Source organism: Pseudomonas sp. FBF18, from assembly GCF_024261405.1.
GTDB lineage: Bacteria > Pseudomonadota > Gammaproteobacteria > Pseudomonadales > Pseudomonadaceae > Aquipseudomonas > Aquipseudomonas palmensis.
The window spans coordinates 203,742-308,732 of the sequence record NZ_QKRS01000001.1 but is presented as its reverse complement, the minus strand read 5'-3'; the positions used below and the strand labels follow the sequence as shown (position 1 = coordinate 308,732).

General features: G+C 65.4%; 92 protein-coding genes, 1 tRNA gene and 1 pseudogene (1 of these 94 cut by a window edge). 50 read left to right on the top strand and 44 right to left on the bottom strand.

Features of this window, described 5'->3' with window-relative positions; all coding sequences use genetic code 11:
• Positions 1 to 79: 79 nt before the first annotated feature.
• From DN387_RS01495 to DN387_RS01485, 3 genes are all read left to right on the top strand, one after another.
• Positions 80 to 153: transfer RNA gene (locus DN387_RS01495), tRNA-Gly, on the top strand.
• Between the two features lie 220 nt (positions 154 to 373).
• Positions 374 to 1,027 carry a hypothetical protein gene (locus DN387_RS01490; protein ID WP_043860082.1) on the top strand — a complete coding sequence of 218 codons (654 nt, stop codon included), beginning with the start codon at positions 374 to 376 and terminating at the stop codon, positions 1,025 to 1,027.
• 136 nt (positions 1,028 to 1,163) lie between these two features.
• Positions 1,164 to 2,867 carry a SulP family inorganic anion transporter gene (locus DN387_RS01485; RefSeq protein WP_043860081.1) on the top strand — a complete coding sequence of 568 codons (1,704 nt, stop codon included), beginning with the start codon at positions 1,164 to 1,166 and terminating at the stop codon, positions 2,865 to 2,867.
• A 72-nt stretch (positions 2,868 to 2,939) separates the two neighbouring features.
• On the opposite strand, the gene DN387_RS01480 is transcribed toward DN387_RS01485, so the two are convergent.
• From DN387_RS01480 to DN387_RS01465, 4 genes are all read right to left on the bottom strand, one after another.
• Positions 2,940 to 4,526 (bottom strand): alpha/beta hydrolase-fold protein, encoded by a 1,587-nt coding sequence (locus DN387_RS01480; RefSeq protein ID WP_254506001.1) that lies wholly within the window; start codon positions 4,524 to 4,526, stop codon positions 2,940 to 2,942.
• A gap of 7 nt (positions 4,527 to 4,533) precedes the next feature.
• Positions 4,534 to 6,948 (bottom strand): TonB-dependent receptor, encoded by a 2,415-nt coding sequence (locus tag DN387_RS01475; RefSeq protein WP_054914783.1) that lies wholly within the window; start codon positions 6,946 to 6,948, stop codon positions 4,534 to 4,536.
• Positions 6,949 to 7,016: 68 nt separating this feature from the next.
• The gene (locus DN387_RS01470; protein ID WP_054914784.1) at positions 7,017 to 7,985 is read right to left on the bottom strand and encodes a FecR family protein; all 969 of its coding nucleotides are present in this window, start codon (positions 7,983 to 7,985) and stop codon (positions 7,017 to 7,019) included.
• Positions 7,978 to 8,517: an RNA polymerase sigma factor gene (locus DN387_RS01465; RefSeq protein ID WP_043859744.1), complete on the bottom strand. Its 540-nt coding sequence runs from the start codon at positions 8,515 to 8,517 to the stop codon at positions 7,978 to 7,980. The genes DN387_RS01470 and DN387_RS01465 overlap by 8 nt, the downstream gene beginning before the upstream one ends.
• Positions 8,518 to 8,708: 191 nt before the next feature.
• On the opposite strand from DN387_RS01465, the gene DN387_RS01460 reads away from it, so the two are divergent.
• Both DN387_RS01460 and DN387_RS01455 read left to right on the top strand, forming a co-directional pair.
• Positions 8,709 to 9,737: a DUF4917 family protein gene (locus tag DN387_RS01460; protein ID WP_054914785.1), complete on the top strand. Its 1,029-nt coding sequence runs from the start codon at positions 8,709 to 8,711 to the stop codon at positions 9,735 to 9,737.
• A 163-nt stretch (positions 9,738 to 9,900) separates the two neighbouring features.
• Complete coding sequence (locus tag DN387_RS01455) at positions 9,901 to 10,788, top strand: DMT family transporter (RefSeq protein ID WP_043859746.1); 888 nt, start codon at positions 9,901 to 9,903, stop codon at positions 10,786 to 10,788.
• Between the two features lie 88 nt (positions 10,789 to 10,876).
• Here DN387_RS01455 and DN387_RS01450 read toward each other — a convergent pair whose 3' ends face one another.
• The 4 genes from DN387_RS01450 to DN387_RS01435 all read right to left on the bottom strand — a co-directional run bounded on the left by DN387_RS01450 (position 10,877) and on the right by DN387_RS01435 (position 14,180).
• Positions 10,877 to 12,094, bottom strand: a complete 1,218-nt coding sequence (locus tag DN387_RS01450; RefSeq protein ID WP_054914786.1) for an SAM-dependent methyltransferase — start codon at positions 12,092 to 12,094, stop codon at positions 10,877 to 10,879.
• 108 nt (positions 12,095 to 12,202) lie between these two features.
• Positions 12,203 to 12,820, bottom strand: a complete 618-nt coding sequence (locus DN387_RS01445) for a TPM domain-containing protein (RefSeq protein WP_043859748.1) — start codon at positions 12,818 to 12,820, stop codon at positions 12,203 to 12,205.
• Positions 12,821 to 12,846: 26 nt separating this feature from the next.
• Positions 12,847 to 13,584, bottom strand: a complete 738-nt coding sequence (locus DN387_RS01440; protein WP_054914787.1) for a YgcG family protein — start codon at positions 13,582 to 13,584, stop codon at positions 12,847 to 12,849.
• Positions 13,584 to 14,180, bottom strand: a complete 597-nt coding sequence (locus DN387_RS01435; RefSeq protein ID WP_043860787.1) for a LemA family protein — start codon at positions 14,178 to 14,180, stop codon at positions 13,584 to 13,586. The genes DN387_RS01440 and DN387_RS01435 overlap by 1 nt, the downstream gene beginning before the upstream one ends.
• A 184-nt stretch (positions 14,181 to 14,364) precedes the next feature.
• On the opposite strand from DN387_RS01435, the gene bglX reads away from it, so the two are divergent.
• The 6 genes and pseudogenes from bglX (at position 14,365) to DN387_RS01405 (ending at position 22,534) form a co-directional block, all read left to right on the top strand.
• Entirely contained in the window at positions 14,365 to 16,659 is a 2,295-nt protein-coding gene (gene bglX, locus DN387_RS01430; RefSeq protein WP_054914788.1) for a beta-glucosidase BglX, read from the top strand.
• Between the two features lie 63 nt (positions 16,660 to 16,722).
• Positions 16,723 to 18,480, top strand: coding sequence for an ATP-binding protein (locus DN387_RS01425; RefSeq protein WP_054914789.1), 1,758 nt, complete (start codon positions 16,723 to 16,725; stop codon positions 18,478 to 18,480).
• Positions 18,474 to 19,817: a sigma-54 dependent transcriptional regulator gene (locus tag DN387_RS01420; protein WP_054914790.1), complete on the top strand. Its 1,344-nt coding sequence runs from the start codon at positions 18,474 to 18,476 to the stop codon at positions 19,815 to 19,817. Before DN387_RS01425 ends, DN387_RS01420 begins: the two co-directional genes overlap by 7 nt.
• 163 nt (positions 19,818 to 19,980) lie before the next feature.
• Positions 19,981 to 21,297 carry an MFS transporter gene (locus DN387_RS01415; protein WP_043860783.1) on the top strand — a complete coding sequence of 439 codons (1,317 nt, stop codon included), beginning with the start codon at positions 19,981 to 19,983 and terminating at the stop codon, positions 21,295 to 21,297.
• A 318-nt stretch (positions 21,298 to 21,615) separates the two neighbouring features.
• Positions 21,616 to 21,804: pseudogene (locus tag DN387_RS01410) on the top strand (heme utilization protein); the annotation flags it as partial.
• 124 nt (positions 21,805 to 21,928) lie between these two features.
• Positions 21,929 to 22,534 carry a flavin reductase family protein gene (locus DN387_RS01405; protein ID WP_043860781.1) on the top strand — a complete coding sequence of 202 codons (606 nt, stop codon included), beginning with the start codon at positions 21,929 to 21,931 and terminating at the stop codon, positions 22,532 to 22,534.
• Here DN387_RS01405 and DN387_RS01400 read toward each other — a convergent pair whose 3' ends face one another.
• Both DN387_RS01400 and DN387_RS01395 read right to left on the bottom strand, forming a co-directional pair.
• Positions 22,535 to 22,765, bottom strand: a complete 231-nt coding sequence (locus DN387_RS01400; protein WP_054914791.1) for a hypothetical protein — start codon at positions 22,763 to 22,765, stop codon at positions 22,535 to 22,537.
• A gap of 40 nt (positions 22,766 to 22,805) precedes the next feature.
• Positions 22,806 to 23,114, bottom strand: a complete 309-nt coding sequence (locus DN387_RS01395) for a putative quinol monooxygenase (RefSeq protein WP_043860779.1) — start codon at positions 23,112 to 23,114, stop codon at positions 22,806 to 22,808.
• 204 nt (positions 23,115 to 23,318) lie between these two features.
• Here DN387_RS01395 and DN387_RS01390 point away from each other — a divergent pair, with 204 nt between their 5' ends.
• The gene (locus DN387_RS01390) at positions 23,319 to 24,245 is read left to right on the top strand and encodes an AraC family transcriptional regulator (protein WP_054914792.1); all 927 of its coding nucleotides are present in this window, start codon (positions 23,319 to 23,321) and stop codon (positions 24,243 to 24,245) included.
• Between the two features lie 78 nt (positions 24,246 to 24,323).
• Here the strand turns inward: DN387_RS01390 and DN387_RS01385 are convergent, their stop codons facing one another.
• Together DN387_RS01385 and DN387_RS01380 are read right to left on the bottom strand one after the other, a co-directional pair.
• Positions 24,324 to 25,760: an aldehyde dehydrogenase family protein gene (locus DN387_RS01385; protein ID WP_054914793.1), complete on the bottom strand. Its 1,437-nt coding sequence runs from the start codon at positions 25,758 to 25,760 to the stop codon at positions 24,324 to 24,326.
• Entirely contained in the window at positions 25,754 to 27,394 is a 1,641-nt protein-coding gene (locus DN387_RS01380; protein ID WP_054914794.1) for a 5-guanidino-2-oxopentanoate decarboxylase, read from the bottom strand. The genes DN387_RS01385 and DN387_RS01380 overlap by 7 nt, the downstream gene beginning before the upstream one ends.
• A gap of 113 nt (positions 27,395 to 27,507) precedes the next feature.
• Here DN387_RS01380 and DN387_RS01375 point away from each other — a divergent pair, with 113 nt between their 5' ends.
• Positions 27,508 to 28,374: a LysR substrate-binding domain-containing protein gene (locus DN387_RS01375; RefSeq protein WP_054914795.1), complete on the top strand. Its 867-nt coding sequence runs from the start codon at positions 27,508 to 27,510 to the stop codon at positions 28,372 to 28,374.
• A 205-nt stretch (positions 28,375 to 28,579) separates the two neighbouring features.
• Here DN387_RS01375 and DN387_RS01370 read toward each other — a convergent pair whose 3' ends face one another.
• Positions 28,580 to 29,194: an NAD(P)-dependent oxidoreductase gene (locus tag DN387_RS01370; RefSeq protein WP_043860774.1), complete on the bottom strand. Its 615-nt coding sequence runs from the start codon at positions 29,192 to 29,194 to the stop codon at positions 28,580 to 28,582.
• Positions 29,195 to 29,223: 29 nt separating this feature from the next.
• Positions 29,224 to 30,108, bottom strand: coding sequence for an MBL fold metallo-hydrolase (locus DN387_RS01365; RefSeq protein ID WP_054914796.1), 885 nt, complete (start codon positions 30,106 to 30,108; stop codon positions 29,224 to 29,226).
• A gap of 105 nt (positions 30,109 to 30,213) precedes the next feature.
• Here DN387_RS01365 and DN387_RS01360 point away from each other — a divergent pair, with 105 nt between their 5' ends.
• The gene (locus DN387_RS01360; RefSeq protein ID WP_054914797.1) at positions 30,214 to 31,122 is read left to right on the top strand and encodes a LysR family transcriptional regulator; all 909 of its coding nucleotides are present in this window, start codon (positions 30,214 to 30,216) and stop codon (positions 31,120 to 31,122) included.
• A gap of 74 nt (positions 31,123 to 31,196) precedes the next feature.
• The gene (locus DN387_RS01355) at positions 31,197 to 31,370 is read left to right on the top strand and encodes a hypothetical protein (RefSeq protein WP_167400210.1); all 174 of its coding nucleotides are present in this window, start codon (positions 31,197 to 31,199) and stop codon (positions 31,368 to 31,370) included.
• Here DN387_RS01355 and DN387_RS01350 read toward each other — a convergent pair.
• Positions 31,363 to 32,241 carry a helix-turn-helix domain-containing protein gene (locus DN387_RS01350; RefSeq protein WP_054914798.1) on the bottom strand — a complete coding sequence of 293 codons (879 nt, stop codon included), beginning with the start codon at positions 32,239 to 32,241 and terminating at the stop codon, positions 31,363 to 31,365. The genes DN387_RS01355 and DN387_RS01350 overlap by 8 nt on opposite strands.
• 139 nt (positions 32,242 to 32,380) lie before the next feature.
• Here DN387_RS01350 and pobA point away from each other — a divergent pair, with 139 nt between their 5' ends.
• Positions 32,381 to 33,571: a 4-hydroxybenzoate 3-monooxygenase gene (gene pobA, locus DN387_RS01345; protein ID WP_043860770.1), complete on the top strand. Its 1,191-nt coding sequence runs from the start codon at positions 32,381 to 32,383 to the stop codon at positions 33,569 to 33,571.
• A gap of 108 nt (positions 33,572 to 33,679) precedes the next feature.
• The gene (locus tag DN387_RS01340) at positions 33,680 to 35,083 is read left to right on the top strand and encodes an MDR family MFS transporter (protein ID WP_054914927.1); all 1,404 of its coding nucleotides are present in this window, start codon (positions 33,680 to 33,682) and stop codon (positions 35,081 to 35,083) included.
• Here the strand turns inward: DN387_RS01340 and DN387_RS01335 are convergent, their stop codons facing one another.
• Both DN387_RS01335 and DN387_RS01330 read right to left on the bottom strand, forming a co-directional pair.
• Complete coding sequence (locus DN387_RS01335) at positions 35,084 to 35,968, bottom strand: DMT family transporter (RefSeq protein ID WP_043860769.1); 885 nt, start codon at positions 35,966 to 35,968, stop codon at positions 35,084 to 35,086.
• A 151-nt stretch (positions 35,969 to 36,119) separates the two neighbouring features.
• Positions 36,120 to 36,752, bottom strand: a complete 633-nt coding sequence (locus tag DN387_RS01330; protein ID WP_043860768.1) for a TetR family transcriptional regulator — start codon at positions 36,750 to 36,752, stop codon at positions 36,120 to 36,122.
• A 261-nt stretch (positions 36,753 to 37,013) separates the two neighbouring features.
• Here DN387_RS01330 and DN387_RS01325 point away from each other — a divergent pair, with 261 nt between their 5' ends.
• From DN387_RS01325 to DN387_RS01310, 4 genes are all read left to right on the top strand, one after another.
• Positions 37,014 to 38,165 carry an efflux RND transporter periplasmic adaptor subunit gene (locus DN387_RS01325; protein ID WP_054914799.1) on the top strand — a complete coding sequence of 384 codons (1,152 nt, stop codon included), beginning with the start codon at positions 37,014 to 37,016 and terminating at the stop codon, positions 38,163 to 38,165.
• A 3-nt stretch (positions 38,166 to 38,168) separates the two neighbouring features.
• A complete protein-coding gene (gene ttgB / locus DN387_RS01320; protein ID WP_043860766.1) occupies positions 38,169 to 41,324 on the top strand; it encodes a multidrug efflux RND transporter permease subunit TtgB in 3,156 nt (1,051 codons plus the stop codon).
• A complete protein-coding gene (locus tag DN387_RS01315; RefSeq protein WP_043860765.1) occupies positions 41,321 to 42,775 on the top strand; it encodes an AdeC/AdeK/OprM family multidrug efflux complex outer membrane factor in 1,455 nt (484 codons plus the stop codon). The genes ttgB and DN387_RS01315 overlap by 4 nt, the downstream gene beginning before the upstream one ends.
• Positions 42,776 to 42,975: 200 nt before the next feature.
• Positions 42,976 to 44,229: an OprD family porin gene (locus DN387_RS01310; protein ID WP_054914800.1), complete on the top strand. Its 1,254-nt coding sequence runs from the start codon at positions 42,976 to 42,978 to the stop codon at positions 44,227 to 44,229.
• 102 nt (positions 44,230 to 44,331) lie between these two features.
• Here DN387_RS01310 and DN387_RS01305 read toward each other — a convergent pair whose 3' ends face one another.
• Entirely contained in the window at positions 44,332 to 45,246 is a 915-nt protein-coding gene (locus DN387_RS01305; RefSeq protein WP_043860763.1) for a TauD/TfdA family dioxygenase, read from the bottom strand.
• Positions 45,247 to 45,427: 181 nt separating this feature from the next.
• Between DN387_RS01305 and DN387_RS01300 the strand changes: the two genes are divergently transcribed.
• Positions 45,428 to 46,354 (top strand): LysR family transcriptional regulator, encoded by a 927-nt coding sequence (locus tag DN387_RS01300; protein ID WP_043860762.1) that lies wholly within the window; start codon positions 45,428 to 45,430, stop codon positions 46,352 to 46,354.
• Here DN387_RS01300 and DN387_RS01295 read toward each other — a convergent pair.
• Positions 46,311 to 47,357: an ABC transporter substrate-binding protein gene (locus DN387_RS01295; protein ID WP_043860761.1), complete on the bottom strand. Its 1,047-nt coding sequence runs from the start codon at positions 47,355 to 47,357 to the stop codon at positions 46,311 to 46,313. The genes DN387_RS01300 and DN387_RS01295 overlap by 44 nt on opposite strands.
• A 268-nt stretch (positions 47,358 to 47,625) precedes the next feature.
• On the opposite strand from DN387_RS01295, the gene DN387_RS01290 reads away from it, so the two are divergent.
• Genes DN387_RS01290 through DN387_RS01280 form a run of 3 tightly spaced genes read left to right on the top strand, consistent with a single transcriptional unit; the run spans position 47,626 to position 51,644 of the window.
• Positions 47,626 to 49,212, top strand: coding sequence for an ABC transporter permease (locus DN387_RS01290; protein ID WP_054914801.1), 1,587 nt, complete (start codon positions 47,626 to 47,628; stop codon positions 49,210 to 49,212).
• A complete protein-coding gene (locus tag DN387_RS01285; protein WP_043860759.1) occupies positions 49,209 to 50,033 on the top strand; it encodes an ABC transporter ATP-binding protein in 825 nt (274 codons plus the stop codon). Before DN387_RS01290 ends, DN387_RS01285 begins: the two co-directional genes overlap by 4 nt.
• 9 nt (positions 50,034 to 50,042) lie before the next feature.
• Entirely contained in the window at positions 50,043 to 51,644 is a 1,602-nt protein-coding gene (locus DN387_RS01280) for an arylsulfatase (protein WP_254505999.1), read from the top strand.
• Here DN387_RS01280 and DN387_RS01275 read toward each other — a convergent pair.
• The gene (locus DN387_RS01275) at positions 51,616 to 52,308 is read right to left on the bottom strand and encodes a Crp/Fnr family transcriptional regulator (RefSeq protein ID WP_054914803.1); all 693 of its coding nucleotides are present in this window, start codon (positions 52,306 to 52,308) and stop codon (positions 51,616 to 51,618) included. The two genes, DN387_RS01280 and DN387_RS01275, sit on opposite strands and share 29 nt — an antisense overlap.
• Before the next feature lie 89 nt (positions 52,309 to 52,397).
• Between DN387_RS01275 and DN387_RS01270 the strand changes: the two genes are divergently transcribed.
• A complete protein-coding gene (locus DN387_RS01270) occupies positions 52,398 to 52,922 on the top strand; it encodes a DUF962 domain-containing protein (RefSeq protein ID WP_054914804.1) in 525 nt (174 codons plus the stop codon).
• 85 nt (positions 52,923 to 53,007) lie between these two features.
• Here the strand turns inward: DN387_RS01270 and pcaC are convergent, their stop codons facing one another.
• The 9 genes from pcaC to pcaR all read right to left on the bottom strand — a co-directional run bounded on the left by pcaC (position 53,008) and on the right by pcaR (position 62,583).
• A complete protein-coding gene (gene pcaC / locus DN387_RS01265; protein WP_043860755.1) occupies positions 53,008 to 53,400 on the bottom strand; it encodes a 4-carboxymuconolactone decarboxylase in 393 nt (130 codons plus the stop codon).
• 10 nt (positions 53,401 to 53,410) lie between these two features.
• Positions 53,411 to 54,202 carry a 3-oxoadipate enol-lactonase gene (pcaD, locus tag DN387_RS01260; protein WP_054914805.1) on the bottom strand — a complete coding sequence of 264 codons (792 nt, stop codon included), beginning with the start codon at positions 54,200 to 54,202 and terminating at the stop codon, positions 53,411 to 53,413.
• A gap of 11 nt (positions 54,203 to 54,213) precedes the next feature.
• Complete coding sequence (locus tag DN387_RS01255; RefSeq protein WP_043860753.1) at positions 54,214 to 55,578, bottom strand: 3-carboxy-cis,cis-muconate cycloisomerase; 1,365 nt, start codon at positions 55,576 to 55,578, stop codon at positions 54,214 to 54,216.
• 12 nt (positions 55,579 to 55,590) lie between these two features.
• Positions 55,591 to 56,880, bottom strand: coding sequence for an MFS family transporter (locus DN387_RS01250; RefSeq protein WP_054914806.1), 1,290 nt, complete (start codon positions 56,878 to 56,880; stop codon positions 55,591 to 55,593).
• 119 nt (positions 56,881 to 56,999) lie between these two features.
• Complete coding sequence (pcaF, locus tag DN387_RS01245; RefSeq protein WP_173925075.1) at positions 57,000 to 58,205, bottom strand: 3-oxoadipyl-CoA thiolase; 1,206 nt, start codon at positions 58,203 to 58,205, stop codon at positions 57,000 to 57,002.
• Positions 58,202 to 58,981, bottom strand: coding sequence for a CoA-transferase subunit beta (locus DN387_RS01240; protein ID WP_043860750.1), 780 nt, complete (start codon positions 58,979 to 58,981; stop codon positions 58,202 to 58,204). Before DN387_RS01240 ends, pcaF begins: the two co-directional genes overlap by 4 nt.
• Positions 58,978 to 59,838, bottom strand: coding sequence for a CoA transferase subunit A (locus DN387_RS01235; protein ID WP_043860749.1), 861 nt, complete (start codon positions 59,836 to 59,838; stop codon positions 58,978 to 58,980). Before DN387_RS01235 ends, DN387_RS01240 begins: the two co-directional genes overlap by 4 nt.
• Before the next feature lie 238 nt (positions 59,839 to 60,076).
• Positions 60,077 to 61,423 carry an MFS transporter gene (locus tag DN387_RS01230; RefSeq protein ID WP_043860748.1) on the bottom strand — a complete coding sequence of 449 codons (1,347 nt, stop codon included), beginning with the start codon at positions 61,421 to 61,423 and terminating at the stop codon, positions 60,077 to 60,079.
• Between the two features lie 284 nt (positions 61,424 to 61,707).
• Positions 61,708 to 62,583: a pca regulon transcriptional regulator PcaR gene (gene pcaR, locus DN387_RS01225; RefSeq protein ID WP_173925037.1), complete on the bottom strand. Its 876-nt coding sequence runs from the start codon at positions 62,581 to 62,583 to the stop codon at positions 61,708 to 61,710.
• A gap of 343 nt (positions 62,584 to 62,926) precedes the next feature.
• Between pcaR and DN387_RS01220 the strand changes: the two genes are divergently transcribed.
• The 3 genes from DN387_RS01220 to DN387_RS01210 all read left to right on the top strand — a co-directional run bounded on the left by DN387_RS01220 (position 62,927) and on the right by DN387_RS01210 (position 66,260).
• Positions 62,927 to 63,127, top strand: coding sequence for a hypothetical protein (locus tag DN387_RS01220; protein WP_043860747.1), 201 nt, complete (start codon positions 62,927 to 62,929; stop codon positions 63,125 to 63,127).
• A 327-nt stretch (positions 63,128 to 63,454) separates the two neighbouring features.
• Entirely contained in the window at positions 63,455 to 64,927 is a 1,473-nt protein-coding gene (locus DN387_RS01215; protein ID WP_043862134.1) for an inorganic phosphate transporter, read from the top strand.
• Positions 64,928 to 65,021: 94 nt separating this feature from the next.
• Positions 65,022 to 66,260 (top strand): kelch repeat-containing protein, encoded by a 1,239-nt coding sequence (locus tag DN387_RS01210; RefSeq protein WP_082405712.1) that lies wholly within the window; start codon positions 65,022 to 65,024, stop codon positions 66,258 to 66,260.
• On the opposite strand, the gene DN387_RS01205 is transcribed toward DN387_RS01210, so the two are convergent.
• On the bottom strand, positions 66,231 to 67,703 hold the full coding sequence (locus DN387_RS01205; protein ID WP_054914808.1) for a helicase HerA-like domain-containing protein: 1,473 nt from the start codon (positions 67,701 to 67,703) through the stop codon (positions 66,231 to 66,233). The genes DN387_RS01210 and DN387_RS01205 overlap by 30 nt on opposite strands.
• Before the next feature lie 169 nt (positions 67,704 to 67,872).
• Between DN387_RS01205 and DN387_RS01200 the strand changes: the two genes are divergently transcribed.
• The 4 genes from DN387_RS01200 to DN387_RS01185 all read left to right on the top strand — a co-directional run bounded on the left by DN387_RS01200 (position 67,873) and on the right by DN387_RS01185 (position 72,762).
• Positions 67,873 to 69,747 (top strand): methyl-accepting chemotaxis protein, encoded by a 1,875-nt coding sequence (locus DN387_RS01200; protein WP_043862131.1) that lies wholly within the window; start codon positions 67,873 to 67,875, stop codon positions 69,745 to 69,747.
• A 135-nt stretch (positions 69,748 to 69,882) separates the two neighbouring features.
• A complete protein-coding gene (locus DN387_RS01195) occupies positions 69,883 to 71,007 on the top strand; it encodes a glycosyltransferase family 1 protein (protein WP_054914809.1) in 1,125 nt (374 codons plus the stop codon).
• The gene (locus DN387_RS01190; protein ID WP_054914810.1) at positions 71,000 to 71,773 is read left to right on the top strand and encodes a DUF2334 domain-containing protein; all 774 of its coding nucleotides are present in this window, start codon (positions 71,000 to 71,002) and stop codon (positions 71,771 to 71,773) included. Before DN387_RS01195 ends, DN387_RS01190 begins: the two co-directional genes overlap by 8 nt.
• Positions 71,770 to 72,762 carry a lysylphosphatidylglycerol synthase transmembrane domain-containing protein gene (locus tag DN387_RS01185; RefSeq protein ID WP_254505997.1) on the top strand — a complete coding sequence of 331 codons (993 nt, stop codon included), beginning with the start codon at positions 71,770 to 71,772 and terminating at the stop codon, positions 72,760 to 72,762. Before DN387_RS01190 ends, DN387_RS01185 begins: the two co-directional genes overlap by 4 nt.
• A 50-nt stretch (positions 72,763 to 72,812) precedes the next feature.
• On the opposite strand, the gene purU is transcribed toward DN387_RS01185, so the two are convergent.
• Positions 72,813 to 73,661 (bottom strand): formyltetrahydrofolate deformylase, encoded by an 849-nt coding sequence (purU, locus tag DN387_RS01180; RefSeq protein ID WP_043862127.1) that lies wholly within the window; start codon positions 73,659 to 73,661, stop codon positions 72,813 to 72,815.
• Between the two features lie 300 nt (positions 73,662 to 73,961).
• Between purU and mvaT the strand changes: the two genes are divergently transcribed.
• Positions 73,962 to 74,339, top strand: coding sequence for a histone-like nucleoid-structuring protein MvaT (gene mvaT, locus DN387_RS01175; RefSeq protein WP_043862126.1), 378 nt, complete (start codon positions 73,962 to 73,964; stop codon positions 74,337 to 74,339).
• 72 nt (positions 74,340 to 74,411) lie between these two features.
• Here mvaT and sbcB read toward each other — a convergent pair whose 3' ends face one another.
• From sbcB to DN387_RS01160, 3 genes are all read right to left on the bottom strand, one after another.
• A complete protein-coding gene (sbcB, locus tag DN387_RS01170) occupies positions 74,412 to 75,845 on the bottom strand; it encodes an exodeoxyribonuclease I (RefSeq protein WP_043862125.1) in 1,434 nt (477 codons plus the stop codon).
• 38 nt (positions 75,846 to 75,883) lie between these two features.
• Complete coding sequence (locus DN387_RS01165) at positions 75,884 to 76,243, bottom strand: PilZ domain-containing protein (protein ID WP_043862124.1); 360 nt, start codon at positions 76,241 to 76,243, stop codon at positions 75,884 to 75,886.
• 157 nt (positions 76,244 to 76,400) lie between these two features.
• Entirely contained in the window at positions 76,401 to 76,790 is a 390-nt protein-coding gene (locus DN387_RS01160) for a tol-pal system YbgF family protein (RefSeq protein WP_043862123.1), read from the bottom strand.
• A gap of 203 nt (positions 76,791 to 76,993) precedes the next feature.
• Between DN387_RS01160 and pyk the strand changes: the two genes are divergently transcribed.
• Complete coding sequence (gene pyk, locus DN387_RS01155; protein ID WP_043862122.1) at positions 76,994 to 78,445, top strand: pyruvate kinase; 1,452 nt, start codon at positions 76,994 to 76,996, stop codon at positions 78,443 to 78,445.
• A 548-nt stretch (positions 78,446 to 78,993) separates the two neighbouring features.
• On the opposite strand, the gene DN387_RS01150 is transcribed toward pyk, so the two are convergent.
• Both DN387_RS01150 and DN387_RS01145 read right to left on the bottom strand, forming a co-directional pair.
• Entirely contained in the window at positions 78,994 to 79,920 is a 927-nt protein-coding gene (locus tag DN387_RS01150) for an iron-sulfur-binding ferredoxin reductase (protein WP_054914812.1), read from the bottom strand.
• A complete protein-coding gene (locus DN387_RS01145; RefSeq protein ID WP_054914813.1) occupies positions 79,913 to 81,025 on the bottom strand; it encodes a GGDEF domain-containing protein in 1,113 nt (370 codons plus the stop codon). Before DN387_RS01145 ends, DN387_RS01150 begins: the two co-directional genes overlap by 8 nt.
• A 283-nt stretch (positions 81,026 to 81,308) precedes the next feature.
• On the opposite strand from DN387_RS01145, the gene DN387_RS01140 reads away from it, so the two are divergent.
• Entirely contained in the window at positions 81,309 to 82,832 is a 1,524-nt protein-coding gene (locus DN387_RS01140; RefSeq protein WP_043862119.1) for a fumarate hydratase, read from the top strand.
• Between the two features lie 97 nt (positions 82,833 to 82,929).
• Here the strand turns inward: DN387_RS01140 and DN387_RS01135 are convergent, their stop codons facing one another.
• From DN387_RS01135 to DN387_RS01120, 4 genes are all read right to left on the bottom strand, one after another.
• On the bottom strand, positions 82,930 to 83,511 hold the full coding sequence (locus tag DN387_RS01135; RefSeq protein WP_043862118.1) for a DJ-1/PfpI family protein: 582 nt from the start codon (positions 83,509 to 83,511) through the stop codon (positions 82,930 to 82,932).
• Positions 83,512 to 83,552: 41 nt separating this feature from the next.
• A complete protein-coding gene (locus DN387_RS01130) occupies positions 83,553 to 84,710 on the bottom strand; it encodes a phosphatidylserine/phosphatidylglycerophosphate/cardiolipin synthase family protein (RefSeq protein WP_054914815.1) in 1,158 nt (385 codons plus the stop codon).
• Position 84,711: 1 nt separating this feature from the next.
• A complete protein-coding gene (locus DN387_RS01125) occupies positions 84,712 to 85,293 on the bottom strand; it encodes a YceI family protein (RefSeq protein WP_054914816.1) in 582 nt (193 codons plus the stop codon).
• 93 nt (positions 85,294 to 85,386) lie between these two features.
• Positions 85,387 to 86,280, bottom strand: a complete 894-nt coding sequence (locus tag DN387_RS01120) for an acyl-CoA dehydrogenase family protein (protein WP_054914817.1) — start codon at positions 86,278 to 86,280, stop codon at positions 85,387 to 85,389.
• A gap of 133 nt (positions 86,281 to 86,413) precedes the next feature.
• Between DN387_RS01120 and olsB the strand changes: the two genes are divergently transcribed.
• Both olsB and DN387_RS01110 read left to right on the top strand, forming a co-directional pair.
• On the top strand, positions 86,414 to 87,169 hold the full coding sequence (gene olsB / locus DN387_RS01115) for an L-ornithine N(alpha)-acyltransferase (RefSeq protein WP_043862114.1): 756 nt from the start codon (positions 86,414 to 86,416) through the stop codon (positions 87,167 to 87,169).
• A complete protein-coding gene (locus DN387_RS01110; protein ID WP_054914818.1) occupies positions 87,169 to 87,954 on the top strand; it encodes a lysophospholipid acyltransferase family protein in 786 nt (261 codons plus the stop codon). Before olsB ends, DN387_RS01110 begins: the two co-directional genes overlap by 1 nt.
• Here the strand turns inward: DN387_RS01110 and DN387_RS01105 are convergent.
• Positions 87,930 to 88,520 carry an ACP phosphodiesterase gene (locus DN387_RS01105; protein WP_054914819.1) on the bottom strand — a complete coding sequence of 197 codons (591 nt, stop codon included), beginning with the start codon at positions 88,518 to 88,520 and terminating at the stop codon, positions 87,930 to 87,932. The genes DN387_RS01110 and DN387_RS01105 overlap by 25 nt on opposite strands.
• 159 nt (positions 88,521 to 88,679) lie before the next feature.
• Here DN387_RS01105 and DN387_RS01100 point away from each other — a divergent pair, with 159 nt between their 5' ends.
• Genes DN387_RS01100 through DN387_RS01090 form a run of 3 tightly spaced genes read left to right on the top strand, consistent with a single transcriptional unit; the run spans position 88,680 to position 91,235 of the window.
• A complete protein-coding gene (locus DN387_RS01100; RefSeq protein ID WP_043862111.1) occupies positions 88,680 to 88,982 on the top strand; it encodes a helix-turn-helix transcriptional regulator in 303 nt (100 codons plus the stop codon).
• Positions 88,983 to 88,995: 13 nt separating this feature from the next.
• Complete coding sequence (locus DN387_RS01095; RefSeq protein WP_043862110.1) at positions 88,996 to 90,165, top strand: MFS transporter; 1,170 nt, start codon at positions 88,996 to 88,998, stop codon at positions 90,163 to 90,165.
• Between the two features lie 20 nt (positions 90,166 to 90,185).
• A complete protein-coding gene (locus DN387_RS01090) occupies positions 90,186 to 91,235 on the top strand; it encodes an alkene reductase (protein WP_043862109.1) in 1,050 nt (349 codons plus the stop codon).
• 109 nt (positions 91,236 to 91,344) lie between these two features.
• On the opposite strand, the gene DN387_RS01085 is transcribed toward DN387_RS01090, so the two are convergent.
• Genes DN387_RS01085 through DN387_RS01075 form a run of 3 tightly spaced genes read right to left on the bottom strand, consistent with a single transcriptional unit; the run spans position 91,345 to position 94,143 of the window.
• Entirely contained in the window at positions 91,345 to 92,169 is an 825-nt protein-coding gene (locus DN387_RS01085) for a hypothetical protein (protein WP_054914820.1), read from the bottom strand.
• 39 nt (positions 92,170 to 92,208) lie between these two features.
• A complete protein-coding gene (locus DN387_RS01080) occupies positions 92,209 to 93,204 on the bottom strand; it encodes an NAD(P)-dependent oxidoreductase (protein ID WP_254505995.1) in 996 nt (331 codons plus the stop codon).
• A gap of 12 nt (positions 93,205 to 93,216) precedes the next feature.
• Positions 93,217 to 94,143: a LysR family transcriptional regulator ArgP gene (locus DN387_RS01075; protein WP_043862106.1), complete on the bottom strand. Its 927-nt coding sequence runs from the start codon at positions 94,141 to 94,143 to the stop codon at positions 93,217 to 93,219.
• A 122-nt stretch (positions 94,144 to 94,265) separates the two neighbouring features.
• Here DN387_RS01075 and DN387_RS01070 point away from each other — a divergent pair, with 122 nt between their 5' ends.
• The 9 genes from DN387_RS01070 to DN387_RS01030 form a co-directional block, all read left to right on the top strand.
• Complete coding sequence (locus tag DN387_RS01070) at positions 94,266 to 94,865, top strand: LysE/ArgO family amino acid transporter (RefSeq protein WP_043862105.1); 600 nt, start codon at positions 94,266 to 94,268, stop codon at positions 94,863 to 94,865.
• A 186-nt stretch (positions 94,866 to 95,051) separates the two neighbouring features.
• Positions 95,052 to 95,648, top strand: a complete 597-nt coding sequence (locus DN387_RS01065) for a superoxide dismutase (RefSeq protein ID WP_054914821.1) — start codon at positions 95,052 to 95,054, stop codon at positions 95,646 to 95,648.
• Positions 95,649 to 95,942: 294 nt separating this feature from the next.
• Positions 95,943 to 97,994, top strand: coding sequence for a bifunctional diguanylate cyclase/phosphodiesterase (locus tag DN387_RS01060; protein WP_054914822.1), 2,052 nt, complete (start codon positions 95,943 to 95,945; stop codon positions 97,992 to 97,994).
• 144 nt (positions 97,995 to 98,138) lie between these two features.
• Positions 98,139 to 99,470 carry an imelysin family protein gene (locus DN387_RS01055; protein WP_043862102.1) on the top strand — a complete coding sequence of 444 codons (1,332 nt, stop codon included), beginning with the start codon at positions 98,139 to 98,141 and terminating at the stop codon, positions 99,468 to 99,470.
• A gap of 168 nt (positions 99,471 to 99,638) precedes the next feature.
• Positions 99,639 to 101,066 carry a di-heme oxidoredictase family protein gene (locus tag DN387_RS01050; RefSeq protein ID WP_054914823.1) on the top strand — a complete coding sequence of 476 codons (1,428 nt, stop codon included), beginning with the start codon at positions 99,639 to 99,641 and terminating at the stop codon, positions 101,064 to 101,066.
• 14 nt (positions 101,067 to 101,080) lie between these two features.
• Positions 101,081 to 102,145, top strand: coding sequence for an imelysin family protein (locus tag DN387_RS01045; protein WP_043862100.1), 1,065 nt, complete (start codon positions 101,081 to 101,083; stop codon positions 102,143 to 102,145).
• Positions 102,146 to 102,147: 2 nt separating this feature from the next.
• Positions 102,148 to 103,245, top strand: a complete 1,098-nt coding sequence (locus tag DN387_RS01040) for a DUF1513 domain-containing protein (protein WP_254505993.1) — start codon at positions 102,148 to 102,150, stop codon at positions 103,243 to 103,245.
• A 174-nt stretch (positions 103,246 to 103,419) separates the two neighbouring features.
• Positions 103,420 to 104,571, top strand: a complete 1,152-nt coding sequence (locus tag DN387_RS01035) for an efflux RND transporter periplasmic adaptor subunit (RefSeq protein ID WP_043862098.1) — start codon at positions 103,420 to 103,422, stop codon at positions 104,569 to 104,571.
• Positions 104,572 to 104,584: 13 nt separating this feature from the next.
• Positions 104,585 to 104,991: the 5' portion of a multidrug efflux RND transporter permease subunit gene (locus tag DN387_RS01030; RefSeq protein WP_054914825.1), read on the top strand. It continues 2,641 nt past the right edge of the window; only the first 407 of its 3,048 coding nucleotides appear in the window; its start codon is at positions 104,585 to 104,587; its stop codon lies off the right edge, out of view.

The following is a 104,991-nucleotide window of genomic DNA, read 5'->3' as shown; positions in this document are numbered from 1 at the left end:
GGCGCTACGGCTCGCGAGCCGCCGATTGCAATAAGGGCTTCAAATCGTCTCGCGGTTCTGGTACAAAGTGCGCCTGAAAGCGGGTGTCGTATAATGGCATTACTCCAGCTTCCCAAGCTGATAACGAGGGTTCGATTCCCTTCACCCGCTCCAGTCACTTCAGCTCCTCCAGCGCCACACCAGGCGGCTCGACAGAACGGATGACCGTTTGGTTGACCGGTACCTGATCCGAATTCAGCCTCTTCAAATCCCCTCTCCCTCCCTACCTTCTCGTTTCTAAACCACAACGTTCCACTTCTTTTGTTGCCTACTTCTTTTGTTGCCGCTAGCGTGAATACGCTACGGATAGCGCTGAAGATGAAAGGGCTCACTTTTGGAAAAGATCAAATTTGATGTCGACACTGTTTACTGCATATCCATAAAGGAAAGGCAGGACCGGCGTGATCTTTTCGAGAAGGCCGTCGGTTGCCTGCTTGAGAATCCAGTTACCTTTTATATTGTCGAGCGAAATGACGACCCTGTGCGAGGGTGCTTCGAGTCTCACCAGGCGCTGGCAAAGATGGCGTTGGCCAATGGTTTGCAGCGAATCCTGATATTCGAAGATGACGTAAAACCCTATCAACTGAAACCTGCGCAGATCGGCTGGACAAACCGCTTCATCCGTACCCGCCCTTTCAAAGCCCTGCATCTCGGCTACAGCATGGGCCGGACGTGGTTGACCTGGTTTCCTTTCATTGCCCGAGGGCGCGTGGTAGCGCTGCACGCCTACATTCTCTCCCGTGAAGGCTGTCGTGCCGTGGCCGAGGCTCGATACGACGGCACACCGATCGACAGGCTGTTCAGGAATCACATCAAGCAGTACTGCGCTTTCCCCATGCTGTTTCGACAACACGCAGCGTATGAGACTGGTAGTGATATCGAGGGAGCGTCAAAAGATGAGGATGAGTGGTGGGAGCGAAACTGGGACCGCCACAAGCGCTCACCGATCAAGAACTTCTGGAGAACGCTGTTCCGACTGAATTTTTGAAGCCGTGCCGTGGGGACGCCTGGCGATGATCGCACCATTGCAGTAGAAACCTGCCTGCGCCTGATTCAGATCAACACCGCCCCCAAAGACCTTGGTAAAACCCACCGCTGCTCCGAAACATCACAAGGATCGGTCCATGTTTCTCTCCCGCTGGCTCCCCGGCCTCGCCAACCTGCTGCGTTACCGTGCCGAATGGTTTCGCCCTGACCTCCAGGCAGGCCTGTCGGTTGCCGCCATCCAGATCCCCATCGCCATCGCTTACGCGCAGATCGTCGGCCTGCCGCCGCAGGTCGGGCTGTACGCGTGCATCCTGCCCATGATGGTGTACGCCCTGGTGGGCAGCTCGCGCCAGTTGATGGTCGGGCCCGACGCTGCCACCTGCGCCATGGTCGCCGGTGCCGTGGCGCCGCTGGCCATGGGCGACCCGGCGCGCGTGGCACAGTTGTCGGTGATCGTCACGGTGCTGGTGGGGCTGATGCTGATCGCCGCAGGCCTGGCACGGGCCGGCTTCATTGCCAGTTTCTTCTCCCGACCGATTCTGATCGGCTACCTCAACGGTATCGGCCTGAGCCTGCTGGCCGGCCAGCTGGGCAAGGTGCTGGGGTTCAAGATCGAGGGCAACGGCTTCGTGCTCAGCCTGATCAACCTGCTCGAACGCCTGAACGAAATCCATTGGCTGACGCTGTTCATCGGCCTGGCCGGCCTGGCTCTGCTGATCTGGCTGCCTCGGCGCTACCCCAAGCTGCCGGCAGCGCTGGTGACCGTGGCCATCGCCACCCTGGTGGCCGGCCTGTTCGGCCTGGACCGCTTCGGCGTGGCAGTCCTCGGTCACGTGCCCTCGGGCATGCCCACCCTCGCCTGGCCGCAGACCAACCTCGAAGAGATGAAAAGCCTGCTGCGTGACGCCCTGGGTATCGCTACGGTCAGTTTCTGCAGCGCCATGCTGACCGCACGCAGCTTCGCCGCACGCCATGGCTATGCGATCAACGCCAACCATGAATTCCTCGCCCTGGGCGTATCGAACCTGGCCGCCGGCGCCTCGCAGGGGTTTGCCATCAGCGGCGCCGACTCGCGTACCGCAGTCAACGACATGGTGGGTGGCAAGAGCCAGCTGGTGGGCATCATCGCGGCGCTGGTGATCGCGCTGTGCCTGCTGCTGTTCACCGTGCCCATGGCGTGGATCCCGCAGGCAGCCCTGGGCGCCGTGCTGCTGATGGCCGGCTGGGGCCTGATCGACGTCAAGTCGCTGAGCAAGATCTACACCCTCAGCCGCTTCGAGTTCTGGCTGTGCATCCTGACCACGGTCGGCGTGCTGGGCGTGGGCGTGCTGCCGGGCATCATCATCGCGGTGACCCTGGCGATCCTGCGCCTGCTCTACACCATCTACCAGCCCACCGATGCAGTGCTGGGCTGGGCGCCCGGCATCGAGGGCCAGGTGGACATCCGCCGCCACAAGGACGCGCGCACGGTGCCAGGGTTGGTGGTGTACCGCTTCGACGACGCGATCCTGTTCTTCAACGCCGACTACTTCAAGATGCGCCTGCTCGACGCGGTGCAAAAGGAGGTGGAAGCCCGCGCCGTGCTGTTCGACGCCGAGGCGGTCAGCTCGATCGACGTGAGCGGCATCGCGGCGCTGCGCGAAGTGCGTGAAACCCTGATGGCCCAAGGCATCGTGATGGGCATCGCCCGGGCCCGCGGCAGCTTCCTGCGGATGCTGGTGCGCTCGGGGCTGGCGCGGGAGATGGGCAGCGAGCTGCTGTACGGCTCGGTGCGGGCAGGCATTCGCGCCTACCGACTGTGGCGCAACAAGGTCAGGCGCGAGGCGGCTGTCGCGCAGTAAACCTTTCGCCGGCAAGGCCGGCTCCTGGCGATGTTGCAGGAGCCCGCCTTGCCGGCGAAGCGGCCAGCAGGGTCAACGCGGCTCACAGGCCTGCGGCGTCCCCTGCCCGCTACCGATCAGGGCGATCAACCCACACGGCAATGACCCACGCCATTGCAGGTAGTCATGCCCGGCCGGGTATTCCACCTGCACCACCGGATACCCCTTGGCCTGCAGCACGTCGCGCAACTGGCGATTGGTGTCGAGAATCTTCGGCCCCTCGAACAACCCCGACTGCAGGTAGAAGCGCAGCGGCACACGCGGTGCACGCACGTACTCGCGGGTCAGCCAGCCAGGCTCCATCCCTTCCGGCGCCCACCAGTACGACCCCGACAGGCTCAGCACATTGCCGAACAGCTCCGGATGCTGCAGCCCCAGGTAGGCCGAGGCCAGCCCGCCGTAGCTGGAACCTGCCACCACCGTGCGGTCGGCCGGGGCCGACAGCCCGCGCGCCTTCGCCCAGGGCATCAGTTCCTCGGCCATGAACCGCGCAAACTGCGGGTTGGGTGGCAACTCGACCTGGCGCGACAGGTCGGTGGGGTTGGCGATGATCAGCGCAGCAGTGGGGCCGATCAGGCCATCGGCGAGCAGGTTGTCGAGCAGCGTCGGGGTGGGCACCTGCCGGGTGTAGGCATGCGCATCGAACAGCACCAGCAGCCCCTGCCCCGCCGCCCCCGGCGTCCAGCCCGGCGGGCGGTACAGGTACACGTCACGCTGGTTGCCCAGCACCTTGCTGGTCAGCACCTGGCGCTCCAGCGTGCCCCGGGCTACCCCGGGGCGCTGCGCCACCCAGGGCTGCGCAGGCGCGTCGGCAAGCTCCAGGCGCGAGCGCGACAGCCAGCGATCGCCACTGCCATCGGCAAAGCCGTTGGGGTTGAGCGGGTCCTGCCGGGAGCTGGCCAGAATCACCCGGCGGTCAGTGGAGGGCGGTACGTCCGGTGCCATCTGGTAGCTCATCCGGGTGCTGGAAGGCACCACATAGCTGCGAAACCACACATCGCTGTCGCCCAGGCGTTGCAGCTCATCATGGTTGCCCGACGGCGCGCCGAACACCCGAACGTTGTGCCGGGCACCTCGCCACAGGAAGGTCACCAGCGATTGCCCGGGCTGCTCCGCCAGCGCTTCGACCAGGGGCGTACCCTGCTGCTCGCGGGCCTTCCAGAAGGCCTGGGTATCGCCCCCCTTGGCCACATGTGCCGCCAGCTCGCGCATCACCGGGCTTTGCAGGCGCGTCTGCTGGGCCTGCTGCTCGGCCACGCTGGTGACACCGGTCAGCTTGAGCGAATAGGCAGCCTGCGGGCGGGTGGCGATGGCTTCTGCGCGCACGCCATACAGGCCGTCGTGGGGGGCGATGAACATGAAGTCGCGCACCATGTCCAGCCCGTCCACCAGCAACCGCACCGGCTGGCCGTCGGCATCGAGCAGGCGCACGCTGACGTCGCCCTCCACGCGCCCCTGCACGAAGTCACCGGCCTTGAGCGGCACGGTCCATACCGGCTGCCGGCCCTGGCCGATGGCGCCGCTGACGCTGTGCCCGGGCACCAGCGAGGCCGCCATTGCGGCGCCGCCGGTCAGGCTGGCCAGCGCAAGGCCGGCGCAAAATGTCTTGAGTCGTTGCATGTACACCTCAGAAGTCGATGCTGGCCGAAAGTTTCAGCGTGCGCGGCTCGCTGACCGTGGCGTAGCCGTCGTTGAACACACCGGCCCAGTAGGCACGGTTCTCGACGTTCTCCAGGCTGGCGCGCAGCACCACGTCCTTGCTCAGGATGCGCGTGCTGTAGCGACCGCCCAGGTCATAACGGGTCCACTGCGGAATCTTCAGCTCGTTGGCCGAATCCAGGTACTGCGAGCTGCTGTGGATGGCCAGCGCGGTCAGGGTCAGGCCCTCGACCCAGGGCGTGTCCCACTCGCCGCCCAGGTTGGCCGACCACTGCGGCACCCCGCGCGCGGCGTTGCCATCGAGCTTGCCGCCAGCGGTCTTGGTCAGCTCGGCACGGGTATAGGTCACCCCACCCAGCAGGCGTACGCTCGGCGTCAGCGAACCGAACAGGTTCCACTCCACCCCGCGATTGCGCTGCTGACCATCGTCGGTGTAACGGTTGCTGGCGGTGTCGAGCATCATGCTCGGCTTCTCGATCTGGAACACGCTGACGGTGTGGGTGAAGTCGCCCAGGTCCCACTTGACCCCGGCTTCCACCTGCTTGGACTTGTACGGGGCGAACTGCTCGCCATAGTTGGCAGCCGACAGGTCGCTGACCATGCCGCCCTGGGTCAGGCCCTCGATGTAGTTGGCGTACAGCGAGACATCCGCCTCCCACGGCCTGAGCACCACGCCCAGTGCCGGGGTCAGCGCATGCTCGTCATACGAAGGCGAACTCATCTTCTGGCGCACCCGCTGCGAGCGCACGCCCAGGGTCAGCAACAGCTTGTCGTCGACGAAGCCCAGGGTATCGGCCACGGCAAAGCTCGACAGGGTGTTGTCGCCGGTCTTGTCGCTGGAGCCGATGTTGCCGGCAATGATCGGCTTGCCGGGGTGATAGATGTTGGTCGTGTACTTTGCCCCGGTGACGGTGGCGGCGCGACCGATGTCCTGGTGCAGCAGGGTGGTGCTGAGCACCAGCTGGTGGGTCACCGGACCGGTACTGAAGTTGCCGCGCACACCCGCTTCGGTGGACAGGCTATGGGTATAGCCGCCCTGGTTGTAGGTTTCGGCGGTGGCGTCGCCGTTGCCGGAGGTGATGATCGAGCGCGTGCCGTTGAGGAAGCCCTTGTAGCGGGTACGCGCACCGCCGACGCTGGCGTAGGCCGTCCAGTCGTCCGACAGCTCGTATTCGCCGCGCAGGATCACCGCCTTGCTGATCTGCTTGGCCGAAATACCGTCGAGGATGTTGGAATCCGGCTTGGGCGCCTTGGTCACGTAGCCCAGTTTGCTGAAGCCGGCCATCATCGGGCTGCCGTTCTGCATCTTTTCGTGGCTTTCGTAGGCATCGAGTTCCAGCTTCCAGCCATCGCCACGGTAATCCATGCCCAGGGACGCCAGGGTGCGGTCCTTGGACTGGTCGTCGACCCCGGTGTCACCGCTGCCGTACACGCCGTTGAAACGGATGCCCAGGCGGTTCTCCTCACCCAGGCGCCGGCTCAGGTCCAGGTGCTCGGCCCAGTAGCCGTCGGATACGTAGCTGGTGGTCAGGCGCGTCAGTGGCGCATCCCCGGCCCGCTTGGGCACCAGGTTGATCACCCCGCCCACACCGCCGTTGGGGGCCATGCCGGTGAGCAGTGCGCCAGGGCCCTTGAGCACCTCGACGCGCTCCAGGAACTCGGTGGGCACATGCCCATCGGGCGCCAGGCCATACAGACCGTTGACCGCAAGCTCGGTGGAGTCGATGGAGTAGCCGCGGATCATGAAGTTTTCGTAAGTGTGGCCTTCACCGGTGCTGAAGCGCACCGACGGGTCGTTGCGCAGCACCGCGCCCACCGTGCCGCTCTGCTGGTTTTCCATGTGCTGGGCGGTGTAGGCGGTGATGTTGAAAGGGGTTTCCATGATGTCGCGATTGCCCAGCATGCCCACCTTCGCACCGCGTGCCACCTGGCCACCGCTGTAGAGCTCGGGCGGGTTGCTGCTGTTGCCCACCTGCGCATTGACCGTGGTGGCACCCAGGGTCAGCGCGCCGTCGCTCTCGGGGCGACGCAGGATGATCACGCCGTTTTCTTCGCTGGCCACCAGGCCGCTGTTGTCCAGCAGGCGTTGCAGCGCCTGTTGCAGGGTGAAGCGGCCCTGCAGCGCCGGGGCATCGCGCCCGGCCAGCCACTGGCTGTCGGCGGCAATCGCCACCCCCGCCTCGCGGGACAGCGCCTGCACCGCGCTATCCAGCGGCTGGCTGGGCAGGTCGAGCGCCAGCACGCGGGTGCCTGCGCTCAGCTCGGCCGACACGGCCGACAGGCTGGCCGCGCCAAGAGCACAGGCCAGCACCAGGTGGCGAAGGGTGCTGGGGATAACCGAAGAAGGCGACGAACGCGTGGTCCGGGCGAGGAAAAACGACATGATCTGTCCTTTGAGCTAGGGAGTTGCCAGGAAGACGCGCTAGCTGGCCACTACCCCTCAAAAAAATTTCAACGTAGCTGCAGCCAGGTGTACTCACCCTTCTGCATCAGGCTCAGCGGCAGCACCCTGGGCAAGGCGTTCAGCAATATGTCGGGGCGGTCGCTGGGGAAGCTGCCGGTCAGGCGCAGCCCGGCTGCTCCCTCGCCAAGCCGCACCTGACGGTTGCTGTAGGCATTGAATTCGTCGATCACCTCGGCCAGCGGTGCATCGGTGAACGACCACCAGCCCTGGCGCCAGTGCTCGGCGTTCGGGGCCGCCTGCGGGTGATGCTCCACCGGCCCCGGCACACCGGGTTCGCCCAGGCGCACCCGGTCGCCGGCCAGCAGTTCGCGGGTCTCGCCATCCAGGCCGCGCACCTTCACATGACCGCGGGTCACCGCCACCTGGATATCGCCGCCACGGTCGCTGACGCTGAAGGCGGTGCCCAGCACCTGCACCTGCCCCAGCCGGGTGCTGACCAGGAAGCTGCGCAGGCGCTCGTGGGCCACGTCGAAAAACACATTGCCGTGGGCCAGCATGACCTCGCGCTGGCCGTTGCTGTACTTCACCTGCACGTTGCTTTCGGCCGCCAGCACCATCTGGCTGCCGTCGGGCAGCAGTACATTACGTGCGGGCGCTGCATGTTCGGTCAGCAGCATCTGGTCGAACTGTGGCCGGCGCTGCCACAGCCAACCCAGCCATGCACCGCACCCGACCACCGCCAGCAGGCCGGCACCCTGGCGCAGCAGGCGACGCCGGCCGAGGTTGACCGGCTCGGGGGCCAGCGAGCCGCGCAACTGCGGGGTCAGCCGATGGATCATCTGCCAACGCTGCTCGGCCTCCAGCCAGGCACGCTCATGCTCGCTGCTTTTGTTGCGCCAGCGCTGCAACTGCCCGCTCACCTCGCGCACACGGGAGGGGTCGTCACTGTGCAGCCCCGCCAGGTAGCCCAGCGCCTGCTGTATCTTGCGTGGCGAAACCGGCCGCGCCTCAGACATGACGGCAGGCCTGGCTCAGTTCGGACAGGTCGAACACCGCGCGGCCGATGTGCAGCTCCACGGCCTTGGCCGACAGCTGCAGCTCGTCACACACCTGGCGATGGCTCTGGCCATGCAGGCGCACGCGCACGAACACCTCGCGGCGCAGGCGCGGCATGCGCTCGATACGCGCAATCAGTTGCTGCAACTGCTCGCGGGCAATCAGGATCTCTTCCACGCTGGGGGTGAGCCCGTCGGCCCGTGTCAGCCAGTCCTCCAGCGCCGCCAGCTCGCGACTGCGCCGGCGAAACTGGTCGATGCACAGGTTGCGCGCCGCCTGGAACAGCAGCGCACGGGCATTGATCACCGGGGCATTGAGGGCATGCGCGTAGGCCTGGGCAAAACTCGACTGGGCAATATCGGCCGCATCATCGGGGTTGCGCAGTCGGCTGCCGAGGTAGCGACGCAGGTCGGTGTAGTGCGCGAGCAGCTCGTCGGCGACAGCCGCAAACGACGGCGCGCCGGCCGTCCAGGGGGTTGAAAGCGAGGTCATGGGCGTCCGGCGCGTGATAAGGCAGACAAAACATTAATGGGAATTCGTATCATTCTCACACACTCCCTCTGCCTTCGGCCAGCCCTCAGTACCCGGTGGCAGACACCGCAGGTTCCGGAGCGCTGATGACAACGCGCCGGCGTGCTACAGTCGCGCCCTGCCAACGTGCAACAAATCCCTACGAGATCCACATGCCCCTCGCCGACGTCGACGCAACCCTGGCGGCCTGGCCGCACCTCAATACCGCCCACCCGTGCACCAGCCTGCTGCTGGGCAACGGTACCAGCCGCGCCATCTGGCGCCCGTTCGCCTACTTTTCGCTGTTCGAGCTGGCCCAGCGCGTGCGCCACAAGCCCCTCGGCCTCACCGACCAGGCACTGTTCAAATCGATGAACAGCGAGCTGTTCGCGCCGGTCCTCAGTGCCCTGAACACCACCGTGCAGGTCAATGCCGCGCTGGCGATCAGTTCGTCGGCACCGCTCAACCGCTACTACGCGATCAAGGAAGCGCTGATCCACGCCGTGCGCAGCGTGCACATTCCCTGGAAGCTGCTGCCCACTGCCCACCTGGCCGCGATCAACGCCGAGCTGCGCACCTACCAGCGTGTGTTTTCCAGCAACTACGACCTGCTCTGTCACTGGGCCGTGAACCAGGCGCCGCACGGCTTTGCCGAGCTGTTCGACGAGGAAGGCGATTTCGACGTCAGCCGGGCTCAGGGGGCGGGCACGCGAATGCACTACCTGCATGGCGGCCTGCACCTGCTGCGCACCCAGCACGGCACCACGCGCCAGCGGGCGGCCAGCGGCAGCCAGTTGCTCGACGGCTTTGCCATCAACACCCCGGGCGATGTGCCGCTGTTCGTGAATGAAGACAGCAGCGACAACAAGCTGCGGGCGATTCGCGGGTCCGATTACCTGACCTGGTGCTACGCCGCGCTGGCGACGCAGCGCGAGGGGCTGTGCGTGTTCGGGCATCACCTGGACCGTGCCGACCGGCACCTGGTGGAGGCGATCAGGCAGGCGCAGCCGACACACCTGGCCATTTCGATCCTGCCGGTGAACGAGGCGGCCATCGTGAGCCAGAAGCAGCATTACGCGCGGGTGTTCGAAGCGTGCCCGGGCATCGAACTGCATTTTTTCGATGCCACCACGCACCCGCTGGGCGCGCTGGCGAATGTGCCCGCGCCGCCGCCCAAGGCAGTGGGGCGGCGTCGGCGCTAGGCCGGCCCCCACAGGAGGGCGCGAAGCCTGTAGGAGCCGGCCTTGCCGGCGAAAAGGCCGGCGCGACGCCCAACTGTACGGACACCTTTGTTGCCAACTGTAACCAGATTCCCCACCCCACCTGTGGCTCAATGAGCGGCCCCTCCAGCCCTCAGGCGCGCTCATGTCTACCCGCGAAAACACCGGCCTGGCCCTCGGCCTGCTCGGCGTCATCATCTTCAGCCTGACCCTGCCCATGACCCGCATCGTGGTGCAGGAGATGCACCCGCTGCTCAACGGCCTGGGCCGGGCCCTGGTGGCCGCGATCCCGGCAGCGGCGCTGTTGCTGTGGCGCCGTGAAAAGTGGCCCACCTGGCAGCAGGTCAAGGGCCTGAGCCTGGTGGCGCTGGGGGTGATTCTCGGTTTCCCGGTGCTGTCGGCCTGGGCCATGCAGAGCGTGCCGGCCTCCCACGGCGCACTGGTCAACGGCCTGCAACCCTTGTGCGTGGTGGTGTATGCGGCGTGGCTGTCCCACGAGCGACCTTCCACGGCGTTCTGGGCATGGGCGGCGCTGGGCAGCGCACTGGTGGTGGCCTACGCGATGATCATGGGCGCCGGACACATCCAGGCCGGTGACCTGCTGATGCTGGCGGCGATTGCGGTGGGCGGGCTGGGCTATGCCGAAGGCGGCCGCCTGGCGCGGGAGATGGGCGGTTGGCAGGTGATCTGCTGGGCGCTGGTGCTGTCCAGCCCGCTGCTGCTGGGGCCGGTGGTGTACCTGGCGCTGCAGCATGAGGGCGCGATCAGCCCGCGGGCCTGGTGGGCGTTCGGCTATGTGTCGCTGTTTTCGCAGTTCATCGGCTTTTTTGCCTGGTACGCCGGGCTGGCGCTGGGCGGAATCTCACGGGTGAGCCAGGTGCAGCTGCTGCAGATCTTCTTCACCATCGCGCTGTCGGCGCTGTTCTTTGGCGAGCAGGTGGCGCCGATCACCTGGGTGTTTGCCGGCGGGGTGATTCTGACGGTAGTGCTGGGGCGCAAGGCGCGGGTGCATCCGGCACCGGTCAAGGTCTGAGGTGCCGCCATCGCGGGTCAAGCCCGCTCCCACAGGTAAGGGTGATCCTTGTGGGAGCGGGCTTGACCCGCGATGACGGTGGTGAGGTTCAGACAGGAATCAAGCCATCGGCCCGCAGCAGCGTCTCCAGACAATGCTCCTTGACCCCATAGAACGCCTTGAGCGCCTGGATCTTCTCCAGCAACGCCTGCGCCGCCACCGGCTCGCGCCGCCGGGTGGCCAGGATCATCTTGTTCTTGTTGGTGTGCTCCAGCGAGATGAACTCGAACACCTTGGTCTCGTAGCCACAGGCCTCCAGGTACAACGCACGCAGGCTGTCGGTGAGCATCTCGGCCTGCTGCCCCAGGTGCAGGCCGTACTGCAGCATCGGCTTGAGCAACCCCGGGCTGTGCATCTGCGGGCGAATCTGCTTGTGGCAGCACGGCGAGCACATGATGATCGCCGCGCCACAGCGAATACCGGTATGAATCGCGTAGTCGGTGGCAATGTCACAGGCATGCAGGGCGATCATCACCTCGATGGCGCTGGGCACCACGCTGCGCACATCGCCACACTCGAACTTCAGCCCCGGATGCTCAAGGCGCGCGGCGGCGGCATTGCACAGCTCGACCATGTCCGGGCGCAACTCCACGCCCGTCACCTGCGCCTCGCGCTGCAGGGTGTTGCGCAGGTAGTCGTGGATCGCGAAGGTCAGGTAGCCCTTGCCCGAGCCGAAGTCCGCCACCCGCACCGGCTGATCTGCCGCCAGTGGCGCGCTGCTCAGCGCATGGGAGAACACCTCGATGAACTTGTTGATCTGCTTCCATTTGCGCGACATCGCCGGAATCAGCGCCTGCTGCTTGTCGGTCACGCCCAGGTCGTGCAGAAACGGCCGGCTCAGCTCCAGGTAGCGCTTCTTCTCGCGATCATGCTCGCCGGTCACCGCCTCGCGCGCCTGCTGCACGGCGTTGCGATGCAGCATCGGCTTGCCCTTCTTGGTGAACTCCAGCTGCACCTCGTCGTTCAGGCTGAGCAGGTGCGCGTTGCGAAACGAAGCCGGCAACAGTTCACCGATCAACGTCAGCGCCTCGTCCAGCGCCAGGTTGCGGGTGATGTCGCGGGTCTTGTAGCGGTACACGAACGACAGGCTGGCCTGCCCCTTGATCGTCAGCGGCTTGGCCGTTACCCGCTGCAGGTCGACCTCGGCGCCGACATGGCGCGCCAGCACCAGTTTGATGAAGGTGTGCTGGTGCAGGCTGGTGGCGAGCAGCGCCAGAAACTGCGCACGCGCATCCGGCGCGGCCTGGGCGGTGGGGGTTGCGGACATGGGGAGTGGGTGCCTCGGGTTGCGGGGGGCGCCCGCAGGCGCGCAATGGCGCGCATTTTACGTGGATGACCGCCCCAGGCACAGCATTTGTCGATCAGCGCGCATGCCTCAGCCCAGCAGCACCAGCCGGTTGGGCAGCTCGTTGCGCGCCTGGGTCACCGGCACATGGGCCGCCAGCAGCTCGCCACAGGCCTCGATGCAGGTGACAAAGCCCTGCAGGGTCTGGCCCTGCTGCACCTGGGCGGTGAAGGTGCGCACGATGGCGTCCCAGGCCTGGTTGTCGAGGCGACTGGAGATGCCCTCGTCCACCAGGATCTCCACATACCGCTCGGCCTCGCTGACGAAGATCAGCACCCCGGTGCGGCCCACGGTGTGATGCAGGTTCTGCTCCAGAAACTGGCGCCGCGCCAGGTTCGACGCACGCCAGTGGCGCACCCTGCGCGGCACCAGCCAACTGGTCAGGCGCGGCAGGCGGAACACCAGGCACAGCACGATGAAGGTCAGCCACTGCGCCAACAGCAGGCCATGCACGCTCAGCCAGCCGCTCAGGTAATAGAGGACGCCCGGCACCACCAGCGCCAGCAGGCTGGCCCACAGCAACGGGATATAGGCATAGTCGTCGGCACGCGCCGCCAGCACCGTCACCAGCTCGGCATCGGTACGCTGTTCTACCTGGGCGATGGCCTGGGCCACCTGACGCTGTTCGTATTCACTGAGCAATGCCATGTACGTGTGTGTCTCTTGTCGTGTAGTTACCAGCCGCCGGAGGACCCGCCCCCGCCGAAACTGCCGCCGCCGCCACTGAAGCCACCGCCGCCACCGCCCAGGCCGCCCCCGAAACCGCCGCCAAGACCACCGCCAAAGCCCCCGCGCCCACCGCGGCCACCCCCGCCAAGGCCCTGCAGGGCGAACACGATGATGATCATCAGGATGAACAGGCCCACCGCCCAGACCGGCGCACCTTGCTGCTGCGCCTCGTCTGCCAGAGGTCGCGCCGGCTCGTCCAGCGGTGCGCCGCCCAGCACCTGAAGGATGGCCGCCGTGCCAAGCACGATGCCCTGGCTGAAGTCGCCACGGCGAAACGCCGGGGTGATCACGCTGTTGATGATGACCGAGGCCTGGGCATCGGTCAGGCGGCCCTCCAGGCCATAGCCGACTTCGATGCGAAGCTTGCGCTCCTGGGGGGCGACGATCAACAGCGCACCGTTGTCCTTGCCTTGCTGGCCGATGCCCCAGTGGCGCCCCAGCTGGTAGCCATAGTCCTCGATGGCCTGCCCCTGCAGGCTGGCCAGGGTCACCACCACGACCTGCTCGCCGGTGGCCTGCTCGTGGGCCTTGAGCATCTGCTCAAGCTGGCTGCGGGTGGCGCCGTCGAGCAGCTCGGCCTGGTCCACCACCCGTGCACTGAGCGCCGGGAACTGGGGCGCGGCCCACAGCCAGCCGCTCGCCGCCAGCAGCACCAGCAGCAGCGCCGCCTTGAGCACACGCATCAGAATTTCACTTCAGGCGCTTTGTCGGCATCGGCGCTGGTGGCCTCGAAGTTCTCGCGCAGCGGCATGTCGCTGTACATCACGCTGTGCCACAGGCGCCCGGGGAAGGTACGGATCTCGGTGTTGTAGCGCTGCACGGCGGCGATGAAGTCCTTGCGCGCCACCGCGATACGGTTTTCCGTACCCTCGAGCTGGGACTGCAGGGCCAGGAAGTTCTGGTTCGACTTCAGGTCCGGGTAACGCTCCGAGACCACCATCAGGCGCCCCAGCGCACCGCCCAGCTGGGCCTGTGCGGCCTGGAACTGGCGCAGTTTTTCAGGATCGTCCAGGGTGCTGGCATCGACCTTGATCGAGGTGGCCTTGGCCCGCGCTTCGATGACCGCGGTCAAGGTGGCCTGCTCCTGCCTGGCGTAACCTTTGACCGTTTCGACCAGGTTGGGAATCAGGTCGGCACGGCGCTGGTACTGGTTCTGCACCTGGGCCCAGGCCGCCTTGACCTGTTCGTCGTATTGGGGAATGTTGTTGATGCCGCAACCGGCCAGCAGGCTGGCCAGTGCCAGCACCAGCCACAACCGTGCTCTGTTCGATACCTGCATTGTCGCTACGCTCCGTGAGTGCTCGAAATGCGCCGGACTTGAGGCATAATCCGACGCCGCCGCTGGATCGTGATGGCCCAATCGGCTAAAAGATGCCCCAGCAAACTACAACAATAGCCGCTTCCCCAACTTCGGCTTGCCAGTCTGCACCGTGACGACTGCCGCAGCCTTGAGAACAGAATTCATGAACAAGCTGTGTTTGCTGGGCCTGCTCGTCAGCCTGGCCAGCCAGTCGGCCTTCGCTGACTCGCCTGCCGCCGCGCCATTGCAAGACAAACAGGCGTTCATCGCCAACCTGCTCAAGCAGATGAGCGTCGAGGAAAAGATCGGCCAGTTGCGCCTGATCAGCATCGGCCCGGAAATGCCGCGCGAGAAAATCCGCGAGGAAATCGCCGCCGGGCGCATCGGCGGTACCTTCAACTCGATCACCCGTGACGAGAACCGGCCCATGCAGGACGCCGCCATGCGCGGGCGCCTGAAGATCCCGATGTTCTTCGCCTATGACGTGATCCACGGCCACCGCACCATCTTCCCGATCAGCCTGGGCCTGGCCGCCAGCTGGGACATGCAGGCCATCGCCCAGGTCGGCCGTACCTCGGCCCTGGAAGCGGCCGCCGACGGCATCGACATGACCTTCGCGCCCATGGTCGACATTGCCCGCGACCCGCGCTGGGGCCGTACCAGCGAAGGCTTTGGCGAAGACACCTACCTGGTGTCGCGTATCTCCAGGGTGATGGTCGAATCGTTCCAGGGCCGCAGCCCGGCCAACGCCGACAGCATCATGGCCAGCGTCAAGCACTTTGCACTGTACGGCGCGGTGGAAGGCGGGCGCGACTACAACACGGTCGATATGAGCCCCACGCGCATGTACAACGAGTACCTGCCGCCCTACCGCGCCGCCATCGATGCCGGTGCCGGCGGCGTGATGGTGGCGCTGAACTCGATCAACGGTGTGCCCGCCACCTCCAACACCTGGCTGATGAACGACCTGCTGCGCCGCGACTGGGGCTTCAAGGGCGTGACCGTCAGCGACCATGGGGCGATCACCGAGCTGGTGCGCCACGGCGTGGCCGCCGATGGCAAGCAGGCGGCGCAGCTGGCGATCAAGGCCGGCATCGACATGAGCATGAACGACACGCTGTATGGCCAGGAACTGCCGGGGCTGCTCAAGTCCGGCGCGGTCAGCCCGGCCGAGCTGGACAACGCGGTGCGCGAGATTCTCGGCGCCAAGTACGACATGGGCCTGTTCGCCGACCCGTACCGGCGCATCGGCCAGGCCAAGGACGACCCGGCCGACACCTATGCCGACAGCCGCCTGCACCGCGACATCGCACGGGACGTGGCGCGTCGCAGCCTGGTGCTGCTGGAGAACCGCCAGCAGACCCTGCCGCTGAAAAAGTCCGGCACCATCGCCCTGGTCGGCCCGCTGGCCGATGCCCCGATCGACATGATGGGCAGCTGGGCCGCCGCCGGTCGCCCGCACCAGTCGGTGACCGTGCGCGAGGGCCTGCGCCGTGCCCTGGGCGACAAGGCCAGGGTGCTCTACGCCAAAGGCTCGAACGTGACCGGCGACAAGGCCGTGCTCGACTACCTCAACTTCCTCAACTTCGACGCCCCGGAAATCGTCGATGACCCGCGCCCGGCTGCCGTGCTGATCGACGAAGCGGTCAAGGCCGCCAGGCAGTCGGACGTGGTGGTGGCCGTGGTCGGCGAATCGCGGGGCATGTCCCACGAATCGTCCAGCCGCACCACCCTGGAGATCCCGGCGGTGCAGCGCGAGCTGATCAAGGCCCTCAAGGCCACCGGCAAACCGCTGGTGCTGGTGCTGATGAACGGTCGCCCGCTGTCGCTGGCGTGGGAGCGCGAGCAGGCCGACGCCATCCTGGAAACCTGGTTCAGCGGCACCGAGGGCGGCAACGCCATCGCCGACGTGCTGCTGGGCGACTACAACCCCTCGGGCAAGCTGGCCATCACCTTCCCGCGCTCGGTGGGGCAGATCCCGATGTACTACAACCACCTGCGCATCGGCCGCCCGTTCACCCCCGGCAAGCCCGGCAACTACACCTCGCAGTACTTCGAGGAGCCCAACGGCCCGCTGTACCCCTTCGGCTACGGCCTGAGCTACAGCACCTTCAGTGTGTCGGCACCGAGCCTGTCGAGCACGACACTGAAACAGGGCCAGAGCCTGGAGGTCAGTGTGCGCGTGAAGAACACCGGCCAGCGTGACGGCGAAACCGTGGTGCAGCTGTACCTGCAGGATGTGGCCGCCTCGATGAGCCGCCCGGTCAAGGAACTGAAGAACTTCCAGAAGTTCATGCTCAAGGCCGGCGAGGAGCGCACCCTGCACTTCACCGTGCAGCCGGACGACCTGAAGTTCTACAACAGCCAGTTGCAGTGGGTTGCCGAACCTGGCGAGTTCAACGTCCAGGTCGGCCTGGACTCCGAAACCGTGCAACAGCAACGCTTCGAGCTGCTGTAAGTCGCTGTGACGTTCACGGGGAAGCGCCTGGCAGCCTTCCCCCCTGCCAGGGTACTGCTTGCCATGCCGTTCACTTACCGCGCCGTGCGACTGGGCCTGATTCTGCTGCTGATCACCGCCGGCACCCTGCTGGCCGCCGGCTGGGCGATGAATCAGGCCAAGCGTCAAGCCATGCTCGACGATACCCAGCGGGCCAGCCAGCAACTGGCGCTGTACGCCAACTCGCTGCACACCCTGATCGAACGCTACCGCGCCCTGCCCGCTGTGCTGGCGCTGGACTCCGAACTCATCGCAGCCCTCGGCGGCCCGGTGGGCGAAGCGACCCAGGACGCGTTGAACCGCAAGCTCGAACGCATCAACGGCGCCGCCAGGTCGTCCACCCTCGAACTGCTCGACCACACCGGCCTGGCCGTGGCGGCCAGCAACTGGCGCCTGCCTACCACCTACGTGGGGCAGAACTACGGCTTTCGACCGTACTTCAAGCAGACCCGCACCCAGGGCAGCGGGCGCTTCTATGCGGTGGGGGTGACCAGCGGCATTCCCGGCTACTTTCTGTCCAGCGCGGTGCTGGGCGACCAGGGGCGGTTTCTCGGGGCCATGGTGGTCAAGCTGGAGTTTCCCGAGCTTGAGCGCGAATGGCGCCAGGGCAGCGACGTGCTGCTGGTCAGCGACGCCCGCGGGATCATCTTCCTGGCCAACCAGGACGGCTGGCGCTACCGCGAGCTGAACCCGCTATCGGCGGCCGATTTCAATGAGCTGGACGCCACCCGCCAGTACGACAAGAAGTCGCTCTTGCCCCTGCAGCGCCAGGTGCTGACCCGCTTTGACGACAACAGCCACCTGGTGCGCGTGCAGCGCCCCGAAGGCGACACCGACTACCTGTGGGAAAGCCTGCCGCTGGAAGCCGAGGGCTGGACCCTGCACCTGCTGCGCACACCGCGCACCGGGGATGACGAGCGCAACGCCGGGCTGACGGCCGCCGCCGTCTGGCTGACCCTGGTGTTCGCGGTGCTGTTCATCAGCCAGCGCCTGCGCCTGGCCCGCCTGCGCCAGCGCAGCCGCGACGAGCTCAAGCGCCTGGTGGAGGAACGCACCCATGAACTGCGCATGGCTCAGGAGGGCCTGGTGCAGTCGACCAAGCTGGCGGCGCTGGGGCAGATGTCCGCCGCGCTGGCCCACGAGCTCAACCAGCCGCTGACCACCCAGCGCATGCAGCTGGCCACCCTGCGCCTGCTGCTCGACAACGAGCGCCTGGACGAAGCACGCCAGGCCCTGCAGCCGCTGGAACAGATGCTCACGCGCATGGCGGCCCTTACCGGACACCTGAAAACCTTTGCCCGCAACAGCCCCAGCGGCCTGCGCGAACGTCTGGACCTGGCCACCGTGGTCGACCAGGCGCTACAGTTGCTCGACCCGCGCATCCGCGCCGAGGGCGTCAGCACCGCGCTGTACCTGGCGCGTCCGGCCTGGGTACGCGGCGACGCCATCCGCCTGGAACAGGTGTTGATCAACCTGTTGCGCAACGCCCTGGACGCCATGGCCGACAAAACCTGGAAACACCTGGAGATCCGTATCGAAAAGCAGCATGACCACTGGCACCTGAGCGTGCTCGACAGCGGCGGCGGCATCAAGCAGGAGCACCTGGGCTGCGTGTTCGACCCATTCTTCACCACCAAACCGGTGGGCGAAGGGCTGGGCCTTGGGCTGGCGATTTCCTACGGCATCATCCATGAAGCCGGCGGGCGCCTGCAGGTCGACAACCAGCCAGGCGGTGCGCGTTTCAGCCTGACCCTGCCCTGCGACCCGGAGCCTGCATGCTGAATGCGGTGATTGTCGTCGACGACGAGGCCAGCATCCGTACCGCGGTGCAGCAGTGGCTGAGCCTGGCCGGCTTCGAGGTGCAGCTGTTCGAACGTGCCGAGGCGTGTCTGGCACAGCTGCCCGAGCACTTTCCCGGGGTGATCCTGAGCGATGTGCGCATGCCCGGCATGGGCGGCCTGCAACTGCTGGAGCAACTGCAGGGGCGTGATGCCGACCTGCCGGTGATTCTGCTTACCGGGCATGGCGACGTGCCGATGGCGGTCGAAGCCATGCGCAATGGCGCCTACGATTTTCTGGAAAAGCCCTTCAGCCCCGACAGCCTGCTCGGCAGCCTGCGCCGCGCCCTGGAGAAACGCCAGCTGGTGCTGGAGAACCGCCGACTGCATGAACAGGCCGACCTCAAGGTGCGCCTGGAAAACACCCTGCTGGGCATGTCGCCTGGCCTGCAGCAACTGCGTCGCCAGGTGCTGGACCTGGCCGGGCTGCCGGTCAATGTGCTGATACGCGGCGAAACCGGCAGCGGCAAGGAGCGCGTCGCGCGGTGCCTGCATGATTTCGGCCCGCGGGCCGACAAGCCGTTCGTGGCGCTCAACTGTGCGGCGATCCCTGAGCAATTGTTCGAGGCCGAGCTGTTCGGACACGAGAGCGGCGCCTTCACCGGCGCCCAGGGCAAGCGCATCGGCAAGCTCGAATATGCCAACGGTGGCACGCTGTTCCTCGACGAGATCGAGAGCATGCCGCTGGCCCAGCAGGCCAAGCTGCTGCGAGTGATCCAGGAGCACAAGCTCGAGCGCCTGGGCGCCAACCAGAGCATCAGCGTGGACCTGCGCATCATTGCCGCCACCAAGCCCGACCTGCTGCTCGAAGCCCGCGCCGGGCGCTTTCGCGAAGACCTGGCGTACCGTCTGAACGTGGCCGAACTGCGCCTGGCGCCGTTACGCGAGCGGCGCGAAGACATCCCCCTGCTGTTTGCCCATTTTGCCCGCGCCGCCGCCGAGCGCCTGGGCCGCAGCGCCGCCGACCCCAGTGGCGCACAACTGGGCCGGCTGCTCAGCCACGACTGGCCGGGCAACGTGCGCGAACTGGCCAACGCCGCCGAGCGCCACGCCCTGGGCCTGGACGATGCGCAATCGGCGGCAGTGGCGCATACCGGGCAATCGCTGGCTGCTCAGCAGGAAGCCTTCGAGGCCCAGTGCCTGCGCGCCGCCCTGAGCCGTCATCAGGGCGACATCAAGGCGGTGCTCGAGGAGCTGCAACTGCCCCGACGCACCCTGAACGAGAAGATGCAACGCCACGCACTGGTGCGCGAAGACTTCCTCGAACGCCCCGGCCCATAGGCGGATTCTTGCCTATCGCTGCGCCGCCAATGAGCGGATTTCCGCTCATTCAACCTGCAAAACCCTTCTAAACCGGGCCTTCGCTGGCTGGCACGGGTCCTGCTATGGCCCTGTCAGGCCGCGTTTACACGCGCACCACAAAAACAACTAGAAGGTTGCTTCAATGGATAACTCCACCTCTCTGCCTGCTGGGGCAGCGGCCGCACCCGCTGAAAAAACCACCTCCAGCCGCCTCAAGTCGATTTTCTCCGGCTCCATCGGCAACATGGTCGAATGGTACGACTGGTACGTCTACGCGGCGTTCTCGCTGTACTTCGCCAAGGCCTTCTTCCCGGCCGGCAACACCACCACCCAACTGCTCAACACCGCCGCGATCTTCGCCGTGGGCTTCCTGATGCGCCCGATCGGTGGCTGGCTGATGGGTATCTATGCCGACCGCAAGGGCCGCAAGGCCGCGCTGATGGCCTCGGTACTGCTGATGTGCGCCGGCTCCCTGGTCATCGCCCTGACACCCAGCTACGAAACCATCGGCGTCGCCGCGCCGGTGCTGCTGGTGATCGCACGCCTGATGCAGGGCCTGTCGGTGGGGGGTGAATACGGCACCTCGGCCACCTACCTCAGCGAGATGGCAACCAAGGAGCGTCGCGGTTTCTTCTCCAGCTTCCAGTACGTCACGCTGATCTCCGGCCAGCTCATCGCGCTGGCGGTGCTGATCATCCTGCAGCAGACCCTGACCACCGAGCAGCTGTACTCGTGGGGCTGGCGCGTACCCTTCGTGATCGGCGCGCTGTGCGCGGTGGTGGCGTTGTACCTGCGTCGCGGCATGGAAGAGACGGCCTCGTTCACCAAGAAGGAAAAGGCCAAGGAAAGCTCGATGCGCACCCTGCTGCGCCACCCCAAGGAACTGGCGACCGTGGTCGGCCTGACCATGGGCGGCACCCTGGCGTTCTACACCTACACCACCTACATGCAGAAGTACCTGGTGAACACGGTGGGCATGAGCATCAGTGACTCGACCATGATCTCGGCGGCCACCCTGTTCCTGTTCATGTGCCTGCAGCCGGTGATCGGCGGCCTGTCGGACAAGATCGGCCGTCGCCCGATCCTGATCGCCTTCGGTGTGTTGGGCACCCTTTTCACCGTGCCGATCCTGACCACGCTGCACACCATCGAGACCTGGTGGGGTGCGTTCTTCCTGATCATGGCAGCACTGATCATCGTCAGCGGCTACACCTCGATCAACGCGGTGGTCAAGGCAGAGCTGTTCCCCACCGAGATCCGCGCGCTGGGCGTGGGCCTGCCGTATGCGCTGACCGTGTCGATCTTCGGTGGCACGGCCGAGTACGTGGCACTGTGGTTCAAGAGCATCAACATGGAGACCGGCTACTACTGGTACGTCACGGCGTGCATTGCCGTCTCGCTGCTGGTGTACGTGTTCATGAAGGACACCCGCAACAACTCGCGGATCGAGACCGACTGATCGGTTTGCTGCAATAGACAAGGGGCCTCCAGCGATGGAGGCCCCTTTTTTGTGGGCTTAATTCGGCATTAATGCGGGTGCGCGATGCTGGGCCCACTCAGAACCGAGTCGTCCTCCTGGCTGGCAAGCCAGCGCCCCTGGGTGCTTCGGCGCTCGCAAAACACTGAGGGCACTGGCTTGCCAGCAGAGGCCAACCGCTTTCTTATGTATCTATTTAATAGATTTATATAGGCAATATTTTGTGATTTTTAATCAAATTAACGGGCGTAAAATCAAACCCATAGCAACAGACAACCCCTCACCACCGGAGTAACCCCCATGAAAACCAAACTGATGCTGGCCCTCACCTTTTCTGTCCTGGCCGCCAACGCTTTCGCCGAAGACGGCTTCGACCGCACCAACGCGCACAACTTCGCCGTGGAACACGCCCAGCCCGCCACCGTGGCAGAAGACGGTTTCGATCACACCAACGCGCATCGCTTCGTCGAAGATGGCTTCGACCGCACCCAGGCCCACCGCATCAGCTGACAGCCGATGCAGCGCCACAGCCCGGCTTCGGCCGGGCTTAGTCATTTTCAGGGCCGGCAACTGTTGGCACACTAGGCGCACCCTCCGCCCACAAGGCCCGATGATGTACTACTACGAACCCGCAAAAGGCCACGGCCTGCCCCACGACCCGTTCAACGCCATCGTCGGCCCGCGCCCGATCGGCTGGATCTCCTCCCAGGACCGCGACGGCCGCCTGAACCTTGCGCCCTACAGTTTTTTCAACGCCTTCAACTACATTCCGCCGATCATCGGGTTCTGCAGCGTCGGGCGCAAAGACAGCCTGAACAACATCGAACAGACCGGCGAGTTCGCCTGGAACCTGGCCACACGCCCGCTGGCCGAGGCCATGAACCAGAGCTGCGCCGCCGTGGCGCCAGAGGTCGACGAGTTCGCCCTGAGCCAGCTGACCCCGGCAGCCTCCAGGGTGATTGCGGTACCCCGGGTGCAGGAAAGCCCGGTGTCGTTCGAATGCAAGGTGACCCAGATCGTGCAACTGCAACGTGCCGACCAGGCGCTGGTGCCAAGCTGGCTGATTCTGGGCGAAGTGGTAGCGGTGCACATTGCCGAGCACCTGCTCAAGGAAGGGATCTACGACACCGCGGCCGCCGAGCCGATTCTGCGCGGCGGCGGCCCGGCGGATTACTTCGAGCTGGGCAACCTGTTCAAGATGGCCCGCCCGCAGGCCTGATCACCAGATCAGTTCGGCGTCGTCACTGACGCCGTTCAGGCGCTGCAGTTCGACCACTGCAGCGTCATCGGCCTCCAGTGCGGTCTTGAATACCTGCCCTGGCAGCACCTTGTGAAAACGCGGTGCGCCGCCAGCGCCCAGGGCCTTGACCGCGATCGCGGCGCTGTAGCCACCCTCGCCCGGCACCACCGCCGAAACAGCCTCGAATACGTCGAATTCTTTACGTGCCATTGCCTCTCACATCCACATCGGTTGCCGGAAAGGCGCCATTCTAACTCGCCGGCTGCTCGGTGAACGTCTGCAGGTCGAGGCTGTCCACCACCCGCGCCTGCACCAGTTCACCAAACAGCTGCAGGCTGGGCGAGGCAAAGTAGTCGTGCAGCGCCGAAGTATCGGCCCACACCCCGTTGAGCAACCACAGGTCGGCATCGCAGGTGGAACGCTGCACGCTGAAATGCAGACACCCCGGGGTTTGCCGCGACGGTTCGAGCAGTTGCTGCAGGCGCACGCCCAGCTCGGCCGAACGGCCGACGCTGGCGCGCACGAAGGAAAGATGGCTGACCGGTTGTGATGACGTCATGTGCGGTGCTCCTTGAAGCGGCCAGGGAAGAAAACCCAGGCTGCCAAGGCTACGGCCCAGGCCACGCGCGGCGTTAGGCGATTCCTGTCGACGGCTTGCCTGATTCTGCACCCGTCGCAGGATCAGGCAAGAACCGCGCAGCATTCGGCTAGCGCCCCGGCGTGCGCGAACCTATGCTGCGCCCATCGGCAGAGGAACCCGCACATGTCAGCCCCAGACCCCACCCCACCGTTGCTGGACCCGGCCCTGGAGCTTCTGCGCCAGGAACTGGCCGGGCTGGTCGTTCGCCACTGCCCCAGCGGCACGGTGCCTTCGGCCATCGCCGACCTGCACCTGAGCCGCTACGAGCAGAGCACCCGCTCGATGCCGACCCTGGCGCAGCCGGCGCTGTGCATCCTGGCCCAGGGCCGCAAGGAGATCTGCCTGGGCGACGAGACCTATGTGTACGACCCGCTGCACTACATGGTGGTGTCGGTGGCGATGCCGATCAGCGGTGCACTGCTGGAGGCCAGCCCGCAGAACCCCAGCCTGGGCATTCGCCTGGACATCGACCCGGCCGAGATCAACAGCCTGATCGCCGAGGCCGGGCCGATGGGCGTGCCGTCGCAGCCGTCGTCGCGGGGGGTGTTCATCGAACGCCTGGACACCCAGATGCTCGATGCATTGCTGCGCCTGATCCGCCTGCTGGATACGCCCAAGGACATTGCCGTGCTGGCGCCGCTGATCCGTCGCGAGATTCTCTATCGCCTGCTGCGTGGGCAGCAGGGTGCGCGGCTGTACGAGATCGCCATGGCCAACACCCAGACCCACCGCGTGTGCCAGGCCATCCAGTGGCTCAATGATCATTTTCAGCGCCCGCTGCGCATCGACGACCTGGCACGGGAGGTAAACCTGAGTGCCTCGACGCTGCACCACCGGTTCAAGGCGGTGACCTCGATGAGCCCGTTGCAGTATCAGAAGCAACTGCGCTTGCAGGAAGCCCGGCGGCTGATGCTCAACGATGGGTTGGAGGCGTCGGTGGCGGGGTATCGGGTGGGCTATGAGAGCCCGTCGCAGTTCAGCCGCGAGTACAGCCGGCTGTATGGCGCGCCACCGCTGCGGGACATGGCAAGGTTGCGTAGCGCGCTCTAGATCGCTTTCGCCGGCAAGGCCGGCTCCTACAGGCAGTACGCGGTCGCCTGTAGGATCCGGCCTTGCCGGCGAAGAACGCTACACCGCCCTCACCACATGCTTGACCTCCTGAAAAGCCGCCAGCCCCCAGGGCCCCAGCTCGCGCCCCAGGCTGCTCTGCTTGTAGCCACCCCACGCTGCCTGCGGGAAGATCACCTGCGGTGCGTTGATCCACACCAGCCCGGCCTGCAACTGGTCGGCCACCCGTTCGGCGGCCGCCGGGTCTGCACCTACCACGCTGGCCACCAGCCCGAACTCGCTGTCGTTGGCCAACGCCACCGCCTCGGCTTCGCTGGCCACCCGACGCACGCACAGCACCGGGCCGAAGATTTCCTCGCGCCACAGCGCACTGTCCAGCGGTACCTCGGCAAACACCGTGGGCTCGATGAAGTACCCAGCGGCGTGTTCGAGCGGCTTGCCACCGCACAGCAAGCGCGCGCCACTGTGCATGCCACGCTCGATGTGCCCCAGCACGCGCTGGTACTGGGCCTGGTTGACCAGCGGCCCCATGTCGCTGTCGCCGGCAAACGGGTCACCCACCCGGATCGCCGCAGCCCGTGCCTTCACCCCGTCGACAAAGGCGTCGTACAGCGCATCGGCCACCAGCACGCGGCTGGTGGCCGAGCACATCTGCCCGGCATTGAAGAAGCCGCCGGCGCAGGCCAGCTCGAGCGCAAGCTCCAGCTCGGCCGACTCCAGCACCAGCAATGACGACTTGCCGCCCAGCTCCAGACTCACCCCCTTGACCGTCTCGGCCGCGCGCTGCATCACCTGCACGCCGACCGCATTGCTGCCGGTGAACGACACCTTGGCGATACGCGGGTCGCTCGTCAGCGGTGCCCCCACCGCCAGCCCGGTGCCGCACACCAGATTGAACACCCCATCCGGCAGGCCGCAGTCGGCGATGATCCGGGCCAGTTCCAGCTCGGCCAGGGGCGTGACCTCCGACGGCTTGAGCACCACGCAGCACCCTGCCGCCAACGCCGGGGCCAGCTTCCAGGCGGTGGTCACCATCGGGAAGTTCCACGGCACGATCAGGCCGACCACACCGCACGGCTCGCGACGCAGGCGGGCGCTGAAATCCTCGCTGGGCAAGGCCAGCGGCTGGTCCTGCTGCCTGTCCAGGGCCTGCGCCAGGCCCGCGTAGTACTCGAACGTTGCCACCACATCGTCGACGTCCATCGCCGACTCGGCCAGGGGCTTGCCGTTGTTGCGCGATTGCAGTTCGATCAACCGCTCGCGGCGGGCCTCCACACCCCGCGCGATCCTGTGCAGCAACTCGCCACGGTGCGCCCCGGTGGTACGCGACCAGCCGGCAAAAGCGGCCTGCGCCGCCATGGCGGCACAGGCGACTGCATCGCCATCGCCCCCGGCCACCTCGGCCAGGGACTGCCCGGTGCTCGGGTTGATTACCGTGAGCGGCTGCGCGCCGTGATGCCACGCGCCCTCGATGTAGATACCGGGCAGGTTCAGCATGGTTGCACCGCCTGCATCCACGCTGCCTGGTCGACCTCGATCAGGCTCGGGCCACTGCGTTGGCGGGCACGCAACAACGCCTCGCGCAGTTGCGCCACCCCGCTCGCCGCTTCGGCGGCGCAACCGAGGGCCTTGGCCACGCCAATGAAATCGGGGGTGTGGATATCCACGCCCACCGGTTCGATGGCGCGGTTGAGCATGTACTTCTTGATCTCCTCGTAACCCTGGTTGTTCCACAGCAACACGATCAGCGGCACCTGAGCCTCCACCGCACTGGCCAGCTCCGGCAGGGTGAACTGCAAGCCGCCGTCGCCGATCAGGCACACCGCAGGCAAGCGTCGATCCGCCTGCTCCGCACTGCCCAGCCACGCGCCCATGGCCGCCGGCAAGGCGTAGCCGAGGGTGCCGTAGCCGGTCGAGGCGTTGAACCAGCGGCGCGGCTGGTCGAGGTCCAGGGTCAGGTTGCCGGTGTACACCGGCTGGGTCGAATCACCGACCAGCACGGCATCGGGCAACGTCTGCAGCACGCTGTCGAGGAACAGCGTCTGCGCCCGCGTGGCCGCATCCCATTCGCTGGCCAGGGTATCGCGCAGGCGCGCTGCCCGCGCCGCGCCCCACTCGCCTTCGCGCGGTGGCGCCGGCTGCTCGGCCAGGGCCAGCAACAGGGCCTGCGCCGCCTGCTCTGCATCGGCCACCAGTGCCACCCTGGGCGGGTAGTTGCGCACGCACTGGTCCGGGTCGATGTCGATGCGCAGCAGGGTGCCGGGGATCTCGAAGCCGCCCTTGAAGGTGACGTCATAGTCGGTTTCGGCCAGCTCGGTGCCGATCGCCAGCACCACGTCGGCCTCGCGCACCAGTGCACGGGTCGCCACCAGCGACTGGGTCGAGCCGATCAGCAGCGGGTGCCCGGAGGCCAGCACGCCCTTGGCATTGATGGTGAGTGCAACGGGCGCCTGCAGGTGCTCGGCCAACCGGGCGAGTGCGGCGCCTGCGTCGATGGCACCGCCACCGGCCAGGATCAACGGGCGGCGGGCAGCGGCCAGCAGCGCCGCCATGCTCGCCACCGGCCCTGGCGCGGCACCGGCGCGGGCGATGTGTACCGGCTCGCAGCCAAGCAGGTGATCGGCGTCTTCGACCAGCACGTCCAGCGGGATCTCGATATGCACCGGGCGCGGGCGCGCGCCCTCGAATACCGCAAAGGCACGGGCCAGCACGGCCGGCAGGTCATCGGCGCTCATCAGTGTGTGCGAGAACGCCGCCACACCGCTGACCAGCGCGCCCTGGTTGGGCAGCTCGTGCAGCTTGCCGCGACCGCCGCCCAGGGCATTGCGCGACTGCACGCTGGAGATCACCAGCATCGGGATCGAGTCGGCATAGGCCTGGCCCATGGCGGTGGTGATGTTGGTCATGCCCGGGCCGGTGATGATGAAGCACACCCCAGGCTTGCCACGGGTACGGGCAAAGCCGTCAGCCATGAAGCCTGCGCCTTGCTCGTGGCGCGGGGTGATATGACGGATGGTCGAGCCGGGAAGGCCGCGGTACAGCTCGACCGTGTGCACGCCGGGAATGCCGAAAACATGGTCGACGCCATAGTTTTCGAGGAGTTTTACCAATACTTCGCCGCAAGTCGCCATGGTGGTCTGCCTGGAATCATTCTGGAACAAGACCTGATTGGACCCGCCAGGCGCTACCGGCACAATGCAAAAATCCTCATACTAGCCATGTCTACAGCTCATGGCTTACCCCGATGAAACGCCTGCCTCCCTTGCCTGCCCTGCACACCTTCCTGATCACTGCGCAATGCTGCAACTTCACCCGTGCGGCGCAGCAACTGCACCTGACCCAGGGCGCGGTGAGCCGCCAGATCGCCGGCCTGGAAGCACACCTGGGCTACGCGCTGTTCGTGCGCCAGGCACGCGGCCTGAGCCTGACCCGCGAGGGCCAGGACTGGCTGCCGCGGGTGCAGCAGGTATTCGGGCTGATCGAGGAAGGCGTGCAGCAGGTGGGCGCGCAGCGCACCACCCTGCAACTGAAGGCGCCGACCTGCGTGATGCGCTGGTTGCTGCCGCGCCTGATGGAATGGCAGGCGCTGCACCCGGAAGTGCCGGTGGAGCTGACCACCACGGTGCAGCACGGGGTGGATTTTCGCCGGGAAGCGTTCGATGCGGCGGTGGTGTATGGCGCCGAGCCTGATCCGGCCCTGCAGGTGCTGAAGCTGTTCGATGAACAACTGACACCGGTGTGCGCGCCGCAGTTGCCGTTGCGCACGCTGGATGATCTGCAGAAGCACATGCTGCTGCACCCGGCGCGGGACGAGAAGGACTGGGCGACCTGGCTTGGCGCAGCCGGCGTGCAACTGCCCAGGCAAGGCCGGCGCCAGCATTTCGAAACGTTGGACATGGCCATGTCGATGGCGTCCCAGGGCACCGGGGTGGCGATAGGGGATTGGGCGTTGATCGGCGATGACCTGGCCAGCGGACGGCTGGTGATGCCGTTCGACCTGCGGGTCAAGACCGGCAAGGGCTATTACCTGGTGCGGCCCGCGCAGGTGGCGGCGCCGGGGTTGATGGCCTTGCTGGAGTGGTTGGGCGGGCAGGCAGGGGCACCGCGTTGATGCATTCGCCGGCAAGGCCGGCTCCTATACCTGTAGGAGCCGGCCTTGCCGGCGAATGCTTTCTAGGCTCTGTACGAAAAGCCTTGATACTCGGTGATGCTGCGTTGAAAACAGCCTCGGAATGCTCATTTACAACCCGTAAACTCCGCTTCCTCGGCTGTTTTCGCCTTGCCTGACCTTCGTCTCAAGACTTTTCATACAGCCCCTAGTACCCCACAGTAAAGCGCTGACGCGAATGCGCTGGCTTCTCTACCTCATCGAGCAACGCAATCGCATAGTCGGCAAAGGTGATCCAGCTCCTGCCCTTCGCGTCGACCAGCAGGTGATCCTTGCCCACCCTGTAGCTACCGGTGCGCTCGCCTTCGACGAACTCCGCCGACGGCGACAGGAAGGTCCAGTCCAGTTGCTGCTCCTGACGCAAGGCCTGCAGAAAATCGCCACCTGCGCTCGCCTCGGCCTTGTAGGCCTCGGGGAAGTCCGGCGCGTCGATCACGCGCTCCCCTGACGGCAGCAGCAGGCTGCCCGCCCCGCCCACCACCAGCAGGCGCTTGACCCCGGCCTTCTTGACCGGCCCGATGATCGCCTGCGCCGGCACCGTGGCAAAGTGCGCGGCGCTGAGCACCACGTCATGCCCGGCAACGGCCTGCTCCAGCCCCTCGCCCCGGGTCACGTCCAGGGCTACCGTGCTCACCCCTTCGCGCCCCTGCAGGCGCGACGGGTCGCGGGCTATGGCGGTGACGCTGTGGCCACGGCGCAGGGCCTCTTCCAGCAACTGGCTGCCGGCACGTCCGGTAGCACCGATGATTGCGATCTTGCTCATGGAAACCTCCGATCAGGATTGAACGACACTTACCACTTCATTTCGCCCTTGGCGACCTTGGCGCCGAGCTCCAGCGAGCTCTCCTCGCCCAGGCCGGGGTAACGTTTTTTCATTGCAGCGACCAGCTCGGCCGAGTTGGCCGCCCTGGCGGTTTCGGCATCGAAGGCGCGGATGTAATCGGCGGTGAAGCGCACCGCCTCGAGCGACCCCTTGCTCTGCCCCAGGTAATGCCCCGGCACCACCGTCTGCGGCGCCAGCTGCTCGATGCGCGCCAGGGTCGCGAGCCAGTCCTTGTGCGACTGCGCCGACTGGGTGTCGGCCATCCACACGTGCAGGTTCTCGGCCACCACTACCCCGCCGACCACCGCCTTGATCGACGGGACCCATACAAAGCTGCGGTCGGGCTGCGGGCCGTCCAGGCCGATCACTTCAAGACGCTGCCCTTCAATGGTGAGCACGTTGCCGGGCAGCACGTCAGGCACGATGAGCCGGGCGGGCTTGTCGGCCCCCATCTGCGGGCCCCAGTAGGCAAGCTTGGCAGCCATGGTCTGCTTGATGTGCGCGACCGTCGCCTGCGACGCCAGCACCTTGGCCTTGGGGTAGGCACGGGTCAGGGTGTCGAGGCCGAAGTAATAGTCCGGGTCGCCATGGCTGATGTAGATGGTGGTGAGTTGCTTGCCGCTATCGCGAAGCTTCTTCAGCACCTGCTCGGCCTGGCCCTTGCCGAACTGTGCATCCACCAGAATCGCCTCGTGCTGGCCACTGACGATCACCGAGCTGACCGGAAACAGCGCCTCGCTGCCGGGGTTGTACACGTCCAGTTTCAGCGGTGCGTTGCCGGCAACGGCCTGGGTGATCGCACCTAAAGCGGCACACGCCAGCAGCAGGCGACGCAGGGAAAAGAAAGCAGCCATCAAGCAATACCTGTTCAAGTCATCGATGAGGCACAGCTTAGTTGCACGAACCATCACAAAAAATGCGATGCTCCAACATAGTTTGTTTCTGAAATCGGGCAGATCATGGACCGTCTCACCGCAATGAAGGTGTTCGTCAGCGTAGTCGACCTGGGCAGCCAGTCGGCCGCCGCCGACCAACTGGACCTGTCGCGCCCGGTGGTTTCGCGTTACCTGGCCGAACTTGAAGACTGGGTGGGCGCGCGTCTGATGCAGCGCACCACGCGCAAGCTGAGCCTGACTGCCGCCGGTCTGGAAACCCTGCCGCGCTGCCGGCAGATGCTGGAACTGGTGGGCGACCTGCACGCGGCAGTGGGCGCCCCGGATGACGCCCCGCGGGGTGAACTGCGCATCAGCGTCAGTACCTCGTTCGGGCATGCGCAACTGGTGGAAGCGGTGGCGGACTACGTCAAGCGCTACCCGCTGGTGAAGGTCGACCTGCAGATGCTCGACCGCACGGTCAACCTGGTGGACGAACGCATCGACCTGGCCATCCGCGTCAGCAACGACCTGGACCCCAACCTCATCGCCCGCCGCCTGAGTGTGTGCCGCTCGGTGGTGTGCGCCTCGCCAGCCTACCTGCGCGAGCACCCCGTACCGCGCCAGGTGCAGGACCTGAGCCAGCACAACTGCCTGACCCATTCGTACTTCGGCCACAGCCTCTGGCATTTCGAGGTCGACGGCGAACAGGTGTCGGTGCCGGTGCAAGGCAATATCAGCGCCAACGAGGCCCTGACCCTGGAGCGCGCCACCCTGGCCGGCACCGGTATCGCCATGCTGCCCACCTACCTGGTGTGGCAAGCCCTGCGCAGCGGCACGCTGGTACGCCTGCTGCCCGAGGCCAGGCCCCGCGAACTGGGCCTGAACGCGGTGTACACCTCGCGCAAGCACATGCCCGCAACCCTGCGCAGCATGCTCGACTTTCTGGCGGCACGCTTCACCGACCCGCCCCACTGGGACCACGGCCTGGACTGACCGGCAGGCACCTGGCGCAATGCTGGCCTATGCTTGTAGAAGCATCTGTGTGCGGGATACAGGAGGTTGGTGCCATGACCCTGAAATCCAGAAAGTGCGCTGCCCTGTTGGCCATCACTGCCGTGCTCGGGGTGTACGGGGCAGCGGCGTATCGGGTCGAGCTGCTGCGCCAGCAACCCTATGCGGCGTCCAGCTGCAGCTCCGCCCACTGCCTGCCCCATGCCGGCACACTGAGCGTGGTCAGGTAGCCAGCGAAGGTTCTCGACGACGAAAGTCGCGGGGCGAAAGGCCGGTCATGCGCCGGAAGAAGCGCGAGAAGTATGCCGGGTCGGCAAAACCCAGGCTGTCAGCCAACTGGTTGATCGTGAGGCTGGTGTAGATCAGGTCGCGCTTGGCTTCCAGCACGATGCGCTGGTGCACGATCTGCAGCGCCGACTGCCCGGCCAATGCCCGGCACAAGGTATTGAGCGTTGCCACCGACACCCCCACCTGATGCGCCAGCTGCTCCACGCTCGGCTGCTGGCGAAACTGCTGCTCCACCAGCCCGTTGAAACGCTGCAGATACTCGCGCCCACGTTCCGGCACCTGGGCACCGGCACTGCGGCGCAACTGTTGGCGGCTGACCCACACCACCATCAGGTTGATCAGCGAATGCAGCTGCAACTCGCGCCCGGGCAGGTCCTGCTGGTACTCGGCCTGCAGGGTGCTGAACAGGCTGTTGAGGTAATCGGCGTCGGCCCCGGCCAGGTAACTGGCGCCGCGCTGCAGGGCGGCTGGCACGCCCGTCAGTTGCCGCTGCAGCACCTCCACCAGCGGCGCCGCCAGGGTCACCACATAACCATCGACGTCTTCGGAAAAGCGAAAGCCGTGCACGCACAGCGCCGGCACCACCTGGATCGCCGCCTGCTCCAGGCGACACACCTGCCCCTCCAGCTCGATCTCGGCCTGGCCCCTGTACAGAAACAGCAGCTGCCACAGGTCGGCATGCCGGTGCGGCTCGATCTCCCACTGGTGCAGGCGGCTGCGCGCCGGGATCGACTCGCTGTGCAGCAGGTCGGGCGTCGGCCAGCCCAGCGTCTCGCCGTACAGCTTGAATACCGGAATCGACACCCTGTTCATCACACCCTCGCTTCCCGACCACTGTCCGATAAACGCACCCATTAGCGAAAAGTACCGCTTTGTGCTCGGTTTGTCCCTTCAGAAGGCCAGCCGGCAAGCGAAAAATGCAGGTACTCCAATCATAAAAAGTCCAACAACCATGAAAACCCAAGTCGCGATCATCGGTGCGGGCCCGTCCGGCCTGCTGCTCGGCCAGTTGCTGCACAACGCCGGCATCTCCAACGTCATCCTCGAACGCCAGGGCCCCGACTATGTACTGGGGCGTATCCGCGCCGGCGTGCTCGAACAGGGCATGGTCGAGCTGCTGCGCGAAGCCGGGGTCGGTCAGCGCATGGACGCCGAAGGGCTGCCCCATGCCGGCTTCGAGCTGGCCTTCGACGGGCGCCGCGAGCACATCGACCTCAAGGGCCTGACCGGCGGCCAGGGCGTGATGATCTACGGCCAGACCGAAGTCACCCGCGACCTGATGGCCGCCCGCGCCGACAGCGGTGCGACCACGGTCTACCACGCCGAGAACGTGCGCCCGCACGACATGAAGACTGGGCAGCCCTACGTCACCTACGAAAAGGACGGCCAGCAGCATCGCCTGGACTGCGACTACATTGCCGGCTGCGACGGTTATCACGGGGTGGCACGCCAGTCGATTCCAAGCGAGGCGCTGCAGGTGTTCGAGCGGGTCTACCCGTTCGGCTGGCTGGGCATCCTGGCCGATACCCCGCCGGTCAGCGACGAGCTGGTGTACGCGCGCCACGAACGCGGCTTCGCCCTGTGCAGCATGCGCTCGCCCACCCGCACCCGCTACTACGTGCAGGTGCCGGCCGAAGAGAAGGTCGAGGACTGGTCGGATGAGCGCTTCTGGGAGGAACTCAAGTCGCGCCTGCCCGACGATTTGGCCGAGCGCCTGGTCACCGGCCCGTCGATCGAGAAAAGCATCGCCCCGCTGCGCAGCTTCGTGGTGGAGCCGATGCAGTACGGGCGCCTGTTCCTGGTCGGCGACGCCGCGCACATCGTGCCACCCACCGGGGCCAAGGGCCTGAACCTGGCCGCCAGCGACGTCAGCACGCTGTACAACATCCTGCGCAAGGTCTACGCCGAAGGCCGCACCGACCTGCTGGAACGCTACTCGGCGATCTGCCTGCGGCGCATCTGGAAGGCCGAACGCTTCTCGTGGTGGATGACCTCGATGCTGCACCGCTTCCCCGACAGCGACGCCTTCAGCCAGCGTATCCAGCACACCGAGCTGGACTACTTCGTGGGCTCCGAGGCCGGGCGCAGGACCCTGGCAGAAAACTACGTGGGCCTGCCCTACGAGCCCATCGAAGACGCTTAGCAGGCTATCGAGTACACTGGGCAGCACCCGGTCCCACTTGCCCAGAGCTGCCCCGTGACGCAATTGAACACTCCGCAACCCGCCCTGCGCAGCGTGCTCGTCGCGCTGATGCTGGCGATCTTCCTCGGCGCGCTGGACCAGACCATCGTCGCGGTCTCGATGCCGGCGATCTCCGCGCAATTCAACGACGTGACCCTGCTGGCCTGGGTAATTTCCGGCTACATGGTGGCCATGACCGTGGCGGTGCCGATCTACGGCAAGCTCGGCGACCTGTACGGCCGGCGGCGCATGATCCTGACCGGTACCGGGCTTTTCACCCTGGCCTCGCTGTTCTGCGCGCTGGCACAGAACATGGAGCAACTGGTGCTGGCGCGGGTACTGCAGGGCATCGGCGCGGGCGGCATGGTGTCGGTCAGCCAGGCGATCATCGGCGACTTCGTGCCGCCCCGCGAGCGCGGTCGCTACCAGGGTTATTTCAGCAGCATGTATGCCCTGGCCAGCGTCGCCGGCCCGGTGCTGGGCGGGCTGCTGACCGAGTACCTGTCGTGGCGCTGGGTGTTCTGGCTGAACCTGCCGCTGGGGCTGACCGCCTGGTGGGTCACCGAGCGTACCCTGCGCGGGCTGGCCACGCCGCAACGCAAGGCGCAGGTGGACTACCCCGGCGCGGTGCTGTTGATCTTGGGCCTGACGGCCCTGCTGCTGGGCATCACCCTGATCGGCCAGGGCCAGCCCATCGGGTCCGGCCCGGTTGCCGGCCTGCTGCTGGCAGCCCTGTTCGGGCTGGGCGTATTCGTGCTGCACGAACGCCGCGCCGTCGAGCCACTGCTGCCGTTGCAGCTGTTCGGCAACCGGGTGGCAGTGCTGTGCTGGTGCACGATCTTCTTCACCAGTTTCCAGGCCATCTCGCTGACCATGCTGATGCCGCTGCGCTTTCAGAGCATCACCGGGGCGGGCGCCGACAGCGCCGCCCTGCACCTGCTGCCCCTGGCCATGGGCCTGCCGATCGGCGCCTATTGCGGCGGCCGCCTGACCAGCCTGACCGGGCGCTACAAGCCGCAGATTCTGGGCGGTGCACTGTTGATGCCGGTGGCGATCATCGGCATGGCCCTGAGCCCGATCGACGGCGTGCTGCTCAGTGGCGCGTTCATGCTGCTGACCGGCATCGCCTCGGGCCTGCAGTTCCCCACCTCGCTGGTGGCAACCCAGAGCGCAGTGGAGCCGCGGGACATCGGCGTGGCGACCAGCACCACCAACCTGTTCCGCTCGCTGGGCGGGGCGATGGGCGTGGCCTGCATGTCGGCACTGCTGCTCAGCCTGCTGCACGACAGCGGCTTCAGCCTGGCCGGCGAGGCGTTGATCGGCAGCCTCAAGGACGGCCAGGCCAGTGCGGCGGTGCAGGCGCAGTTGCTGCAGACCTTTCGCAACCTGTTGCTGGGTAGCGCCGCCGTCTCCCTGCTGGGGCTGTCGGCGGCGCTGGCATTGCCCAACCGCGAGCTGCGCGGCCGGCAGTAGTCAGTTGCGCCGCTGCGCCCAGGCCACCGCCAGGCCGCTCAGGCAAATGACCGCAATGCCGACCACGCCGTAGGCGTCCGGGGTGTGATTGAAAATGAGGTAGCCGTACAGGCCGGCGAACAGGATCTGCCCGTAGCTGAAGGGCGCCAGCATGGCCGGCGCGGCGTGCCGGAAGGCCTGGGTCAGCAGCATGTGCCCGAGCATCCCGCAGGTGCCCAGGCCGATCATGAACAGGCCATGCCCCAGGGTCGGCATGCTCCAGAAGAATGGCACCAGCGCGGTCATGATCAGGCTGTTGAAGATGCCGGTGAGAAAGTTGCTGGTGGTCGGACTGTCGATGCCGCTGAGCTTGCGCGTGAGCAACTGGTAGCAGCCAAAGCAGAAGGCCGAACACAACGGCAGCAGGATTGCGGGGGTGAACAGCGCCCCGCCCGGGCGCACCACGATCAGCACGCCGACAAACCCGGCCAGCACCGCCAGCCACTGGGCGCGGCTGACCCGCTCACCCAGCAGCGGTACCGACAATGCGGTTACCAGCAGAGGCGCAAGAAAGTTCACGGCGGTGGCTTCGGCCAGGGGGATGTAACGCAGGCCGGTGGTGAAGAACAGGCTGGTACCGATCAGGCACAGCGCCCTGGCCAGTTGCAGACCGGGGCGGCGTGTACGCACCACCGCCGAGAAGCCGCTGCGCGGCACGAACACCACCAGCATCAGCAGGGTGTGCACCACATAGCGCGCCCACACCACCATGACGATGGCATAGAAGCCGGAAAGGTATTTGGACAGGGCATCGTGGCTGGCGAACAACAGCACCGCCATGCACATCAGGGCGATTGCCTTGAGCGGCTGCTCGGCACCTTTGAGGGTCGGGTTGTGCGCACTCATGCCAGGGCTCTATGAAAAGTTGATGGTCCTTGGGGGCAGACTACCCGGTCACCGACTACCGTTCCAAGCAGCGCCGGTGTTTTTTGTTGACCGGGCACGGGGCACGACAGGGAAACGTCCTATGCCAACCTTCACAAATGCTCACAAATGCTCAATTGCGCAGCGACGGGCTCAAGCGCAGCATATCCAGCCCGGTATCCACCCACCGCTCGGCATCCCCGGCAATATCGAAACTGTCCGGCAGCAGCAGCCAGCTGCCAATGATGCCGTCGATGTAAGCGAATATTGCAATAGCGGCACGCTGCGGGTCCATGTCCGCAGGCAATTGCCCACGCCTGACTGCATTGGTCAACGTCAGCGCTATACGCTCGTAGCAGTCGCGGGTCGTGGCCTGGCGCTGCTGACGGATCTCACACATGTCATCGGTGAATTCACACTTATGATGCAGGATCTCATTGATGCGCCGGGTACGCGGCTCGTGCAGCATCTGCTGCATCAGTTGAATCAGCAACTTGCGCATGCAGCCCAGCGGGTCCGGCTCGTCTTCGCTCTCGCCGGCCTGGGCCAGCGCCTCGATCGGCTCACGCAGGCTGTCGAGCAGGGCCTGCACCAGTTCGCCCTTGTCCTGAAAGTGCCAGTAGATGGCACCCCGGGTCACCCCGGCCAGCTTGGCGATATCCGCCAGGGTGGTACGCGCCACCCCACGGGCATGGAAAGCTTTTTCGGCGGCCTCGAGTATCTGTTGGCGGGTTTCCTGAGCTTCCTCTTTGGTGCGACGGACCATGGCAGTACAACCTCATCAAGGAGCCGGACGCGCGCTGCGGGCGTCCGGGTTCTGAGCCGGTATGGCCACTGTCGGGCCCTCTACCGGGTGTCTTAATCAAGCCTGTGGTCACCTCGACAAGGTGCGCCACGGGTATTTACAAACAAGCATGAATGTAAGTATATTCCTTAGCATCCTACTTATCCACCCGGAATTAATTTTCCCTTCATCCCGTTTCCATTACTCTTGAGCGTCTTCAGCTCTTTCGACCCGAGGATCTTCATGCAATTCAAGCCAGCTGTTTCCGCTCTGGTTTCCGCCGTCGCCCTGGCAACACTGCTCAGCGGCTGTAAAAAGGAAGAAGCGGCGCCTGCGGCGCAAGCTCCTCAGGTCGGCGTCGTGACCCTCCAATCCCAGGCCTATACCCTGACTTCCGACCTGCCGGGGCGCACCATCGCCTACCGCGTGGCCGAAGTGCGTCCACAGGTCAACGGCATCATTCTCAAGCGTCTGTTCAAGGAAGGCAGCGAGGTCAAGGAAGGCCAGCAGCTGTACCAGATCGACCCGTCGGTGTACGAGGCGACCCTGGCCAGCGCCCAGGCCAACCTGCAATCGACCCGCTCGCTGTCGGACCGCTACAAGCAACTGGTGGCCGAGCAGGCGGTGAGCCGTCAGGAATACGACGACGCACAAGCCAAACGTTTGCAGGCTGAAGCCTCGCTGCGCAGCGCACAGATCGACCTGCGCTACACCAAGGTGCTGGCGCCACTGAGCGGCCGTATCGGACGCTCGATGTTCACCGAAGGTGCACTGGTCAACAACGGCCAGGCCGATGCCATGGCGGTGATCCAGCAGCTGGACCCGATCTACGTCGACGTCACCCAGTCTTCGGCCGAGCTGCTCAAGCTGCGCCGCGAGCTCGAAAGCGGGCAACTGCAGAAGGCCGGGGCCAACGCCGCCAAGGTCTCGCTGAACCTGGAAGACGGCACCACCTACACCCACGAAGGCCGCCTGGAGTTCTCCGAAGTCTCGGTCGACCAGACCACCGGCTCGGTAACCCTGCGCGCCGTGTTCCCCAACCCCGAGCACAACCTGCTGCCAGGGATGTTCGTGCATGCACGCCTGGCCGCCGGCGTGAACGCCAACGCGATCCTCGCCCCGCAACAAGGCGTGACCCGTGACCTCAAGGGCCAGCCCACCGCGTTGATCGTGGACAAGGACAACAAGGTCGAACTGCGCCAGCTCAAGGCCAGCCGTACCGTTGGCAGCGACTGGCTGATCGAGGAAGGCCTGAAGCCGGGCGACCGTCTGATCACCGAAGGCCTGCAGTTCGTCAAGCCGGGCGTCGAGGTCAAGGTCAGCGAAGCCACCAACGTCAAGCCTGCCCAACCGTCCCAGGCCAATGCAGCGTCAGCAGGGGCCAAAGGGGAATAAACCATGTCGAGATTCTTTATCGATCGCCCCATCTTTGCCTGGGTAATCGCCCTGGTGATCATGCTGGTCGGGGCCTTGTCGATCGTCAAGTTGCCGATCAACCAGTACCCGAGCATCGCGCCGCCGGCCATCGCCATCGCCGTGACCTACCCGGGCGCCTCGGCGCAGACCGTGCAGGACACCGTGGTCCAGGTGATCGAGCAGCAGCTCAACGGTATCGACAACCTGCGTTATGTGCAGTCCGAGAGCAACTCGGACGGCAGCATGACCATTACCGCCACCTTCGAGCAGGGTACCAACCCTGATACCGCGCAGGTCCAGGTGCAGAACAAGCTGAACCTGGCCACCCCGCTGTTGCCGCAAGAAGTGCAGCAGCAGGGTATCCGCGTGACCAAGGCAGTGAAGAACTTCCTGCTGGTGATCGGCCTGGTGTCCGAAGACGGCAGCATGACCAAGGACGACCTGTCGAACTACATCGTCTCCAACATGCAGGACCCGATCTCGCGTACCGCCGGTGTGGGTGACTTCCAGGTGTTCGGTGCCCAGTACGCCATGCGTATCTGGCTCGATCCGGCCAAGCTGAACAAGTTCCAGCTGACCCCGGTGGACGTCAAGACCGCCGTGGCCGCGCAGAACGTGCAGGTGTCCTCCGGTCAGCTGGGCGGCCTGCCTGCCCTGCCCGGCACGCAGCTCAACGCCACCATCATCGGCAAGACCCGCCTGCAGACCGCCGAGCAGTTCGAGAAGATCCTGCTCAAGGTCAACCGCGACGGCTCCCAGGTCCGCCTGGGCGATGTCGCCGACGTCAGCCTGGGGGGCGAGAACTACAGCGTCAGCGCACAGTTCAATGGCAAGCCGGCCTCCGGCCTTGCGATCAAGCTGGCAACCGGGGCCAACGCCCTGGACACCGCCAAGGCACTGCGCAACACCATCGCCGAGCTGGAGCCGTTCTTCCCGCCTGGCATGAAGGCGGTGTTCCCGTATGACACCACGCCTGTGGTCACCGAATCGATCAGTGGGGTGATCCACACCCTGATCGAGGCGATCGTGCTGGTGTTCCTGGTGATGTACCTGTTCCTGCAGAACTTCCGCGCCACCGTGATCACCACCATGACCGTACCGGTGGTATTGCTCGGCACCTTCGGCATCCTTGCCGCGGCAGGCTTCAGCATCAACACCCTGACCATGTTCGCCATGGTCCTGGCCATCGGCCTGCTGGTGGACGACGCCATCGTGGTGGTGGAAAACGTCGAGCGGGTGATGTCCGAAGAGGGGTTGTCACCCAAGGAGGCGACCAAGAAGTCCATGGGCCAGATCCAGGGCGCCCTGGTCGGTATCGCCCTGGTACTGTCGGCGGTACTGCTGCCGATGGCGTTCTTCGGCGGCTCCACGGGCGTGATCTACCGGCAGTTCTCGATCACCATCGTGTCGGCCATGGGCCTGTCGGTGCTGGTCGCGCTGATCTTCACCCCGGCGCTGTGCGCCACCATGCTCAAGCCGGTCAAGAAAGGCGAGCACCATACCGCCAAGCGTGGCTTCTTCGGCTGGTTCAACCGCAACTTCGACCGCAGCGTGCAGAGCTACGAGCGCGGCGTGGGCAACATCCTGCGTCACAAGGCCCCGTACTTCCTGGCCTACATCCTGATCGTGGTGGGCATGGTGTGGCTGTTCATGCGTATCCCTACCGCGTTCCTGCCCGAGGAAGACCAGGGCGTACTGTTCGCCCAGGTGCAGACCCCGGCCGGTTCCAGTGCCGAGCGCACCCAGGCGGTGGTCGACGAAATGCGCGCCTACCTGCTGGACAAGGAGTCCGACACGGTGGCCTCGGTGTTCACCGTGAACGGCTTCAACTTCGCCGGCCGCGGCCAGAGCTCGGGCATGGCCTTCATCATGCTCAAGCCGTGGGGTGAACGTTCTGCCGAAAACAGCGTGTTCAACCTGGCAACCCGTGCCCAACAGCACTTCTTCAGCTTCCGCGACGCGATGGTGTTCGCCTTCGCCCCGCCGGCCGTACTGGAGTTGGGTAACGCCACCGGTTTCGACGTGTTCCTGCAGGACCGCGCCGGCGTCGGCCACGACAAGCTGATGGAAGCGCGCAACCAGTTCCTGGGCATGGCCGCGCAGAGCAAGATCCTCACCCAGGTACGTCCGAACGGCCTGAACGATGAGCCGCAATACCAGCTGACCATCGACGACGAACGCGCCAGTGCCCTGGGCGTGACCATCGCCGATATCAACAACACCCTGTCGATCGCCCTGGGTGCCAGCTATGTGAACGACTTCATCGACCGTGGTCGGGTCAAGAAGGTCTACCTGCAAGGCACTGCCGATTCGCGCATGAGCCCTGAAGACCTGCAGAAGTGGTACGTGCGCAACGCCGCCGGCGAGATGGTGCCGTTCTCTTCCTTCGCCAGCGGCGAGTGGAGCTACGGTGCACCCAAGCTGTCGCGTTACAACGGTGTCGAGGCAATGGAAGTACTCGGTGCGCCAGCCCCTGGCTACAGTACCGGTGAGGCCATGGCCGAGGTCGAGCGCCTGGCGGCGCAACTGCCAGCCGGTGTCGGCTTCGCCTGGACCGGCATGTCGTACGAAGAAAAGCTGTCGGGCTCGCAGATGCCGGCACTGTTCGCGCTGTCGCTGCTGATGGTGTTCCTGTGCCTGGCGGCACTGTACGAGAGCTGGTCGATCCCGATCGCGGTAGTGCTGGTGGTGCCGCTGGGTATCATCGGTGCACTGATGGCGGCCAGCATGCGCGGGCTGTCCAACGACGTGTACTTCCTGGTGGGGCTGCTGACCACCATCGGCCTGGCGGCGAAGAACGCGATCCTGATCGTCGAGTTCGCCAAGGAACTGCACGAACAGGGCCGCAGCCTGGTCGATGCGGCGATCGAGGCGTGCCGCATGCGTCTGCGTCCGATCATCATGACCTCGCTGGCATTCATCCTGGGCGTGGTGCCGCTGACCATCGCCACCGGCGCAGGCTCCGGCAGCCAGCACGCCATCGGTACCGGTGTGATCGGCGGCATGATCACCGCAACGGTACTGGCGATCTTCTGGGTACCACTGTTCTTCGTAAGCGTGTCGTCGCTGTTCGGTAGCAAGAAGCCCGAAGAAGAGGACGCCAAACCTGAAACCCCACGCTATGAGGCCGGGCAATGAGTAAGTCCCTGTTGTCCCTGGCAGTCACCGCCTTCATTCTCGGTGGCTGCTCGCTGATCCCTGATTACCAGACCCCCGAGTCGCCGGTGGCGGCCCAGTGGCCGCAAGGGCCGGCCTACTCGCCGACCCAGTCGGCCGACGTGGCTGCGGCCGAACAGGGCTGGCGCCAGTTCTTCCATGACCCGGCGCTGCAGCAACTGATCCAGACCTCGCTGGTCAACAACCGCGACCTGCGGGTCGCCGCGCTCAACATCGATGCCTACCGGGCGCAGTACCGCATCCAGCGGGCCGATCTGTTCCCGGCGGTCTCGGCCACCGGCAGCGGCAGCCGCCAGCGGGTGCCGGCCAACGTTTCGCAGACCGGCGAGTCGAGCATCAACAGCCAGTACTCGGCCACCCTGGGCGTGAGTGCCTACGAACTCGACCTGTTCGGTCGGGTGCGCAGCCTCAGCGAGCAGGCCCTGGAAACCTACCTGTCGAGTGAACAGGCGCGTCGTTCCACGCAGATCAGCCTGGTGGCCAGCGTGGCCAACGCCTACTTCACCTGGCAGGCCGACAAGGAGCTGCTGACGCTCACCGAAGACACGCTCAAGACCTACGAACAGAGCTATGCCCTGACCCGTCGCAGCAGCGAAGTCGGCGTGGCCTCGGCCCTGGACCTGAGCCAGGCGCGTACCTCGGTCGAGGGCGCACGGGTCAAGCTGGCCCAGTACCAGCGCCTGGTGGCGCAGGACCTGAACAGCCTGGCCGTGCTGGTCGGCACCGGCGTGCCGGCGAACCTGCCCAACGGCATGAAACTCGACAGCGACCTGCTGGCCGACGTGCCGGCCGGCCTGCCGTCGGACGTGCTGCAGCGTCGTCCCGACATCCAGGAGGCCGAGCACCTGCTCAAGGCCGCCAACGCCAACATTGGCGCGGCGCGCGCAGCGTTCTTCCCGAGCATCAGCCTGACCGCCAACGCCGGGACCCTGAGCCCCGACATGGGCGGGCTGTTCAAGGGCGGCTCGGGCACCTGGCTGTTCCAGCCGCAGATCAACCTGCCGATCTTCAACGCCGGCAGCCTGCGTGCAAGCCTGGACTACTCGAAGATCCAGAAGGACATCAACGTCGCCAAGTACGAAAAGACCATCCAGACTGCCTTCCAGGAAGTCTCCGATGGGCTGGCGGCGCGCCAGACCTTCAACGAGCAGTTGCAGGCCCAGCGTGATCTGGTCGAAGCCAACCAGGACTACTACCGCCTCGCCGAGCGTCGCTACCGTATCGGTATCGACAGCAACCTGACGTTCCTGGATGCCCAGCGCAACCTGTTCAGTGCCCAACAGGCCCTGATCAGCGACCGGCTGTCGCAGCTGGTCAGCGAGGTCAACCTGTACAAGGCCCTGGGTGGCGGCTGGTACGAGCGCACCGGTGATGCCCGCCAGCAAGCGTCGATCGAGTCGCCCAAGGGTTGATTCGATAGCGTGGCGACACAACAGCCCACCCTTCGCGGTGGGCTTTTTTGTGCCTGCAAGCCTGCCCCCACCAAAAGTAACCAGACAGTTAGTGTTCGGTTATCGCCCAATTCCGCCTGTAACGAATTGATTCCCTCCTGCCTGCCACAGCACCATCCATCCGCCATCGCCCCAACATAAAAACAAGAGACGCCCTAACGATGAACACTTTCCAGCCCGCACGTCACCTGTTCCCCGGCCTGCTTGCCATGAGCTGCGCCCTGCCCGCCCTGGCCGACGAAGGGGGCTTTGTCGAAGACGCCAAGGTTGGCCTCAACCTGCGCAACTTCTACATCAACCGCAACTTCGTCGACCCGGCCAACCCCCAGGGCAAGGGCGAGGAATGGACCCAGAGTTTCATCCTCGACGCCAAGTCCGGCTTCACCCAGGGCACCGTCGGCTTCGGCGTCGACGTGCTGGGCCTGTACTCGGTCAAGCTCGACGGCGGCAAGGGTACCGCCGGCACGCACCTGTTGCCGGTACACGATGACGGCCGCCCGGCCGATGACTTCGGACGCCTGGGCGTGGCGCTCAAGGCCAAGGTCTCGAAGACCGAGCTGAAGGTCGGCGAATGGATGCCGGTACTGCCGATCCTGCGTTCGGACGACGGCCGCTCGCTGCCGCAGACCTTTCGCGGCGGCCAGCTGACCTCCCAGGAAATCGACGGCCTGACCCTGTATGCCGGGCAATTTCGCGGCAACAGCCCGCGCAACGACGCGAGCATGGACGACATGTCCATGAACGGCCGCGCCGGTATCACCTCCGACCGCTTCAACTTTGCCGGTGGCGAGTACACCTTCAACGACAAGCGCACCCTGGTCGGGGTGTGGAACGCCCAGCTCAAGGACATCTACAACCAGCAATACATCAACCTGGTGCACAGCCAGCCGCTGGGCGACTGGACACTGGGCGCCAACCTGGGCTACTTCATTGGCAAGGAAGACGGCGCCGAGCGTGCCGGCAAGCTCGACAACCGCACCGCCTCGGCGCTGCTTTCGGCACGCTATGGCAGCAACACCTTCTACGTGGGGCTGCAGAAAGTCAGCGGCGACGACCTGTGGATGCGGGTCAACGGCACCAGTGGCGGCACCCTGGCCAACGACAGCTACAACGCCAGCTTCGACAATGCCAAGGAGCGCTCCTGGCAGCTGCGTCACGACTTCAACTTCGCCGGGCTTGGCGTGCCGGGGCTGACCCTGATGAACCGCTACATCAAGGGCGACAACGTGCACACCGCCGTGGTCAGCAACGGCAAGGAATGGGCGCGGGAATCGGAGCTGGCGTACGTGATCCAGTCCGGCAGCCTGAAGAACCTGTCGTTCAAATGGCGCAACTCGACCATGCGCCGCGACTTCAGCACCAATGCATTCGACGAGAACCGCCTGATCGTCAGCTACCCGATCAGCTTTCTCTGACCTTCGGGCCTGCGTTGCAGCCCATCGCGGGTCAAGCCCGCTCCCACAAGGATCACCGAACTCCTGTGGGAACGGGCTTGACCCGCAATGAGGCCAGCCCCATCAGCCCACATCCTGCCCCTTGATGGTGCGGCTACGCTGCCCCTGCACCCCCACCGGCACATCCCCCTGCAGCGTCACCCGGCGTACCACGCGCCCCTGAGTACCGTAGTCATCCACCGCATAATGCTGGGTCGCGCGGTTGTCCCAGATCGCCACGTCCCCGGCCTGCCAGCGCCAGCGCACGGTGTTCTCCAGGCGCGTCACATGGCTCTGCAGCAGGTTGAACAGGTGATCCGAATCGGCCTTCGAATAGCCCTTGATGCGCTTCACGAAATGCCCCAGCAGCAGGTGCTTCTCACCGCTCACCGGGTGCACCCGCACCACCGGATGCTCGGTCTCGTACACCGTCGAAGTGAACACCTTGCGGTAGTTCTCCAACTGCTCGAGGCTCACGTTCGGCTTGGTCGCGGCATAGTCGTACTCGTTGCTGTGCACCGCCCACAGCTGCTCGGCCAGCGCCTGCAAGGCCGGTGACAGGTCGTCGTACGCGCTGGCGGTATTGGCCCACACCGTATCGCCCCCCGACGCCGGCGCCACCACCGAACGCAGGATCGACGCCTTGGGGTACGCCTCGACGAAGGTCACGTCGGTGTGCCAGGAGTTGGCCCGACGCCCTTGCCCGCCATCGAGTTCCAGCAGGTAGCGGGTGCCGTCGCGCACCGGCACGGTCGGGTGCGCGATGGGCTCGCCCAGCAGGTGCGCGAAGGCTTCCTGGGTCTGGTCGTCCAGCTGCGTCTGGCCCCTGAAGAAGATCACCTTGTGCTGCACCAGCGCGGCCTGGATCGCCTCCACCACCGCCGGGGCCAGGTCGGCGCCCAGTGTCACCCCACGAATTTCGGCACCGATGCGCCCGGCCACCGGATGAATCTCCAGCGCATGGCTGACAGGTGCTGCGGCAAATGCGGCGTTGCTCATGGTTCGTCCCTCATCGGTTGCGTCACGGTAAGTGCCGATGAAACTCTGGCACTATCTATATGCAAATAAGCTCTAACAGATATGCAAGTGCTTCATTGACGGAATAAGAGCTTGCATTTAAAACCCAGACTCCCGGGGCGGCAAATACCTTCGCCCTATTTTTGGAATGCCGGAAAAGCATATGGATCTTCGCCAACTGCGCTACTTCATCGCCCTCACCGAACACCGCAGTTTCGTGCGCGCCGCCGACGCCATGGGCATCACCCAGCCCGCCTTCAGCCGCAGCATCCAGGGCCTGGAGCAGGAGTTCGGCTGTGTGCTGGTGGACCGCGCCAACAAGGATCTGCGCCCCACGCCCGAAGGCCAGGTGGTGCTGCAGCACGCCCTGCGCCTGGTGCAGGGCGCGGCGCAGCTGAGCAGCGAGGTGCAGCAGATGACCAAGCTCGATGCCGGCGAGCTGCGCTTTGGCTGCGGCCCTGCACCGGCGGTGAACCTGGTGCCGCAGGCGGTGGCGCAGTTCATCAACGCCCACCCCAAGGTGCGCACGCATTTCGAGGTCTCAAACTGGGAAAAGCTCAGCCGGGCGCTGAGCCGCGAAGAGATCGAGTTCTTCGTCGCCGACATCCGCCACTTCGAAGCCGACCCCAACTTCCAGACCCTGGCCCTGACCCCGCGCCGCGGCCTGTTCTTCTGCCGCCCCGGGCACCCGCTGCTGGCCAAGGACAGCCTGTCGACCAACGACATGTTCGACTACCCGCTGGCCTGTTCGCTGATTCCGCCGGGGGTGCGCAAGCTGCTGGCCAACCTCAGCGGCAAGACCGACTTTTCGCCGCAGATCCAGAGCGAGCATCAACCCACCCTGCTCAAGATCGTGCTCGGCACCAATGCCATCGGCATCGGCAGCGAAGAGGCCTACGGCGCGGCGGTGCAGGCCGGCGAACTGGTGCGCCTGCACTGGCGCAACCTGCCGGCCAACCTCGACAGCTTCAATGCCCGCTGCGGCATCGTCAGCCGCAGCGGCTACCGCCTGTCCCCTGCGGCGCGGGCGATGATCGAGACCCTGATCAACCTTGACCGCCAGCCTGCGCCACAGGCGCTGGTCGGGTAGCCTGCGGCGCCAGCCACTGGTCGACCTTGAACGGTTTGCGAATCAGGCGCTGCTGCGCGGCGAGGTCCACCGAGGCTTGCAGGCGGGCGAGAAAGTCGGGGTCCAGGGTCGAGTCGAACACCGCGCTCAGGCGCTCCTGGCTGAGGTCACGCTGCAGGATCGCCGGCGGGTAGCTGGCACGCTCCGACACCAGCTGGATGTAGGCGTCTTTGTTGGCATCGTCGGTCAGCCATTGCACCGCCGGCTGCTGCGCGGCGACGAACTTCTCGACCACTGCCGGGTACGCATCGACGAAGGCACCGGCGGCCACCAGCACCGCCTGCACATTGCCCGCCCCGCCCAGATCGCGGGTATTGAGCGGCAGTTCGGCCAGGCCGCGATCGGCCAGCGCACTGATGCCGGTGGAGCCCCAGGTGGCGTCGATCTGCCTGGCCGCCAGGGCGGCGATAGCCGCGCTGAAATCCAGGTTGATGACCTTGAGGTCCTTCTCGCTCAGGCCCTGGCTGGCCAGCGCGGCATCGAACGAAAGCTGCGTGGCGGTGCCACGGAACACCGCCACGCGCTTGCCCTTGAGGTCCTGCAGGGTCTTGATGCCGCTGCCCGGCACCACCCCAAGGTAGTGTTTGACCCCGCGCGCGGTGGCGGCCACCAGGCGGGTGTCGACGCCATTGGCCTTGCCGATGATCGCCGCCAGGTCGCCCAGGTAGGCGAAGTCCACCTGGCCATTGGCGAACGCCTCGTTGATGACCGGCCCCGCACCCTTGAAGTAGTTCCACTGGATGCTGATGCCGTCGGCGGCGAAGGCTTTCTCCAGCAGCTGTTGCTGTTGCAGCACGTCGGTGATACCACCGCCCGAATGCTGGGTGCCGGCACTCAGGTCGGGCACCGCGATGCGGATCTGCTTGAGCTCGGCGCCCTGCGCCAGTGTCGGCATCCAGCCGATCACGGCGGCCAGTGCGGGGGTGGCGAACAGGCTGAAAACACGATTGATCGACAGGTTCATGGCACACAGCTCCTTGTAATGGTGCGGCCACGCTACCCATAGCGGATGCCAATCTTTAAATACTATTAAATTACATTTTAATAACCATATTACATATAAGCCCTGTCAGGCCCGGCCCTGCGGGGTATGCATTGCACACAACCAAAATATGCTTCGAATGCATTGGCTGCGCGGCGAGTCAGCGGCTTTAAATGCAGTTCTTATCGCTCAATCGAATGTAATTTCTTCTGCATATACCCATAAGAAATATACAAATAGCGAGGCCTGCATGACCCGTACCGCCCTCTCCTCACTGGCCCCCGCCCCTGGCCTGCCGCGTCTGCGCAGCCTGCCCTGGCAGCGCCTGCAAGCCTGGTATCTGCCCCTGCTGCTGGCGGCGGTGTGGTGGCTGGCCAGCCGCAACCACTGGATGAGCGAGCAGATACTGCCACCGCCTGCGCTGGTATGGGACAGCGCCGTGGAACTGGGTCGCGGCGAGGTGTGGGCGCACCTGGCCATCAGCCTGCAACGCCTGCTGCTGGGGCTGGTGGTCGGGGTCGGGGCCGGTGCGGTGCTCGGCGCCTGGCTGGGCTTCAGCCAGCGCGCCGAACGCCTGGTACTGCCGACTTTCAACGCCCTGGCGCAGATCCCCACGCTGGCCTGGGTGCCGCTGTTCATGGTGCTGTTCGGCATCGGCGAAGTGCTCAAGCTGGTGGTGCTGGTCAAGGCGGTGATCGTGCCGGTGACCCTGCACACCCTGGTGGGCGTGCGCGATGCCCAGCCGCGCCTGCGCGAAGCGGCGGCGGTACTGCGCCTGCCCACGCACCTGCTGGTTCGCCGGCTGATCCTGCCCGCTGCGCTGCCGGCGTTTCTGGCCGGTGTGCGCCTGGCCCTGGCGGCCGGCTGGACCTCGCTGCTGGCGGTCGAGCTGCTGGCCTCCAGCGAAGGCCTGGGCTACCTGATGGTGTGGGCACGGCAACTGTTCATGCTCGACATCGTGTTCGTGTGCATCGCCGTGATCGGCGTGCTCGGGCTGCTGATGGACCGCGGCCTGGGCTGGCTCGACCGGCGCCTGCTGCACTGGCCGCATCCGGCCACCGCACAACTGCGGGTGCGCCCGCTGCGTGGCTGGCAGCGCCTGCATGCCCTAGGCCTGCCGCTGGCGCTGCTGGTGCTGTGGCAACTGGCAAGCCAGTACGGTTGGGTCGATGCGAACATTCTGGTGGCGCCGCTGGAGGTGGTGCACAGCACCTGGGCCGGCGTGCTCGACGGCACCTTGAGCGGCGCGCTGGCCGTCAGCGTCGGGCGAGCGCTGGGCGGCCTGCTGCTGGGCGGCAGCCTGGGCTTTGCCTTCGGCCTGCTGCTGGGCCTGTCGCGCCGCGCCGAGCGCCTGCTGGGCCCGAGCCTGGCCGGGCTGCGCCAGATCGCGATCTTCGCCTGGGTGCCGCTGCTGACCGCCTGGTTCGGCCTGGGCGAACTGGCCAAATGGGTATTCGTCGGCCTGGCGGCATTCTTCCCGCTGTTCATCGCCACCCAGCGCGCGGTTGCCAGCCTGCCTGCGCAGCTCGACGAAGCCGCCCGCGTGCTGCGCCTGAGCGGTGCCCAGCGCCTGCGCAGGCTGGTGCTACCAGGCGCCGCGCCGGGCATCTTCGCCGGGTTGCGGGTCGGCCTGATCTACGCCTGGCTGGGCACCATCGGCGCCGAGTACTTCATGCCGTCCGGCGGCGGCATCGGCAGCCTGATGATCGGCGCCCAGCAACTGCTGCGCATGGACCTGATCATGGCCGGCATGCTGCTGGTCGGCCTCACCGGCGCCCTGCTCGGCGCCGTCGGACAACACATCGAACTGCGCGCCACGCGCTGGAGACGGGCATGAACGCACTCGCTCACCCACGGGTCAGCTTCAACCAGGTCGGCAAGCGCTTCAGCGTGGCCGACGGCGAACTGGAAGCGATCCGCGATTTCAACCTGCAGATCGCCGACGGCGAATTCGTCGCCATCGTCGGCGCCAGCGGCTGCGGCAAGTCCACCCTGCTGCGCCTGCTGGTGGGCCTGGACGCCGAGTACCAGGGGCAGATCCTGATCGACGGCCAGCCGGTGCACGGCATCGGCAGCGAACGCGGCATCGTGTTCCAGGAGCACCGCCTGTTCCCCTGGCTGACGGTGGCCGAGAACATCGACCTGGGCCTGGTCAACGAGGGCCTGGAGCGCACCCGGCGCGCCCGGCGGGTGGCCGACTTCATCAGCCTGGTGGGCCTCGAAGACTTTGCCCAGGCCTACCCGCACCAGCTCTCGGGCGGCATGGCCCAGCGCGTGGCGATTGCCCGCGGGCTGGTGGCCAGCCCGCGCATCCTGCTGCTGGACGAACCCTTCGGCGCCCTCGACGCCCTTACCCGCCAGCAGATGCAGGACGAACTGCTGGCCATTCGCGAACGGGCGCGCATCACCACCCTGCTGGTAACCCACGATGTCGAGGAAGCGATATTCCTGGCCGACCGCGTGGTGGTGCTCGAACCGCGCCCGGGGCGGATCAAGCGCATCGTCGAGGTCGACCTGCCGCACCCGCGCCAGCGCGCCAGCCTGGCGTTCCACCGCCTGCGCGAAACCCTGCTGCACGAGCTGACCCACGATGAGCGCTACCTGCCGCCCGCCGTAGAGCAGATCCGCGACCTGCCCCTGACCTACCTTGCCTGCTGAGTGCCGACCATGAGCCAACGCCCCAACTTCCTGATCATCGTTGCCGACGACCTGGGCTTTTCCGACCTGGGTGCCTTCGGCGGCGAAATTGCCACGCCGCACCTGGATGCCCTGGCCACTGCCGGCCTGCGCCTTACCGACTTCCACACCGCGCCCACCTGCTCTCCGACCCGCTCGATGCTGCTGACCGGTACCGACCACCACATCGCCGGCATCGGCACCATGGCCGAGGCGCTGACCCCGGAGCTGATCGGCAAGCCGGGCTACGAGGGCTACCTCAACGACCGCGTGGTGGCGCTGCCCGAACTGCTGCGCGAGGCCGGCTACCAGACGCTGATGAGCGGCAAGTGGCACCTGGGCCTGAAGGCCGAGCTGGCGCCACATGCGCGTGGCTTCGAACGTTCGTTCGCGCTGCTGCCGGGCGCGGCCAACCACTATGGCTTCGAACCCACCTACGACGAACACACCCCCGGCCTGCTCAAGTCGACCCCGGCGCTGTACATCGAGGACGACACCTTCGTCGAAGCGCTACCCGAGGGCTTCTATTCCTCCGACGCCTTCGGCGACAAGTTGCTGCAGTACCTCAAGGAGCGCGACCAGAGCCGGCCGTTCTTCGCCTACCTGCCGTTCTCCGCGCCGCACTGGCCGTTGCAGGCGCCGGCCGAGGTGGTGGCGCGCTACAAGGGTCGCTACGACGCCGGGCCCGAAGTACTGCGCCAGGAGCGCCTGGAAAAACTGCGCGCCCTGGGCCTGATCGGCGCCGAGGTGCAGGCGCACCCGGTGGATGAACAATGGCAGGCGCTGAGCGACGAACAGCGCCAGCGCTCGGCACGCGCCATGGAGGTGTACGTGGCGATGGTCGAGCGCATGGACTGGAACATCGGCCGGGTGCTCGGCTACCTGCGCAACCAGGGCCTGCTGGACAACACCCTGGTGCTGTTCATGTCCGACAACGGTGCCGAGGGCGCGCTGCTCGAAGCCTTCCCCAAGTTCGGCCCGCACCTGGCCAGCTACCTGGACCAGCACTACGACAACAGCCTGGACAACATCGGCCGCGCCAACTCCTACGTGTGGTACGGCCCGCACTGGGCCCAGGCGGCCACCGCACCGTCGCGGCTGTTCAAGGCCTTCACCACCGAGGGCGGCATTCGCGTGCCGGCCCTGCTGCACTACCCGGCACTGGCGCGCCAGGGGCAGATCAGCCATCAGTTCAGCACCGTGATGGACATCACCCCGACCCTGCTGGACCTGGCCGGCATCCGCCACCCGGGCAAACGCTGGCGCGGGCGCGACGTGGCGCCGCTGCGCGGCAAGTCGTGGCTGGGCTACCTGTCGGGCGAGACCGAGCAGGTACACGACGAGCACACCGTCACCGGCTGGGAGCTGTTCGGGCGCCGGGCGATTCGCCAGGGGCACTGGAAGGCGGTGTACATTCCGGGCCCGGTGGGGCCGGCCACCTGGCAGCTGTACGACCTGAGCATCGACCCCGGCGAGGTCCACGACCTGGCGCAGGCGCAGCCAGCAAAGCTGCAGGCCCTGCTCGGCGAATGGCAGAAGTACGTCGAGGAAACCGGGGTGATCCTCAGCCAGTCGCCGTTCCAGCCGGATTAGCCATCAGTGCCAGGCGCGCGGGGTCGAGAATCTCGATCTCGCCGTAGCTCAGGCGCAGCACGCCATCCTGCTCCAGCGCCTTGAGAATCTGGTTGGTGGTCTGGCGCGACAGCGCGAGCATCAGCGCCAGTTGCTCCTGGGACAATTGCAACACCCTCCTGGCCCCCTCCACTTCGCCGTAACCGGCGGCGATCTGCAGCAGCCGGTAGGCCACCCGCGGCGCGGCACTCATCAGGCTCTGCTGCTCCAGCGCGACAAAGGCCAGGCGCAGCTTGTGGCTCATCAGCAAGGCGAATTCACGCCAGTAATGCGGTTGCGCATCCAGCAATTTCACCAGCGCGCCCTGGGGCACCCGCAGCAGGTGGGTGGCACCTTCTGCATAGGCGTCGTGGGTACGTGGCTGGTCGTCGAACAGGCAGATCTCGCCGAACCAGTGCGGGGCCTCGATCAGGGTCAGCACCGCCTCCTTGCCCTGGGCGCTGACCGCACCGATGCGGATGGCGCCATCGAGCACCGCGTACAGTCCGCAAGGCGGGTCGCCGCGCTGGAACAGGCAGGCGCCGGCCTCCAGGCTCACGGGCCGGGCCAGGTGCAGCAGGCTATCCTGCAGGGTAGCGGGCAACTGTTTGAACCAGTGACCCTGGCGCAAGGTTGAAGCGTTCATCGGGGGCCTCGTGGTGACACTGTCGGCTAGCCGACAGACGACGGTGCCTGCGCAGGGCAAGCTCGGGCAATCCTACAGGAGGAACAACAATGAAAAGCCTCGTCGAGCACCTGAGTCAATACGCGGCCTACCACCGCGACCCACGCAACATCGCCACGCACTTCGTGGGTATCCCGCTGATCGTGGTGGCGGTCACGGTGCTGCTGTCGCGTCCGGGCATGGCATTGGCCGGGGTGTGGCTGTCGCCTGCATTGCTGGTGGCGCTGTGGTCGGCGTGGTTCTACCTGCGCCTGGACACCCGCTTCGGGTTGCTGATGAGCGTGTTGCTGGGCTTGTGCCTGTGGGCCGGGCAGGTACTGGCGGTTCAGAGCACGCTGGTGTGGCTGGGTGCGGGGCTGGGGCTGTTCGTGGTGGGCTGGGTGATCCAGTTCGTCGGCCACTATTACGAGGGGCGCAAGCCGGCGTTTGTGGACGACATCAGCGGGCTGATCGTGGGGCCGTTGTTCGTGGTGGCGGAGATGGCGTTCGTGCTGGGGTTGCGCGGGGAGTTGAAGCGGTCGATCGAGGCGAATGCGGGGCCGGTGGGTAGTCGCTCGAAAAAGGCGGCAATCTGAAGGCCCATTCGCCGGCAAGGCCGGCTCCTACAACGGCACGCACACACTGTAGGAGCCAGCCTTGCTGGCGAAGAGGCCCTGAAGATCAGGCGCGGGATTCGACGCCCAGTTCATCCCACACCGACTCCGCCAGGTGGAACGTGGCATTGGCCGCAGGGATCCCGCAATAGATCGCGCTCTGCATCAGCACTTCCTTGATCTCTTCGCGGGTCACGCCGTTGTTCGCCGCCGCCCGCAAGTGCAGCTTCAGCTCTTCATTGCGGTTCATGCCGATCAGCATCGCGATGGTGATCAGGCTGCGGGTATGGCGTGGCAACCCCGGCCGCGTCCAGATATCGCCCCACGCGTGCCGGGTGATCATTTCCTGGAACTCGCCGTTGAACTCGGTGAGGTTGCTCAGGCTGCGGTCCACATGGGCATCGCCCAGTACCGCACGCCGCACCTGCATGCCGGCCTCGTAACGTTCTTTTTCGTCCACAAGCTACTCCTCAGCGGGCCAGCAGAAAATCGATCACGCGGCGGCTGAACGGCGCGCCGACTTCAACGTTGGACAGGTGCGCCGCCTGGAACTCGGCATACTCGGCACCCACCACATGCTCCTGGATGAAGCGCCCGCCAGCCGGCGGCGTGACCGCATCGGCACTGCCGGAAATCACCAGCAGCGGCACCTTGATCTCACCCAGCTGGTCCCGGAAGTCCGCATCGCGCACCGCGCCGCAGTTGGCCGCATAGCCATCGGGCGAAGTACCCGCCAGCATGTCGGTGATGCGCTTGGCCTGGTCCGGGTTGGCCTGCGCATAGGCCTTGGTGAACCAGCGCTCGATGGAGGCGTCGCGCAGCCCCACCATCGCCGCCTCGCGGTCGCGCAACACCATGTCGATGCGCGGGTTCCATACCTCATCGTTGCCGATCTTGGCTGCGGTGTTGCACACGATCAGGCGGTTCAGGCGCTCGCCGGCATGGATGCCCAGCCACTGCCCGATCAGCCCGCCCATGGACAGGCCGCAGAAATGCGCCCGCTCGATTTTCAGCGCGTCCAGCAGTGCCAGCACGTCACGCCCCAGTTGCTCGATGCTGTACGGCCCCTCGGTCACCAGCGACTGGCCATGCCCGCGGGTGTCGTAGCGCAGTACCCGAAAATGCGCGGCAAATGCCGGCAGTTGCGGGTCCCACATGGTGTGGTCGGTGCCCAGCGAGTTGGACAGCACCAGCACCGGTGCGCCCTCGGGCCCGTCGAGCCGGTAGTTCAGTACGCCATCAGCGAGTTGTACGCTAGCCACAACGGCCTCCTTCAACGCTTGAATTGTTGGTGTTCAGCCACCGCCCGCGCCACCCACACGCGGGCCTGGCCCAGGTAATGAGCAGGGTCGAGCAGGCGGTCGAGTTCGTCCGCCGACAGCTCGGCAGTCACCTGCGGATCGTCGCCCAGCACGTCGCGCAGCTGACGCTGTTCGGCCACCGCACGCTTGCAGCAGGTTTCCAGCAGGTGGTGTGCGGTGTCCCGGCCCAGTCGCTGGGCCAGCACGATGCTGACCGCCTCGGCCAGCACCAGGCCCTGGGTCAGGTCGAGGTTGCGGCGCATGCGCGCAGCATCCACCTCCAGGCCCTCGGCAATCACCTGGGCCTGGCGCAGGGCGCCGGACACCAGGCAGCAGATCTCGGGCAGGGTTTCCCATTCGGCATGCCACAGGCCCAGGCTGCGCTCGTGCTCCTGGGGCATGGCCGCGAACAGCGTGGACACCAGCCCCGGTACACGGGTAGCGGCGCCGATCAGCACCGCCGCGCCCACCGGGTTGCGCTTGTGCGGCATGGTCGACGAGCCGCCCTTGCCCGGCGCAGCAGGCTCGAACACCTCCGCCGCCTCGGTCTGCATCAGCAGGCTCACATCGCGTCCCAGCTTGCCCAGGCTGCCGGCGATCATGCCCAGCACCGAGGCGAACTCCACCAGGCGGTCACGCTGGGTATGCCAGGGCTGCTCGGGCAGGCTCAGCCTGAGCTGCCCGGCCAGCGCCTCGGCCACCGGCAATGCCTTGTTGCCCAGCGCCGCCAGGGTGCCGGAGGCGCCGCCGAACTGCAGGCTCAGCAGGCGCGGCTTGAGCTCCTGCAGGCGCTGACGGTGACGGGTGAGTGCACCGAGCCAGCCGGCGATCTTCATGCCCAGGGTCACGGGCGTTGCATGTTGCAGCCAGGTGCGCCCGGCCAGCGGCGTGTCGGCATGCTGCAGCGCCTGGTGCGCCAGGCTGTCGGCCAGGCGCGCCAGGTCGGCTTCGATCAGGCCCAGGGCATCGCGCAATTGCAGCACCAGCCCGGTGTCCATCGCATCCTGGCTGGTAGCGCCCAGGTGCACGAAGCGCTCGGCTTCGGGCACGCCGCTGGCAATCACCTTGCCCAGCGCCTTGACCAGCGGGATGGCCGAGTTGCCGGCCACCGCGATGGCCTCGGCCAGGGCCGCGAAGTCATAGCGCTCGGCCTGGCAGGCCGCTTCGATCGGTGCCACCGCCACCTGCGGGATCAGCCCCACCGCCGCCTCGGCGCGGGCCAGCGCGGCTTCGAAATCGAGCATGCCCTGCACTCGGCCACGGTCGGAAAACACGGCGCGCATGGCCGGCGCGGTGAAGTAGGCATCGAACAGCTGATTGCCCGGACGTTGGTTCATCGGTGGCCCTTCTCAATGATCGTGGTGCAGGTACGCCGCCTGCTTGGGCAGGCGCAGGCTGAACAGGAAGGCAATCGCCATCATCACCGTAACGTACCAGTAAAAGGCGTTTTCCATGTTCAGCGACTTGAGCCCCAGTGCCACATATTCGGCCGAGCCGCCGAAGATCGCGTTGGCCACCGCGTAGGCCAGGCCCACGCCCAGCGCACGTACCTGCGGCGGGAACATCTCGGCTTTGACCAGCCCGCTGATCGAGGTGTAGAAGCTCACGATGGCCAGCGCCAGGGTGATCAGCACAAAGGCCAGGAACGGGCTGGTGACGGTTTTCAGGGTAAGCAGGATCGGTACCGTGCACAGGGTGCCCAGGGCGCCGAACCAGAGCATCGAGGTGCGCCGGCCGATGCGGTCCGAGAGCATGCCGAACAGCGGCTGCATGCACATGTACAGGAACAGTGCACCGGTCATGATGAAGCTGGCGGTCTTGGCGCTCATGCCCGCAGTGTTCACCAGGTACTTCTGCATGTAGGTGGTGAAGGTGTAGAAGATCAGCGAGCCGCCGGCGGTGTAGCCAAGCACGGTGATGAACGCCGCCTTGTGGTTGCGGAACAGGCCGCCTAGGCTGCCGGCATCCTTGTCGTTGCGGGTTTCGGCGCTGCTGGTCTCTTCCAACGAGCGACGCAGGAACAGCGAGATCACCGCCGCGATGGCACCCACCACGAACGGGATGCGCCAGCCCCAGGCGCGCAGCTCATCTTCGGTGAGCAGTTGCTGCAGGATCACCACCACCAGCACCGCCAGCAGTTGCCCGCCGATCAGGGTCACGTACTGGAACGAAGCAAAGAAACCGCGCTGGCCGCGCAGGGCCACCTCGCTCATGTAGGTGGCGGTGGTGCCGTATTCGCCGCCCACCGACAGGCCCTGGAACAGCCGCGCCAGCAACAGCAGCGCCGGTGCCCAGGCACCGATGCTGGCGTAGGTCGGCAGGCAGGCGATCACCAGCGAGCCGGCGCACATCATCAGCACCGAGATCATCATCGAATTCTTGCGCCCGTGGCGATCGGCCACACGGCCGAACAGCCAGCCGCCGATGGGCCGCATCAGGAACCCGGCGGCGAACACGCCAGCGGTGTTGAGCAGCTGCACCGTCGGGTCGTCGGAGGGGAAGAAAGCCGGGGCAAAGTAGATCGCGCAGAAGGCATAGACGTAGAAGTCGAACCATTCCACGAGGTTGCCCGAGGAGGCACCGACGATGGCGAAAATGCGTTTGCTGCGTTCTTCGCCGGTGTAATGGATTGAAGTCATGGCAATTCACTCTGGGAGGATGTCTGAAGTCTAGACACACTCGGTAACACTCACGTTCCACAGAACAATCACCCCGCTGCCCCGACCTTGCGTGGAGGTCGCAGCAGCGGGGTCATTGATTACACGCGCTCGATGGCCAGGGCCAGGCCCTGCCCGACACCCACGCACATGGTCGCCAGGCCTTTGCGCCCGCCGGATTTCTCCAGCTGGTGCAGCGCTGTCAGCACCAGGCGTGCGCCGCTCATGCCCAACGGGTGACCCAGGGCAATGGCGCCGCCGTTGGGGTTGACCTGCGGCGCGTCGTCGGCAATGCCGAGTTCGCGCAGCACGGCCAGGCCTTGGCTGGCGAAGGCTTCGTTGAGCTCGATCACGTCGAAATCGGTGACCGCCACGCCCAGGCGCTCGATCAGCTTGCGCACCGCCGGCACCGGGCCGATGCCCATTACCCGGGGGGCAACGCCGGCACTGGCCATGCCGAGCACGCGCGCGCGCGGGGTCAGGCCATGCTTTTGCACCGCCTCGGCCGACGCCAGTATCAGCGCCGCGGCGCCGTCGTTGACGCCCGAGGCGTTGCCGGCGGTGACCGTCTTGTCCGCGCCGTTGACCGGCTTGAGCCTGGCCAGGGCTTCGAGGGTGGTGTCGGCGCGCGGGTGTTCGTCGTGCTCGACCACGGTCTCGCCCTTCTTGTGCGCGATGCGCACCGGCACGATCTCTTCGGCGAAGTAGCCGGCGGCCTGGGCCTTGGCGGTGCGCTGCTGGCTGCGCAGGGCGAAGGCATCCTGGTCGGCGCGCGATACCTGATAGTCGTCGGCCACGTTGTCGGCGGTCTGCGGCATCGCGTCCACGCCGTACTGGGCCTTCATCAGCGGGTTGATGAAGCGCCAGCCGATGGTGGTGTCTTCCAGCTTCATGTTGCGCGAGTAGGCGCTTTCGGCCTTGCCCATCACGAACGGTGCACGGGACATCGACTCGACGCCGCCGGCAATCGCCAGCTCCATCTCGCCGCTGGCAATGGCGCGAAACGCCGTGCCGATGGCGTCCATGCCCGAGGCACACAGGCGGTTGAGGGTCACACCCGGCACGCTGTCGGGCAGCCCGGCCAGCAGCAGGGCCATGCGCGCCACGTTGCGGTTGTCTTCACCGGCCTGGTTGGCGCAGCCGAAGAACACTTCGTCGAGCTGGTCCCATTGCACCGTGGGGTTGCGCTCGATCAGCGCCTTGAGCGGCACCGCCGCCAGGTCATCGGCGCGCACGCCGGCCAGGGCGCCGCCGAAGCGGCCGATGGGGGTGCGAATCGCGTCGCAGATGAATACGTCACGCATCAGGCTTCTCCCGGCGCTTGGCCGTGGGCGGCCGCGGTGCGCGCTTCGAGGTCGCGCAGCGCAGTCAGCTCGACTTCGCTCGGCGCCACGGTGGTTTCGACGCTGTCGGCAAAGCGGATCGCCCAGCCGGTGGCGGCGACGATCTGCTCGCGGGTCACACCCGGGTGAATCGAGGTGACCACGAATTCGTTGCTGCCGGCTTCAGGTTCCATGATGCACAGGTCGGTGATGATGCCCACCGGGCCGGCACCGGGCAGGCCCAGGCGTTTGCGCGAGTCGCCGCCTTCGCCGTGGCCGACCGAGGTGATGAAGTCGAGCTTGTCGACGAAGGCGCGCGAGGACTGCTTGAGGATGATCAGCACGGTCTTGGCGGAGCCGGCGATTTCCGGTGCGCCACCGGCACCCGGCAGGCGTACCTTGGGCTGGTGGTAGTCGCCGACCACGGTGGTGTTGATGTTGCCGAAACGGTCGACCTGGGCGGCGCCCAGAAAGCCCACATCGATGCGCCCGCCCTGCAGCCAGTAGCGGAAGATCTCGCCGGTGGGCACCACGGTATCGGCGGTTTCGGCCAGCTCGCCGTCACCGATGGACAGCGGCAGTACCGTCGGCTTGGCGCCGATAGGGCCCGATTCGTAGATCAGCACCACGTCGGGCGAAGAGGTCAGGCGTGCCAGGTTGGCGGCCTTGGACGGCAGGCCGATGCCGACGAAGCACACGGCGCCGTTGCGCAGGCGGCGGGCAGCGGCAACGGTCATCATTTCATTGGTGGAGTAGCTCATTGTGCAGCCTCCGAAGCGCTGGCCAGTTTTGCCTTGAAGGCAGGGAAGTCGGCGGTGCCGCGAATGTATTCGTCGATCCAGGCGGTGAAGGTCTCACGGCTGCGGGCAATCGGGTCCCAGGCCTGGTAGAAGCGGTTGTCACGCTCGGAGTAGCCGTGCGCGTAGGACGGGTGCGCCCCGCCCGGTACCAGGCACACGGCCGACAGTGCCCAGGTGGGCAGCACGCAGGCATTCATTGGCGCGTTGAGGTCGTCGACGATCTCTTCCACGGTGACGATGCAGCGCTTGGCGGCCAGGGCGGCCTCCTTCTGCACACCCAGGATGCCCCACAGCAGCACGTTGCCCTTGCGGTCGGCCTTCTGCGCGTGGATCACGGTGACGTCCGGGCGAACCGACGGCACGGCGGCCAGCACCTCACCGGTGAACGGGCAGGTCACGCTCTTGATCAGCGGGTTGACCTTGGGCAGGTCGGAGCCGGCGTAGGCGCGCAGCACCGCGAACGGCAGGCCCGAGGCACCGGCAACGTAGGCGTTGGCGAGGTCGGCGTGGCTGTGTTCTTCGATTTCCATGGCGTGCGGCCACTGCTTCTCGACCGCGTCACGCAGGCGGTGCAGCGACCCGACACCCGGGTTGCCGCCCCACGAGAAGATCAGCTTGCGGGCGCAGCCGGCGCCGATCAGCTGGTCGTAGATCAGGTCGGGGGTCATGCGCACCAGGGTCAGATCCTTCTTGCCCTGACGAATGATTTCGTGCCCGGCGGCGGTCGGGATCAAATGCGTGAAGCCTTCAAGGGCGACGCTGTCGCCGTCGTTGACGAACTGCTTCACGGCGTCGTGGAGCGAGAGGATTTCAGCCATTGCAGACTCCTGGAGAGCGGTTTCAGAGGTGCCTCTGGGCGGCACCGGCATGAGCTCAGATTAAGGCGGCGCATTGGGCCGTACAATCCGATAATCGCCATAGCGTTCGATTATCGAACGTATTGTTGTTGTGCTAAGGATCCACAAACCATCGCGGGTCAAGCCCGCTCCCACAGGTACGGTGGAGATCCATGTGGGAGCGGGCTTGACCCGCGATAGGGGCGCTACTGCCAGCCGGTCAGGTCGCGTCAGCGTGGCTCACCACACCCTTGATCACCACCGCCACCGTCGCGATCGCGGCCGGGATCACCAGGGCCGTCAGCACCTGTTCGAAGTTCCAGCCCAGGCCCAGCAACGTGGCGCCCATCCAGGCCCCGAGAATCGCGCCAAACCGGCCGATGCCCAGCATCCACGACACGCCGGTGGCACGGCCCTGGGTGGGGTAGAAGCGCGCCGCCAGCGACGGCATCGCCGACTGCGCCCCGTTCACGCACATGCCGGCAATCAGCACCAGGGTCGCCAGCAGCGTGATGTTGCCCAGGCTCTGGCCCACCGCGTAGGCGAACACCCCGGCCAGCAGGTAGAAGGTGCCGATCACCTTGTGCGGGTTGTAGCGGTCCATCGCCCAGCCTACCGCCACCGCGCTGAGCACGCCGCCGAACTGGAACAGCGCACCGATGAACGCCGCCTGCTCCATGCTCGCGCCGCTGTCACGCATCAGCGTGGGCAGCCAGCTGGTCAGCAGGTAGACGATCACCAGGCCCATGAAATAGGTCAGCCACAACAGCAGCGTGCCGACGCTGTAGGTGCCCGAGAAGATCACCGCGAACACGTTGCGCGCCTTGACCGTCTTCTGTTCCGGCACGCTGAAGCTGGCAGCCTGGTTGACGATGCCCGGCTCGATCGGCGCCAATGTGCGGCGTACCCGGTCGGTGCCCTTGTTGCGCACCACCAGGTAACGCGCCGACTCCGGCAACCACACCATCAGCACCACCACCAACAGCAGCGGCAGGATGCCGCCGATCAGCAGCAGGCTATGCCAGCCGAACATCGGGATCAGCTTGGCGGAAATGAACCCGCCACCGGCCATGCCCAGGTTGAAGCCGCAGAACATGCTGGTGACCAGCAACGACTTGTGCCGCTCGGGGGTGTATTCGGACAGCAGCGTGGTGGCGTTCGGCATGCCGGCGCCCAGGCCCAGGCCGGTCAGAAAGCGCAGCACCAGCAACTGGTCGACGTTGGTGGCATAGGCCGAGGCCAGGCTGAACGCGCCGAACAGCAACACCGCGCCCACCAGCACCACCTTGCGCCCGAAACGGTCGGCCAGCGGCCCCGAGCCCAGCGCACCGAACACCATGCCGATCAGCGCAGCGCTCATCACCGGGCCCAGGCTGGCGCGGTCGATGCCCCAGTCCTGGGACAGTGCCGGGGCAATGAAGCCCATCGCGGCGGTGTCCAGGCCGTCGAGGAACACGATCAGAAAGCACAGGATGACCACCCGCCATTGGTAACGCGACAACGGCTGGGCATTGATGAACGACTGCACATCCAGGCAGTTTCCAACAGCAGCTTGGGGACTATTCATTGTTTTTATCCAGAAGATGCGCGCGAGTGTGCGGGTGCGCGCGTGAACGGCACAGACGGTCGTGTACGGGTCTTTTGGAAAGGGTCAGCTACCGTGCAGCCGGCAGGCGGGCAGGTACAGGCTGAAGCAGGACAGGGTGCAGGTCATGGGGTGTTCTCTCGCTCATTATTATTGGAGGCCGTCAGGGGCCACTTGATGCGAGGGACATTAATAAGGCGCGCGACGCGGCGCAATTCGATAAACGCAAGACTGTGCGTTTATCGAACAGGAACCGCTCGACGCATTCAACTGAACAGCTGGGTACTCAGGTCGCGGCTGGCCGCCACCATGATCGGCAGGAACTTCTGTTCCAGCTCGCTGCGACTCACCCGCCCGGCGTGGGTACTGATGTTCAGCGCCGCCAGTACCTGGCCGGAGGCGTCGTACACCGGCACCGCGATCGAACGCAGGCCCTGCTCCAGCTCCTGGTCGACCACGCACCAGCCCTGCTCGCGCACCTGCTGGAGGATTTCCAGCAAGGCTGCCGGGTCGTGCACGGTACGGCTGGTCTTGGCCTGCAGGTCGGCGTGCTCCAGGTATTCGTGCAGGGTGGCGTCGTCCAGCGCCGCCAGCAGGATGCGCCCCATCGAGGTGCAGTAGGCCGGCAGGCGCCCGCCCACCGACAGGTCCACCGAAATAAGGCGCTGCACCGTCGCCGAGCGGGCGATGTAGAGAATGTCGTCACCTTCGAGGGTGGCCATGTTGCAGGCCTCGTGCAACTGGTCGCTCATGCGGTCCAGGTACGGCTGCGCCGATACCGCCAATGGCGTCGAGGACAGGTAGGCATGACCCAGGGTCAGCACCTTGGGCAGCAATGAATAGGTGCGCCCGTCGGTGGTGGCATAGCCGAGCTTGATCAGCGTGTGCAGGCAACGGCGAACCGCCGCGCGCGGGATCTCGGTGCGGTGGCTGATCTGGGCGATGGTCAGGTGCCGCTTGCGCTCCTGGAACGCCTGCACCACCGCCAGGCCCCGCGCCAGCGACGTCATGAAATCCGGGTCGCCGGTGAACGCCTGGATGCGCTTGGCCGGCGAGGCCACGATGGGCGGCGCCAACGAAGCGAAAGAGCTGCGCACGTTGTCGTTCAGGCCTGGGCCCTTGCCCCCTGTTTCTTCACTCATGACTCACCTCGGCAAACTTCACTTGGGCGATTATCGAACCATCGGCCGATAATCGCAATTGACCGATGCCTACAATTGCTTATACCTTTCGCCTGCCACATGTGGCTTCTTGGAGAGACTGGTCAGGTACCCACCGTAGAAGTCCCAGGCACGGCCTTGCCCACCAGCAAGGCCGTTTTTGCTTCTGCCGGGCTGACAGGCCCCGACAGAAGGTGTAAAACAGCCATTCAACTGCAATCACCCTCGTCTTATATAGACGCTCGACACAATGGCCTGTGCCGCTGTCGTCGGGTTAAACGTGCTTGTGTTGAAATCGGCATCAACTCCAACTTCAGGAAACACTGTGACGAAAGATGAACTGCGCGCTGAACTCGAGCGCCAGGAACAACGTTACAAGGACGTTTATGGCGGAGAAGTCACCACATACGCCGCCCAACCAGACCCCGAACGCAAACCCTGGCGCAAACGTGCCAGCCTGCTGGACCAGGCATTTGCCGTGGAACTGCAAAAGATCGAAAAGGAGCTCAGCCCACAGGAGCCCTGACCCTCGGACAAAGCGCCCGCCCCTGGGCACGGCACCGGCACGAAGACGGTGCCTTGGGCGACCCTTGCGGCGTCGAAGATGAAACCGTTACGTAATCTCACAAATTTAATACGGTCGTTTGAATTATTCAGCCGTGGAAAACATCGGTTTTTTCTTGACCGTTCGCGTTATTTTTTCTGATTTTTGCCGATCTTTCTCGATTACCCTCCCCTCCTGCAGTGCCCTGCCCCCCCGCAAAAGCGCCCCGACCGGTCAGCACCTAGTGCATCGATTACCCAGGATTTCTGGCATAATCGCGCCCCCTTATGACCGGGTCAGAATTCCTTCATGATCGATTTATTCAGCGGACTTGATGCCTGGGTACTGGTGAGCCTGTTGCTCGCCTTGACCTTCGTGCTCGCCTTCGAGTTCATCAATGGCTTTCATGACACCGCCAATGCGGTAGCGACTGTCATCTATACCAAAGCCATGCCGCCGCACCTGGCCGTGTTCTTTTCCGGCGTGTTCAATTTCCTTGGCGTCCTGCTGGGCGGAGTCGGGGTGGCGTATGCCATCGTGCACCTGCTGCCGGTTGAGCTGCTGATCAATGTGAACACCGGGCATGGCCTGGCCATGGTCTTCTCGCTGCTGGCCGCGGCCATCGCGTGGAACCTGGGTACCTGGTACTTCGGCATCCCGGCGTCCAGCTCGCACACCCTGATCGGCTCGATCCTGGGCGTGGGCCTGGCCAACGCGCTGCTCAACGACATTCCACTGGGTGACGGGGTCAACTGGCAGAAGGCAATCGACATCGGCATGTCGCTGGTGCTCTCGCCCATGGCCGGCTTTGCCGTGGCCGCGCTGGTGCTGATCGGCCTGAAGTGGTGGCGTCCGCTGTCGAAGATGCACAAGACGCCTGAACAGCGCCGCAAGCTCGACGACAAGAAGCACCCGCCGTTCTGGAACCGCCTGGTACTGGTCATTTCGGCCATGGCCGTCAGCTTCGTGCACGGTTCCAACGATGGTCAGAAAGGTATCGGCCTGATCATGCTGGTGCTGATCGGCATCGTGCCGGCGCAGTTCGTGCTGGACCTGAACAGCACCACCTACCAGATCGAGCGTACCCGTGACGCGACCCTGCACCTGAGCCAGTTCTACCAGCGCAACAGCGAAACCCTGGGCGAATTCCTGGCACTGGGCAAGGCCAAGGCCGGTGACCTGCCGGAGCAGTTCAGCTGCAATCCGCAACAGACCGAGCCGACCATCACCGCGCTGCAGCAGTCGCTCAACGGCGTGGCGGACTACCATTCGCTGACTGCCGAGAAGCGCGTGGAAGTGCGGCGTTACCTGCTGTGCCTGGATGACACGGCGAAAAAGGTCAGCAAGTTGCCAGGCCTGGAAGCACGTGAAAAGGCCGACCTGGACAAACTGCGTCGTGACCTGACCGCGACCACCGAGTACGCGCCGTTCTGGGTGATCCTGGCGGTGGCCCTGGCCCTGGGCCTGGGGACCATGGTGGGCTGGAAGCGTGTGGTACTGACCATTGGCGAGAAGATCGGCAAGCAGGGCATGACCTATGCCCAGGGCATGTCGGCGCAGATCACCGCAGCCTGCGCGATTGGCGCGGCCAACATCTTCAGCCTGCCGGTGTCGACCACCCACGTGCTGTCGTCGGGTGTGGCCGGGACCATGGTGGCGAACAAGAGCGGCCTGCAAGGCGGCACCGTGCGCACCATTCTGCTGGCCTGGGTGCTGACCCTGCCGGCGACCATCGCCTTGTCGGCGGGGTTGTTCTGGTTGGCGTCCAAAGCCATCGGTTGAAATAACGCTGTACCGCAGAAGGGTCAGCCATTCAGTTGGCTGGCCCTTTTTTCATGGCCCTTCGCAAACGCACTGTCATTTATGTCAGTAGACGATGGGCCACCTGCAGCGCACCCTCCTTTTCATGCCGACAAGGAGAATGCACATGTCGAAGGACGGCCATATCCACGCTTGCGCTGGCGCCATGCACATCGCCCGGGCCCTGCACAGCGCCATGCGTTTGCCCAATGGCGATGTGCTGGTTGCCGGCGGCATCACCAATGGCGGGCTTGCCACCGACAGCGTGGAACGCTTCAGCTTTGACCAGCGCGAATGGAAGCAACAACCCCCCAAGCAGAAGGCGGCATTCTCGCAACTCACGGTCATTCTCGACGACGGGTCCTTTCTGCTGGTGGGCGGCTCGCAAACCGGGGAAGCCAGCGGCCACGTCGAGCGCTTCGAGCCCATCCGCTCATGCTGGACAACGCTGCGCAGCCTCCAGGTTGCCCGCTTCAGCCACACCGCTACGTCATTGTGGGGCGGCACGAACAAGGTGCTTGTCATCGGCGGCAACCACCTCAAGGGCGATACCGGTAAAGTGCTCGACATCGTCGAGCTGTACGACGTCGCCAGCGACGAGTGGCATCAGCTCGGTGAGCGCAGTCAGGCACGCATGACCCACAGCGCCACGTTGCTCGATTCCGGCAAGGTGCTGATTATCGGCGGCTATGCCCCCGACCAGGCACTGACCCACTGTGAACTCTTCGACCCGCAGACCGGGCGGTTCGAGCCGACCAGGCCATTGCCTGCCCCCCGCATGCAGCATACGGCCACGCTGCTGAACAATGGCCAGGTGATGGTGGCGGGCGGCACCTGCATGCCGTTTGGTGAAAGTGCACTGGAATCGTTTTTGTACGATCCGCTAACCAATACCTGGCGAAGTGGCCCGCCCATGCAGCGTGGACACCAGGGGCACACCGCCACGTTGCTGCCCGATGGTCGGCTGCTGGTGGCCGGCCATACCAGACTGCCCTACCGCCCCAGCACCGAGCTGTACGACCCACGCCAGGATGCATGGGTGCTGGGCAGCGAGCTGAACGAACCGCGTTTTTCCCACAGCGCCACGTTGCTGCCCGACGGTCAGGGCGTGCTGCTGTGCGCAGGCCAACTGCTCACACCCGACACGGCCTATACACGAAGCTGCGAGCACTGCTGCGGCCCCTTGGCACAACCTGCCGAGCCTGCGCAGGGCACCGGCTCGATGCCTTCGGGCCCGCTTGAGAACCTGCCGGCGAACCGGCAACTTCAGTGCCTCGACGCCTTGTCAGCGGCGCTTGCTGCCCCCCAGCAGTGAGCCCATCAAGCCCCGCACCAGTTGCCGTCCGAACTGATTGGCCGCCTGGCGCACCGCCGACTTGATCGCCTGCCCCGCCGCGCTCTGCAAGAACTCCCCGGCCTTGTCGGCCAGGCTTTCCTCGGCCGGCGCCTGCTGCGCCGATGGTACCTGCCCCTTGCGCTCCATCAATATCTCGTACGCCGACTCCCGATCGATCGGCTTGTCATAGCGCCCCTGCAACGGCGACGCCGCAATCAGCGCCGCCCGCTCGGCCTCGCTCAACGGCCCGATGCGCGATTGCGGCGGCGCGATCAGTACCCGCTCGACCATGCCCGGCGTGCCCTTGTCCTGCAGGGTGCCCACCAACGCCTCGCCAATGCCAAGCTCGGTCAGCACCGCCAGGGTGTCGAACGCCGGGTTCGGCCGAAACCCATCGGCCACCGCCCGCAGCGACTTCTGCTCCTTGGCCGTGAACGCACGCAAGCCATGCTGGATACGCAGGCCGAGCTGGGCGAGCACATCGTCCGGCAGGTCGCCCGGCGACTGAGTCACGAAATACACCCCCACCCCCTTGGAACGAATCAACCGCACCACCTGTTCCAGACGATCCTGCAAGGCCTTGGGCGTGCCGCTGAACAACAGGTGCGCCTCATCGAAAAACAGCGCCAGCAGAGGCTTGTCCGCATCGCCACGCTCGGGCAACTGCTCGAACAGCTCCGCCAGCAACCACAGCAGGAAGGTCGCATACACCTTCGGCGCCTCGTGCACCAGGCGGCTGGCATCGAGCAGGTGGATGCGCCCGCGCCCGTCGGCAGCAGGCTGCAGCAGGTCTGGCAACTGCAACGCCGGCTCACCGAACAGAGCCTCGGCCCCTTGCTGCTCCAGGGTCGCCAGGCGCCGCAACAGGGCCTGGCTGGAACCGCTGGTCATCAGCGCACTGTCTTCGCCGAGCACCTGCGGGTTGTCCTTGAGGTGGCCGAGCAGCGCCTTGAGGTCCTTGATGTCCAGCAGCAACAGGCCCTCGCGATCGGCCACCTTGAACGCCGCATACAGCGCCGCCTGCTGGCTGTCGTTGAGTTCGAGCAGGTTGCCCAGCAGCAACGGGCCCATTTCGCTCAAGGTCGTGCGCAACGGATGCCCGGACTTGCCGTGCACATCCCACAGGGTCACCGGATACGCCTGCGGCCGATGCTCGAGCCAGGGCATGCCGGCAATCCGCTCGGCCACCTTGCCCTGCGGGTTGCCCACCGCACCCAGGCCGCACAGGTCGCCTTTGACGTCGGCAGCGAACACCGCCACGCCGGCATCGCTGAAGGCCTCGGCCAGGTGCTGCAAGGTCACGGTCTTGCCGGTGCCGGTGGCCCCGGCAACCAGTCCGTGACGGTTGGCCAGACGCATGGCCTGGCACACCGGCTGCCCCGCCAGGTCCGCACCGAGAATGAACTGCGAAGAGTCAGGCATGTTTTTTCACCCTCTGTTCAAGCTTTAGTAGTACTCGGCCGATACCAAGTGTTGATGTTTCACCCAGAAAGTCAGGAAAAGCCCGACAAGGACATGGGAACTGCACTGCTTTCAAGATGCCTTTGTGCGAATGACCCGGATATAAAGACCTTAGCGGACCCAATACGCCATGAATAAAAGCTTCCGTTTCAGCCATAAGATCTTGCTGGCTGCTTCCCTGATCGTCCTTGTGGCCTTCACCCTCTTTACTCTCTACAACGATTACCTGCAGCGTAATGCGATTCACGAAGATCTGGAAAACTATGTCGGCGAAATGGGCGATGCCGCCTCGACCAACATCAAGAACCTCTTCGAAGGACGCCTGCTGCTGGTAGAGAACCTGGCACAGAACATCGCGGCAGCTCCCGGCAACCTCGATTCGCTGCTGGACCAGAAGGTGCTGGCGTCGAGCTTCATCACGGTGTACATGGGCAAGACCGACGGCGGCTTCACCGTGCGCCCGGTGATCCAGATGCCTGACGGCTACGATCCGCGCATCCGCGACTGGTACAAGGACAGCATGGCGGCCAACGGCCCGACCCTGACCGAACCCTACCTGGACATCAGTACCGGCAAGATGGTGATCGGCATGAACGCCACAGTGTCGCGCGAACTGGGCGTGGTCGGTGGCGACATGGAGCTGGACGCCCTGGTCAAGATCATCAACTCCCTGAATTTCGGCGGCATGGGCTACGCGTTCCTGGTGAACGACCAAGGCAAGATCCTGGTGCACCCGGACAAGGACCTGGTGATGAAGTCGCTGTCGGACCTGTACCCGAACAACACCCCGCGCCTGACCAAGGAACTGACCGAGGTCGAGAACAACGGCCAGACCCGTATCCTCAGTTTCGCACCGGTCAAAGGCCTGCCATCGGCCAACTGGCACATCGGTCTCTCGATCGATAAAGAAAAAGCCTACGCGATGCTGAGCAAGTTCCGCACCTCGGCGGTGATCGTCACCGTGATTGCGGTGGCCATCATCATCGCCCTGCTCGGCATGCTCATCCGCGTGCTGCTGCAACCGCTGCACATCATGACCCGCGCCATGGAAGACATCGCCCAGGGCGAAGGCGACCTGACCAAGCGGCTGAGCATCCACAGCAACGACGAGTTCGGCACCCTGGGCCGCGCCTTCAACCACTTCGTCGAGCGTATCCACAGCTCGATCCGCGAAGTGTCCTCGGCCACCCAGCAGGTCAACGAAGTGGCACTGCGCGTGGTCAGCGCCTCCAACTCCTCGATGGTCAACTCCGACGAGCAGGCCAACCGCACCAACAGCGTGGCCGCCGCGATCAACGAGCTGGGCGCCGCTGCCCAGGAAATCGCCCATAACGCCGCGCAAGCCTCGCAGCAGGCCAGCTCTGCACGCCACCTGGCCGAAGAGGGCCAGCAGGTGGTAGACCGCAGCATCCAGGCGATGAACCGTCTGTCGGACCTTATCTCCACCTCCAGCTCGCACATCGAGACGCTCAACAGCAAGACCGTGAACATCGGTCAGATCCTCGAAGTGATCACCAGCATCTCGCAACAGACCAACCTGCTGGCCCTCAACGCGGCCATCGAGGCGGCCCGTGCCGGTGAAGCCGGGCGCGGGTTTGCCGTGGTGGCCGATGAAGTGCGCAACCTGGCCCACCGTACCCAGGAGTCGGCACAACAGGTGCAGAGCATGATCGAAGAGCTGCAGGTCGGCGCCCGCGAGTCGGTCGACACCATGAGCCAGAGCCAGCGCCACAGCCAGGACAGCGTCTCGATCGCCAACCAGGCCGGCGAGCGCCTGGGCAGCGTGACCCTGCGTATCGGCGAGATCGACGGCATGAACCAGTCGGTGGCCACCGCCACCGAAGAGCAGACCTCGGTGGTCGAGTCGATCAACATGGACATCAACGAAATCAACATGCTCAACCAGGAAGGCGTGGAGAACCTGCAGGCCACCCTGCGTGCCTGTTCCGACCTGGAACAGCAGGCCGGCCGCCTCAAGCACCTGGTCGGTACCTTCCGCATCTGACCGCGCGCGCCCGGCGGCTTGCTCGCCGGGCGCGCAACATGATCGAACAAACTATCCTTCACTGAGGTCCACCCTAGGGCGCGTCATCCACCGCATATCCATGCGCGATGACAACCTGAAGACGGTCTCGGAGGGATGCTGATCGTGCACATCGCTGACATCACCATGTTCTACGCCCCCGCCAGTGGCGGTGTGCGTACCTATCTTGATGCCAAACACCGCCGCCTGGGCCTGAACCCCGGCGTTCGCCACAGCCTGCTGATCCCCGGCGCCAGCGCCAGCCATGCCAATGGCATCTATCAGGTGCCTGCCCCCGCCCTGCCCTTCGGCAACGGCTACCGCTTCCCGCTGCGTCTGGCGCCCTGGCGCAACGTGCTGCATGACCTGCAACCGGACCTGATCGAAGTGGGCGACCCCTACCTCACCGCCTGGGCCGCGCTCGATGCACGGCGCCAGCTCGATGTGCCGGTGATCGGGTTCTATCATTCCGACCTGCCGCTGCTGGTCGGCAATCGCATGGGCCACTGGTTCACGCCCAATGTCGAAGCCTATGTCAGCAAGCTGTACGGCAACTTCGACCGGGTGCTGGCGCCCAGCCAGGTGATGGCCGACAAGCTGCGCGGGCTGGGCATCGGCAATGTGCATGTACAGCGCCTCGGGGTGGACCTGCAGACCTTCCACCCCGATCATCGCGACCCCGGCCTGCGCGCCGAACTGGGGCTGGCCGACACCACGCGCCTGCTGGTGTTCGCCGGGCGCGGCTCCCGGGAGAAGAACCTGCCCGTGCTGCTGGACTGCATGAAACGCCTGGGCAAGCACTATCACCTGCTGCTGGTGGGTTCGCACATGCCCAGCAACGTGCCGGCCAACGTCACCATCATCAACCACTTCTGCCCGGCCACCCAGGTCGCCCGCCTGTTGGCCAGTGCCGATGCGCTGCTGCACGCCGGCGACCAGGAGACCTTCGGGCTGGTGATACTCGAAGCCATGGCCAGCGGCATTCCGGTGGTGGCGGTAGCGGCCGGAGCCTTTACCGAAATCGTCGAACCGGGCTACGGCCGGCTGTGCACGCCCAACGACGGCCAGGCGATGGCCGCCGCCGTGCGCGAGCTGTTCGAGGCCGGTGCACCGCAACTGGGGCAGCAGGCACGCCGGCATGCCGAACAGCACTACGCCTGGGACACGGTGGTCGGCGGCCTGCTCGAACACTATCGGGCCGTGCTGGGCCATCACGAGCAACCGGTGCGCGCCCATGCCTGAACAGCCTGACCTGCACAACCAGCACCCCAGCGTACTGCTGGTGCTGCACGACGTGGCCCCGGAAACCTGGCCCGACTACCAGCCCTTCGTCGAAGCCGTCGACGCCCTGGGCGACATCCCCATGACCCTGCTGGTGGTACCCGACTTCCACCGGCGCAACCCTGTGCAGCAGGCCCCGGCCTTTCGCCAGGCGCTGGAGCGGCGACTGAGCCGGGGCGACGAACTGGCCCTGCATGGCTACTACCATGCCGACGACGGTCCGCCGCCACGTTCGCCGCGCGAGTACTTCATGCGCCGCATCTATACCTGGGAGGGTGAGTTCTACGCCCTGGGCCAGGCCCAGGCGCTGCATCGCCTGAATGCCGGGATCGAGCTGTTCCAGGCCTGCGATTGGCCGCTGACCGGCTTCGTTGCCCCGGCCTGGCTGATGAGCGAAGGCACTCGCCAGGCCCTGCGCGAAACCCCGCTGCACTACACCAGCGACCCGCAGCACCTGTTCCGCCTGCCCGACTTCAGCCGCATCAACGCCCCGGGGCTGGTGTGGAGCGCCCGCAGTGCCTGGCGCCGCGGGCTGTCGAAAGTGCTCAGCGAGGCGCGCCGGGCACGCCTGCAGCAGGCGGCCACGATCCGCCTCGGGCTGCACCCGGTGGACATGCGCCATGCCTATTCGCGCCGCTACTGGCTCGACACCCTGCAGCAACTGCTGCAGCAGGGCCGTACCCCCATGACCAAGATGGCCTGGCTGGCCAGCAGGCCCGGCGCATGACTCGCCTGGGCTGGCTCACGCTGGCCCTGCTGCTGGCGCTGCTGGTACCGACGCTGCTGGGCGGCAGCGACCTGCTGCCGCGCCTGCAGCGGTTCCCGCTGGCGCTGCTGATGGGGTTGTTCGGCATGATCGTGCTGTGCTGGTGCATCAACGCCCTGCGCCTGCGTCTGCTGCTCGGCACCCAGAGGGCGGCGCTGGGGCGGGTGCGCAGCCTGGGGGTGATCATGGCCACCGAGTTCGCCATCTGCTCCACCCCCGGCGGCAGCGGCGGGCCACTGGCGCTGGTGGCCCTGCTGGCCAGGCACCGGGTGCGCCCGGCCCAGAGCAGCGCGGTGTTCGCCATGGACCAGCTCAATGACCTGGTGTTCTTCCTGTGCGCGATGTTCGGGATTGTCATCTACATGCTGTTCCACCGCTTCAGCGCAAGCATGCAGGGCATGCTGCTGGCCAGTGCGCTGATGATGTTCGCCGCCCTGCTGGCGGGGCTGGCGATACTGCGCTGGCGCCGCGGGTTGATGCGTGCGATGGGCCGGCTGCTGCGGCGGTTGAAGGTACGTGACGCCACGTGCCGACGCTGGGCGCGCAAGGTGCTGCACTTCTTTCGCGCGTTTGCCGCCACCTGGCGCCTGCCCAAGCGGGTACTGGCGCTGGTGTTCGGGCTCACCTGCCTGCACTGGGCGCTGCGCTACAGCGTGCTGTACCTGGTGTTGCGCGGGCTGGGGGCAGACCTGCAGTGGGTGTCGAGCTTTCTGGTGCAGATGCTCGCCCTGAGTGCCGGCCAGTTCAGCCTGTTGCCCGGCGGGGCTGGCGCAGCGGAGTTGACCTCGGCGACGCTGCTGACGCCCATGGTGGGCAAGTCGACCGCGGCAGCGGCGATTCTGATATGGCGGGTGGTGACGTACTACTTCTATCTGGTGGTGGGCGGCCCGGTGTTCGTCTGCCTGCTGGGCAAGCCGCTGCTGGAGCGGTTGCGCCTGGCACGGCGGTAGACACGCGTTGCGCCCTTCGCCAGCAACGCTGGCGAAGGGCCGGTGCGGTCCTAGAACACCACCGTCTTGTTGCCGTGCACCAGCACGCGGTCTTCCAGGTGATAGCGCAGGCCGCGGGCCAGCACCATCTTCTCGACGTCGCGACCGAAACGCACCATGTCCTCGATGCTGTCGCTGTGGCTCACACGCACCACGTCCTGCTCGATGATCGGGCCGGCATCCAGCTCTTCGGTCACGTAGTGGCAGGTGGCGCCGATCAGCTTCACGCCACGCATCGACGCCTGGTGATACGGCTTGGCCCCCACGAACGACGGCAGGAAGCTGTGGTGAATGTTGATCACCTGCTGGGCGTATTCCTGGCACAGCTGTGGCGGCAGGATCTGCATGTAACGCGCCAGCACCACCACGTCGGCGGCATGCTCCTTGACCAGGCGCGACACCTCGGCAAATGCCGGCTGCTTGTTCTGCGGGTCGACCGGTACGTGGTAGAACGGAATGCCGTGCCACTCGACCATGCTACGCAGGTCGTTGTGGTTGGAGATCACGCACGGGATATCGCAGTCCAGCTCGTTGCTGTGCCAGCGGTGCAGCAGGTCGGCCAGGCAATGGGACTCGCGGCTGGCCATCAGCACCACGCGTTTCTTCTGGTCGGTGTCGGTAATGCGCCACACCATCGAAAACTCTTCGGCAATCGGCGCGAACGCTTCGCGCAGCGCCTCGATGCCGAAAGGCAGGGTATCGGCACGGATTTCGTGACGCATGAAGAACCAGCCGCTCAGGTCATCGGAATGATGGCTCGCTTCGGTGATCCAGCCGTTATGGGACGCCAGAAAATTACTGACTTTGGCGACGATGCCGACACGGTCGGGGCAAGCGATCACCAGCCGATAGGTGCGCATGAGAGGGGCTCCAGAGTTCGCAAAGGCGCGTATTCTAACGACTGCCCGGAAAAACTGCAGTAGTGATTGCATACCGTGTATCACAACCTCACACCGCAGCCAGCCTGGGCTTGCACCTCGTCAAGGGCACATTAAAGTTATTTAACAATTGAAGCGGATAATTGGGAGTATCTCGTCACAATACCCTTTCAATTATGAAGGTATTCCGCAATGACGGCGGTTTAATGTTTACTTGTATTAAGTGTCTGACTATTATTGCTGCACCGCTGTCCTGCGTCCCTTCCCTCCAAGGAATACCTCATGTCCCTGATCAACGAATACCGCGCTACCGAAGAAGCCATCAAAGAACTGCAAGCCCGCCTGAAGAACCTGTCCGAAGACAACAAGCTGAAAACCGAGCTGGAGTTTGAAGCCAAACTGCGCGAGCTGATGGGCGAGTACTCCAAGTCGCTGCGCGACATTATTGCTCTGCTGGACCCTGAGGCCAAACTGAACAAGGCCCCTCGCGGCCCGGTTAAAACCACCGGCACCAAGCGTGCACGCAAGGTCAAGCAATACAAGAACCCGCACAATGGCGAAGTCATCGAAACCAAAGGTGGCAACCACAAGACACTCAAAGAGTGGAAAGCCAAGTGGGGTGGTGACGTAGTAGAAGGCTGGGCGACCCTGCTCGGTTAATCGCTGGACACTGTAACCCGGTTACAGGTCAGCCCAAAACGCCAGCATGCTGGCGTTTTTTATTGCCTGCAATTACTGCAGGGCAAACCGTTCGCGCAAGTTCATGGCATGGGCTCGCCATTGCGCCAGCAACTCGCGCTGCGTGGCATCGGCATCCAGCCAGGCGCTCTGCAATGCCTGCTCGAAGCCTTCAAGGGTATTCGGAGCGCCCATTGCCGGGTCGCTCAGGCGCTGCTGGCAGAACCCGAGCCAACGCTGGCGCTCCTGCGCATCCAAGGTCTGCGGAAAATTGCGCGCACGGTAGCGAAACAGCAACTCCGGCAATCGTGCATCGTCGAACATCCACTGACCCGTGGCTAATTGCTCGGGCTCCACGGTTCTTACTTGTTCACACAGGCGTCGGTCGCGATCACCGATAAACCCGTCATACAGCTGTTGCTCGGGGTCTTCGCTCGGGGCGAATTCCTGACTGTCATAAATAGCGCTCAACTTGTTCTGCCACACGGCCTGGGCGGCACTCAACTGCTCGGCACGCTGTTGATACAACGTCATATCCAGGCCAAGGCGTTGCTGATCTTCACCGCGCAATACACTCAAGGGCGCGACCACCGGGCAGCGATTGATCTGAATTAATTTCAACGGTACCGGCAATTGTCCCTCGGACATTTCCTCGCGTCGGGTGTACAGACGCTGACGCAACACTTCGGCATCTTCCGTCAGCAATGGGGCGATATCCTGATGCAAGTCGCACACAATCAGCGCATTGCGATTGCGTGGATGCCAGGCCAGGGGCAGCACCACGCCAAGATAATTACGTGCCGCAGAAAAGCGTCCGGAAATATGCACAAGCGGTTGCAACAAACGCACTTGATCGAGGACTTTCTGCTTGCTGCGCAACTGGAACAACCATGCATACAGCCTGGGTTGCTTCTCGCGGATCAAGCGTGCCATTGCCAACGTGGCACGCACATCCGCAAGCGCCTCGTGCGCCTGCCCGTGATCGATGCCATTGGCCGCCGTCAGCAACTCCAGCTTCAGGCTCACCTGGCCGTCGCGCTGCGGCCACTGGATGCCATCGGGGCGCAGGGCGTAGGCAGTGCGCACCACATCGATAAGGTCCCAGCGGCTGTTGCCGCCCTGCCACTCGCGGGCATAGGGGTCGAAAAAGTTGCGATACAGGCTGTAACGCGTCACTTCGTCGTCGAAACGCAGCGAGTTGTAGCCGGCCCCGCAGGTACCCGGGCGCGCCAGCTCGGCGTGCACCCGGGTCATGAACTCGGCTTCGCATAAACCCTGGGTGGCCAACTGCGCCGGGGTAATGCCGGTTATCAGGCACGCCGCAGGGTGCGGCAGAATATCGTCGGCGGGTTGGCAGAAGAGGTTGACCGGCGGCTCGATCTCGTTGAGGTCCAGATCGGTGCGCACCCCTGCCACCTGCAGGGGCCGGTCGCTGCGCGGGTTGATACCGGTGGTTTCATAGTCGTGCCAGAAAATGCTGGAGCTCACGGCGTCGTCCTGAACAGAAAATCTGCCGGGAGTCTACCTCAGGCCGACGCACTCAACGGGTGGAAGCTGAAATAGTTGCGCAGCGACGACACCAGCTCGTCGTATTCGCGAGGAGCCTGCAGCAGCATGAAGCCGGAATCGTAGTGCCCCGGGTTCTCGTCTTCGTGGCACCACAGGCAGCTGGCGGTGAGGTTGATCACGTGCAGCGCACCGGCGCGCCCGGGCACCTTGAGCTGCAGTTCGAAATCGGGGCCCACCAGCAGTGGCAGGTCGCTGATCAGCATCAGGCCGTCTTCGGACACATTGCCCAGATAACCGATGGGCAACCCGGTAAACCGGTTGAAGACCTTGAGGTAATACGGGAGCAGGTGACGCTCGATTCGACGTTCGGTAAACATGATAGGAGTCGCTGTCGAAGACCCTTGAGCAGGGTCGCGCTGGATCGTTCTGGTGTACCGCATGTACCTCACAAGCCTAGCGCAACCTGACTGCCCCGTCACATTCGGACCCGCGCACTTTAGTATTAACGTCAGTATCGACGTCGTTGCGCGGCCATCAACGCCAGGGGGTGCTGCTGGCCGGACGGGCGATGGCCGGCTCGCCATTGGGGCGATAGTGGCCAAGCTGCTCGAGGGTCTGCAGGCGGGCGCGGGCACGGTAGGCGTACTCGTTGCGCGGGTACTGGGTGATGATGTACTGGTAGGTCTGCGCCGCATCCACATAGAGCTTCTGGCGCTCCAGGCACTGACCGCGCAGCATCGACGCCTCGGGGTGGATGAACGGGCGCGCACGGCTGGTGCGGTCGACCTGCGACAGCTCGAGCATGACCTGCTCGCAGTTGCCGCGATCATAGGCGCGGTAGGCATTGTTCAGGTGATGGTCCATCGACCAGCGGGTGCAACCGACGACACTGGTCGCCAGGGCTAATACGATCAAGGCTCGCATGGGGGGTCTCCTCTACTGAGCAGTGTATCGGCGCTTTCCTTGAAAGCTATAGGAGGAACAGCGGCAAGCGGACTGCATTGCGCTTGCCGCTTGCCACTCGTTCAAGCGCCCCTCCTCCTCCCACCAAGGTAGTGCAAAGGAACAATGACTACAGCGATTTTCCGGAGTAGCCTTTCGCTGCGCTTCACTACAGGAGTCTGTGCATGACCATCCGCCGCACCAAAATTGTCGCCACCCTTGGCCCCGCCAGCAACTCGCCGGAAGTTATCGAGCAACTGATCCTTGCGGGTCTGGACGTCGCTCGCTTGAACTTCTCGCACGGCACCCCGGACGAGCACAAGGCTCGCGCCCGCATGATCCGTGACATCGCTGCCAAGCATGGCCGCCACGTCGCGCTGCTGGGCGACCTGCAAGGGCCGAAGATCCGCATTGCCAAGTTTGCCAACAAGCGAATCGAACTCAAGGTCGGCGACCGCTTCACCTTCTCCACGGCTCACCCGCTCACCGAAGGCACCCAGGATATCGTCGGCATCGACTACCCGGACCTGGTCAAGGACTGCGGCGTGGGTGACGAACTGCTGCTCGACGACGGCCGCGTGGTCATGCGCGTCGAAACCGCCAGCGCCGACGCCCTGCACTGCGTGGTGCTGATCGGCGGCCCGCTGTCGGACCACAAGGGCATCAACCGTCGCGGCGGCGGCCTGACCGCCCCGGCCCTGACCGAGAAAGACAAGGCCGACATCAAGCTGGCGGCCGAGATGGACCTGGACTACCTGGCCGTGTCGTTCCCGCGTGATGCCAGCGACATGGAATACGCCCGCCGCCTGCGTGACGAGTCCGGTGGTACGGCCTGGCTGGTGGCCAAGATCGAACGTGCCGAAGCCGTGGCCGACGACGAGACCCTCGACGGCCTGATTCGCGCCAGTGATGCAGTGATGGTGGCCCGTGGTGACCTGGGTGTGGAAATCGGCGACGCCGAGCTGGTGGGCATCCAGAAGAAGATCATTCTGCATGCACGCCGCCACAACAAGGCGGTGATCACCGCGACCCAGATGATGGAGTCGATGATCCAGAACCCGATGCCGACCCGTGCCGAAGTGTCCGACGTGGCCAACGCCGTGCTCGACTACACCGACGCGGTAATGCTGTCGGCCGAGAGTGCTGCCGGTGCCTACCCGCTCGAGGCGGTACAGGCCATGGCGCGGATCTGCCTGGGCGCCGAGAAGCACCCTACCAGCAAGACCTCCAGCCACCGCATGGGCACGCAGTTCAGCCGTTGCGACGAGAGCATCGCGCTGGCGGCCATGTACACCGCCAACCACTTCCCGGGTGTGAAGGCGATCATTGCCTTGACCGAGAGTGGCTACACCCCGCTGATCATGTCGCGTATTCGTTCGTCGATCCCGATCTTCGCCTTCTCGCCGCACCGCGAAACCCAGGCGCGGGTTGCGATGTTCCGTGGCGTGTACACCGTACCGTTCGACCCTGCGGCGCTGGCGCCGGAGCAAGTCAGCCAGGCGGCGGTGGACGAGCTGCTCAAGCGTGGCGTGGTCGAGCAAGGTGACTGGGTCATCCTGACCAAGGGTGACAGCTACCACACCATCGGTGGCACCAATGGCATGAAGATTCTGCATGTCGGTGATCCGTTGGTCTGAAGCTGACCGGTTGTCACTAGAGCCCCGCCTTGATGGCGGGGCTTTTTTATGGGTGCGATACGCCAGTGCCGGTGATCTTGAGCTGGCTTTGATCTGCCGGCCCTTCAGAAGGCCGAGTGGAGTCGCCATCCAGGCTGGATAATCTCTCAACTCTGGATCAGTGGTTCCAATGACAGCGAGCATATCCAACATGAATACAGACGCCGAGGGCCCCTTCCGCTCTTACAGCGGCTTACTTTTTTCTTGGAAAAAGTAAGCAAAACCGCTCCGTCCATCATCAGGCCCTACGCTTCGCTACGGGTCCCCTCCCTCCGGCGCCGCTCCGGGGGCACGCGACCCGAGTTGCAAGCAACTCTAACAGTCGCTCGCTTCGGCTAACGCCGAAGGGGCTTCGCCCCGCCCCCTGCACGACACCTCCACTCGGCCTTCTGGGGGACGGAAGATCAAAATCAAAAGCAGATCAAGATCAAGAGCCAGAGCCAGAGCCAGAGCCAAGGCCAGCGCAAACGCCGCAGGAGCCTGCAGTACCTCCTTATGGGAACAGGAGCTCAGGCATGCCCCACGAATACATCCGCAAACAGCTGATTACGCGGCAACCCCGCCAGAAACATCCCACGCGCAAACCGCTCCACACTCGACGCAGAGCCACAAGCCAGCGCAATCGTCTGACGCGATGCCAGACGCATCGGCCCCAACTCCTCCGGTATCAGCAACTGCACCTCCACCTGCGGGTACCGCCGCGCCAGTTCATCCAGCTCCCGCTGCAGGTAATGCCCACCCGCCTCGCTCGCCACATGCACCACCCTGATCGCCCCCTGATGCTCCTGACGCAGCGCCTCGCGCACAATCCCCCACAGTGGCGCCAGCCCGGAACCCGCCGCCAGCAGCCACAACGGCCGGGCCTGCCAGTCCGGATCGTAATGCAGCGCGCCACCGCGCAACTCCCCCAGGCGCACCAGGTCGCCCACCTGCAACCCCCGCGCCGCGCTGCAGAACGCCCCGGCATGCCGGCAATCCAGGTGAAATTCGAGCCATTCATCCTCGCCCGGCACGCTGGCCAGCGAATACGGTCGCGCAACACCTTGCACGCTCCACAGCACCAGATGCTGCCCCGCCTGATACCGCAACGGCCTGTCCGGTTGCAGGCGCAGGCGCAGCACCTGCGCCCCCAGCCAGTCCAGCGCGACGACCCGCGCCGGCGCCCCATCGCGCACCGGGTCGAACACCGCTACCTGCAGGTCACTCTCGACCCGGCACTGGCAGGCCAGCCGCCAGCCCTCCAGGCGCTTGCCTTCGCTCAGCGCATCGGGCCTGGCATCGCCCGGCACACCCGCCAGACAGCGCACCAGGCAAGCATGGCAGCTCCCCGCCCGGCAGCTGTAGGGCACGCCCACGCCAGCCTCGTTCAGCGCATCCAGCAGGTTGCTGCCCTCGGCCACCTGCCAACTGCGCTCACCTACGCACAACTCAGGCATCCACCACCTCCCAGGCCGGCACACAGCGATTTCGGCCGCTGCGCTTGGCGCGGTACAGCGCCTGGTCGGCACGGTGCAATGCATTGTCCAGGTCATCCTCGGCTGTCAGCAGGGTCATGCCGACCGACAGGCTCAAGGGCCCCACCTGCCCCTGCATCGCCGCCGAGGGCAACGCACCGAAGGCCTGACGCAGACGCTCGCAGCAATGTTCCAGGGCCTGGGCCGTGCAATCGGGCAACAGCAGCACGAACTCCTCGCCGCCATAGCGGGCCAGCACCGCAGCGTCGCACAGGTGCTCGCTGGCAACCTGGGCAAAGGCCTGCAGTACCCGGTCGCCGACTGCATGCCCGTGGGCGTCGTTGATGCGCTTGAAATGGTCCAGGTCGATCAGCGCCAGACCATGCCGGCTCCCCATGGGCATGCTGGCCAGGGCATCGCTGGCCAGGCGCAGAAAATGCCGGCGGTTGAACAGGCCGGTCAGCTCGTCGGTGGCCACCAGTTCCTCCAGTTGCCCCATCATGCCGCGCAGGGTGTCCTGGTGCGCCTGCAGGGCGATGCGGCGCTGGCGCATGCGCTGGCGCGAGGCCTGCACGTAGCGGGCATACAGGCACAACCAGCACAGCACCACGAACAGCGTGCATACCTGCAACGCCGCCAGCGCCGGGTCCGACAGGCGCCCGTTGCCCCACTCCCACAGGTTCAGGCCGAGAAAGCTGCACAGCACCACCAGCGCGCAGCGGGTGAACGAACGGCCGTTGAGGTGGAACAGGCCGAACATCAGGATCAACGGGTACAGCACCAGGAAGGTGCCACGGGCCTGGTCCAGGTTGGCCAGCAGCCAGGTTTGCCAGGCCGCTGCCAGCAGCACCTGGAACTCCGTGAGGCTGGGGTCGCGCCAGCGCAGGTTGACACCACTGGCAAACACCCAGCCCAGCCACGCCAGGTTGAGCACCAGCAGCACACTGCTCGCGCCGATGACCGGCACCGGCGCCTGCACATGCCCGCCCAGCACGGCGACCCAGGCCAGCAGCAGCACCAGCAGGTAACTGCCGGCAGCCAGCAGGAAACGCTTGAGAAGAAGCTTTTGCAGAGCGGTTTCGGTCACGGGTGACTCACCAGGCAGCCGAGCGGCAGCGGTTGTGACGGGGGGCAGTCGGTACTGTAGGACGTGTTCGAAATAATTGCCACGCAAAAACAGTGCCTGGCAGCAGGCGACCATGGTTGGCCGCACTGGCGCGTGTACCGGCAGGCGATGCGCGCTATACTGCCGCGCCTTTTTGCGTCGGCCACTGCGTGTCGGCGCGCCTTGAAAGGTCATTGCGACGCCTCGGCCCGTGAACGTCGCGATACCTTAATGAATGTTCCCGTCTTTAAGAGGAGCGCGCTGCATGACCGTGATCAAGCAAGACGACCTGATTCAGAGCGTTGCCGACGCCCTGCAGTTCATTTCGTACTACCACCCCGTCGATTTCATCCAGGCCATGCACGAGGCCTACCTGCGTGAAGAGTCGCCGGCTGCGCGCGACTCCATCGCGCAGATCCTGATCAACTCGCGCATGTGCGCCACCGGCCACCGGCCGATCTGCCAGGACACCGGTATCGTCACCGTGTTCGTGCGCGTCGGCATGGACGTGCGCTGGGATGGCGCGACCATGAGCCTGGACGACATGATCAACGAAGGCGTGCGTCGCGCCTACAACCTGCCCGAGAACGTGCTGCGCGCCTCGATCCTGGCCGACCCGGCAGGTGCCCGCAAGAACACCAAGGACAACACCCCGGCCGTGATCCACTACTCGATCGTCCCTGGCGACAAGGTCGAGGTGGATGTCGCGGCCAAGGGCGGCGGTTCGGAAAACAAGTCGAAGATGGCCATGCTCAACCCGTCCGACTCGATCGTCGACTGGGTGCTCAAGACCGTTCCGACCATGGGCGCCGGCTGGTGCCCGCCGGGCATGCTCGGCATCGGTATCGGCGGTACTGCCGAGAAGGCCGCGGTGATGGCCAAGGAAGTGTTGATGGAGTCCATCGACATCCACGAGCTCAAGGCCCGTGGCCCGCAGAACCGCATCGAAGAGATCCGCCTGGAACTGTTCGAGAAGGTCAACCAGCTGGGCATCGGCGCCCAGGGCCTGGGCGGCCTGACCACCGTGCTCGATGTCAAGATCATGGACTACCCGACCCACGCGGCCTCGTTGCCGGTGTGCATGATCCCCAACTGCGCAGCCACCCGTCACGCGCACTTCGTGCTCGATGGTTCCGGCCCTGCAGAGCTGGAAGCACCGTCGCTGGACGCCTACCCGGAAATCGTCTGGGAAGCCGGCCCGTCGGCCCGTCGCGTCAATCTCGACACCCTGACCCCGGAAGACGTGCAGAGCTGGAAGCCGGGCGAGACCATCCTGCTCAACGGCAAGATGCTGACCGGCCGCGACGCCGCGCACAAGCGCATGGTCGAGATGCTCAACCGTGGCGAAGAGCTGCCGGTGGACCTCAAGGGCCGCTTCATCTACTACGTCGGCCCGGTTGATCCGGTGCGCGAAGAAGTGGTTGGCCCGGCAGGCCCGACCACCGCAACGCGGATGGACAAGTTCACCCGTCAGATCCTGGAGCAGACCGGCCTGCTAGGCATGATCGGCAAGTCCGAGCGCGGCCCGACCGCCATCGACGCGATCAAGGACAACAAGGCCGTGTACCTGATGGCCGTGGGTGGCGCTGCCTACCTGGTGGCTCAGGCGATCAAGAAATCCAAGGTGCTGGCATTTGCCGAACTGGGGATGGAAGCGATCTACGAGTTCGACGTGAAAGACATGCCGGTGACCGTTGCGGTCGACAGCAATGGCGAGTCGGTGCACATCACCGGGCCTGCGCTGTGGCAGAGCAAGATCGCGCAAAGCCTGGCAGTGGAAGTGAAGTAAGCGCCAGCGCTACAAGCTGAAAGCGGCAAGGGAGTGATCCCTTGCCGCTTTTTTGTTGCCTGTACCGGCCTCTTCGCCGGCACGCCAGCGAAGGCTTTCAGAGGGTAATGCGCGTACCCAGCAACCCCAGGAACCCCGCCAGCCACGCCGGGTGCGCAGGCCAGGCCGGCGCACTGGCCAGGTTGCCCTGCACATGCGCCGCCGTCACCTCGATCTCGACGTAACGCCCACCTGCCAGGCGCACCTCCGGCGCACACGCCGGGTACGCACTGCACTCGCGCCCCTCCAGCACCCCGGCCGCCGCCAGCAGTTGCGCCCCATGGCACACCGCCGCAATCGGCTTGCCCGCCTGGTCGATGGCGCGCACCAGTTGCAGCACCTCTTCATTCAGGCGCAGGTACTCCGGCGCACGCCCGCCCGGGATCACCAGCGCGTCGTAGTCTTCGGCACGCACCTGGGCGAAATCGAAGTTCAGGCCAAAGTTGTGCCCCGGCTTCTCGCTGTAGGTCTGGTCGCCCTCGAAGTCATGGATGGCGGTACGTACCGACTGCCCGGCCGACTTGCCCGGGCACACCGCATGCACCGTGTGGCCAACCATCTGCAGCGCCTGGAACGGCACCATCACTTCATAGTCTTCGACGTAATCGCCGACCAGCATGAGAATCTTTTTCGCTGCCATTTCGTCAACTCCTTCTGATGCGGGGGAAAATCGAAAGAACCTCAGTCGCGCCGGTCCAGCAGGTTGACCACCACCCGGTCCAGCCAGCCCCAGATACGCTGTTTCACACGCCGCCACAGCGGCCGCGCCTGCCAGTCGTCCAGGTCGACCTGGCGGCTCAGGGCAAAGTCGCGCTCGAAGCTCGCCACCACGTCGGCGGTCAGTTGCGGGTCGATGGCCTCGACGTTGGCCTCAAGGTTGAAACGCAGGTTCCAGTGGTCGAAATTGCATGAGCCAATGCTCACCCAGTCGTCCACCAGCACCATCTTCAGGTGCAGGAAGCATGGCTGGTATTCGAATATCTTCACCCCTGCCCGCAGCAGGCGCGGGTAATAGCGATGACCGGCATAGCGTACCGAAGGATGGTCGGTACGCGGGCCGGTCAGCAGCAGGCGCACATCGATGCCCAGCGCGGCCGCGCGGCGCAAAGCCCGGCGCACCTTCCAGGTGGGCAGAAAATACGGCGTGGCCAGCCAGATACGACGCTTGCCGCTGATCAGCGCACGCACCAGCGACTGCAGGATGTCGCGGTGCTGGCGGGCGTCGGCATAGGCCACCCGGCCCAGGCCCGGGCCTGCAACCGGCACCCGCGGCAGGTGCGCCAGGCCGAAATGGGTGGGTGGGCGCCACGCGGTGCGGCGCAGGTTGGAACGCCACTGGCGATCGAACAGCATCTGCCAGTCGGCCACCAGCGGCCCCTGCATCTGCACCATCACCTCGTGCCATTCGCTGACCGGCTCGCCCGGTGTCCAGAACTGGTCGGTGACCCCGGTGCCGCCGACCACCGCCCAGGCCTGGTCCACCAGCAGCAGCTTGCGGTGGTCGCGGTACAGGTTGCGCAGCCCCCGGCGCCAACGCAGGCGGTTGTACCAGCGCAACTCAACGCCGGCGCCCAGCAGGCGCTGACGCAGGCTCAAGGTAAAGGCCAGCGAGCCGTAGTCATCGAACAGGCAGCGTACCCGCACGCCGCGCTCGGCGGCCTGCACCAGCGCCTGCACCATGGCCTCGGCACACGCCCCGGCCTCGACCAGGTACAGCTCCAGGTCGACCTGGTGCTCGGCACCCATGATCGTCTGCAGCATACGCGGGAAGAACTGCGGGCCGTCGATCAGCAGTTCGAACTGGTTGCCGGCACGCCATGGAAACACCGGCCCGGCCATTTCAGCGCGCCGTGAAGATCAGTACCGCACCCACCGGCACCGACAGGTTGATCGACTGCAGCCCGGCGAGCTTCTGCAACGTCTTGAGGCCGGGCAGCAGGTCGAAGTGATCGGCGCTCAGTACCAGCGGCTCCAGGGTCACCACCTGGAAACGCCGCTCGTCGAGCCGGGTGGCGAGCAGTTGCGCGTTGTAGCTGTGGGTCTTGCCGTGCAGGTTGACGGTCACCGGCAGGCGCAGCTCGACCTGGGCACCATTGGCCAGGTCGTTGATCGGACGCAGGTCGATCTGCGCCTGGATGGTCGCGTCGGGGTATTTGGCCACCTCGAACAGGTCGTTGCGCATGCGCTCGTCACGCAGCGGGATGCCGCTGCTGACCGAGTCCATCTCGATCTGCAGCTCGGCCGCACCCTTGCGATCGACCTTGCCATGCAGCACCAGAAAGCGATGCACCTCGGACACGTTGCCGTTCTTGCTGGTGATGAACGACAGGCGCGACGATTCGCCGTCCAGGTGCCAGTTGGCCTGGGCAGGCAGGCTCGCCAGGGCCAGCAGGGCGAGAGCGATTCGGGACAGGCTGAACATGCAGGTTCCTGAAAGCGTAAAGCCGCCAACATTACCCGCCTGCCCGCACGGCAGCAAGCGACAGCCTGTGGCCATGCGGGCAGCCCGGCAACCTCAGGCCAACCCGCTGCCGGCCCATGCCTTGGCCAGGCGCCTGGCCCGCGCCGCGCTGGCGATCTGCAGGATGCCCTGGTCGCGCTGCCACAGCTCGGCCCAGGGCCCCGGCGTGCTCGTCAGCGCCTGGTCGAGCTCGCCGCTCAGTTGCGAGAACTGCGCGAACAGGCCGCCCAGCAACAGGTGGAACGCCGCCGAATCGGCGCATTGCCGGCTGCCTTCGGCACACCCGGCCAGCAGCCCGATCAGGCGCAGCAAAAGCCCCTGCGGCCAGGCATTGGCGCGGCCTACCCCGTACAGCCAGGCGCTCAGGGCGCTGAGCACGTACAGGTCTTCCAGCGAGCGGAACGGCTTGACGTAGGCATCCCAGCCGTCACCGGCCAGGCGTTCGCACAGGGCCTGTTCAAGGTGCAGGCGGGCATGCCCGACCTCAGGCATCAACGGCAGGCTCGGCAAGGGCTCCACGCGCACACCGGGCTCCCCCGGGTACACCACCGCCAGGCTCAGCCGAGGCGCCTGGCCCGGTGCTTCGCAGCGCGCCGCCACCAGCAGCCAGTCGGCGTCCGGTCCGGCGGTGACGAAGTCCTTGCTGCCGCTCAGGCGCAGCGTGTCGAGCGCCAGGCGCATGCCCATGTCGGCGGCGCGCACGCTGCGCCGCTCACTCGCACACAGGGCGCCGAGGCCCGCCGGAGCGCTGGGCCACAGCACGCGCAAGGCGGCCTGGTAGCCCACCAGAAACGCCAGCCCCGGGGTCGGCATGGCTTGCCCGCCCAGCACTGCCAGCTCGAACAGGCTGACCGTGCCCAGCTGCTCCAGCAGGCTGGCGTAGGTGTCACCCAGGTTACCGGTTGCCAAGGGCGGAATGGGGTCGTTGAGTCGCTGCAGCCAGGCCATCGGCGTGCTCCTTGAGGGCTGTCATACAAGCATCACCAAAGCTTCATGGGGGTGACACCGCGTCTACCTAGGCTGAGCTTGCACAACATAGTCGACCGGCCGCAACCCCATGGCTGGCTTATGGAGACTCGCAATGACCCTGACTGCATGCCCTGGCGACACCCGTAACGAACGCCGTCTGCAGGCCGAGCGCCTGGTCGGCCCCGCCGCGCTGCACGAAGCCCAGGCATTGCGCTTTCGCGTGTTCAGCAGCGAATTCAAGGCCAGGCTCAAAGGCGCCGAACACGGGCTGGACATGGACGACTACGACATCCACTGCCAGCACATCGGCGTACGCGACCTCAACAGCGGGCACCTGGTGGCCACCACCCGCCTGCTCGACCACCAGGCCGCCAGCAGCCTGGGGCGCTTCTACAGCGAAGAGGAGTTCAGCCTGCATGGCCTGGGCCATCTGCAGGGCCCCATCCTTGAACTGGGGCGCACCTGCGTCGACCCGGCCTACCGCAACGGCGGCACCATCGCGGTGCTGTGGGGCGAGCTTGCCGAGGTACTCAACGAGGGCCGCTACAGCTACCTGATGGGTTGCGCCAGCATCCCCATGCAGGACGGCGGCGTGCAGGCCCACGCGATCATGCAGCGCCTGCGCGAGCGCTACCTGTGCACCGAGCACCTGCGCGCCGAACCGAAGAACCCGCTGCCCAGCCTGGCACTGCCCGGCAACGTCATCGCCGAGATGCCGCCGCTGCTCAAAGCCTACATGCGCCTGGGCGCCAAGATCTGCGGCGAGCCGTGCTGGGACGAAGACTTCCAGGTGGCCGACGTGTTCATCCTGCTCAAGCGCGACGAGCTGTGCCCACGCTACGCCCGCCACTTCAAGGCGGCGGTGTGATGCAACGCCTGCGCGTGTATGCGCGAATCGTCCGGGTGCTGCTGGTGGTGCTGTTCGGGCTGGGCATGGCCAGCCTGTTCAGCCTGTACGAGCGCCTGCACCTGAGTACTCCCGACGACCGCCGCCAGCGCTGGTCGCAACTGTTCATGGCCCGGCTTGCCCGGGCCTTGCCGTTCAAGGTCACGGTGATCGGCAACCGCCCGCAGCAACCGATGCTGTGGGTCAGCAACCACGTATCGTGGACCGACATCCCGCTGCTGGGCATGCTCGCGCCGATGTCGTTCCTGTCCAAGGCCGAGGTGCGCCAGTGGCCGGTAGCCGGCTGGCTCGCGCTCAAGGCCGGCACCCTGTTCATCCGCCGCGGCGGCGGCGACAGCCAGTTGCTGCGCCAGCAGATCGCGCGGCACCTGCAACAGGCCTGCCCGGTGCTGATTTTCCCCGAAAGCACCACCACCGACGGTCGCAGCCTGCGCACCTTCCACGGGCGCCTGCTGGCCAGCGCGATCGACACCGCCACGCCCGTGCAACCGGTGGCCGTGCGCTACCTGCGGGGCGGCAAACCCGACCCCATCGCGCCGTTCGTGGGCGATGACGACCTGCTCTCGCATCTGCTGCGCCTGTTTGCCCACGACTGTGGCGAGGTGCAGATCCACCTGCTGGCGCCCATCCAGAGCGCCGGCCAGGAACGTGCGGCACTGGCGTTCAATGCCCAGCTGGCGATCCACACGGCGTTGTTCGGCGCCCAGCCGGTGGCCCAGCCTCAGCGCCGCGCCAAGGCGGCCTGAGCGTCGGCCGCAAAACCCTGCAGTTCGGGGTAGAAGTGGCGAAAGTCTTCCATCAGCGGGCCGTACAGCGCCTGTACCTCCTGCATCGCGCCTACCATACCCTCGGGGCGGGACAGGCGCCGGGCGATACCGTTGAACACCTGTTCAAGCACCGCGAACTCGCGGTACGAGCCCAACCAGTCGTCCGCCGCCATGTACGGCGCAATCTGCGCCAGGCGCCCGGGCAGCTCGGGCTCGGCCGCCAGCACCTGGTACACGCGCCCGGTGAACTGGCTCAGCGGCTGCCGGGCATAGTCGTGCCAGTGCAGCGCCAGGCAGTGGTCGAAAAACACATCGAGGATGATCCCGGCATAACGGCGCCGCTCACGCGGAAAACGCGCCAGCGCCGCCAGTACCCGCGGGTGGCTGTCGGTGTACACGTCGATCTGGCGGTGCAGGCGGATGGCGGCTTCCAGCGGCTGGGCAAAGCGCCCCTGCAACGGCCCCTTGACGAAGTCGCCGTACAGGCTGCCGAGCAGTTGTTCGGGCTGCTGGCCGCCCAGGTGAAGGTGTGCGAGGTAGTTCATAGGCCGCAGTCTAGCACCGCTTGCCCGCTTGAATATCGTTATAACCCGATATAGCGATTCATACGCACGCCAGAACCAAATCATATTTGTATATCGCGAAATACCGATTTATATTTCGCCCCATCGCGATATAACGCTATACCCACCACGAGCCAACCCATGCCTCTTGATCTCGACGAAATAATAAAAGCCCTGGCCCACCCAGTACGGCGAGAAATCCTGAACTGGTTGAAAGACCCGCAAGCCTGCTTCCCTGACCAGCACCACAGCACCGAACACGGTGTGTGCGCCGGGCAGATCGACCAACGCTGCGGCCTGTCGCAGTCCACGGTCTCGGCCCACCTGGCCACCTTGCAGCGCGCGGGGCTGATCAGCAGCCAGAAGATTGGCCAGTGGCACTTCTTCAAACGCAACGAGGAAACCATCCAGGCCTTCCTCCAGCAGATGAGCCAAGAGCTCTGACAAGGACCTTGCAATGCCCCTTTCGCTGTTGATCCTGGCGCTGAGCGCCTTCGCCATCGGTACCACCGAGTTCGTCATCATGGGCCTGCTGCCGGATGTGGCAAGCGACCTGGGTGTGTCGATCCCCGGTGCCGGCTGGCTGGTGACCGGCTACGCGCTGGGCGTGGCCATCGGCGCGCCGTTCATGGCCCTGGCCACCGCCCGGCTGCCGCGCAAGGCCGCACTGGTGGCGCTGATGGGGGTGTTCATCATCGGCAACCTGCTGTGCGCCCTGGCCACCGACTACAACGTGCTGATGTTTGCCCGCGTGGTCACCGCGCTGTGCCACGGCGCCTTCTTCGGCATCGGTTCGGTGGTGGCGGCCAACCTGGTTCCGGCCAACCGCCGCGCCTCGGCCGTGGCGCTGATGTTCACCGGCCTGACCCTGGCCAACGTGCTGGGCGTGCCACTGGGTACCGCGCTGGGCCAGGTGTACGGCTGGCGCTCGACGTTCTGGGCAGTGACCGTGATCGGCGTGATCGCGCTGATCGGCCTGATCCGCTTCCTGCCGATCAAGCGCGACGAAGAGAAACTCGACATGCGTGCCGAGCTGGCTGCGCTCAAGGGCGCCGGCATCTGGCTGTCGCTGTCGATGACCGTGCTGTTCTCGGCCTCGATGTTCGCCCTGTTCACCTATGTGGCGCCGTTGCTGGGTGATGTCACCGGCGTGTCGCCGCGCGGCGTGACCTGGACTCTGCTGCTGATCGGCCTGGGCCTGACCCTGGGCAACATCCTGGGCGGCAAGCTGGCCGATCGTCGCCTGGCCGCCACGCTGATGGGCGTGTTCGCCGCCATGGCGGTCATCTCCACCGCCCTGAGCTGGACCAGTACCGCGCTGATTCCGGCCGAGATCACCCTGTTCCTCTGGGCCACTGCCGCGTTCGCCGCCGTGCCGGCCCTGCAGGTCAACGTGGTGAGCTTCGGCAAGGCGGCACCGAACCTGGTGTCGACCCTGAACATCGGTGCCTTCAACCTGGGCAATGCGCTGGGCGCCTGGGTCGGCGGCACCGTGATCGACCAGGGCCTGGGCCTGACCCGCGTGCCCCTGGCGGCAGCGGCGCTGGCCGTGCTGGCCCTGATCGTCACCCTTATCACATTCAGCCAGGGCGGCAACAACGCCGACCTGGCACCTGCCACTCACTGATTGCCACGAGGTTCACGCACATGACAACGCTATTCGACCCGATCACCCTTGGCGACCTCGAGTTGCCCAACCGCATCATCATGGCCCCGCTGACCCGCTGCCGGGCCGACGAAGGCCGCGTACCCAACGCGCTGATGGCCGAGTACTACGTACAGCGCGCCAGCGCCGGGCTGATTCTCAGCGAGGCCACCTCGGTGACCCCGCTGGGCGTGGGCTACCCCGACACACCGGGCATCTGGAGCAACGACCAGGTGCGTGGCTGGACCAACGTGACCAAGGCGCTGCACGGTGCTGGCGGGCGCATCTTCCTGCAACTGTGGCACGTGGGACGCATCTCGCACCCGCTGTACCTGAACGGCGAAACGCCGGTTGCGCCGAGCGCGGTGCAGCCCAAGGGGCATGTGAGCCTGGTGCGCCCGATCACCGAATTCGTCACCCCGCGCGCGCTGGAAACCGAGGAAATCGCCGACATCATCGAGGCCTACCGCGTCGGTGCCGAGAACGCCAAGGCGGCCGGCTTCGACGGTGTGGAGCTGCATGCGGCCAACGGCTACCTGATCGACCAGTTCCTGCAGAGCAGCACCAACCAGCGCACCGACGAATACGGTGGCTCGCTGGAGAACCGTGCACGGCTGCTGCTGGAAGCGACCGATGCGCTCATCGACGTGTGGGGCGCGCAGCGCGTGGGCGTGCACCTGTCGCCACGGGCCGACCTGCACGACATGGGCGATGCCAACCTGACCGAGACGTTCACCTACGTGGCGCGGGAGCTCGGCAAACGTGGCATCGCCTTCATCTGTGCGCGTGAGCGAGTGGCCGAAGACAGCATCGGGCCGTTGCTCAAAGAGGCGTTTGGCGGGCCGTACATCGCCAACGAACGCTTCGACAAGGCCAGTGCGAATGCTGCCATTGCCAACGGCACGGCCGATGCGGTGGCCTTCGGCGTGCCGTTCATTGCCAACCCCGACCTGCCGGCACGGCTGCAAGCGGATGCACCGCTGAACGAGCCACGGCCTGACACGTTCTACTCCAAGGGCCCGGTCGGGTACATCGATTACCCGGTGATGTAAGCGTCGGCTCTGTCGCGGGTCAAGCCCGCTCCCACAAGGGTATCGGTGGTCTGCAGACAGCCACTGTACCGGTGGGAGCGGGCTTGACCCGCGATAACTTCACAGCGGATCAGGGCTTGGCGTTGATCTGCCGCTGCAGGTTCTGCACCTGGCTCTGCAAGGTGGTGATGTTGCGGGTCACCTGCCCGCGAAACGCATCGAACTCCGCCGTCGAGGCACCCGCCCCGGCAGCCACCGCCGGGCGATTCTCCTGCTCGCTCTTGAGCACGATCAGGTCCTGTTCCAGGCGCTGGATCGCCGCCCCCGGATCCCCCTGCTTCTTCAATGCGGCAATCTCCGTCGACAGGCTCTTGAGCTGCGCATCGACCTTGCCGGTATCAGCCTGCGCCGCCTTCACCGCCGCCAGCTCCGTGGCCACAGCCTTGAGTTGCGCCTGCAATTGGGCATTGGTCGCCTGCTGCTCGCCAACCTGCGCCAGGGCCTGCTCCAGCCGCTTGCCCAGGTCCCCCTGCTGCCCGGCTACGCCCTGCTGCTGCTTGCTCTGCTCGGCGAGGCTGGCCTGCAACTGCTTTATCTGCAGCTTCAGTGCCTCGCTGCCGGTGCTGACGCTCGACTCGCTGGCCGCCACCTTGCCGCTGATGTCCTGCAGGCGCCCGGCAGCTTCTTCACTGATGCGCGCAAAGCTTTCCTGGGTGGCCACCAGTTGCTGCTCCATCAGCGAAATCTGCTGGAAGCTCCACCAGCCAAGCCCGGCCAGGGCGATGAACGAAGCGCCCACCAGCGCCCACAACGGCCCGGTGGCCGCCGGCTTGCGCGGTTTGCCGCGCACGGCGGCCACCCGTGCACCTGGCGCCGGGGCAAAGTCGTCATCATCGCGACCGCCGGCCTTGAGGCTGGGTACATCATCGAAATCGTCGTGAGCATCGTTGCGCATGGATCAACCGCCGTGAGTGCAAATGAGCGCCAGTATAAGTCAGTGGCCGCCGTGCTGGGCCTTCCACCAGCCGCAGAATTCATCCAGCGCCGCCCACAGGCTGACCTGCGGGCGGTAGTCCAGTTGCTGGCGGGCGCGGCTGATGTCCAGGGTGAAATCCTTGTTCATCACCTGCACCGCCAGGCGCGACAGGGTCGGTTGCGGACGGCCCGGCCACAGCAGGCAGGCCCCCTCGTTCAGCGCGCCCAGGCCGTAGGCCAGGCCACTGGAGCGGTAGCGCGTGACCTGGGGCAGATCCATGCGCCGCATCACGTAATTGATCACGTCCCACAGCGGCAGCGGGTGGCCGTTGCTGATGTTGTAGGCCTGCCCGAGCGCGTCGTTGCCAGCCAGCACCGCGTTGATCAGCGCCTCGTTGAGGTTCTGCACGCTGGTGAAGTCGACCTTGTTCAAGCCGTTGCCGATGATCGCCAGACGGCGTTTCTGCTGCATCTTGAGCAGGCGCGGGAAGATGCTCACATCCCCTGCCCCGGTGACGAAGCGCGGGCGCAGGGCCAGCACTTCCAGGCCGAACTCCTGGGCACCGAAAACCTTCTGCTCGGCCAGGTACTTGGTGGTCGCGTAGGCATCGTGCAGGCGCCGCGGCACCTGCTCCTCGGTCACCCCCAGGCGCGAGCGCCCGTTCCAGTAGATCGACGGCGAGGACAGGTGCACCAGGCGACGAACGTGTTCCTTCAGGCACGCCTCCACCACGTTCTCGGTGACCACCACGTTGCCCTGGTGAAACTCCTGATAGCGTCCCCAGTTGCCCACCGCACCGGCGCAGTGCACCACGGTTTCGACGCCCTGGCAGACCCGCCGGGCCAACTCCGGGTCGCCCAGGTCCCCCGGAATGAACTGGGCGCCGCGGCGCACCAGGTGCTCGACGCCTTCGGCCCGCCGGCCATTGACCCGTACCTCCATGCCCTGCTCCAGGGCAAAGCGTGCAAAGCGCCCGCCAATGAAGCCGCTTGCGCCGGTGACCAGAATTCGCATGAAGCACTCCGCCTACTTGTTTGCAGATGATGCAGACGCCGGCAAACCCGACCACGGCACCAACCAACTGCTGGCGCTGCGCCGCAGGTGGTCGGTGAGTTGGCCGAGCAATTGCCCGCCATTGCGCCAATGATGCCAGTACAGCGGCACATCGATCGGCTTATCCGCCAGAATTTCCACCAGTTGCCCGCTGGCCAGTTGCGCCTGGGCCTGCAATTCGGGCACCAGGCCCCAACCCACGCCGGCCTCGGTCATGCGCAGAAAGCCCTCCGAAGACGGGCACAGGTGATGCAGGAATGCACCATCGATACCCAGCGACACCAGGTAGCGATGCTGCAGAAAATCGTCCGGGCCGAACACCACGGCCGGGGTGCGGGCCAGGCGCGCCACCTCTACCCCCTGGGGAAAGTGGCGCGCCATGAAGTCGGGGCTGGCCAGCGCACGGTAGCGCATGGCGCCGAGCAGCTCGCTGCGCGCCCCGGCAACCGGTCGCTCGCTGGCGCACAGGCAGGCCGCCACTTCGCCGGCGCGCATGCGCTTGAGGCCCACCTCCTGGTCTTCCACCACCAGCTCCAGCAGCACCCGCTCCTGCGCACAGAACGCCCCGACCGCCGCCGCCCACCAGGTGGCCAGGCTGTCGGCGTTGAGCGCTACCCGCAGACGCTCGGGCTGACCGCCATCGTCCAGCGCCGGCACCTGATGCTGCAGGTCGCGCTCGAGCAGGCGCACCTGCTGTACATGGTTGAGCAGGCGCTTGCCGATCTCGGTGGGCGCTGGCGGCGCGGCGCGTACCAGCACCGGCTGGCCAACGCGCGCCTCCAGCAGCTTGATGCGTTGCGAAATGGCCGATTGCGACAGCCCGAGCAACTGTGCGCCCCGCTCGAAACCGCCCTGCTCGATCACCGCCGCCAGGGCGGAAAGCAACTTGTAGTCGAACATCAGTTTCCCTAATGCCGGATGAGGTTTATTGGTTTTTCTTATACGCCCACTGCCCGCACAATAGCCAGCGATCCCCCCTGTATTTTCGGCAGCCCGTGTGGCTGCTTCGCGGAGCACCTCCCATGTGGCAAAGCTACCTCAACGGCCTGCTGGTCGCCTTCGGGCTGATCATGGCCATCGGCACCCAGAACGCCTTCGTGCTGGCGCAGAGCCTGCGCCGTGAGCACCACCTGCCGGTCGCGGCACTGTGCGTGTTCTGTGATGCGGTGCTGGTGGCGCTTGGCGTGTTCGGTCTGGCCACGGTGCTGGCGCAGAACCCGACCCTGCTGGCGGTCGCGCGCTGGGGTGGGGTGGTGTTTCTGCTGTGGTATGGCAGCAAGGCGCTGATACGCGCCTGCTCCAGCCAGAGCCTGGAGCAGGGCGAGGGCCTGGGTCAGCGTTCGCGTCGCGCGGTGTTGCTCAGTGCCCTGGCGGTGACCCTGCTCAACCCCCACGTGTACCTGGATACCGTGTTGCTGATCGGCTCGCTGGGTGCGCAGCAAAGCGTGCCAGGTGCCTACGTGGCGGGTGCGGCCAGTGCCTCGCTGCTGTGGTTCTTCACCCTGGCGCTGGGTGCGGCCTGGTTGGCGCCGTGGCTGGCCCGGCCTGGCACCTGGCGCCTGCTGGACCTGATGGTGGCGGTGATGATGTTTGCGGTGGCGTTGCAACTGGCGCTGGGCTGACCCGTTCGTCAGGTGTCGGCAAAGGCTCTGGAACCTCTATTCCATACACTTGTTGCGTGGTTTAGGTCAGGGCCCGGTGCTATGATCCCGAATCTGCGTCGCAAAGAGTAAAAACTCGCCGATGCATTCCGGCCGCCCGTGATCGGCCTTGCGCTCACCGCAACAGACCTGATTAGGAGAATCACCATGGCTTTTGAATTGCCGCCGCTGCCTTACGCACACGATGCCCTGCAGCCGCACATTTCCAAGGAAACCCTGGAATACCACCACGACAAGCACCACAACACCTACGTCGTGAACCTGAACAACCTGGTGCCAGGCACCGAGTTCGAAGGCAAGACCCTGGAAGAGATCGTCAAGACTTCTTCGGGCGGTATCTTCAACAACGCCGCTCAGGTCTGGAACCACACCTTCTACTGGAACTGCCTGGCGCCAAACGCTGGTGGCCAGCCTACCGGTTCGCTGGCTGAAGCCATCAACGCCGCGTTCGGTTCGTTCGACAAGTTCAAGGAAGAGTTCACCAAGACGTCGGTTGGCACCTTCGGTTCCGGTTGGGGCTGGCTGGTCAAGAAAGCTGACGGCTCCCTGGCGCTGGCCAGCACCATCGGTGCCGGCAACCCGCTGACCAGCGGTGACACCCCGCTGCTGACCTGCGACGTGTGGGAGCATGCCTACTACATCGACTACCGTAACGTGCGTCCGAAGTATGTCGAGGCGTTCTGGAACCTGGTCAACTGGAAGTTCGTGGCTGAGCAGTTCGAAGGCAAGACCTTCACTGCATAAGTGCTGCTTCTGAAAAAACCCGGCTCAGGCCGGGTTTTTTTATGCCGAAAAAGCGGCAAAGAGCAAAACCCCACCCACCAACCTTTTTTAACCAATTTCACCAACACCCTCTCTTGCTGCCCCCCCATACCGCGCTAACATCAATCGTTGGGAAACTTGTCGTACATCGCTCAAGTCGCAAGGCCGGGCAACCGATACAGTGACCGCTGGATCATGAATCCTGCCAACGGCCGATAGTGGATTGCCACAGATGATGGCAAAATGATGCCATGCGCATGGATTAAGGAAACCCCATTGAAGCTGGAACTCAAAAACAGCTTGTCGGTCAAGTTGCTCAGAGTGGTCCTGCTCTCGGCACTGGCCGTGGGCGTGGTACTCAGCTGTGCGCAGATCGTCTTCGATGCCTACAAGACCCGCCAGGCTGTCGCCAACGACGCCCAGCGAATCCTCGACATGTTCCGCGACCCTTCCACCCAGGCCGTATACAGCCTGGACCGCGAAATGGGCATGCAGGTCATCGAGGGGCTGTTCCAGGATGAGTCCGTGCGCATGGCCTCCATCGGCCACCCCAACGAAACCATGCTGGCAGAAAAGTCGCGCCCTCTGCAGGAACTGCCGACCCGCTGGCTCACCGACCTGATCCTCGGCCAGGAACGCACCTACACCACCCAGCTCGTCGGCCGCGCGCCCTACAGCGAATACTACGGCGACCTGAGCATCACCCTCGACACCGGCGCCTACGGCCAGGGCTTCGTGGTCAATTCGGTGATCATCTTCATTGCCGGCGTGCTCCGCGCCCTGGCCATGGGGCTGGTGCTGTACCTGGTCTACCACTGGCTGCTGACCAAGCCACTGTCCAAGCTCATCGAGAACCTCACCCAGATCAACCCCGACCGCCCCAGCCAGCATCAGCTGCCGCTGCTTAAGGGCCACGAGAAGAACGAACTGGGCCTGTGGGTGAACACCGCCAACCAACTGCTGGCGTCCATCGAACGCAATACCCACCTGCGCCACGAGGCCGAGAACAGCCTGCTGCGCATGGCCCAGTACGACTTTCTCACCGGCCTGCCCAACCGCCAGCAACTGCAACAGCAACTGGACAAGATCCTGGTCGATGCCGGGCGCCTGCAGCGCCGGGTTGCGGTGTTGTGCGTAGGCCTGGACGACTTCAAGGGCATCAACGAACAATTCAGCTACCAGGCCGGCGACCAGTTGCTGCTGGCCCTGGCCGACCGCCTGCGTGCCCACAGCGGTCGCCTGGGTGCCCTCGCCCGCCTGGGCGGCGACCAGTTCGCGCTGGTGCAGGCCGACATCGAACAACCCTACGAGGCTGCCGAGCTGGCCCAGAGCATTCTCGATGACCTGGAAGCGCCGTTCGCCCTGGACCATCAGGAGATCCGCCTGCGCGCCACCATCGGCATCACCCTGTTCCCCGAAGACGGCGACAGCACCGAGAAGCTGCTGCAAAAGGCCGAACAGACCATGACCCTGGCCAAGAGCCGTTCGCGCAACCGCTATCAGTTCTACATCGCCAGCGTCGACAGCGAGATGCGCCGGCGCCGCGAGCTGGAAAAGGACCTGCGCGAAGCCCTGCCGCGCAATCAGCTGTACCTGGTTTACCAACCGCAGATCAGCTACCGCGACCACCGCGTGGTGGGCGTCGAGGCGCTGCTGCGCTGGCAGCACCCGGAGCTGGGCATGGTTCCGCCCGATCAGTTCATACCGCTGGCCGAACAGAACGGCAACATCATCGTGATCGGCGAATGGGTGCTCGACCAGGCCTGCCGGCAACTGCGCGAATGGCACGACCAGGGCTTCAGCGACCTGCGCATGGCAGTCAACCTGTCGACCGTGCAGCTGCACCACAGCGAGCTGCCCCGGGTGGTCAACAACCTGCTGCAGATCTACCGCCTGCCGCCGCGCAGCCTGGAACTGGAAGTGACCGAGACCGGCCTGATGGAAGACATCAGCACTGCCGCCCAGCACCTGCTGAGCCTGCGCCGCTCCGGCGCGCTGATCGCGATCGACGACTTCGGCACCGGCTATTCCTCGCTCAGCTACCTCAAGTCGCTGCCGCTGGACAAGATCAAGATCGACAAGAGCTTCGTGCAGGACCTGCTCGACGATGACGACGACGCCACCATCGTTCGCGCGATCATCCAGCTGGGCAAGAGCCTGGGCATGCAGGTGATCGCCGAGGGCGTGGAAACCGCCGAGCAGGAAGCCTACATCATTGCCCAGGGCTGTCATGAAGGTCAGGGCTACCACTACAGCAAACCGCTGCCGGCACGCGAGCTGACCGCCTTCCTCAAAGCAGCGCAACGCAACCAGGTATCGATTCTGTGAGTGACGCTGCCGCCAAGGGCAGCGTGAACAGCATTTGAATTTTTACGTGGCAACCTCTTTACAGAAAATGCATATCTTTCGCATTATGTTGCACCTTTGCGTGCGGCTGCACGCCTGTTCAACCTCTCGACGCAGGAATAGCCCATGATTCGTATGCCTCTGGCCACCGCCAGTCTGCTGGCCATTGCCATCTCCCTCGCCGGCTGCGGCGATGACAAGGACAAGGCCGCCGCACCACAGGCCGCCGCACCTGCTGCCGCCAGCACCACCCAGGCGTCCGGGGCCGTCGACGAAGCCGCCGCCCAGGCGGTGGTCAAGCACTACGCCGAGATGGTGTATGCCGTGTACAGCGACTCGCTGAGCACCGCCAAGACCCTGCAGACCGCAGTCGATGCCTTCCTTGCCAAGCCCGACGCCGACACCCTGGCCGCCGCCAGGACTGCCTGGGTAGCCGCCCGTGTACCGTACCTGCAGAGCGAAGTGTTCCGCTTCGGCAACACCATCATCGACGACTGGGAAGGTCAGGTGAACGCCTGGCCGCTGGACGAAGGCCTGATCGACTACGTCGACAAGAGCTATGAACACGCCCTGGGCAACCCGGCCGCCACCGCCAACATCATCGCCAACACCGAGATCCAGGTGGGCGAAGACAAGGTCGACGTCAAGGACCTGACCCCCGAGAAGCTGGCCAGCCTGAACGAGCTGGGCGGTTCGGAGGCCAACGTCGCCACCGGCTACCACGCCATCGAATTCCTGCTGTGGGGCCAGGACCTCAACGGCACCGGCCCGGGCGCCGGCAACCGCCCTGCCTCGGACTACCTGCAAGGCGAAGGCGCCACCGGCGGCCACAACGAGCGTCGTCGTGCCTACCTCAAGGCCGTGACCCAGCTGCTGGTCAACGACCTGGAAGAAATGGTCGGCAACTGGAAGCCGGCAGTGGCCGACAACTATCGCGCCACCCTGGAGGCAGAACCTGTCGCCAACGGCCTGCGCAAGATGCTGTTCGGCATGGGCAGCCTGTCGCTGGGCGAACTGGCGGGCGAGCGCATGAAGGTCTCGCTGGAAGCCAACTCGCCTGAGGACGAGCAGGACTGCTTCAGCGACAATACTCACTACTCGCACTTCTACGACGCCAAGGGTATCCGCAACGTCTACCTGGGCGAGTACACCCGCACCGACGGCACCAAGCTGAGCGGCCCGAGCCTGTCGTCGCTGGTGGCCAAGGTCGATCCGGCCACCGACAACACCCTGAAGGCCGATCTGGAAGCCACCGAGGCGAAGATCCAGGTGATGGTCGACCACGCCCTCAAGGGTGAGCACTACGACCAGTTGATCGCTGCCGACAACGCTGCGGGCAACCAGATCGTGCGTGACGCCATCGCCGCGCTGGTCAAGCAGACCGGTGCCATCGAACAGGCTGCGGGCAAACTGGGCATCACCGACCTGAACCCGGACACCGCTGACCACGAGTTCTGAGTGGTAGCGTGCTGAAACAGAGGCGGCCTTCGGGTCGCCTTTTTTGTGGGACCTCTTCGCTGGAAGCTGAAGCAGATTTCATCCAGCAAACGCAAATCCCTCTTATTCATATCCCCCGCGCCTGCTAAGCTTGCACGCCGGTTTTACGCTAGCCATTCAGGATTCTCGATGCCCGCTCCGCTTCACCGCGCCCTTCCCCTGCTACTGGCCCTGGCCCTGAGCGCCTGTGACGACGCCCCGCGTTTCACCAAGGCCGAACCTGGCGAGGCGCGTGCCGGTGGCAGCACCACCGTGAACAAGCGCGACCGCAACGCCTACTCCATGCCCTCGGCCAACCTCACCCCGAGCCAGCGCCTGGACTTCAGCGTGGGCAACAGCTTCTTCCGCAGCCCGTGGGTGATCGCCCCGTCTACCACCACCGCGCGCGATGGCCTGGGCCCGCTGTTCAACACCAACGCCTGCCAGAACTGCCATATTCGCGACGGGCGCGGGCACCCGCCCGCAGAGGGCGCCAAAAACGCGGTATCGATGCTGGTGCGCCTGTCGATCCCCGACCAGCCCGAATACGCCAAGGTGATCGAGCAACTGGGCATCGTGCCCGAGCCGGTCTATGGCGGGCAGTTGCAGGACATGGCCGTGCCCGGCGTGGCCCCCGAGGGCAAGGTGCGGGTCAGCTACACCCCGGTGAGCGTCACCTTCAAGGACGGCACCCAGGTCGAACTGCGCAAGCCGCATCTGCAGATCACCCAGCTTGGCTACGGCCCGATGCACCCCGACACACGCTTCTCGGCACGCGTCGCGCCGCCGATGATCGGCCTGGGCCTGCTCGAGGCCATCCCTGATGAGGCCATCCTGGCCAACGCCGACCCCGAGGGGCGCAACGGCACCGGCATTCGTGGCCGGCCCAACCTGGTATGGGACGACGCCCAGGGCAAGCAGGTACTTGGCCGCTTCGGCTGGAAGGCCGGGCAACCCAACCTCAACCAGCAGAACGCCCATGCGTTCTCCAGCGACATGGGCCTGACCAGCAGCCTGGTGCCGCGCGACGACTGCACCCCGGCGCAGCTCGATTGCCTGGCCCAGCCCAATGGCAACGGCGCCGATGGCGAGCAGGAGGTCAGCGACAACATCCTGCGCCTGGTGCTGTTCTACACCCGCAACCTGGCGGTGCCGGTACGCAAGGACGTCGATTCGCCCCAGGTGCTGGCCGGCAAGAACCTGTTCTTCCAGGCCGGCTGCCAGGGCTGCCATACCCCCACATTCACCACCTCGGCCAATGCCGCCGAGCCGGAGCTGGCCAACCAGACCATCCGCCCCTACAGCGACCTGTTGCTGCACGACATGGGCCCGGGGCTGGCCGACAACCGCAGCGAATTCGCCGCCGGTGGCCAGGACTGGCGCACCGCGCCGCTGTGGGGCATCGGCCTGAACCAGACCGTCAGTGGCCATACCCAGTTTCTGCATGACGGGCGCGCCCGCAACCTGCTCGAGGCCGTGCTCTGGCACGGCGGCGAAGCCGAGCCTGCGCGCCAGCACGTCTTGACCTTCAATGCCGAGCAACGCGCCGCGTTGCTGGCGTTCCTGAACTCACTCTAGAGAAGGAGCCGGACATGTTCCGTCCCAAGCTGTTGTTCACCAGCCTCGCCGCCATCGCCCTGGGCGCCTGCTCGCCGCAGGACCCGCAGGCCGTGACCTCTGCCGCGATCGCCAAGCAGGTGATCCTGCCGACCTACAGCCGCTGGGTCGAAGCCGACCGCCAGCTGGCCGTCAGCGCCCTGGCCTTCTGCGAAGGCAAGGCCGACCTGGCCACCGCACGCGCCGACTTCCTGCACGCACAAAAAGCCTGGGCCGAGTTGCAACCGCTGCTGATCGGCCCGCTGGCCGAGGGCAACCGCGCCTGGCAGGTGCAGTTCTGGCCCGACAAGAAGAACCTGGTGGGCCGTCAGGTCGAGCAACTGGTCAACGGCGACAAGCCGGTGGATGCCGAGACCGTGGCCAAGTCCAGCGTCGTGGTGCGCGGCCTGTCGGCCTACGAGTACATCCTGTTCGACAGCAAGCCGGACGTCGCCACCGCCGAACAGAAGGCCCGCTACTGCCCGCTGCTGGTGGCCATCGGCGAACACCAGAAGAACCTCGCCGAAGAGATCCTCAAGGGCTGGAACAGCACCGACGGCATGCTGGCGCAGATGACCAAGTTCCCCAACCAGCGCTACGCCGACTCCCATGAGGCGATCGCCGACCTGCTGCGCGCCCAGGTCACCGCGCTGGACACCCTGAAGAAGAAGCTCGGCACGCCGATGGGTCGCCTGAGCAAGGGCATCCCGCAGCCGCTGCAGGCTGAAGCCTGGCGCAGCCACTCCTCGCTCAAGAGCCTGGAAGCCAGCCTGATCGCCGCCCAGACCGTGTGGGTCGGGGTCGACAACCAGGGCCTGCGCGGCCTGCTGGGCAAGGACCAGAAGGCCCTGGCCGACAAGATCGACGCGGCCTATGCTGATGCCCTCAAGCAACTGAAGGCGATCGACCGGCCCCTGGGCGAAATGCTCCAGGACGATGCCGGCCGCGAGCAACTGAACGCCTTCTACGACAGCCTGAACGTGGTTCACCGCCTGCATGAAGGTGAACTGGCCAAGGCGCTGAACATCCAGCTGGGCTTCAATGCCAACGACGGTGACTGATCATGTTGCGACGCCAGGCCCTCAAACTCGGTAGCGTGCTGCTCAGCGCCCTGACCCTGGGTGGCTGGACCCTGTGGCGCAGCAAGGCCCAGCAGCCGCTGCTGCTGTCGGCCCGTGACGATGCCGACGGCAAGCACTATGCCGTGGGCTATCGCCTGGACGGCACCCAGGTGTTCGCCACCCAGGTCGGCCTGCGCTGCCACGACATCATCAACCACCCCGAGCGGCCGATCGCGCTGTTCGTGGCGCGCCGCCCCGGCACCGAGAGCTACCTGATCGACCTGCGCGACGGGCGCCTGCTGCAGACCCTGGCCTCGCAGCCGAACCGGCACTTCTATGGCCACGCGGTGATCCACAAGGGCGGCGAATGGCTGTACGCCACCGAGAACGACACCACCGACCCGGGCCGTGGCGTGCTGGGTGTGTACCGCTTCGAAGGCGAACGCCTGGCCCATCATTCGGAAATCCCGACCCACGGCATCGGCCCGCACCAGGTGTCGTGGCTGCCTGACGGCGAGACCCTGGTGGTGGCCAATGGCGGTATCCGCACCGAAGCCGAGAGCCGGGTGGAGATGAACCTGGATGCGATGCAGCCCAGCCTGGTGCTGATGCAGCGCGACGGCACCCTGCTGAGCAAGGAAACCCTGAGCCAGCAGATGAACAGCGTGCGCCACCTGGCGATTGCTGACGACGGCACCGTGCTGGCGTGCCAGCAGTTCATGGGCGGCTCGGAAGAAACCGCCGAATTGCTGGCGATCAAGCGTCCGGGGCAGCCGTTCGTGGCCTTCCCGGTGCCGGAGCAGCAGTTGCAGTCCATGGCCCAGTACACCGCCAGCGTGGCGGTGCACAGCGAGCTGCGACTGGTGGCGATGACCGCGCCACGGGCCAACCGCCTGTTCATCTGGGACCTGGACAGCGCCGAGGTGAAGCTGGATGCGCCGATGCCGGACTGCGCGGGCGTGGGCGCAGTGGCCGATGGTTTTGTGGTGACCTCCGGGCAAGGGCGTTGCCGGCTGTACGACTGCCGCAAGGCAGCGCTGGTGGGGCAACCGCTGCAACTGCCTTCGGGGTTGTGGGACAACCATCTGCACCTGATCTGATATAGCAATCGCGGGTCAAGCCCGCTCCCACAGGGAACACCTGGAACCTTGTGGGAGCGGGCTTGACCCGCGATGACGTCGGTACAGACAACATAAAATATACCGAACCAGCACACCGCCCCCTGCGCCGCGACCGACTAGACTTGCGCAACAACGCTTCCAGGGAGCTGGTCCATGCTGCGCCGTCGCATGCTCATCATGCTGGGTATCGTCCTGCTGCTGGTGCTGGCCCTGGGCGGCTACAAGGGCTTGTCCATCTACCGCCAGATCCAGCAGTTCTCCGCGCCCAAGCCGCCGGTCAGCGTTGCCGCCGCCGAGGCGCGCGAGCAGCCCTGGCAAAGCCGCCTGCCCGCCGTGGGCAGCCTCAAGGCCCTGCAAGGGGTGGACCTGAGCCTGGAGATCGCCGGCACGGTCAAGGCCCTGCACTTCGAATCCGGCCAGCAGGTCAAGGCCGGGCAACTGCTGCTGCAGCTGGACAGCGACGTGGAGACTGCCCTGCTCGGCACCGCCCAGGCCGACCTCGGGCTGGCCCAGGTGGATTATCAGCGAGGCAGCCAGCTGGTCGGCAGCCAGGCCATCTCCAAGGGCGAATTCGACCGCCTGCGCGCCCAACTGCTGCGCAACCAGGCGGTAGTGGCGCAACTCAAGGCATCCCTGGCGAAAAAGAGCATCAACGCGCCGTTCACCGGCACCATCGGTATCCGCCAGGTCGACCTGGGCAGCTACCTGGCCAGCGGCACGGTGATCGCCACCCTGCAGGACCTGAGCAGCCTGTATGTCGACTTCTTCGTGCCGGAACAGGCGCTGCCCAACCTCAGCCTCGGCCAGCAGGCGCTGGTCTCGGTGGCCGCCTACCCGCACCGCAGCTTCACCGCCACCCTCAGCGCGATCAACCCCAAGGTCGACGACACCACCCGCAACCTGCAGGTGCGCGCCACCCTGGCCAACCCCGACGGCACGTTGCTGCCGGGCATGTTCGCCAGCCTGCAGGTGTTGCTGCCCAACCCGCGCAACGCGGTGGTGGTGCCGCAGAGCGCCGTCACCTACACCCTCTATGGCAACTCGGTGTATGTCGCCGTGCCGCAAAAGTCCGAAGACGGCAAGGTGCAGACCACGGCCGATGGCCAGCCGCAACTGATCGCCGAGCGGCGCTTCGTCGAGACCGGCGAGCGCCGCGACGGCCTGGTGGTGATCGCCAAGGGCCTCACGCCCGGCGAAACGGTGGTCACCGCCGGCCAGTTGAAGCTGACCCAGGGCGCTGCCGTCACCCTGAGCGCCGACAAGACCCTGCAAGCCGAACCGACCAGCCAGCCCGGCGCCGACTGACCAAGGAACCGCCATGGCCTTTACCGACCCGTTCATCCGTCGCCCGGTGCTGGCCAGCGTGGTCAGCCTGCTGATCGTGCTGCTGGGGTTCCAGGCCTGGAGCAAGCTGCCGATCCGCCAGTACCCGCAAATGGAAAACGCCCTGATCACGGTGACCACCGCCTACCCAGGGGCCAACGCCGAAACCATCCAGGGCTACATCACCCAGCCCCTGCAGCAGAGCCTGGCCAGTGCCGAAGGCATCGACTACATGACCTCGGTGAGCCGGCAGAATTTTTCGGTGATTTCGATCTACGCGCGCATCGGCTCCGACAGCGACCGGCTGTTCACCGAGCTGCTGGCCAAGGCCAACGAGGTCAAGAACAAGCTGCCCCAGGACGCCGAGGACCCGGTGCTGAGCAAGGAAGCCGCCGATGCCTC

What these genes read in the sequence shown, in the direction of transcription:
- DN387_RS01400 (WP_054914791.1), bottom strand. Translation starts at nt 22,765, where the DNA reads ATGGCACGTAAAGAATTCGACGTATTCGAGGCTGTTTCGGCGGTGGTG.
- DN387_RS01100 (WP_043862111.1), top strand. Translation starts at nt 88,680, where the DNA reads ATGCCTCTTGATCTCGACGAAATAATAAAAGCCCTGGCCCACCCAGTA.
- DN387_RS01200 (WP_043862131.1), top strand. Translation starts at nt 67,873, where the DNA reads ATGAATAAAAGCTTCCGTTTCAGCCATAAGATCTTGCTGGCTGCTTCC.
- DN387_RS01470 (WP_054914784.1), bottom strand. Translation starts at nt 7,985, where the DNA reads ATGTCTGAGGCGCGGCCGGTTTCGCCACGCAAGATACAGCAGGCGCTG.
- DN387_RS01340 (WP_054914927.1), top strand. Translation starts at nt 33,680, where the DNA reads ATGCTGGCGATCTTCCTCGGCGCGCTGGACCAGACCATCGTCGCGGTC.
- DN387_RS01315 (WP_043860765.1), top strand. Translation starts at nt 41,321, where the DNA reads ATGAGTAAGTCCCTGTTGTCCCTGGCAGTCACCGCCTTCATTCTCGGT.
- DN387_RS01355 (WP_167400210.1), top strand. Translation starts at nt 31,197, where the DNA reads ATGACCCTGAAATCCAGAAAGTGCGCTGCCCTGTTGGCCATCACTGCC.
- DN387_RS01255 (WP_043860753.1), bottom strand. Translation starts at nt 55,578, where the DNA reads ATGAACCAACGTCCGGGCAATCAGCTGTTCGATGCCTACTTCACCGCG.
- DN387_RS01380 (WP_054914794.1), bottom strand. Translation starts at nt 27,394, where the DNA reads ATGGCGACTTGCGGCGAAGTATTGGTAAAACTCCTCGAAAACTATGGC.
- DN387_RS01275 (WP_054914803.1), bottom strand. Translation starts at nt 52,308, where the DNA reads ATGAACGCTTCAACCTTGCGCCAGGGTCACTGGTTCAAACAGTTGCCC.
- pobA (WP_043860770.1), top strand. Translation starts at nt 32,381, where the DNA reads ATGAAAACCCAAGTCGCGATCATCGGTGCGGGCCCGTCCGGCCTGCTG.
- ttgB (WP_043860766.1), top strand. Translation starts at nt 38,169, where the DNA reads ATGTCGAGATTCTTTATCGATCGCCCCATCTTTGCCTGGGTAATCGCC.
- DN387_RS01195 (WP_054914809.1), top strand. Translation starts at nt 69,883, where the DNA reads ATGCTGATCGTGCACATCGCTGACATCACCATGTTCTACGCCCCCGCC.
- DN387_RS01365 (WP_054914796.1), bottom strand. Translation starts at nt 30,108, where the DNA reads ATGGCTGCTTTCTTTTCCCTGCGTCGCCTGCTGCTGGCGTGTGCCGCT.
- pcaR (WP_173925037.1), bottom strand. Translation starts at nt 62,583, where the DNA reads ATGAGTGAAGAAACAGGGGGCAAGGGCCCAGGCCTGAACGACAACGTG.
- DN387_RS01075 (WP_043862106.1), bottom strand. Translation starts at nt 94,143, where the DNA reads ATGTTCGACTACAAGTTGCTTTCCGCCCTGGCGGCGGTGATCGAGCAG.
- DN387_RS01390 (WP_054914792.1), top strand. Translation starts at nt 23,319, where the DNA reads ATGTCAGCCCCAGACCCCACCCCACCGTTGCTGGACCCGGCCCTGGAG.
- DN387_RS01350 (WP_054914798.1), bottom strand. Translation starts at nt 32,241, where the DNA reads ATGAACAGGGTGTCGATTCCGGTATTCAAGCTGTACGGCGAGACGCTG.
- DN387_RS01440 (WP_054914787.1), bottom strand. Translation starts at nt 13,584, where the DNA reads ATGCGTGTGCTCAAGGCGGCGCTGCTGCTGGTGCTGCTGGCGGCGAGC.
- DN387_RS01465 (WP_043859744.1), bottom strand. Translation starts at nt 8,517, where the DNA reads ATGACCTCGCTTTCAACCCCCTGGACGGCCGGCGCGCCGTCGTTTGCG.
- DN387_RS01185 (WP_254505997.1), top strand. Translation starts at nt 71,770, where the DNA reads ATGACTCGCCTGGGCTGGCTCACGCTGGCCCTGCTGCTGGCGCTGCTG.
- DN387_RS01330 (WP_043860768.1), bottom strand. Translation starts at nt 36,752, where the DNA reads ATGGTCCGTCGCACCAAAGAGGAAGCTCAGGAAACCCGCCAACAGATA.
- DN387_RS01230 (WP_043860748.1), bottom strand. Translation starts at nt 61,423, where the DNA reads ATGAATAGTCCCCAAGCTGCTGTTGGAAACTGCCTGGATGTGCAGTCG.
- DN387_RS01035 (WP_043862098.1), top strand. Translation starts at nt 103,420, where the DNA reads ATGCTGCGCCGTCGCATGCTCATCATGCTGGGTATCGTCCTGCTGCTG.
- olsB (WP_043862114.1), top strand. Translation starts at nt 86,414, where the DNA reads ATGACCCTGACTGCATGCCCTGGCGACACCCGTAACGAACGCCGTCTG.
- DN387_RS01445 (WP_043859748.1), bottom strand. Translation starts at nt 12,820, where the DNA reads ATGGCATTGCTCAGTGAATACGAACAGCGTCAGGTGGCCCAGGCCATC.
- bglX (WP_054914788.1), top strand. Translation starts at nt 14,365, where the DNA reads ATGAACAAGCTGTGTTTGCTGGGCCTGCTCGTCAGCCTGGCCAGCCAG.
- DN387_RS01395 (WP_043860779.1), bottom strand. Translation starts at nt 23,114, where the DNA reads ATGACGTCATCACAACCGGTCAGCCATCTTTCCTTCGTGCGCGCCAGC.
- DN387_RS01290 (WP_054914801.1), top strand. Translation starts at nt 47,626, where the DNA reads ATGACCCGTACCGCCCTCTCCTCACTGGCCCCCGCCCCTGGCCTGCCG.
- DN387_RS01045 (WP_043862100.1), top strand. Translation starts at nt 101,081, where the DNA reads ATGTTCCGTCCCAAGCTGTTGTTCACCAGCCTCGCCGCCATCGCCCTG.
- DN387_RS01385 (WP_054914793.1), bottom strand. Translation starts at nt 25,760, where the DNA reads ATGCTGAACCTGCCCGGTATCTACATCGAGGGCGCGTGGCATCACGGC.
- DN387_RS01305 (WP_043860763.1), bottom strand. Translation starts at nt 45,246, where the DNA reads ATGAGCAACGCCGCATTTGCCGCAGCACCTGTCAGCCATGCGCTGGAG.
- DN387_RS01135 (WP_043862118.1), bottom strand. Translation starts at nt 83,511, where the DNA reads ATGGCAGCGAAAAAGATTCTCATGCTGGTCGGCGATTACGTCGAAGAC.
- DN387_RS01150 (WP_054914812.1), bottom strand. Translation starts at nt 79,920, where the DNA reads ATGCCTGAGTTGTGCGTAGGTGAGCGCAGTTGGCAGGTGGCCGAGGGC.
- DN387_RS01280 (WP_254505999.1), top strand. Translation starts at nt 50,043, where the DNA reads ATGAGCCAACGCCCCAACTTCCTGATCATCGTTGCCGACGACCTGGGC.
- DN387_RS01215 (WP_043862134.1), top strand. Translation starts at nt 63,455, where the DNA reads ATGATCGATTTATTCAGCGGACTTGATGCCTGGGTACTGGTGAGCCTG.
- DN387_RS01235 (WP_043860749.1), bottom strand. Translation starts at nt 59,838, where the DNA reads ATGGCTGAAATCCTCTCGCTCCACGACGCCGTGAAGCAGTTCGTCAAC.
- DN387_RS01475 (WP_054914783.1), bottom strand. Translation starts at nt 6,948, where the DNA reads ATGTCGTTTTTCCTCGCCCGGACCACGCGTTCGTCGCCTTCTTCGGTT.
- DN387_RS01460 (WP_054914785.1), top strand. Translation starts at nt 8,709, where the DNA reads ATGCCCCTCGCCGACGTCGACGCAACCCTGGCGGCCTGGCCGCACCTC.
- DN387_RS01055 (WP_043862102.1), top strand. Translation starts at nt 98,139, where the DNA reads ATGATTCGTATGCCTCTGGCCACCGCCAGTCTGCTGGCCATTGCCATC.
- DN387_RS01285 (WP_043860759.1), top strand. Translation starts at nt 49,209, where the DNA reads ATGAACGCACTCGCTCACCCACGGGTCAGCTTCAACCAGGTCGGCAAG.
- DN387_RS01485 (WP_043860081.1), top strand. Translation starts at nt 1,164, where the DNA reads ATGTTTCTCTCCCGCTGGCTCCCCGGCCTCGCCAACCTGCTGCGTTAC.
- DN387_RS01140 (WP_043862119.1), top strand. Translation starts at nt 81,309, where the DNA reads ATGACCGTGATCAAGCAAGACGACCTGATTCAGAGCGTTGCCGACGCC.
- DN387_RS01120 (WP_054914817.1), bottom strand. Translation starts at nt 86,280, where the DNA reads ATGGCCTGGCTGCAGCGACTCAACGACCCCATTCCGCCCTTGGCAACC.
- DN387_RS01250 (WP_054914806.1), bottom strand. Translation starts at nt 56,880, where the DNA reads ATGACTTCAATCCATTACACCGGCGAAGAACGCAGCAAACGCATTTTC.
- DN387_RS01310 (WP_054914800.1), top strand. Translation starts at nt 42,976, where the DNA reads ATGAACACTTTCCAGCCCGCACGTCACCTGTTCCCCGGCCTGCTTGCC.
- DN387_RS01335 (WP_043860769.1), bottom strand. Translation starts at nt 35,968, where the DNA reads ATGAGTGCGCACAACCCGACCCTCAAAGGTGCCGAGCAGCCGCTCAAG.
- DN387_RS01160 (WP_043862123.1), bottom strand. Translation starts at nt 76,790, where the DNA reads ATGCGAGCCTTGATCGTATTAGCCCTGGCGACCAGTGTCGTCGGTTGC.
- DN387_RS01070 (WP_043862105.1), top strand. Translation starts at nt 94,266, where the DNA reads ATGTGGCAAAGCTACCTCAACGGCCTGCTGGTCGCCTTCGGGCTGATC.
- DN387_RS01085 (WP_054914820.1), bottom strand. Translation starts at nt 92,169, where the DNA reads ATGCGCAACGATGCTCACGACGATTTCGATGATGTACCCAGCCTCAAG.
- DN387_RS01105 (WP_054914819.1), bottom strand. Translation starts at nt 88,520, where the DNA reads ATGAACTACCTCGCACACCTTCACCTGGGCGGCCAGCAGCCCGAACAA.
- DN387_RS01240 (WP_043860750.1), bottom strand. Translation starts at nt 58,981, where the DNA reads ATGAGCTACTCCACCAATGAAATGATGACCGTTGCCGCTGCCCGCCGC.
- DN387_RS01455 (WP_043859746.1), top strand. Translation starts at nt 9,901, where the DNA reads ATGTCTACCCGCGAAAACACCGGCCTGGCCCTCGGCCTGCTCGGCGTC.
- DN387_RS01370 (WP_043860774.1), bottom strand. Translation starts at nt 29,194, where the DNA reads ATGAGCAAGATCGCAATCATCGGTGCTACCGGACGTGCCGGCAGCCAG.
- DN387_RS01090 (WP_043862109.1), top strand. Translation starts at nt 90,186, where the DNA reads ATGACAACGCTATTCGACCCGATCACCCTTGGCGACCTCGAGTTGCCC.
- DN387_RS01110 (WP_054914818.1), top strand. Translation starts at nt 87,169, where the DNA reads ATGCAACGCCTGCGCGTGTATGCGCGAATCGTCCGGGTGCTGCTGGTG.
- DN387_RS01190 (WP_054914810.1), top strand. Translation starts at nt 71,000, where the DNA reads ATGCCTGAACAGCCTGACCTGCACAACCAGCACCCCAGCGTACTGCTG.
- DN387_RS01435 (WP_043860787.1), bottom strand. Translation starts at nt 14,180, where the DNA reads ATGCAGGTATCGAACAGAGCACGGTTGTGGCTGGTGCTGGCACTGGCC.
- DN387_RS01420 (WP_054914790.1), top strand. Translation starts at nt 18,474, where the DNA reads ATGCTGAATGCGGTGATTGTCGTCGACGACGAGGCCAGCATCCGTACC.
- DN387_RS01325 (WP_054914799.1), top strand. Translation starts at nt 37,014, where the DNA reads ATGCAATTCAAGCCAGCTGTTTCCGCTCTGGTTTCCGCCGTCGCCCTG.
- DN387_RS01480 (WP_254506001.1), bottom strand. Translation starts at nt 4,526, where the DNA reads ATGCAACGACTCAAGACATTTTGCGCCGGCCTTGCGCTGGCCAGCCTG.
- DN387_RS01210 (WP_082405712.1), top strand. Translation starts at nt 65,022, where the DNA reads ATGGGCCACCTGCAGCGCACCCTCCTTTTCATGCCGACAAGGAGAATG.
- DN387_RS01375 (WP_054914795.1), top strand. Translation starts at nt 27,508, where the DNA reads ATGAAACGCCTGCCTCCCTTGCCTGCCCTGCACACCTTCCTGATCACT.
- DN387_RS01450 (WP_054914786.1), bottom strand. Translation starts at nt 12,094, where the DNA reads ATGTCCGCAACCCCCACCGCCCAGGCCGCGCCGGATGCGCGTGCGCAG.
- mvaT (WP_043862126.1), top strand. Translation starts at nt 73,962, where the DNA reads ATGTCCCTGATCAACGAATACCGCGCTACCGAAGAAGCCATCAAAGAA.
- DN387_RS01050 (WP_054914823.1), top strand. Translation starts at nt 99,639, where the DNA reads ATGCCCGCTCCGCTTCACCGCGCCCTTCCCCTGCTACTGGCCCTGGCC.
- DN387_RS01295 (WP_043860761.1), bottom strand. Translation starts at nt 47,357, where the DNA reads ATGAACCTGTCGATCAATCGTGTTTTCAGCCTGTTCGCCACCCCCGCA.
- DN387_RS01125 (WP_054914816.1), bottom strand. Translation starts at nt 85,293, where the DNA reads ATGTTCAGCCTGTCCCGAATCGCTCTCGCCCTGCTGGCCCTGGCGAGC.
- DN387_RS01405 (WP_043860781.1), top strand. Translation starts at nt 21,929, where the DNA reads ATGTACTACTACGAACCCGCAAAAGGCCACGGCCTGCCCCACGACCCG.
- DN387_RS01425 (WP_054914789.1), top strand. Translation starts at nt 16,723, where the DNA reads ATGCCGTTCACTTACCGCGCCGTGCGACTGGGCCTGATTCTGCTGCTG.
- DN387_RS01080 (WP_254505995.1), bottom strand. Translation starts at nt 93,204, where the DNA reads ATGCGAATTCTGGTCACCGGCGCAAGCGGCTTCATTGGCGGGCGCTTT.
- DN387_RS01095 (WP_043862110.1), top strand. Translation starts at nt 88,996, where the DNA reads ATGCCCCTTTCGCTGTTGATCCTGGCGCTGAGCGCCTTCGCCATCGGT.
- DN387_RS01130 (WP_054914815.1), bottom strand. Translation starts at nt 84,710, where the DNA reads ATGGCCGGGCCGGTGTTTCCATGGCGTGCCGGCAACCAGTTCGAACTG.
- DN387_RS01040 (WP_254505993.1), top strand. Translation starts at nt 102,148, where the DNA reads ATGTTGCGACGCCAGGCCCTCAAACTCGGTAGCGTGCTGCTCAGCGCC.
- pyk (WP_043862122.1), top strand. Translation starts at nt 76,994, where the DNA reads ATGACCATCCGCCGCACCAAAATTGTCGCCACCCTTGGCCCCGCCAGC.
- DN387_RS01205 (WP_054914808.1), bottom strand. Translation starts at nt 67,703, where the DNA reads ATGCCTGACTCTTCGCAGTTCATTCTCGGTGCGGACCTGGCGGGGCAG.
- DN387_RS01300 (WP_043860762.1), top strand. Translation starts at nt 45,428, where the DNA reads ATGGATCTTCGCCAACTGCGCTACTTCATCGCCCTCACCGAACACCGC.
- DN387_RS01415 (WP_043860783.1), top strand. Translation starts at nt 19,981, where the DNA reads ATGGATAACTCCACCTCTCTGCCTGCTGGGGCAGCGGCCGCACCCGCT.
- DN387_RS01165 (WP_043862124.1), bottom strand. Translation starts at nt 76,243, where the DNA reads ATGTTTACCGAACGTCGAATCGAGCGTCACCTGCTCCCGTATTACCTC.
- DN387_RS01360 (WP_054914797.1), top strand. Translation starts at nt 30,214, where the DNA reads ATGGACCGTCTCACCGCAATGAAGGTGTTCGTCAGCGTAGTCGACCTG.
- DN387_RS01065 (WP_054914821.1), top strand. Translation starts at nt 95,052, where the DNA reads ATGGCTTTTGAATTGCCGCCGCTGCCTTACGCACACGATGCCCTGCAG.
- purU (WP_043862127.1), bottom strand. Translation starts at nt 73,661, where the DNA reads ATGCGCACCTATCGGCTGGTGATCGCTTGCCCCGACCGTGTCGGCATC.
- DN387_RS01270 (WP_054914804.1), top strand. Translation starts at nt 52,398, where the DNA reads ATGAAAAGCCTCGTCGAGCACCTGAGTCAATACGCGGCCTACCACCGC.